This is a genomic window from Paenibacillus sp. UNC217MF (genome assembly GCF_000686865.1).
Lineage (GTDB): Bacteria > Bacillota > Bacilli > Paenibacillales > Paenibacillaceae > Paenibacillus_B > Paenibacillus_B suaedae.
This window is the reverse complement of the sequence record NZ_JMLT01000017.1, coordinates 1-115,343: the sequence shown is the minus strand read 5'-3', so window position 1 is coordinate 115,343 and position 115,343 is coordinate 1. Positions and strand designations below refer to the sequence as shown.

The 115,343-nt window shown below is 47.6% G+C and carries 106 protein-coding genes and 3 riboswitches (1 of these 109 running past the window's edge); of the genes, 61 read left to right on the top strand and 45 right to left on the bottom strand.

From position 1 onward, the window contains the following. From BP95_RS0110910 to BP95_RS0110880, 7 genes are all read left to right on the top strand, one after another. Positions 1 to 2,126 carry the final stretch of a non-ribosomal peptide synthetase gene (locus BP95_RS0110910; protein WP_231515089.1) on the top strand. The gene continues 4,609 nt to the left of window position 1, outside the view, so 2,126 of the gene's 6,735 nt are visible here — the last part of the coding sequence; its start codon lies off the left edge, out of view; its stop codon occupies positions 2,124 to 2,126. Positions 2,127 to 2,370: 244 nt separating this feature from the next. Then, positions 2,371 to 2,730: a hypothetical protein gene (locus BP95_RS0110905; protein WP_021254824.1), complete on the top strand. Its 360-nt coding sequence runs from the start codon at positions 2,371 to 2,373 to the stop codon at positions 2,728 to 2,730. Positions 2,731 to 2,897: 167 nt separating this feature from the next. Next, positions 2,898 to 4,547 (top strand): methyl-accepting chemotaxis protein, encoded by a 1,650-nt coding sequence (locus BP95_RS0110900; RefSeq protein ID WP_021254823.1) that lies wholly within the window; start codon positions 2,898 to 2,900, stop codon positions 4,545 to 4,547. Positions 4,548 to 4,718: 171 nt separating this feature from the next. Continuing rightward, complete coding sequence (locus BP95_RS0110895; protein ID WP_021254822.1) at positions 4,719 to 6,173, top strand: spore germination protein; 1,455 nt, start codon at positions 4,719 to 4,721, stop codon at positions 6,171 to 6,173. A 19-nt stretch (positions 6,174 to 6,192) separates the two neighbouring features. Next, positions 6,193 to 7,302 carry a GerAB/ArcD/ProY family transporter gene (locus BP95_RS0110890; protein WP_021254821.1) on the top strand — a complete coding sequence of 370 codons (1,110 nt, stop codon included), beginning with the start codon at positions 6,193 to 6,195 and terminating at the stop codon, positions 7,300 to 7,302. Continuing rightward, positions 7,299 to 8,438, top strand: coding sequence for a Ger(x)C family spore germination protein (locus tag BP95_RS0110885; protein WP_028532159.1), 1,140 nt, complete (start codon positions 7,299 to 7,301; stop codon positions 8,436 to 8,438). Before BP95_RS0110890 ends, BP95_RS0110885 begins: the two co-directional genes overlap by 4 nt. Positions 8,439 to 8,561: 123 nt before the next feature. Further along, a complete protein-coding gene (locus BP95_RS0110880; protein WP_021254819.1) occupies positions 8,562 to 9,455 on the top strand; it encodes a DUF2268 domain-containing putative Zn-dependent protease in 894 nt (297 codons plus the stop codon). Positions 9,456 to 9,664: 209 nt separating this feature from the next. On the opposite strand, the gene BP95_RS0110875 is transcribed toward BP95_RS0110880, so the two are convergent. Beyond that, on the bottom strand, positions 9,665 to 10,519 hold the full coding sequence (locus BP95_RS0110875) for a helix-turn-helix transcriptional regulator (RefSeq protein WP_021254818.1): 855 nt from the start codon (positions 10,517 to 10,519) through the stop codon (positions 9,665 to 9,667). A gap of 178 nt (positions 10,520 to 10,697) precedes the next feature. Further along, positions 10,698 to 11,306, bottom strand: coding sequence for a class I SAM-dependent methyltransferase (locus BP95_RS0110870; RefSeq protein WP_021254817.1), 609 nt, complete (start codon positions 11,304 to 11,306; stop codon positions 10,698 to 10,700). A gap of 339 nt (positions 11,307 to 11,645) precedes the next feature. Here BP95_RS0110870 and fabF point away from each other — a divergent pair, with 339 nt between their 5' ends. Then, positions 11,646 to 12,881 carry a beta-ketoacyl-ACP synthase II gene (fabF, locus tag BP95_RS0110865; protein WP_021254816.1) on the top strand — a complete coding sequence of 412 codons (1,236 nt, stop codon included), beginning with the start codon at positions 11,646 to 11,648 and terminating at the stop codon, positions 12,879 to 12,881. A 95-nt stretch (positions 12,882 to 12,976) separates the two neighbouring features. Here the strand turns inward: fabF and gntK are convergent, their stop codons facing one another. The 4 genes from gntK to gnd form a co-directional block, all read right to left on the bottom strand. Further along, positions 12,977 to 14,524, bottom strand: coding sequence for a gluconokinase (gene gntK, locus BP95_RS0110860; protein WP_021254815.1), 1,548 nt, complete (start codon positions 14,522 to 14,524; stop codon positions 12,977 to 12,979). Between the two features lie 34 nt (positions 14,525 to 14,558). Continuing rightward, positions 14,559 to 15,920: a GntP family permease gene (locus BP95_RS0110855; protein WP_028532158.1), complete on the bottom strand. Its 1,362-nt coding sequence runs from the start codon at positions 15,918 to 15,920 to the stop codon at positions 14,559 to 14,561. A gap of 129 nt (positions 15,921 to 16,049) precedes the next feature. Beyond that, entirely contained in the window at positions 16,050 to 16,727 is a 678-nt protein-coding gene (locus BP95_RS0110850; RefSeq protein WP_028532157.1) for a GntR family transcriptional regulator, read from the bottom strand. A 141-nt stretch (positions 16,728 to 16,868) separates the two neighbouring features. Beyond that, positions 16,869 to 17,768, bottom strand: a complete 900-nt coding sequence (gene gnd / locus BP95_RS0110845; RefSeq protein ID WP_021259604.1) for a phosphogluconate dehydrogenase (NAD(+)-dependent, decarboxylating) — start codon at positions 17,766 to 17,768, stop codon at positions 16,869 to 16,871. Positions 17,769 to 18,412: 644 nt separating this feature from the next. Next, a riboswitch (SAM riboswitch) is annotated at positions 18,413 to 18,520 on the top strand. Positions 18,521 to 18,615: 95 nt separating this feature from the next. Between gnd and BP95_RS0110840 the strand changes: the two genes are divergently transcribed. From BP95_RS0110840 to BP95_RS0110825, 4 genes are all read left to right on the top strand, one after another. Continuing rightward, complete coding sequence (locus tag BP95_RS0110840; protein ID WP_021254811.1) at positions 18,616 to 19,629, top strand: methionine ABC transporter ATP-binding protein; 1,014 nt, start codon at positions 18,616 to 18,618, stop codon at positions 19,627 to 19,629. After that, positions 19,619 to 20,284 (top strand): methionine ABC transporter permease, encoded by a 666-nt coding sequence (locus tag BP95_RS0110835; RefSeq protein ID WP_028532156.1) that lies wholly within the window; start codon positions 19,619 to 19,621, stop codon positions 20,282 to 20,284. Before BP95_RS0110840 ends, BP95_RS0110835 begins: the two co-directional genes overlap by 11 nt. Before the next feature lie 140 nt (positions 20,285 to 20,424). Next, the gene (locus BP95_RS0110830) at positions 20,425 to 21,270 is read left to right on the top strand and encodes a MetQ/NlpA family ABC transporter substrate-binding protein (RefSeq protein WP_021254809.1); all 846 of its coding nucleotides are present in this window, start codon (positions 20,425 to 20,427) and stop codon (positions 21,268 to 21,270) included. A gap of 5 nt (positions 21,271 to 21,275) precedes the next feature. Further along, positions 21,276 to 22,373, top strand: coding sequence for an iron-containing alcohol dehydrogenase family protein (locus BP95_RS0110825; RefSeq protein WP_028532155.1), 1,098 nt, complete (start codon positions 21,276 to 21,278; stop codon positions 22,371 to 22,373). A 112-nt stretch (positions 22,374 to 22,485) separates the two neighbouring features. On the opposite strand, the gene BP95_RS0110820 is transcribed toward BP95_RS0110825, so the two are convergent. Beyond that, entirely contained in the window at positions 22,486 to 23,643 is a 1,158-nt protein-coding gene (locus BP95_RS0110820) for a YhgE/Pip domain-containing protein (RefSeq protein ID WP_028532154.1), read from the bottom strand. Positions 23,644 to 23,750: 107 nt separating this feature from the next. Then, a complete protein-coding gene (locus tag BP95_RS0110815; RefSeq protein ID WP_021254806.1) occupies positions 23,751 to 24,272 on the bottom strand; it encodes a TetR/AcrR family transcriptional regulator in 522 nt (173 codons plus the stop codon). A gap of 585 nt (positions 24,273 to 24,857) precedes the next feature. Between BP95_RS0110815 and thrS the strand changes: the two genes are divergently transcribed. From thrS to BP95_RS0110795, 4 genes are all read left to right on the top strand, one after another. After that, entirely contained in the window at positions 24,858 to 26,771 is a 1,914-nt protein-coding gene (gene thrS / locus BP95_RS0110810) for a threonine--tRNA ligase (protein WP_021254805.1), read from the top strand. A 47-nt stretch (positions 26,772 to 26,818) separates the two neighbouring features. Further along, positions 26,819 to 27,754, top strand: coding sequence for a GNAT family N-acetyltransferase (locus tag BP95_RS0110805; RefSeq protein ID WP_021254804.1), 936 nt, complete (start codon positions 26,819 to 26,821; stop codon positions 27,752 to 27,754). A gap of 268 nt (positions 27,755 to 28,022) precedes the next feature. Further along, positions 28,023 to 28,610, top strand: a complete 588-nt coding sequence (locus tag BP95_RS0110800) for a YkoP family protein (RefSeq protein ID WP_028532153.1) — start codon at positions 28,023 to 28,025, stop codon at positions 28,608 to 28,610. 10 nt (positions 28,611 to 28,620) lie between these two features. Further along, positions 28,621 to 29,346, top strand: a complete 726-nt coding sequence (locus tag BP95_RS0110795; RefSeq protein ID WP_021254802.1) for a polysaccharide deacetylase family protein — start codon at positions 28,621 to 28,623, stop codon at positions 29,344 to 29,346. An 81-nt stretch (positions 29,347 to 29,427) separates the two neighbouring features. Here BP95_RS0110795 and BP95_RS0110790 read toward each other — a convergent pair whose 3' ends face one another. The 5 genes from BP95_RS0110790 to tenA form a co-directional block, all read right to left on the bottom strand. Beyond that, positions 29,428 to 30,429 carry a linear amide C-N hydrolase gene (locus BP95_RS0110790; RefSeq protein ID WP_028532152.1) on the bottom strand — a complete coding sequence of 334 codons (1,002 nt, stop codon included), beginning with the start codon at positions 30,427 to 30,429 and terminating at the stop codon, positions 29,428 to 29,430. 130 nt (positions 30,430 to 30,559) lie between these two features. Beyond that, on the bottom strand, positions 30,560 to 31,273 hold the full coding sequence (gene thiE / locus BP95_RS0110785) for a thiamine phosphate synthase (protein WP_021254800.1): 714 nt from the start codon (positions 31,271 to 31,273) through the stop codon (positions 30,560 to 30,562). Further along, complete coding sequence (thiD, locus tag BP95_RS0110780; RefSeq protein WP_028532150.1) at positions 31,270 to 32,085, bottom strand: bifunctional hydroxymethylpyrimidine kinase/phosphomethylpyrimidine kinase; 816 nt, start codon at positions 32,083 to 32,085, stop codon at positions 31,270 to 31,272. The genes thiE and thiD overlap by 4 nt, the downstream gene beginning before the upstream one ends. Continuing rightward, on the bottom strand, positions 32,085 to 32,930 hold the full coding sequence (gene thiM / locus BP95_RS0110775; RefSeq protein WP_028532149.1) for a hydroxyethylthiazole kinase: 846 nt from the start codon (positions 32,928 to 32,930) through the stop codon (positions 32,085 to 32,087). Before thiM ends, thiD begins: the two co-directional genes overlap by 1 nt. Beyond that, positions 32,927 to 33,628: a thiaminase II gene (gene tenA / locus BP95_RS0110770; RefSeq protein ID WP_036591583.1), complete on the bottom strand. Its 702-nt coding sequence runs from the start codon at positions 33,626 to 33,628 to the stop codon at positions 32,927 to 32,929. The genes thiM and tenA overlap by 4 nt, the downstream gene beginning before the upstream one ends. Positions 33,629 to 33,756: 128 nt before the next feature. Next, positions 33,757 to 33,859: riboswitch (TPP riboswitch) on the bottom strand. A gap of 200 nt (positions 33,860 to 34,059) precedes the next feature. Here tenA and BP95_RS0110765 point away from each other — a divergent pair. Beyond that, positions 34,060 to 34,986 carry a MerR family transcriptional regulator gene (locus tag BP95_RS0110765; RefSeq protein WP_028532147.1) on the top strand — a complete coding sequence of 309 codons (927 nt, stop codon included), beginning with the start codon at positions 34,060 to 34,062 and terminating at the stop codon, positions 34,984 to 34,986. Positions 34,987 to 35,074: 88 nt separating this feature from the next. Here the strand turns inward: BP95_RS0110765 and BP95_RS0110760 are convergent, their stop codons facing one another. The 7 genes from BP95_RS0110760 to BP95_RS0110730 form a co-directional block, all read right to left on the bottom strand. After that, positions 35,075 to 36,091, bottom strand: coding sequence for a histidinol phosphate phosphatase domain-containing protein (locus tag BP95_RS0110760; protein ID WP_036666962.1), 1,017 nt, complete (start codon positions 36,089 to 36,091; stop codon positions 35,075 to 35,077). A gap of 87 nt (positions 36,092 to 36,178) precedes the next feature. Continuing rightward, on the bottom strand, positions 36,179 to 36,964 hold the full coding sequence (locus BP95_RS0110755) for a DeoR/GlpR family DNA-binding transcription regulator (protein ID WP_028532145.1): 786 nt from the start codon (positions 36,962 to 36,964) through the stop codon (positions 36,179 to 36,181). Further along, positions 36,948 to 37,964, bottom strand: a complete 1,017-nt coding sequence (locus BP95_RS0110750; RefSeq protein ID WP_028532144.1) for an ABC transporter ATP-binding protein — start codon at positions 37,962 to 37,964, stop codon at positions 36,948 to 36,950. Before BP95_RS0110750 ends, BP95_RS0110755 begins: the two co-directional genes overlap by 17 nt. Further along, positions 37,965 to 38,822 carry an ABC transporter permease gene (locus tag BP95_RS0110745; protein WP_028532143.1) on the bottom strand — a complete coding sequence of 286 codons (858 nt, stop codon included), beginning with the start codon at positions 38,820 to 38,822 and terminating at the stop codon, positions 37,965 to 37,967. Next, a complete protein-coding gene (locus BP95_RS0110740; RefSeq protein ID WP_028532142.1) occupies positions 38,819 to 39,664 on the bottom strand; it encodes an ABC transporter permease in 846 nt (281 codons plus the stop codon). Before BP95_RS0110740 ends, BP95_RS0110745 begins: the two co-directional genes overlap by 4 nt. A gap of 519 nt (positions 39,665 to 40,183) precedes the next feature. After that, a complete protein-coding gene (locus BP95_RS0110735) occupies positions 40,184 to 41,044 on the bottom strand; it encodes an alkaline phosphatase family protein (RefSeq protein ID WP_051614053.1) in 861 nt (286 codons plus the stop codon). Next, positions 41,034 to 42,128, bottom strand: coding sequence for an ABC transporter substrate-binding protein (locus tag BP95_RS0110730; RefSeq protein WP_028532140.1), 1,095 nt, complete (start codon positions 42,126 to 42,128; stop codon positions 41,034 to 41,036). The genes BP95_RS0110735 and BP95_RS0110730 overlap by 11 nt, the downstream gene beginning before the upstream one ends. 253 nt (positions 42,129 to 42,381) lie before the next feature. Here BP95_RS0110730 and BP95_RS0110725 point away from each other — a divergent pair, with 253 nt between their 5' ends. From BP95_RS0110725 to BP95_RS0110705, 5 genes are all read left to right on the top strand, one after another. After that, complete coding sequence (locus BP95_RS0110725; protein ID WP_021254788.1) at positions 42,382 to 43,014, top strand: NAD(P)-dependent oxidoreductase; 633 nt, start codon at positions 42,382 to 42,384, stop codon at positions 43,012 to 43,014. Between the two features lie 117 nt (positions 43,015 to 43,131). Next, on the top strand, positions 43,132 to 44,061 hold the full coding sequence (locus tag BP95_RS0110720) for a manganese-dependent inorganic pyrophosphatase (RefSeq protein ID WP_021259578.1): 930 nt from the start codon (positions 43,132 to 43,134) through the stop codon (positions 44,059 to 44,061). A 215-nt stretch (positions 44,062 to 44,276) separates the two neighbouring features. Then, on the top strand, positions 44,277 to 45,116 hold the full coding sequence (locus tag BP95_RS0110715; RefSeq protein WP_197035286.1) for a DNA alkylation repair protein: 840 nt from the start codon (positions 44,277 to 44,279) through the stop codon (positions 45,114 to 45,116). Positions 45,117 to 45,623: 507 nt separating this feature from the next. After that, entirely contained in the window at positions 45,624 to 45,938 is a 315-nt protein-coding gene (locus tag BP95_RS0110710; RefSeq protein ID WP_028532138.1) for a DUF4870 domain-containing protein, read from the top strand. Between the two features lie 19 nt (positions 45,939 to 45,957). Continuing rightward, positions 45,958 to 46,698 (top strand): MerR family transcriptional regulator, encoded by a 741-nt coding sequence (locus BP95_RS0110705; RefSeq protein WP_028532137.1) that lies wholly within the window; start codon positions 45,958 to 45,960, stop codon positions 46,696 to 46,698. Positions 46,699 to 46,904: 206 nt separating this feature from the next. Here BP95_RS0110705 and BP95_RS0110700 read toward each other — a convergent pair whose 3' ends face one another. Continuing rightward, entirely contained in the window at positions 46,905 to 47,537 is a 633-nt protein-coding gene (locus BP95_RS0110700; RefSeq protein ID WP_028532136.1) for an endonuclease/exonuclease/phosphatase family protein, read from the bottom strand. Between the two features lie 468 nt (positions 47,538 to 48,005). Between BP95_RS0110700 and BP95_RS0110695 the strand changes: the two genes are divergently transcribed. The 6 genes from BP95_RS0110695 to BP95_RS0110670 all read left to right on the top strand — a co-directional run bounded on the left by BP95_RS0110695 (position 48,006) and on the right by BP95_RS0110670 (position 54,506). Beyond that, a complete protein-coding gene (locus BP95_RS0110695; RefSeq protein ID WP_028532135.1) occupies positions 48,006 to 49,019 on the top strand; it encodes a siderophore ABC transporter substrate-binding protein in 1,014 nt (337 codons plus the stop codon). 34 nt (positions 49,020 to 49,053) lie between these two features. Then, positions 49,054 to 50,064, top strand: coding sequence for an ABC transporter permease (locus BP95_RS0110690; RefSeq protein WP_090510075.1), 1,011 nt, complete (start codon positions 49,054 to 49,056; stop codon positions 50,062 to 50,064). Beyond that, the gene (locus BP95_RS0110685; RefSeq protein WP_021254780.1) at positions 50,061 to 51,125 is read left to right on the top strand and encodes an iron chelate uptake ABC transporter family permease subunit; all 1,065 of its coding nucleotides are present in this window, start codon (positions 50,061 to 50,063) and stop codon (positions 51,123 to 51,125) included. Before BP95_RS0110690 ends, BP95_RS0110685 begins: the two co-directional genes overlap by 4 nt. Next, positions 51,122 to 51,874, top strand: a complete 753-nt coding sequence (locus BP95_RS0110680; protein WP_021254779.1) for an iron ABC transporter ATP-binding protein — start codon at positions 51,122 to 51,124, stop codon at positions 51,872 to 51,874. The genes BP95_RS0110685 and BP95_RS0110680 overlap by 4 nt, the downstream gene beginning before the upstream one ends. Positions 51,875 to 52,541: 667 nt before the next feature. Then, a complete protein-coding gene (locus BP95_RS0110675; protein ID WP_028532133.1) occupies positions 52,542 to 54,005 on the top strand; it encodes a PAS domain S-box protein in 1,464 nt (487 codons plus the stop codon). A gap of 135 nt (positions 54,006 to 54,140) precedes the next feature. Then, a complete protein-coding gene (locus tag BP95_RS0110670) occupies positions 54,141 to 54,506 on the top strand; it encodes a YybH family protein (protein ID WP_021254776.1) in 366 nt (121 codons plus the stop codon). Between the two features lie 69 nt (positions 54,507 to 54,575). Here the strand turns inward: BP95_RS0110670 and pepV are convergent, their stop codons facing one another. Beyond that, positions 54,576 to 56,006 carry a dipeptidase PepV gene (pepV, locus tag BP95_RS0110665; RefSeq protein WP_021254775.1) on the bottom strand — a complete coding sequence of 477 codons (1,431 nt, stop codon included), beginning with the start codon at positions 56,004 to 56,006 and terminating at the stop codon, positions 54,576 to 54,578. Positions 56,007 to 56,578: 572 nt separating this feature from the next. Between pepV and BP95_RS30125 the strand changes: the two genes are divergently transcribed. Then, positions 56,579 to 57,610, top strand: a complete 1,032-nt coding sequence (locus tag BP95_RS30125) for a polysaccharide biosynthesis protein (RefSeq protein WP_021254774.1) — start codon at positions 56,579 to 56,581, stop codon at positions 57,608 to 57,610. 78 nt (positions 57,611 to 57,688) lie between these two features. Here the strand turns inward: BP95_RS30125 and BP95_RS0110655 are convergent, their stop codons facing one another. The 3 genes from BP95_RS0110655 to BP95_RS0110645 form a co-directional block, all read right to left on the bottom strand. Beyond that, complete coding sequence (locus BP95_RS0110655; RefSeq protein ID WP_021254773.1) at positions 57,689 to 58,267, bottom strand: thymidine kinase; 579 nt, start codon at positions 58,265 to 58,267, stop codon at positions 57,689 to 57,691. 90 nt (positions 58,268 to 58,357) lie between these two features. After that, on the bottom strand, positions 58,358 to 59,632 hold the full coding sequence (locus BP95_RS34400) for an NUDIX hydrolase N-terminal domain-containing protein (protein WP_021254772.1): 1,275 nt from the start codon (positions 59,630 to 59,632) through the stop codon (positions 58,358 to 58,360). A gap of 22 nt (positions 59,633 to 59,654) precedes the next feature. Beyond that, positions 59,655 to 60,413, bottom strand: a complete 759-nt coding sequence (locus BP95_RS0110645; protein WP_021254771.1) for a DeoR/GlpR family DNA-binding transcription regulator — start codon at positions 60,411 to 60,413, stop codon at positions 59,655 to 59,657. Positions 60,414 to 60,670: 257 nt separating this feature from the next. Between BP95_RS0110645 and BP95_RS0110640 the strand changes: the two genes are divergently transcribed. The 7 genes from BP95_RS0110640 (at position 60,671) to pstA (ending at position 67,310) form a co-directional block, all read left to right on the top strand. Continuing rightward, a complete protein-coding gene (locus BP95_RS0110640) occupies positions 60,671 to 61,276 on the top strand; it encodes a TetR/AcrR family transcriptional regulator (protein ID WP_021254770.1) in 606 nt (201 codons plus the stop codon). Positions 61,277 to 61,404: 128 nt separating this feature from the next. Beyond that, a complete protein-coding gene (locus tag BP95_RS0110635; protein WP_021254769.1) occupies positions 61,405 to 62,034 on the top strand; it encodes an HXXEE domain-containing protein in 630 nt (209 codons plus the stop codon). 26 nt (positions 62,035 to 62,060) lie between these two features. Then, positions 62,061 to 62,774, top strand: a complete 714-nt coding sequence (locus BP95_RS0110630; RefSeq protein ID WP_231515088.1) for a class I SAM-dependent methyltransferase — start codon at positions 62,061 to 62,063, stop codon at positions 62,772 to 62,774. Positions 62,775 to 63,063: 289 nt separating this feature from the next. Beyond that, on the top strand, positions 63,064 to 64,506 hold the full coding sequence (locus BP95_RS0110625; protein WP_028532131.1) for a stalk domain-containing protein: 1,443 nt from the start codon (positions 63,064 to 63,066) through the stop codon (positions 64,504 to 64,506). A 26-nt stretch (positions 64,507 to 64,532) separates the two neighbouring features. Then, positions 64,533 to 65,396 carry a phosphate ABC transporter substrate-binding protein gene (locus BP95_RS0110620; protein ID WP_028532130.1) on the top strand — a complete coding sequence of 288 codons (864 nt, stop codon included), beginning with the start codon at positions 64,533 to 64,535 and terminating at the stop codon, positions 65,394 to 65,396. A gap of 82 nt (positions 65,397 to 65,478) precedes the next feature. Beyond that, positions 65,479 to 66,432, top strand: a complete 954-nt coding sequence (pstC, locus tag BP95_RS0110615) for a phosphate ABC transporter permease subunit PstC (RefSeq protein ID WP_028532129.1) — start codon at positions 65,479 to 65,481, stop codon at positions 66,430 to 66,432. Beyond that, positions 66,429 to 67,310, top strand: coding sequence for a phosphate ABC transporter permease PstA (gene pstA, locus BP95_RS0110610; RefSeq protein WP_028532128.1), 882 nt, complete (start codon positions 66,429 to 66,431; stop codon positions 67,308 to 67,310). The genes pstC and pstA overlap by 4 nt, the downstream gene beginning before the upstream one ends. A 146-nt stretch (positions 67,311 to 67,456) precedes the next feature. Here pstA and BP95_RS0110605 read toward each other — a convergent pair whose 3' ends face one another. Both BP95_RS0110605 and BP95_RS0110600 read right to left on the bottom strand, forming a co-directional pair. Then, positions 67,457 to 68,083, bottom strand: a complete 627-nt coding sequence (locus BP95_RS0110605) for a nitroreductase family protein (protein WP_028532127.1) — start codon at positions 68,081 to 68,083, stop codon at positions 67,457 to 67,459. 255 nt (positions 68,084 to 68,338) lie between these two features. After that, positions 68,339 to 69,259, bottom strand: a complete 921-nt coding sequence (locus BP95_RS0110600; protein ID WP_028532126.1) for an aldo/keto reductase — start codon at positions 69,257 to 69,259, stop codon at positions 68,339 to 68,341. A gap of 251 nt (positions 69,260 to 69,510) precedes the next feature. Here BP95_RS0110600 and BP95_RS0110595 point away from each other — a divergent pair, with 251 nt between their 5' ends. Beyond that, positions 69,511 to 70,470 (top strand): MraY family glycosyltransferase, encoded by a 960-nt coding sequence (locus BP95_RS0110595; RefSeq protein WP_028532125.1) that lies wholly within the window; start codon positions 69,511 to 69,513, stop codon positions 70,468 to 70,470. Between the two features lie 176 nt (positions 70,471 to 70,646). Here BP95_RS0110595 and maa read toward each other — a convergent pair whose 3' ends face one another. Continuing rightward, a complete protein-coding gene (gene maa / locus BP95_RS0110590) occupies positions 70,647 to 71,213 on the bottom strand; it encodes a maltose O-acetyltransferase (RefSeq protein WP_028532124.1) in 567 nt (188 codons plus the stop codon). Positions 71,214 to 71,378: 165 nt separating this feature from the next. On the opposite strand from maa, the gene BP95_RS0110585 reads away from it, so the two are divergent. From BP95_RS0110585 to BP95_RS0110575, 3 genes are all read left to right on the top strand, one after another. After that, the gene (locus BP95_RS0110585; protein WP_028532123.1) at positions 71,379 to 72,044 is read left to right on the top strand and encodes a tetratricopeptide repeat protein; all 666 of its coding nucleotides are present in this window, start codon (positions 71,379 to 71,381) and stop codon (positions 72,042 to 72,044) included. A 330-nt stretch (positions 72,045 to 72,374) separates the two neighbouring features. After that, entirely contained in the window at positions 72,375 to 73,340 is a 966-nt protein-coding gene (locus BP95_RS0110580; protein ID WP_028532122.1) for a copper amine oxidase N-terminal domain-containing protein, read from the top strand. A gap of 13 nt (positions 73,341 to 73,353) precedes the next feature. Continuing rightward, the gene (locus tag BP95_RS0110575) at positions 73,354 to 73,872 is read left to right on the top strand and encodes a VanZ family protein (protein WP_028532121.1); all 519 of its coding nucleotides are present in this window, start codon (positions 73,354 to 73,356) and stop codon (positions 73,870 to 73,872) included. A 51-nt stretch (positions 73,873 to 73,923) separates the two neighbouring features. Here BP95_RS0110575 and serS read toward each other — a convergent pair whose 3' ends face one another. The 5 genes from serS to BP95_RS0110550 form a co-directional block, all read right to left on the bottom strand. Beyond that, positions 73,924 to 75,207: a serine--tRNA ligase gene (gene serS, locus BP95_RS0110570; protein WP_028532120.1), complete on the bottom strand. Its 1,284-nt coding sequence runs from the start codon at positions 75,205 to 75,207 to the stop codon at positions 73,924 to 73,926. Between the two features lie 321 nt (positions 75,208 to 75,528). Beyond that, positions 75,529 to 76,005 (bottom strand): MarR family winged helix-turn-helix transcriptional regulator, encoded by a 477-nt coding sequence (locus BP95_RS0110565; protein WP_081819861.1) that lies wholly within the window; start codon positions 76,003 to 76,005, stop codon positions 75,529 to 75,531. A 21-nt stretch (positions 76,006 to 76,026) separates the two neighbouring features. Next, complete coding sequence (locus tag BP95_RS0110560) at positions 76,027 to 76,506, bottom strand: glutathione peroxidase (RefSeq protein ID WP_021254754.1); 480 nt, start codon at positions 76,504 to 76,506, stop codon at positions 76,027 to 76,029. 423 nt (positions 76,507 to 76,929) lie between these two features. Continuing rightward, on the bottom strand, positions 76,930 to 77,655 hold the full coding sequence (locus tag BP95_RS0110555) for a TraX family protein (RefSeq protein ID WP_021254753.1): 726 nt from the start codon (positions 77,653 to 77,655) through the stop codon (positions 76,930 to 76,932). Between the two features lie 98 nt (positions 77,656 to 77,753). Further along, positions 77,754 to 78,485 carry a TraX family protein gene (locus BP95_RS0110550; RefSeq protein ID WP_028532118.1) on the bottom strand — a complete coding sequence of 244 codons (732 nt, stop codon included), beginning with the start codon at positions 78,483 to 78,485 and terminating at the stop codon, positions 77,754 to 77,756. A gap of 134 nt (positions 78,486 to 78,619) precedes the next feature. Here BP95_RS0110550 and BP95_RS0110545 point away from each other — a divergent pair, with 134 nt between their 5' ends. The 3 genes from BP95_RS0110545 (at position 78,620) to BP95_RS0110535 (ending at position 82,753) form a co-directional block, all read left to right on the top strand. Next, the gene (locus BP95_RS0110545) at positions 78,620 to 80,767 is read left to right on the top strand and encodes a DNA topoisomerase III (RefSeq protein ID WP_028532117.1); all 2,148 of its coding nucleotides are present in this window, start codon (positions 78,620 to 78,622) and stop codon (positions 80,765 to 80,767) included. A gap of 409 nt (positions 80,768 to 81,176) precedes the next feature. Next, a complete protein-coding gene (locus BP95_RS0110540; RefSeq protein ID WP_021254750.1) occupies positions 81,177 to 82,037 on the top strand; it encodes a polysaccharide deacetylase family protein in 861 nt (286 codons plus the stop codon). A 23-nt stretch (positions 82,038 to 82,060) separates the two neighbouring features. Then, positions 82,061 to 82,753 carry a YkyA family protein gene (locus tag BP95_RS0110535; protein WP_021254749.1) on the top strand — a complete coding sequence of 231 codons (693 nt, stop codon included), beginning with the start codon at positions 82,061 to 82,063 and terminating at the stop codon, positions 82,751 to 82,753. 150 nt (positions 82,754 to 82,903) lie between these two features. On the opposite strand, the gene BP95_RS0110530 is transcribed toward BP95_RS0110535, so the two are convergent. The 3 genes from BP95_RS0110530 to BP95_RS0110520 all read right to left on the bottom strand — a co-directional run bounded on the left by BP95_RS0110530 (position 82,904) and on the right by BP95_RS0110520 (position 84,423). After that, the gene (locus tag BP95_RS0110530) at positions 82,904 to 83,788 is read right to left on the bottom strand and encodes an IS3 family transposase (protein ID WP_028532115.1); all 885 of its coding nucleotides are present in this window, start codon (positions 83,786 to 83,788) and stop codon (positions 82,904 to 82,906) included. Next, positions 83,737 to 84,054: a helix-turn-helix domain-containing protein gene (locus tag BP95_RS0110525; protein WP_021254747.1), complete on the bottom strand. Its 318-nt coding sequence runs from the start codon at positions 84,052 to 84,054 to the stop codon at positions 83,737 to 83,739. The genes BP95_RS0110530 and BP95_RS0110525 overlap by 52 nt, the downstream gene beginning before the upstream one ends. Positions 84,055 to 84,213: 159 nt before the next feature. Continuing rightward, positions 84,214 to 84,423 (bottom strand): hypothetical protein, encoded by a 210-nt coding sequence (locus BP95_RS0110520; RefSeq protein WP_021254746.1) that lies wholly within the window; start codon positions 84,421 to 84,423, stop codon positions 84,214 to 84,216. A gap of 402 nt (positions 84,424 to 84,825) precedes the next feature. Here BP95_RS0110520 and BP95_RS0110515 point away from each other — a divergent pair, with 402 nt between their 5' ends. From BP95_RS0110515 to BP95_RS0110500, 4 genes are all read left to right on the top strand, one after another. After that, positions 84,826 to 85,800, top strand: coding sequence for an ROK family protein (locus BP95_RS0110515; RefSeq protein WP_028532114.1), 975 nt, complete (start codon positions 84,826 to 84,828; stop codon positions 85,798 to 85,800). Between the two features lie 51 nt (positions 85,801 to 85,851). Next, a complete protein-coding gene (locus tag BP95_RS0110510) occupies positions 85,852 to 86,532 on the top strand; it encodes a bifunctional 4-hydroxy-2-oxoglutarate aldolase/2-dehydro-3-deoxy-phosphogluconate aldolase (protein ID WP_051614052.1) in 681 nt (226 codons plus the stop codon). A gap of 113 nt (positions 86,533 to 86,645) precedes the next feature. Further along, positions 86,646 to 87,551, top strand: a complete 906-nt coding sequence (locus BP95_RS0110505; RefSeq protein WP_021254743.1) for an alpha/beta hydrolase — start codon at positions 86,646 to 86,648, stop codon at positions 87,549 to 87,551. A 338-nt stretch (positions 87,552 to 87,889) separates the two neighbouring features. Then, a complete protein-coding gene (locus BP95_RS0110500; protein WP_028532112.1) occupies positions 87,890 to 89,092 on the top strand; it encodes a transglutaminase domain-containing protein in 1,203 nt (400 codons plus the stop codon). A 208-nt stretch (positions 89,093 to 89,300) separates the two neighbouring features. Here BP95_RS0110500 and BP95_RS0110495 read toward each other — a convergent pair whose 3' ends face one another. Beyond that, entirely contained in the window at positions 89,301 to 90,749 is a 1,449-nt protein-coding gene (locus tag BP95_RS0110495; RefSeq protein WP_021254741.1) for an amino acid permease, read from the bottom strand. Between the two features lie 110 nt (positions 90,750 to 90,859). Then, a riboswitch (Lysine riboswitch) is annotated at positions 90,860 to 91,051 on the bottom strand. 309 nt (positions 91,052 to 91,360) lie between these two features. Between BP95_RS0110495 and BP95_RS0110490 the strand changes: the two genes are divergently transcribed. Then, entirely contained in the window at positions 91,361 to 92,647 is a 1,287-nt protein-coding gene (locus tag BP95_RS0110490; protein ID WP_028532111.1) for a Gfo/Idh/MocA family protein, read from the top strand. A 31-nt stretch (positions 92,648 to 92,678) separates the two neighbouring features. Here BP95_RS0110490 and BP95_RS0110485 read toward each other — a convergent pair whose 3' ends face one another. The 7 genes from BP95_RS0110485 to BP95_RS0110455 all read right to left on the bottom strand — a co-directional run bounded on the left by BP95_RS0110485 (position 92,679) and on the right by BP95_RS0110455 (position 98,766). Then, a complete protein-coding gene (locus BP95_RS0110485) occupies positions 92,679 to 92,951 on the bottom strand; it encodes a hypothetical protein (protein ID WP_139170627.1) in 273 nt (90 codons plus the stop codon). Positions 92,952 to 93,314: 363 nt separating this feature from the next. After that, entirely contained in the window at positions 93,315 to 94,466 is a 1,152-nt protein-coding gene (locus tag BP95_RS0110480) for an ABC transporter permease (protein WP_021254738.1), read from the bottom strand. 57 nt (positions 94,467 to 94,523) lie between these two features. Next, positions 94,524 to 95,447, bottom strand: coding sequence for an ABC transporter ATP-binding protein (locus BP95_RS0110475; protein WP_021254737.1), 924 nt, complete (start codon positions 95,445 to 95,447; stop codon positions 94,524 to 94,526). Between the two features lie 20 nt (positions 95,448 to 95,467). Next, positions 95,468 to 96,214: an ABC transporter permease subunit gene (locus BP95_RS0110470; RefSeq protein WP_021254736.1), complete on the bottom strand. Its 747-nt coding sequence runs from the start codon at positions 96,212 to 96,214 to the stop codon at positions 95,468 to 95,470. 15 nt (positions 96,215 to 96,229) lie between these two features. Beyond that, on the bottom strand, positions 96,230 to 96,931 hold the full coding sequence (locus tag BP95_RS0110465) for an ABC transporter ATP-binding protein (RefSeq protein WP_028532109.1): 702 nt from the start codon (positions 96,929 to 96,931) through the stop codon (positions 96,230 to 96,232). After that, positions 96,928 to 97,320, bottom strand: coding sequence for a GntR family transcriptional regulator (locus tag BP95_RS0110460; RefSeq protein ID WP_021254734.1), 393 nt, complete (start codon positions 97,318 to 97,320; stop codon positions 96,928 to 96,930). Before BP95_RS0110460 ends, BP95_RS0110465 begins: the two co-directional genes overlap by 4 nt. 306 nt (positions 97,321 to 97,626) lie before the next feature. Beyond that, positions 97,627 to 98,766 carry a virulence factor gene (locus BP95_RS0110455; protein ID WP_028532108.1) on the bottom strand — a complete coding sequence of 380 codons (1,140 nt, stop codon included), beginning with the start codon at positions 98,764 to 98,766 and terminating at the stop codon, positions 97,627 to 97,629. Between the two features lie 457 nt (positions 98,767 to 99,223). On the opposite strand from BP95_RS0110455, the gene BP95_RS0110450 reads away from it, so the two are divergent. Then, positions 99,224 to 100,309 (top strand): MBL fold metallo-hydrolase, encoded by a 1,086-nt coding sequence (locus BP95_RS0110450; protein WP_028532107.1) that lies wholly within the window; start codon positions 99,224 to 99,226, stop codon positions 100,307 to 100,309. 260 nt (positions 100,310 to 100,569) lie between these two features. On the opposite strand, the gene rsgA is transcribed toward BP95_RS0110450, so the two are convergent. Further along, the gene (gene rsgA, locus BP95_RS0110445) at positions 100,570 to 101,811 is read right to left on the bottom strand and encodes a ribosome small subunit-dependent GTPase A (RefSeq protein ID WP_021254731.1); all 1,242 of its coding nucleotides are present in this window, start codon (positions 101,809 to 101,811) and stop codon (positions 100,570 to 100,572) included. Between the two features lie 621 nt (positions 101,812 to 102,432). Between rsgA and BP95_RS0110440 the strand changes: the two genes are divergently transcribed. From BP95_RS0110440 to BP95_RS33820, 12 genes are all read left to right on the top strand, one after another. Next, positions 102,433 to 104,061, top strand: a complete 1,629-nt coding sequence (locus tag BP95_RS0110440) for an ABC-F family ATP-binding cassette domain-containing protein (protein ID WP_028532106.1) — start codon at positions 102,433 to 102,435, stop codon at positions 104,059 to 104,061. Positions 104,062 to 104,532: 471 nt separating this feature from the next. Continuing rightward, positions 104,533 to 105,219 carry a hypothetical protein gene (locus tag BP95_RS0110435; RefSeq protein WP_021254729.1) on the top strand — a complete coding sequence of 229 codons (687 nt, stop codon included), beginning with the start codon at positions 104,533 to 104,535 and terminating at the stop codon, positions 105,217 to 105,219. Next, positions 105,203 to 106,618, top strand: coding sequence for a phage baseplate assembly protein V (locus BP95_RS0110430; RefSeq protein ID WP_021254728.1), 1,416 nt, complete (start codon positions 105,203 to 105,205; stop codon positions 106,616 to 106,618). The genes BP95_RS0110435 and BP95_RS0110430 overlap by 17 nt, the downstream gene beginning before the upstream one ends. A 22-nt stretch (positions 106,619 to 106,640) precedes the next feature. Then, positions 106,641 to 107,828 (top strand): pentapeptide repeat-containing protein, encoded by a 1,188-nt coding sequence (locus tag BP95_RS30120; protein ID WP_021254727.1) that lies wholly within the window; start codon positions 106,641 to 106,643, stop codon positions 107,826 to 107,828. Beyond that, complete coding sequence (locus BP95_RS0110420; RefSeq protein ID WP_028532105.1) at positions 107,825 to 108,346, top strand: hypothetical protein; 522 nt, start codon at positions 107,825 to 107,827, stop codon at positions 108,344 to 108,346. The genes BP95_RS30120 and BP95_RS0110420 overlap by 4 nt, the downstream gene beginning before the upstream one ends. Before the next feature lie 75 nt (positions 108,347 to 108,421). Continuing rightward, positions 108,422 to 108,850 carry a DUF4280 domain-containing protein gene (locus tag BP95_RS0110415; protein ID WP_021254725.1) on the top strand — a complete coding sequence of 143 codons (429 nt, stop codon included), beginning with the start codon at positions 108,422 to 108,424 and terminating at the stop codon, positions 108,848 to 108,850. A gap of 74 nt (positions 108,851 to 108,924) precedes the next feature. Then, the gene (locus BP95_RS31860) at positions 108,925 to 111,846 is read left to right on the top strand and encodes a contractile injection system protein, VgrG/Pvc8 family (protein WP_051614051.1); all 2,922 of its coding nucleotides are present in this window, start codon (positions 108,925 to 108,927) and stop codon (positions 111,844 to 111,846) included. 15 nt (positions 111,847 to 111,861) lie between these two features. Beyond that, on the top strand, positions 111,862 to 112,260 hold the full coding sequence (locus BP95_RS0110405; protein ID WP_028532104.1) for a hypothetical protein: 399 nt from the start codon (positions 111,862 to 111,864) through the stop codon (positions 112,258 to 112,260). Positions 112,261 to 112,837: 577 nt separating this feature from the next. Next, the gene (locus BP95_RS33825; RefSeq protein WP_021254721.1) at positions 112,838 to 113,143 is read left to right on the top strand and encodes a hypothetical protein; all 306 of its coding nucleotides are present in this window, start codon (positions 112,838 to 112,840) and stop codon (positions 113,141 to 113,143) included. 365 nt (positions 113,144 to 113,508) lie between these two features. Further along, complete coding sequence (locus BP95_RS30105) at positions 113,509 to 113,955, top strand: hypothetical protein (protein ID WP_036666959.1); 447 nt, start codon at positions 113,509 to 113,511, stop codon at positions 113,953 to 113,955. A 23-nt stretch (positions 113,956 to 113,978) separates the two neighbouring features. Then, a complete protein-coding gene (locus BP95_RS0110385; protein WP_021256075.1) occupies positions 113,979 to 114,827 on the top strand; it encodes a barstar family protein in 849 nt (282 codons plus the stop codon). Between the two features lie 43 nt (positions 114,828 to 114,870). Beyond that, on the top strand, positions 114,871 to 115,343 hold a 473-nt coding region (locus BP95_RS33820), incomplete at its 3' end, for a hypothetical protein (RefSeq protein ID WP_036666958.1).

Here is a 115,343-nt window from a genome sequence, read left to right as displayed (position 1 = left end):
CGACAGAGAATACGACCTTCTCCTGCTGCCACCATATTGCAGCGGAGCAGGACGGATCGATCCCAATTGGAGCGCCGATTGCGAACTCGACAGCCTATGTAGTGAACAACTATGGCAAGCTGCAGCCGATTGGCGTAGCGGGCGAGCTGTGGGTCGGCGGCGATGGCGTGGCGCGTGGTTACTTGAATCGCGAGGACTTGACGAACGAGAAGTTCATCGACAGTCCGTTCAAGGCTGGAGAGAAGCTGTATAAGACAGGCGACCTTGTTCGCTGGCTGCCGGACGGAACAGTCGAGTTCTTAGGACGCAAAGACCATCAAGTGAAAATTCGCGGATATCGCATGGAGCTTGGTGAAATTGAAGCGCAAATCCGAACTCATGAGCTCGTGAAAGAAACACTCGTTACCGATATTGAGGAATCGCCAGGACAAAAGGCGCTCTGTGCGTACATCGTAACGGAAGGTACGGTGACAGCTGCAGATATTCGTCAGCATCTGCTTGATCATTTGCCGGATTATATGATCCCAACTTACTATGCGTTTCTCGATCAGATGCCGCTGACCACGAACGGCAAGATCGATCGCGCGAAGCTCCCTGCGCCATCGAAGCAGGAGTGGACAGGAGCCGGCTACGTAGCGCCTGACAGTGAGACGGAGATGAAGCTTGCTGAGCTATGGCAGGAGCTGCTTGGCCTGACAACGGTCGGCGTTTGCGACAACTTCTTTGAGCTAGGCGGGCATTCCTTGAAGGCGATCACGCTTGTTGCGCAGTTGAAGCAGGAATACGAGGTTGACGTCAGCGACGTATTCGCATATCCGACGATCCGAGAATTGGCATTGCGGATGAAGTATCGTCCGAACCATATGAAGGATAAGCTGGAGCGGATTCGTGCCATGTATGCAGAGGAAGTAGTGGTCGTGGAGGATAAGGCTGTAACGGAAGCTTGGAAGCAGTATCGCAGCCGCAACGAAACTTATCACAATCGAGAGCTATCGCAGCAGTTGAACTATGCTAAGGTTCTCCTTACAGGTGCAACAGGATACTTGGGTGCTTACCTGCTTCGCGATCTTCTGCATTGCACTGACAGCAAGGTGGTTGCTATTGTTCGCGGGACATCTCCGGAGCAGGCTCGACACAGATTGTACGAGAAGCTGGCCTATTATTTCGGTGCAGCACTGACAGACACGCACGGACATCGAATCGAAGTCGTTAACGCGAACTTGAGTGACGAACATCTCGGACTCGCTGAACACGAATATGCTAAGCTGGCAGATGAAGTGGAATGCATCATCCATGCTGCGGCCAATGTGAAGCATTATGGCCACTATTCTGAATTCGTACTGAACAATGTTACGGCGACGGAGCGCTTGTTGGAATTGGCAGCAACCGGCACGAAGAAGGGATTCCACCACGTCTCTACAATGTCGGTCGGGATGGGAACGATTGAAGGCAAGGAAGCCGTTCTCTTCACGGAGGATGACTTGGACATCGGACAAGTGCATGACAACTATTATGTAAAGACGAAATTTCAAGCGGAGCAATTGGTAGAACAGGCGCGGCTGCAGGGGCTGCATACGAACATTTACCGAGTTGGTAACATTGTATGTCACTCAGAGAGCGGTCAGTTCCAGGAGAATATCCAGGACAATGCGTTCTACAAGACGATGAAGTCCTTCATCCAATTGGGGGCTGTTCCTGATTCCGGTCAGGATACAGACTTATCCTTCGTAGATCAGGTGAGCCGTGCGATTATTACACTGCATGACAAGCCTGCCCTGCATGATGAGATCTACCATATCTATAATCCTCATCTGATCAGCATGTCCGAAATGCTGGCTGGGCGGAATGATGTTCAGGTTGCGAAGCTGCCAATGGAGAAGTTCCTATCCTATCTGTTCGAGCAGTATGAACAGGGGGCGAAGCTTGAGGCAGTCGAGAATGTGATGCTGCATAACGGGTGGATGGATGAAGGCGCTGTGCTAACAGCGTTCGAGCTAACTGCAGAACGGACGGTATCTACGCTTGCTGCATTAGGCTTTTCCTGGACTGTACCTGGTGAAGCTCAAGTCACGAATATGCTGCGACACGGGTTCGAAGTTGGCTTCCTAACTCTTACGAACAAGTAGGCCAGCTATTCGGAGCGATATTATGTGCAGGGGGGATGGCATCGAGAATGGCAGAAGAGAGGTTGATTGCGGTTTATATGCAGCTCGAAGAGCGCCCTATCATAACTTGATAGGCATACGTCAATCAGCAAAAAGACCAAAAAGCATTGGCATGAAACGACATATTGGGTAATATTCAGTATGTGCAGTAGACAATCAGTAACACCATACTTATGAATTTATTACATCTAGGAGGAGATTTTCCATGTTCGAAACGAAATACGAAGCATCTAAAAACCGTGTGTATGTTAAGCTTGAAGGTATGATGACAATTGAAGAGGCCAAAGAATACGATCAAGCTGTTCGTCGTGAAGTTGATAAAGCGAAGGAAGGCTACACATTCTGCATCGATATGGCGAAGGCACAACCAGCACCAGCTGATGTGAACGATTATTTGGCAGGATTGCGCGACTACATGGCAAACAAAAAAACAAAGGGATCTTCTATGATCGTAAGCTCCGCTCTGACGAAGCTGCAATTGTCTCGCTTGGTTAAAGATCTCGGCGGTGCATACGGCGTAGCTCAAAGCTACGAAGAAGCAGATCGCTACTTGGACAGCTTGTAGTCTTATAGTTCTTATCTTTTCGTCTTATTGAAGGATACTGAATGATATGACCTGCCCGTTCCCGGACGGGCAGGTCTTTTTTTGGTGACGAGCAAGCTTGAGCAAGTGCAATGAAGGACAACGCGTGGTATCGGAAGATACCCTATTACATAAAAGGTGTGACAGGAATGAAATCTCAATCTATCAACGAACGGATACGGGCGTTATGGAATCACTGTTTTCAATCACTGTTAGCGCGGATATTATTGCCTATCAGTCTTATTACTCTGCTTGTCATTATAACGACCAGCATGGTGAATGCCAGCTTTATTCGAAGTGTCGTTACTGACATGATGATCGAAGACACACAGACGGCAGTTCGGCAAATTGGGAAATTCGTAGTGCAGCACGGCAAGGACGATCCAAAGGCTGTATTGAATATGGTTGCATACAAGGATAACAGCACTTCATTGCTTGTGAAGGATGGCAAGGTGATAGCCCGATTTGGTAAGGAGCTGTCCAGTGAGATCGAAGATAGTCTGCATGCACTTTACACTGGCGAGCAGAATGAAATGAAGTTGGACATTGGACTCGGTGGATACGCATATGCAGCGAAGTCTGGAGATTATACCGCAGTAGTAATCTCGCGATTTGATGATTTTGACAGCAGTCTTGATTCTTACAATTGGCTGATGTGGGCGGTGACCATTGGATCCTTGCTCATTATCACGAGTGTGACTTGGATGCTTGTGAATCGTCTGTTTGTCAAACCAATCCACAAGGTTTCACGTACCGTTGAGCATATAGGGTCTGGGGACTTTACCCATCGTGTTGGAATAGCTGAGGAGCGCAAGGATATTTGGGGAAATGTATCCCGCAGCTTTTCGAGCATGCATAGCAATCTGAAGGAATTGGTCGATCAAGTTGTCGATACGAGCGAGAACATTAATACAACTTCGAATGACTTTGCAATCAGCTCGCAGGAAACAAGTAAATCATCGGAACAGATTACAATCTCGCTGCAGGATATATCAATGGGCGTGGACGAGCAGGCGAAGAAGCTTGCTGAGGTCGGTCAAATGATCGAGGATGTGACGATGGCAATTGGCGAAGTGGATCAAACGGTGAAGACGATTACAGGCGAATTCACGAAGGCCAATGATAAGGTTGTGCATGGCAATGAAATCGTCAATAAAACGATCACCCATATGAGACAGCTGTCTGATAATGTGGAAGCAAGTGCTGGAATGATGAGCAGCCTGCAGCAAAAATCCGATAAAGTCGGCGAAATTCTAGCGATTATCACGGATATTGCGGGGCAAACAAACCTGCTTGCACTGAATGCCGCAATTGAAGCTGCTCGGGCAGGGGAACATGGCAGAGGCTTCGCGGTTGTGGCGAATGAAGTTCGCAAGCTGGCTGATCAATCGAATCAGGCAGCTCTCGAAATTCAGCAGATTATTGCTGAAGTTCAATCCGAGACGGGAAATGCAGTCGAGACAATGGAGAAGAGCCATCATTTCGTCCAATCCGGCATTCAAAGTGTTAATGATACGGGTGACGTCTTCCATGCCATTGTGGCGATGATGCAGGAAATATCCAATCTAGCCAGCATGGTCGAGGCGATCGTCCAGGAGGTCAATATTAGCTCTCAAGACATGCTCGAGCGTGTTCAGGGGGTTGTGACCATTTCGGAGGAATCCGCATCAAGTGTGCAATCGATTGCCGCTGCTACTGAAGAGCAGAATGCGGTTATGGAAGAGCTGGCAAGCTCAGCCGAGGAATTTAAGCGCATGGCAATGGGATTGCAGGATTCATTGACGAAATTTAAATTTTAATATTTATTTTGACAACTAGATTATACCGTACTTGAACCGATACCTGACTTAGGTATCGGTTTTTTTTATGTCATGGCGATCACGCATGAATTTGCGTGCAGCAGGGAATAATTTGTCTGATCATCCAGCATGTTCGTCATCTTCAAAGTGATTACAGGAGGGAATTGTCTTATGGCGGACTTTGATTTCGCAGCTTCCCTGCAAGAACAAATATCGGCATTGTTTCATCATCGCGTCCATCTTGTGGTAAGAAGCATTTCGCCGTCAGTTGCCATATGCTATATGCCCCAGCATGTCGATACGAAGCAGCTTCACACCTCTATTCTATCTCCGTTGCTGCAGTTGGGGCAGACACCGACGATCGAGGATCTTCGCAGTTCGCTCCCTATCGGAGAAATCATGGATATTGCGACTATCCCGGAATGCGCACCGCTGATTGTGAAGGGATGGGTCTATATTGCGACCCCTCAGGCAGGCATTGCGGCAAATGTGGCGGACTTGCCTAAGCGGTCTCTTACCTCGCCAGAGAATGAGACGACCATATTAGGCCCAATGGTTGCTTTTACGGAGTCAATTGGCATGAACACGACCTTGCTTAGAACCTCTATTCCAGATACGGAGCTATGCAGTGAAGAATATAAGATGGGGAACAAACGCAATACGACGATCCATCTCATGTTTATGGCAGATCGGGCGAATCCAGATCGGGTTGAGCTGGTACGTCAACGAATTAAGCAGCTTCGTCTCAATGATGTGACAGGCAGCTCAGAGCTCATGCACATGATTCAGGATAATGATTTGAGTGTCTTCCCGCAATTGATGCTAACCGAACGGATTGATTTGGCTAGCCATTCGCTGATAGAAGGCAAGATTATTATTCTGTTGGATGGGAGTCCGCTTGTGATCGTAGGACCAAGCGAATTCATTGACTTTTTCTTATCCATGGAAGATCGCTATTTAGGATGGGGGATCGGGACATTTATTCGCGCACTGCGAATGGTTGCGTTAATTCTTTCTGTATTCTTGACTCCTGCCTATGTGGCCGCCCTTACTTTCCATTATGAAATTATTCCTTCCTCTTTGCTCGTATCCTTAATTGAGTCACGCTCCAAAGTCCCTTTTCCGCCTTTATTTGAGACGATAATTCTGGAAGTGACCATGGAACTGCTTCGGGAAGCGGGGGCGAGGCTGCCGACGAAGGTTGGACAGACAATGGGCATTGTAGGCGGTATTGTCATTGGGCAGGCAGCGGTTCAAGCCGGATTTACGAGCAATATTCTCATCATGCTAGTGGCACTTGCGGCGCTTGGTTCTTTCGCAACACCAGACTATTTAATGAGCAGCAGCTTACGCCTCGTCCGATATCCGATGGTGATCTTTGCGGGCATGTGGGGCAGCATCGGTATTGTGTTTGTAACCTCCTTGGTAACGATGCACCTCATTCGTCAGACGAGCTTAGGCAGGCCGTATTTTTCACCAGTTCACCCGATTAAGGAATCTGACTTGGCTTATGATGAGGTGCTGCTTCCAGAACCGAAGGGCTTGACTGCAACAGGGCACAAGGTTCGTAAATACGTCCGATCCATTTCTCTTCGTTCGCTATGGACCGGAAAGATTGATGATTAGTCATTTGTAGGTGAAAAAGATGAATAGCGGAACATCACACAAATATCAATTCAAAGCCTACATGCTGCTGTTCCTCGTGTGCAACGTGCAGGTCGGTGTAGGAATATTCGGATTTCAGCGGTACATCTATAAGGAGGCGGGGCATGATGCATGGATGTCGGTCCTGCTTGCAGGAATAGCTACCCATTTGATCGTCTGGATTATGGTCAAGACCTTGGAAATGCATAAGTCGCTTGATTTGTACGGCATTCAACACGTCCTGTTTGGCAAATGGATTGGCGGAGTATTGAGCATCTGCATGATGCTCTATTTCCTGACGAATATGACGACCATTGTCAGAACGTATATTGAAGCGATCCAATCGTGGATTTTCCCCGATTTTCCGACATGGCTCCTATCACTTATATTGCTTGTGCTTATGGTGTATGGCAGCTTGGGCGGAATTAGAGTCATTTTACAAACGAGCTTTATCAGCTTTTTCCTGATTATCGCGACCTCCCTTTTCTTCAATTATCCGATCCGCTATGTGGAATGGAGCCGTTTACTGCCAATTTATGATACGACTGCACAACATATTTGGGTAGGGGCAATAAAGATGGGGTTTACGATTACGGGGTTTGAAGTAATATTTATGCTCTATCGCCATGTGCAGGACAAAAATAAGGTGATGCGCTACGCACAAGCGAGCGTGCTCTTCACCAACATCCTGTACTTGTTCATTATGATCGTGTCGATCATCTATTTCAGTGAAAATCAGATACTTCGTACGATTTGGGGCTCCATTAATTTATTGAAAATTATTAAGTACCCCTTCTTGGAGCGGATCGAGTTCATTGCAATTCCCTTCTGGATGCTAGTTGTGCTTCCTGGTATCATGCAGTTGGCTTGGAACGTGCTGCGGGGCACTGTGCAGCTGTTTGGATGGAATGAGAAGCTGACACTGTATGGCTTGGCTGTTATTGTGATCGTGGCATCCAGCACCCTCCATAATCGGGGACAAGTGAATCAACTCAATGATTTTATCGGGATATACTCTGTGATTGTCTCTTATTGTTATCCGCTCCTCTTGTTCGCTCTGACGTATGTATACAAGTGGCGCAAACGTGAAAAGGGGAGTGATGCGCATTGAGATCGTTGCTCAAACCGATGTTCAGGGTAGTTGGTGTGTTATCCGTGCTGGCACTTCTTGTAGGCTGTGTACAGTCTAGTGTGCTGGAGAAGTTGGGAATAAGTGTAGCGATCGGGTTTGACGTTCTGTCGGAAGAGAAGTTTAATGTCACTTCAGTTCTGACCAATCCGGAGCCAGGAGCGAAGAAGAAGACGAAGATCGTCTCTGGTATTGCAAGCAGCACCAAGGGAGCTCGAATTAACAACAACCAGCAATTGGCCCACACACTTGTGAACGGTCAGGTTCGTGTCGTTGTCTTTGATGATAAGCTGGCCAAGCAAGGGATTACGTATATTGTTGAGAATTTGACGAGGGATCCGTTTTTCGGTGATATGATTTTTCTCGCAGTCAGTGAAGGGCCGTCTCATGAATTGCTGGCCGGCAGTTATGAGCAGATTCCGAATATTGGAACCTACTTGTATGAAATGCTGCAGCAGCATATTCAAGATGATTGGGTTCCATCCTGCACGGTTCACGATTATCGGAGCGCCTTCTACAGTGCTGGACAAGATCCGGTACTCCCAATGCTGCGCAAGCTGCCCAACGGAGTTGAGGTTTTTGGACTGGCCCTGCTTCAGAATGATCGAGTAGTCGGAACGATCGGGCCTGGAGAAGGCTATTTGCTCAAGCTGATGCTTGGAAAATTAGCGTCATTGAAAGAGATCAAAATTGATCGTGATGAGCTGCGTCCTTATTTGCATGAGGATCGGAAGGAGGACGGGCATGTACGAGTGGTCTTCGCGAACCTGGGCAGTAAAAAACATATTCGTCTCCTCTCAGCTTCTCCCCTGAAATTTCAAGCCAATTTACGCATCAATGTGGAGCTGCATGAAATTACAGATGAATATGATTTTAGCAAACCCCAGGCAAGCAAACTGCTTCAACAAAAAATAGGAGAAGCATTGACGAAGGAAACCGAAGCACTTATTAAAAAGCTTCAGCGCCTCTGCTCGGATCCGATTGGCTTCGGCGAGGTCTACCGCAGCTCGGTAAGGCACTCCAAACTGACAGCTGACAAGTGGAAGAAGATGTTCCCTGAGGCAAGCATTCAATCTCATGTCGAGGTGAACATTGTCCGAACAGGTACGATTGAGTAATCGGAATTTTTTGTGAGTTACATTGCGCTGAATGATTGACTCTCACGTAACGTGATCGTGTAGCCTAATGGTATTCCGACTTGTCGGAGAGGAACATACCATGAAGAGATGCAGGTGAACCTAATGAACATTCACATGGAAGACACATTACGTCAGTATGAAGTATTGTTGACTATGCCAAATGAGCAGAGAAATGGCTATTTCAGGCATACAATGATGAAGCCGTTTCGATCGATGTGGGAGACCATTCATGTACCTATAACAGCGCAGCAGCCGAACGGCTATGATGTGGTAATGGCCACTCAAATGATGGGCTTCCTTCCGCTTCAACATCAGGAAGGAATCGAGAAGGCGGGGAAGCGTCTGCAGGATATTCGCATTCTGGAACTCGCGAAGGAGACTTTGTTGGGATGTATCCACCGAATAGACTCAGCGGGGCTGGCAGTCAAGGCAGAGGAATTGATATTTGGCGCGTATCTTGCTGATCCTGACAAGTTAAGCAGTTATCAGGGGTATACCGGATTTGGCGGTATTCCAGGATATATCCTCATTATCCTGGATCCGAACAGCTACAATATTCCACGACTGCCGGCGCTGATCGCTCATGAGTTCCACCATAACGTTCGCTTCTCCTATTTCGATTGGAACCATGGCAATGTAACGCTAGGCGACTATATTATCATTGAGGGCTTGGCAGATTCTTTTGCAACTGAGATGTATGGAGAGGAGCTGCTTGGTCCATGGGTGGCGAATATACAGGGCAAGGAGCTGGATCATTGCTTCGAGGTAATCCGAGGAGCATTGGATACGAAGGGATTCGCTGAGGTGAGCAGCTATATGTTCGGCGATGAAGCTGCTGTGCGTGAAGGTTATCCGGCAATTGGATTGCCTGCGGGGGCAGGGTATGCGGTTGGCTATCATGTTGTACAGTCCTTCTTGAAGAGGAACGATGTATCTATTTATGAAGCGACCCTGCTGCCGGCGAAGACCATCATACAGGGGAGTGGTATGGTGTAGGATTATGTAGGATTATCGATTGATTGTAAGGCTCTCAAGAATCGGAAGAATGGATCCATATTCGGATGAGGCAAGACCCTGAGCAGCGGCGGAAATCTCTGCTCGGGGTCTTTGCGTTCTTCAGATCCTTCGTTCTTCAGGTCTTTCTTTCGATATTTCTTCGGTTGATTGTAGCCTTTGTTGCCGTAATTTGGTTACGGCAACAAAGGCTATTCATGCAGTAGTTCATCTCTTCTCATAAAACGGACTAGCTTCTCCTCGGTAGAGGAGTGTTCAATTGGGGTGAATACACTGCACCGCAAGTCCATGTTCCCCTGCAAGAGAAGCGAGGTAAGGTTGAACAGCATCTTGCCTGCCTTCGCGTGACGGAATTCGATCGTAACGTCGGGGGCAATGCTGACTTGGCTTGCTTCCCATAGTGCATGGAATTCGGGATGAAGCTCTGACATTTCGTCTACGAAGTCTGTATACCATTCATCTCCCACGTACTGACCATAGTAGGCGCGGAACATCGCGAGGAAGCCTCTGACGAAGTGTTCCCAATTGACGGCTAATGAGCGCAGCTCTTTTCTGACGAAGACGAGTCGAATCAAGTTCCGCTGCTCTAAGGGAACCTGATCGAAATCGAGAAATACATATGCCGCAGCGGCATTCCAGCCAACAATGTGGAAGTGCCTATCCGTAATGATGGTTGGGCAATGCGTTAGCTCATTCAATATTTTCCCGAGCGATGGCGGAATTTTCGCAATACTCATTTCCTGCTGTGGTGGACTAATATGCTTCTCAAGTGCAAGATCGTATACATATTTCCGCTCATCCTGATTCAGTTGCAGAGCGGCAGCTACCGCGTCCAGAACAGATGGAGACACGGTGATGTCGCGCCCTTGCTCTAGCCAGGTATACCAAGTCGTACTGACTCCTGCCAATTGCGCTACCTCTTCACGACGCAGGCCAGGTGTTCGACGTCTAGTACCAGCAGGCAGTCCTACGGACTGCGGTTGAATGCCTGAGCGCTTGGACTTTAGGAAGGTGGACAGGGCTTCTAATCTCGTTTGGTTGGACATGGCTATCCCTCCTATCAAGCCAGTTGTACATTTAGTTTTGTTTTATCGACTATGTAGAGTGAATAACCAGATCAGCAGTCGATTAGCAACGGATCAGGAATAATCGTGAACGTTACATTGTTGTTTGTGATTCCCAACTTGCATGTCGCAGCATGGCTTCATGGCCTTATCTAGTATATCATTTGCGCAGCGTAATCGATTGGAAGTGCAAGTTGTCATCATCCAATGGGACAGTGTGGAAATCTACGATCTGAAACCAACGGGATAAGGTCTTCTGAATGGCATTGTCCGTGTGAAAGGAGAAGAATCGCTGCGGATTGCACCAATCGGCCTCCCATACTCCTTCTGAGTCGTATCCACCATATAATCCAATAAAAAGCAGTCCATTCGGAGTGAGCACTCGATGCATTTCTTGCAAGACCCGATCCAGATCTTGCTTCGGCCCATGCAGCAAGCAATTTAGCGTGTAGACAGCTTGAAAGCTATGATCGGCAAAGTCCAACTGATAAAAATCCATTACTTTCGCATTCAAGCCTCTTTCGATGCACTTCTTCACCGATTCACTGGATAGATCGATGCAGGTTATCTGCATTCCGCTCTGTTGAAAATAAAAGCCGTCGATCCCTGTTCCCGCGCCGATTTCGAGTATAGTAGTTTTCCCCTCATTGCTTAACAACTTACGAAATTTCTCTCTTTCGTCTATTTTCCAAGAAGACAAGGACTTGCTGGATCTTCTCCGGGCATCCTGATCATACGATTGGGCTAGTGCAGCTTTGAAGTTGGACATGAAATCTACTCTACCTTTCTGCCAATATATTACGAACATTTGTTTCCTTTATTATAGATAAGGATTCCTAATTATGTCAACGAATGATGCAAGAGAGCAGCTGAGGAGTGCTTGATATGGATGATATTTATTGTTTACTGCTGGAGTCAGGTAGTAATTATACTAGTATAACCAACAACTTGTAATAGGATAAATCCTGTGTGACAATATCGTAAACCAATGAATAGGCATGAGGCGACTCATGGATGATCCAAATAGCTAGGTAGATTCATATTTCACAATGAAGACAGTGTCGTTATAGAGGCTTGTACGATCACGATCTGTGAGGAGGAATTAGAGTTGGAACCCGTAGTGATTACAGGAATGGGAGTTATCTCCCCGATAGGAAATGATGTAGAGACATTTTGGAGGAACTTAGTTGCTGGACAATCAGGAATATCCTCTATTGATACATTTGACGTGAGCGGCCATAAAACGAAAATTGCCGGTCTTGTGCGTGAGTTCGATGCGGATGGACTTCTAGGACGCAAAGAGGCAAGACGGCTGGATCGCTTCACTCAATTTGCACTTGCTGCCGCAGAGCAGGCATGGGCGGATTCTGGGCTGGTGCTGGATCAGATTGACCCTGAGCGCTTAGGTGTCTACGTGGGGTCAGGCATTGGCGGAATTGAATCCTTGATTGAAAATGTCGATATTTTGCGAAGCAGAGGTCCTGGGAGAGTCAGTCCGACCTTGGTGCCAGCCATGATGGCGAATGCAGCGTCTGCACAGATCAGCATCAAATGGGGAGCGCTGGGCCCTACGATGTCCCATGTCTCTGCTTGTGCGATCGGCAATACTGCGATTGGCGAGGCGTTCCGGCTCATTCGCTCGGGAGGAGCAGACATTGTATTTGCAGGCGGAACGGAAGCTGCTGTTACCGACTTATCGCTAGCCAGCTTCGGTAATGCAACGGCATTATCAACAAGGAATGATGATCCGACGAAGGCCAGTCGGCCCTTCGATGCGGAGCGGGATGGATTTGTCATGTCTGAAGGCGCGGGCATACTCATTCTGGAATCATTGTCGCACGCCATCCGTAGAAAGGCACGAATCTATGCGGAGGTTATTGGATATGGGATAAGCTCGGATGCTTACCATATTGTTGCGACCCATCCTGAAGGGCGAGGTGCCTATCTTGCGATGAGAACGGCTCTTCAGGAAGCATCAGTCTCTGCCGAGGATGTAGATGTCATTAACGCGCATGCAACGAGTACGGAGGTTGGCGATCTGGCAGAGACAACGGCGATTAAAAGAATGTTCGGCGAGCATGCTTATCGGATTCCGATAACAGCAAATAAGTCCATTACGGGTCACATGCTGGGTGCTGCTGGGGGAGTAGAGGCCATCTCGCTCGTGAAGAGCTTACAGGAGGGACTGATTCCGCCGACGATTAACCTTGAGAACCCTGACCCCCTCTGCGATCTGGATTATGTGCCGAATGAAGCACGGAAGGCCAATGTGAAGGTGGGACTATCTAATTCTTTCGGCTTTGGCGGTCATAATGCCGTGATCGTGTTGAAGAAGTATGAGTGATTGAGACGCATAACCGGATAATCGGTTCGGTACAAAATAGCCCCTGACTTGCGGCATATCCGCAAATTCAGGGGCTCGGCGTTTATCAGCAGGGCTTAGGATTCAAGACGCTTACGTTGGAAGCGGGCAATCGCTTCGTATTCTTCATCCAGCTTGCGGAATATCGAGATATAGATCGGAAGCAGTTCATGATAAATCGCTGCATGCTCCGGATTAGGTTCATGCTTGTGCGTAGCGCCTACCATATCAGATACGATACGGAGTGAATCGGCTCTTCCAGTTGCGTATAGACCAAGCACAACAGCACCAAGGCAGGAGCTCTCGTAGCTCTCAGGGACGACAACTTCTTGATCGAAGATGTCGGCCATCATCTGCCGCCAGAGCGGTGAACGAGCGAATCCGCCAGTGGCGTGAATCTTGCTAGGGCGTCCCATCTGCTCTTCCATTGCAAGCAACACCGTGTACATATTGAAGATGACGCCTTCCAGCACGGCACGAATCATATGTTCCTTCTTGTGATGCATCGTGAGGCCGAAGAAGGAGCCGCGCGCGTCCGCATTCCAGAGCGGAGCTCGTTCGCCAGTTAGATAAGGATGGAAGAGCAGTCCGTCTGCCCCCGGCTGAACCTGCTCGGCAATGCGAGTAAGCAGATCATAGACATCAATGCCAAGCCGCTTCGCTGCTTCAACCTCGGAAGCAGCCAGTTCATCGCGTACCCAGCGGAACAGCATGCCGCCATTGTTCACAGGTCCGCCGATGACCCAGTGCTTGTCTGTCAGGGCATAGCAGAAGATTCTGCCCTTCGGATCGGTAAGCGGTTGTTCCACGACGGTACGGATCGCGCCGCTCGTTCCAATTGTTGCTGCAACAACACCAGGCTCGATCGCATTTACACCAAGATTGGAGAGCACACCATCACTGGCTCCCACAATCGTTGGGGTAGCAGGGGAGAGTCCCATCTCCCGCGCGTAGACTTCATCCATTCCTGTTAGCTGATGCGTAGTAGGAACGAGCTCGGATAGCTTGTCAGTCGATATGCCCGCAAGTTCAAGCGCTTCTTCATCCCAAGCGAGCTGCTGCAAATTCATCATCCCGGTAGCAGACGCAATCGAGTAATCTACAACATACGTATGGAACAGCTTGAATAGTACGTATTCCTTAATGGAAATGAATTTAGCCGCCTTATTTAACAATTCCGGAGCTTCATGCCGCATCCACATCAACTTCGTAAGCGGGGACATCGGATGGATGGGAGTGCCTGTCCGCAAATATAAGGCATGTCCCTGCGGATCCTTCTTGAGCTGAGCTGCATATTTGCTGCTCCGATTGTCTGCCCACGTGATGCAAGGGGTGAGCGGATGGCCATCTGCATCGACGGCGATGAGGCTATGCATCGCCGAACTGAAGGACAGGAACAGTACATCCTCAGGCCCGGCTTGCGCAGCGCTCATCGCTTGCTTGACAGAAGAGACAACGGCTTGGAATATCCGTTCTGGATCCTGCTCGGCTATCGTTGCGTTCGGTGTATGCAGTGGATAGCCTTGGCTGCCGGTGGATATGACTTTGCCATTCTCTTCGAATACGACTGCCTTCGTGCTCGTCGTTCCCATATCGATTCCGATCATGTAGTTGGGATGATTCATAGGAATAACCTTCTTTCTTTCATTACCATGTATGTTACACTACTGTGCTCAACAGCAGAATCAATGCTAATCCGACGACAGATAGAATCGTCTCCATCACTGTCCATGACTTAAGTGTCTCTGGGACGGACATGTTGAAAAATTCCTTCACCATCCAGAAACCTGCATCATTGACGTGGGACAGAACGATCGAGCCTGCGCCAGTTGCCAGTACAACCAATTCTACAGGAACACCTGGAGTCATCGCCAGTACTGGAGCAACAATACCAGCAGCGGTCGTCATGGCAACGGTTGCAGAACCAGTTGCAACACGAATCAATGCTGCGACGAACCAGGCGAATAGTATGACGTTAATGTTCGCTTGTGTGGCAAGCTCTGCGATCGCACCGCCAACACCACTGTTAATGAGCACTTGCTTGAACGCACCGCCGCCGCCAATGATAAGAATGATCGTTGCGGTAGGAGCGAGACATTCGCTGGTGAAGCGGGATATCTCTTCCTTCTTGAAGCCGCGCGCATAACCGAGCGAGAAGAAGGAGAAGACGACTGCAATCAGAAGCGCGATAATTTCATGGCCGATGAATTTGCACAGTACGGCTAAGCTGCTAATGCCTTCAGGATCGATGATGTCTGCGACGGAGCCAATCAGCATAAGAATGACAGGCAGCAAAATGGTGAACAGCGTAATGCCGAAGCTTGGGAGCGGCCGATCACTCTTCTGCGCGAATTGCTCAGCGAGCTTCGCTGGCGGCTGTAATTGAATGCGTTTACCAATAAACTTGCCGAATAGCGGCCCTGCGATAATTGCTGTTGGTATTCCGACGAGCAGAGAGTAGAGAATCGTACGACCGAGATCCGCTTGATAAGCGTCGATGGCAATCATCGGTGCCGGATGCGGTGGTACGAGTCCATGTACGGTAGATAGCCCCGCCAAGATTGGAATGCCGATCTGCAGCAATGATTTGTTTGTTTTGCGTGCTACAGTGAACACAATTGGAATTAATAGTATTACACCAACTTCAAAAAATACCGGGATACCTACAATAAAACCAACAAGGAGCATTGCCCAGTGAACGCGTGCTTCTCCGAATTTATCAATAAGGGTAGTGGCGATTTGCTCTGCACCGCCGGATTCTGCCATCATCTTGCCCAGCATGGTACCGAGCGCAATGACAATGGCTATCGTGCCAAGTGTGCCGCCAAGGCCTTGTGTAATCGATTGCACAACATCTTGCGGTTTCATGCCTGTTAACAGACCGAGCATTAATGCTGATATAAGCAACGTCACGAAAGGATTCCATTTTAGCTTGGCAATGAACACAATGAGAAATACGATGATAAGCAGTGTCCAAAATAGTAATGTCACATTGTGACTCATTCCGAATAGTGTGCTCATGATGTACGAGCCTCCTTTTGAAAAGTGCCGATTGTTATGAATGATTCCAAATATAGCGTTTCCAAAACAAACTTGGATACTTGTCGACAACTTAAAATTAAAAAAACTTTGTATCCTTGCAGCTTGCCGTTATGAATGCGGCAAGCTGACATGCAAGGTACGGTTCGAGTCGGCGAAGTAGGCTGAGACAACCTGCTGGATCGTATGAGTATCCTTCGACTGGAGTCCTCTTACGATCGTACGGTGTTTTTCAATTACAGTGAACAGCTTCGCTTCTCCCTCAGAGAATATTTCTTCCGTTGTCATCAGCATGACGGTCTTCACGATCAGTCGAATGCTCGTCCACAGATGCATGATGCGTTTATGCTCCGCTGCAGCAATGATCGCTTCATGGAACGATAAATCCTGATAAGCGAATTCAACGGCATCATTGTACTTAACCGCGAGTTCCATCTTGTCGATAATCTGCAGAAGCGTCAGAATCAGACCATCTGTGTTCACGATGGCGAGCCGCTGCTGGACAAAGCTCTCAATGAGATAGCGAACATCGTACAGTTCTTCGACGTCGATAAGACTAAGCCCTAAGACAACAGCACCCATGCGCTCCAAGCGGATAAGCCCTTCGTTAGAGAGCGTTTTCAATGCTTCGCGAACGGGAGAGCGGCTGGTGCCGAAGTCGGCAGCCACTCGATTCTCCGATATAATTTCGCCCGGCTTGATGGAGCCGTTAATAATTTGCAATCGCAGCTCACAGGCGATGGATTCCCCAAGGGATGCGCCCTGCAGCCACTGTTTCGGATAGTGTATCATGCGTGAACTCTCCTCATGATTGGTTTCCTGAACCCATATCTTTACTTTACAGATTTGGTTCTGATTGTACCACGGTGCTGCATGGCGCGACCATCGGGCTTGTGGTGATTCTATCTTCGCTATCGAAATAGGAACTGACTATTCCTTCGTTACCACTTGATGTCCGCCGAACTCATTGCGCAGTGCAGCAACTACCTTACCGTGGAAGGAATCGGACTCAAGCGAACGATATCTCATGAAGAGGGACATCGCGATAACGGGTGCGCTTGCTTGCAGCTCCAGTGCAGTTTCCACTGTCCATTTGCCTTCGCCAGAGCTTTGCATAACGCCGCGAATGCTGTCCAGCTTCGGATCTTTGGAGAAAGCATTTTGCGTCAGATCCATCAACCAGCTGCGGATAACCGATCCGTTGGACCATACGCGTGCAACTTGTTCGTAATCGAAATCGAAGTCGCTCTTGTCCAATACTTCGAAGCCTTCCGCGATCGCCTGCATCATTCCATATTCAATACCGTTGTGAACCATTTTCAGGAAATGTCCACTTCCGCTCTTGCCTGCATACAAATATCCTTGATCTACCGCAATGTCCTTGAACAGTGGCTCAAGTGTAGCGAATACTTCTTGGTTGCCGCCAATCATGAAGCAGCCGCCTTCAGCTGCGCCAGATACTCCGCCGGATGTTCCGATATCGAAGTAATGGGCACCCAGTGCATGCACTTTCTCGCCTCTAGCGATGGATTGTTTATAATGTGAATTTCCTCCGTCAATGACAATGTCTCCTGGAGAGAGAAGAGGAAGCAGTGTGTCAACCACTTGATCCACGATTTCTCCAGCTGGAACCATCATCCAGATGATCTTTGGAGCATCCAGCTTCGATACGAGTTCTTCAATTGTATCTGCAGGAATTGCTCCTAGGTCAGCTGCTTTTTGACGTTGTTCAGCATTTACATCAAAAGCGACTACCTGATGCTTGTGCTGCAATATGTTATCTACGAGGTTGAAACCCATTTTTCCAAGGCCAATCATGCCTAATTTCATGCTGTATTCACTCCTGTGATCATGCTGTAAAGTACAACAAGTATACTTGTATACAACTTAGTGTGATCTTATCTTACTGTCTTCTTGCCTATCTGTAAAGTGGAAGTTGTAAGCGCTATATCTCTGTTCGGGGGGATGCAGTCTCATTTAGAGTGATTCTTAGTGGCGGAAATTATGTATCTATATTGTACGTGTGGAGAAAATCTTGACACAGCAGGAAATAGTCAACACCGTCCATGCCAGGAGATGATCGGTCTGATTGAGAAAGGGGAATTTAATCCATCTCTCCGGCTATCATCATGATCACGAAGACATTAACGATTATTCAGAGAATGTGTTGATGTGTTAGGATACCAAAGAAGTAAATGATGTGATGTAAGGTACTCGCTGTGTGAGCGCATTGCATGTATATATTCCCAGTGCTATTTTAAGAATAAATAAGGAGTCGGCGGCAACCGCCCCCTACACAATAGCCGCTTTTAAGGGCGGAAGGCTTTTTGGAGCATAAATAGACCGCATCCTTTGACCTAGGGCGGTCTATTTATGTTTGTTGAAGTGCTGTTTCTGAAAGTGAAATGAAAATATTGTTGACAACTCATATTTTCAGATGTATTATCTTCAACAACAAATGACAACTTCATACTACCTTATCAAGAGTGACTGAGGGACTAGGCCCTATGACGTCCGGCAACCTTACCAGTGAGTAAACGGTGCTAAATCCTACGGAATGATTCCATTCTGAGAGATAAGTGTGGCGATACTGCCAATTCAGCCTCTTTCTCTCTTAGGGAAAGAGGCTTTTTAGTTTTCATCCAGGTGATAGCAACAGAATGGCGGGGTGTGTGAAATGATTGAAATTCGGAGTTTGGTTAAGGAGTACCGAAGCAAGACATCGAACGTCATCGGCGTAAATAACGTCTCTCTTCGAATCAATAGGGGAGAAATTTACGGGATTATTGGACGAAGTGGTGCTGGGAAAAGCTCGTTGCTGCGCTGCATCAACTTGCTGGAGGAACCTACATCTGGGAGTATCCTCGTCGATGGCGTTGACTTGACGAAGCTGCAAGGAGAGAGTTTGCGACAGGCAAGACTGAAGATCGGCATGATCTTTCAGCACTTTCATCTTATCCGCTCCAAGACGGTATTCGAGAATATCGCATTTGCTCTGAAGGCCAACAACAAGTCGAAGGCAGAGATTGAACCGCGTGTCCTTGAATTGCTTGACATGGTTGGTTTGGCTGACAAGCGAGATGTATATCCTGCTCAGCTCAGCGGCGGGCAGAAGCAGAGAGTAGGTATCGCCAGAGCGCTGGCCAATGAACCGCATGTGCTGCTGTGTGATGAAGCAACGTCTGCGCTGGATCCTGAGACGACTCAGTCAATCTTGGAGCTGCTGAAGAAAATCAATCGTCAGCTTAACCTGACGATTGTATTGATTACGCACGAAATGGAAGTGGTGAAGGACGTCTGTGACCGGATGGCGGTGATGCAGAACGGCAATGTGGTAGAAGAGGGGCCGGTATATAACATTTTCTCTGATCCACAGCATCCGATGACCCGCTCGTTCATCAGCAGTCTGTTCCAATTCAATCTTCCAGAACGATTGATTGAGCATTGCAAGGGAACGATCGTGAAGATTCACTTCGTGGCGCCGCAAGCAGAGGAAGCAATCATTACTGATGTAATGACGAACTTCAAGGTTAGAGCAAATATTTTGCATGGCAAAATTGAATACATCCATGACAACCCGCTAGGCATTCTGATCTTGGAGCTGAATGGAGAAGTATCAGAGCTGCGGCAAGCACTCGACTACATCAAAAAACGAACCTATCGATTGGAGGTCATCCATCATGCTGAGTGATTCGATCATCCAACTGCTGCCGGACTTGGGCAAGGCATTTGTCCAGACGCTCTATATGGTTGGAATTTCGCTGTTTGCTGCCATAATTCTGGGTCTTCCCATTGGAATTCTATTATTTGTAACCGATAAGGGGCTATTCCTCGAAAATGCGTTTACGAAAAATGTGCTAGGCTTCATCGTCAACATGATTCGCTCAATTCCGTTCATCATCTTGCTGGTGACACTGCTGCCGCTGACGAAGCTCATTGTCGGTTCAACGATAGGCCCGACGGCTGCTTCGGTATCGCTCTCGATTGCGGCAATTCCGTTCTTCGCCCGCTTGGTAGAGACGGCGCTGCGCGAGATTGACAAAGGTGTCATCGAAGCGGCAATCTCCATTGGTGCAACACCATGGATGATCATTAGGGATGTACTTCTCCCTGAAGCGAAGCCAGGCATCATCCAAGGCGTGAACATTACAGCAATCAGCCTTGTCGCTTATTCGGCAATGGCTGGTACAGTCGGTGGAGGTGGAATCGGCGATTTGGCGATTCGGTTCGGTTACTATCGCTACGACAACACTGTAATGTTTACCACGGTAATCATTCTAATCTGCTTGGTGCAGATCATTCAGTACGGAGGAGACTTTATTGCAAAGAAAGTAGACAAGCGATAATGCATTCGCTGTCGATCATTTGAAGTCAACCGTTACGAAGCAACGGAAGAAAAATATCAAGATCACGCCGTCTTTTTGGTATTGAAAAAGGGACATAAGGCACCAAATCCATACAAAAAACATATACGGAGGTCATCAACATGAAGAAAACAGCTCTTATTCTTTCTCTTATTCTAGCAATTGGCTTGCTGGCTGGATGCGGCAGCAAAGACGCATCAACGGGTTCAGGAGACGCAAAGCAGGAAGAAAGCAAAGCAATCAAGATCGGCGCAACAGCAGGCCCTTATAGCGATATGATAACGAAGGCGATTAAGCCGATATTGGAGAAGAAAGGCTATTCCATTGAGTTGGTTGAATTCGGAGATTATGTGCAGCCGAACCTGGCATTGTCGAATGGGGATTTGAATGCGAACCTGTTCCAGCACAAAATCTACATGGAGAACTTTGCAAAAGAAAATAAAATTGAATTGTCCGAGCTTATTTCGGTACCGACGGCACCAATGGGCATCTACTCGTCTAAGTTCAAATCTTTGGATGAAGTTGCTGACGGAAGTACAGTAGCGATTGCGAACGATCCGACGAACCTGGCGCGTACATTGGGCTTGCTGCAAGATGCAGGACTCATTACCGTGAACAAGGACATCGATCCACTGCGTGTATCGGAGAAGGACGTGAAGGACAATCCGAAGCATCTTGTTCTACAGCCAATCGAGGCTGCTCAGCTTCCGCGCGCAGTAGACAGCGCTGACCTGTCTCTTGTTCCGGGCAACTTCGCACTTGCTGCGAAAATGAACCTGCTCGATGCTCTGAAGCTCGAAAATATGCCGGATGATTACCGCAATCGTGTCGTTGTGAATACAGCTGATTTGGACAAGCAATTCGCGAAGGACTTGAAGGAAGCTGTTGAATCTGCCGAATTCGAGAAAACAATAGATGAACAGTTCAAAGGCTTCGGCAAACCAGAGTGGATGCTGAAAAGGAAGTGACATCGATGAAGAAGGAAGAGCAATCTATCGTCGTTAGAGGTACGCCGGCAGTCTATCATTGTGAAGCGGGCATTTTGGACAAGCTAGATACATTATTGGCACCGTATCAATACAAGCGAGTGATTGTCGTGCATGGTGATCGCTCCTTGGAGGCGGCGCAGCCCTATTGGCCGAAGGAGACGAACACAACACTGTTATATCTCCGTTATCAAGGGGAATGCACATTGCAGGAAGCGCACCGGATTGCATGCTATGCACAGGCCGAACGAGCGGATGCCATTCTTGGACTCGGCGGCGGCAAGGTAATGGACTTGGTCAAGGCAGCAGGCAATACATCGGGGCTGGATACGATTCTCGTGCCAACGCTCGCCTCGAATTGTGCAGCATGGACGCCGCTCAGCGTGTTCTATAACGAAGAAGGACAATTTACACACTATACCGTTTTTCCGAAAAGCACACTTATGGTGCTGCTTGAACCACGCATTGCCTTGCATGCACCTGTTGATTATCTGCGTGCAGGGATTGCCGATACATTAGCGAAATGGTATGAGGCGGATGTACTCATTCGTGGTTTGAAGCATCGTTCAGCCGCTGTTCAGGTTGCGCATCTTACAGCGCGTCTATGTCAGACCGCTCTTCTGGAGCATGGACGGCAGAGCATTCTTGACGCGGAGCAGAAGCAGCTATCCGATGCATTTGTAGAGGTAGCGGAGACGATCATTATGACAGGCGGCTTAGTAGGCGGCTTCGGCGATCATCTTGGTCGAATAGCTGGAGCACACTCGGTTCATAATGGTCTCACTGCTGCGCCAGCGACACATCATTTGCTGCACGGCGACAAGGTCGCGTACGGCACCCTCGTTCAATTGGTGCTGGAGGATAATGTTGCGGAAGTGAAGAATTTGCTGCCGTTCTACGAAGATTTGGGCTTACCTTATCGATTAGGTGACCTTGTATTATCTGTGGAAGACCGTCCAACGTTGGAGAGCATTGCGCGGCAAGCGACTCTCCCACAGGAATCCATACAGCTGATGAAGCCAGAAGGCGTAACCTCGGACGAGGTATACGAAGCAATCGTGAAGCTGGAGCAAATTGTATCGTGAGGAAGGAATGAAGCGCCATCTGTTCGCTAATATGCGGCGGATGGCGCTTTATTGTCATGTAATGCGTATTTCGCGGTATCTTGTTGTGTCTACGCATCATTAATAAGTTTGCTTACGAAGCTAGCTGTCCATGTTCTTTTGTTTTGCGCGGCAATAACTGTACCCCTCCAACAATAACAGTCGTCAGCAGGATGACCACAGTCAAGATGAGCAAGAGCGCATGGATTGAATCCGATATGGCTGGACCCCCGTTCACTAGGTTCATAATGCCAGTTACGGCATAGGTACCAGGGGAAAATTCACTGATTTTCTGATAGAAAGATGGCAGCAGAGCTCCCGAGGTGATCAACTGGATCGACAGCAGTGCAATATTGACCCATGCACCAGCATCGCTGAAGATGTAAAAGGACAGCTGAGAGACAAATAGAAACGTGATGACGTAAGCGAGTTGGAATAGCCACATTATGCCGAAGCCTTGATCGGAATGAACACCCATTAGCGCCACCATTCCCGTGCCGACCGTTGTAATGATCAAGGAGGCCACAATATTGAGCAGGGAGCGAGCTGTCAGGAGTGTCCATTGGCCACATTTTTGTTTAATAGCTTTGGCAGCCTTATTCATTTCCATGGTGAACTGCATGCAGCCAACGAAGGAAGCCAGCAGCAGCATCATGGGAACCATCGTCCACGAGAAGTTCGAAATGGGATGGACGTTATTCATTTCGGCTACAACGCGTGCAGACATGGATTCGGATAGGCTGCTTGCTTGCGACTGTGGAACATGTACCTGCTCCAGTACTTGGGTCATGCCCGTACGAACCGCATGTTCATTGAGTGAAGTCGTAATTTGGCTGGAGACAGATTGCATTACACTTTTGACCATGCTTGGATTGGATTCGTTCACAGCGTACGTGATGACAGCTTTCTGTGTCGGATCCGTTAGCTGCTTAGAGAAATTGCCTGGAATATGCACAACCATTTGCACCTTGCGTTCTTCAAGCTGTGTCATCGCCTGATCAAGACTCGCTTCCTCTTTCATGTGAGTTGGCAGCTTCCCCATAATCGATTGCACCGCTTGCTTGCCAACTACTTGATCCTCATTCACTATGGCAATGGCTAACCGATTCACATTGTCTGTCAAATGATCGTACCCGGTCAGCCAGATTAGGCTGAATAGCACTTGAAAAGTAAGCGCGGTAATAAGGCCAATAATGACCGACGGCGACTGTAACAGGTGAAGAAAAGTGGATTTTACAGACATTTTGTTCATAAATCAACACACCTCATTTTTAATATTTATTTATTAATCAATAAATACAATGCCAAAAAAAGTGCGACCTCAAAAAGGCAGCAGATGAATAGTGGTTTCACTATGTTTTATTTAGATGGCCACGGAGATAAATTAGGCGCTTCAAGCACTTCTGACATCGTAATAATTAGACCTGAGCCGATGAACATGCTGGCTGCGAATTTGGCATTCGGAATCCCGGCTTGTTCAAAGCGCCGTATGACCGTCTGGTGTATCGCAGTGAAATGGTCACGCACCGAATCGCGAATTGCTGGCTCTGAAGTTGTAAATGCCTGCATCGTCACGAGCATCTCATCGCGATGGGTCTCAATGAGCTTCCCGAAGGCGCGTCCCATTGTCTCTACAAACTGTTCGGGAGGAGCATCCACGCTGGAGAAGGCCTCTTCAATCTTCTCTGTGGCGCGGTCGAGAACTGCGATGAACAATTCCTCTTTGGATTTAAAAAAATGAAACACATATGGCTGCGTTACACCAGCCGATTTGGCTATTTTGGCGGTTGTCGTCTTGTAAAAGCCATGCTCCGCAAAGGAGGCGACAGCAGCATCAATGATTTGATCCTTACGAGATAAAGATGGGTCTTTTGGTGACATGTTGGTTCAACACCTTGTCAGAATTTTCGTTATTTATTAATCAATAAATTAATGTATGTGCTTCCTTTTGTCAAGTGGGGAAATGGCCATAGTATACATAAATCTAACATCCTCAAGAAGGGCTCGCATCTTTATTTTTGGATTTTATTGCTTGACTTTTTCGTTGGAAGGAGTAAGATAATTCCCATATCAATCAGGCGATGACCAAAGACATGATTTCCAGCACGAGCTGTCCAGAGAGAGAAGCGATTGGTGCAAGCTTCTTCAGTTACGGTTGTGGAATTACCCCTTTGCAGCCGTGATGTTGAACCTGAGGGTGAGCATTTGGAAATGGTACTGGTACCATTGCAATCCGCTTCTCAGCAGTAAGCATCACCGACCCATCCTCGTTACCGGATGTCCAATGAAGGATCTTGCAATTGCAGCGAATGGCGGCTTATCCCGTTCCAACACGCAATGCAGGATTGAATTAGGGTGGAACCACGAGATAGAACGCACTCGTCCCTTTCGGGAGAGATGCGTTTTTTTGCGTTCTCTCAGGCGTTCATCATTCACTTGCGACTATGAGGAAAGGGAGGCTGAAGCATGGAGATCAAGGTAACATTTCCAGACGAATCGAACAGGAGGTATTTGCAAGGCACGACCATCGAAGAAGTTGCAGCATCGATTAGCACAAGCTTGAAGAAGCAAGCACTTGCCGGGAAAATGGACGGTACGCTCGTGGATGTCGACACTGCGATCGAGCATGACAGCCTCGTCGAGATTGTCACAGCAGACAGCAAGGATGGTCTCTCCATCATTCGCCACAGTACAGCACATGTAATGGCGCAAGCCATTCAACGCATATATGGAGCCGATGCAGTCAAGCTGGGAATCGGCCCAGTCATTGAAGATGGATTCTATTACGACATTGATATCGCGAAGCCATTGTCGACAGAGGATCTGACAGCGATTGAACAAGAGATGTCGCGTGTCATCCAAGAAAATCTGCCGATTACGCGCGAGGTTGTCAGCCGGGAAGAGGCTATTCGCTTATTTACCGAGCGGGATGAGCCGTTGAAGCTGGAGTTGATTCATGACCTGCCGAAGGACGCAGTTATAAGCATTTACAAGCAGGGTGAATTCGTGGATTTATGCCGAGGCCCACATGTTCCGTCCACAGGCCGCATTAAGGCCTTCAAGCTGATGAAGGTATCCGGCGCGTATTGGCGTGGGGATTCGAATAACAAAATGTTGCAGCGCGTATACGGAACTGCCTTTGCGAAGAAGGATCAACTGGAAGAATATTTGCATATGCTTGAAGAAGCGAAGAAGCGCGATCATCGCAAGCTTGGAACAGAGCTTGGACTGTTCATGTTCTCCGAGGAAGCGCCTGGTATGCCTTTCTACTTGCCGAACGGGATGACGATTCGCACAGAGCTTGAGGATTTCGCGCGCGGACTTCAACGAAGACGCGGCTATGACGAGGTGCGCACACCGCTTATGATGAACAACCGATTGTGGGAGCAGTCGGGTCACTGGGATCACTACAAGGACAATATGTATTTCACGAAAGTAGATGATACGACGTTTGCACTGAAGCCGATGAACTGCCCAGGGCATATGCTCATTTACAAAAATGGGCAGCACTCCTATCGAGAGCTTCCAATTCGACTTGGCGAGTTCGGTCAAGTACATCGGCATGAAATGTCTGGCGCCTTGAACGGTATGCTTCGGGTTCGTACGTTCTGTCAGGATGATGCTCATCTGTTCGTCCGTCCGGATCAGATCGAAGAGGAGATCGGCAAGGTTATGGCCTTAATCGATCACATTTATAACGTGTTCGGCTTCGAGTATAAGATCGAGTTATCTACTCGGCCGGAGGATTCGATGGGCTCAGAGGAACTGTGGAATGAGGCGGAGCAGGCATTGCAGAACGTGTTGGATAACCGCGGCGTCGAATATCGTGTTAATGAAGGGGACGGGGCCTTCTATGGGCCGAAGATCGACTTTCACATCTTGGATGCACTCAAGCGGAGCTGGCAATGCGGCACGATTCAGCTGGACTTCCAGATGCCGGAGAAATTCGACCTGTCCTATATCGGAGAGGATAGCCTGAAGCATCGGCCTGTTGTTATTCACCGTGCGGTGTACGGTTCGATTGATCGGTTCATTGGCATATTGACAGAGCACTATGCAGGAGCATTCCCGACATGGCTTGCGCCCGTTCAGGTGGCGGTACTGCCTGTATCGGATCTCTTCGTCGACTACGCGTATGAAGTGAAGGAATCGCTGGAACAGGCGGGCATTCGGGTACAAGTGGATGCGCGCAATGAGCGTCTAGGCTTCAAAATACGCGAAGCGCAGCAGAGCAAAGTTCCTTACATGCTTATTGTAGGAGAGCAGGAGCAGGCGAGCGGAAGCGTGTCCGTCCGCAAGCGGGGCGAGGGCGATCTGGGAACGCAGCCAATTCAACAACTTGCTGAACTGATTGAAAAGGAAATAACAGCCAAGGTGTAGAATACAATCTCATCAATTCGCATTTGAAAGCGAAGGAGATGAGTAGCATGAAAAATACAGGCTTGCGAACCTATACACAATTGGATGCTGACCAGCTTGAAGCACTGCGTAGGTTGGAAGACATTTGCAATGAACACGATCAAATCATTTTGAAGTTGAACTGGGATTCACTTCGTGCACGCACGGGTGATGTCGCTAACGACTATGTGTATGTTGTAGATGGTGAGATTGTTGGATTTCTCGGTATCTATCAGTTCTGTGCATCGGAGGTAGAGATAAGCGGGATGGTGCATCCCGACTATCGGCGTCAAGGCATATTCAGTCAGCTTGTTAAGGAAGCTCAGCAGGAGTGTGGGAGACGTCAGGTGGAGAAACTCATCTTCATTTGCGCTCGACCTTCCTTATCCGGCAAGGAATATTTGGAGAGCATCGGTTCGAAGTGCAGCTTCTCCGAATATTGGATGACACTTACTGGAGAGCATGTGCAAGATGCTAGTGAACCCCCTGCGAAAATCGAATTACGTCAGGCAGAGACCAGCGATGTGGCTCTTCTCACGCGATTGAACATGGACGGATTCGATATGAATGAGGAAGATGCAAGAGGGTATGTAGAGACGGCGATGCTCTCGCAGCAGGATTATATTTTTATTGCAGACTGCCAGCAGGAGAATGGAGAATGGCTGCCTATCGGGAAGATTCATGCTATGCGAGAAGAAGGCAGTGCATTTCTATTCGGCTTCAGTGTTCAACCTGAGCACAGAGGCAGAGGATACGGACGCTGGATTCTTCGCAGTATTATTGAGCGCATGAAGGAGCAGCAGCCAACTGCCAAGATTGAATTAGAAGTTGCAGTTGAGAATGAGCGGGCACTAGGGTTATACACGTCTTGTGGGTTCCACGTGCGCAATATCAATGACTATTACGTATTAGAGCTAGCGTTGGATAGAGCGGAACAAGCTGCTTCCGACAATATTGTGGTCTAATAGCCGCTGGAACCGAAGCGTAATGAAGCATTAGATAAGTTAGAGCGAAGAGATTCGTTAATTAGCATAAGCAGTGCAGCACAAAGTTTGAAGTGCTGTACTGCTTTTTTGTTGTCTAAAGGAAAGGTTTGGATATAAAGGACTCTGCTTACCTCAATTATTTAAGAAACTCGTAAGAATGGAGTAAGAAAAAAGAGAACTCCAGGCTGTACGATGAAAGTAAGTTAAGCAGATCACGATTTTTCATACAGGAAGGATTTGATTGTTCATGATTTCCACCTTGGGCAACAAAATGCTGCAATCACTGTGGATGACGTGGGAGGCTGTATTTGAATTGATCACGCCTCTTCGAAGTGTATATCAGTCACAGTTCGGAATATGTAAAGTTGTCGTACGGACGCATCGAGGCACCTCCATTCACTGTGAGGATGGAACCTATATTCATAAAGGCGACTATGTATGCGAGATTCACCTTGATAATCGGGAAGTGCTGGAGCTGTCTCGCTCCGTTGGTGCGGATCGGGCTGCACTTGTTACGGCGCGCAGGCTGCGTGATGCATTGAAGCAGGTCGGCCATGCTGTGAATACGAATCCGGAATTGGCTAAGGTAAAGGCGCTGACTGGGATAACACTGCTTCATCGCGGCATCACTTATGGATTAGGCTTCGAGCTGCACCCTCTGGAGACGAAGTGGATGCAGCGAGTATCTACCATATATCTGCGTTTGCTGCTCCGCATGCTGAATCCGGAGGGAGCCAAGCGCTTGAAGCAGCAGCGATCGAAGCTGGTGCCGAAAATGCTGATGATGTCTCGTGCCACGTTAATGGATCGATATGTGAATAGGGTGAAGGAGTAGGAGAGATAACATGGACAATATTATCGCAGGAATATTAATTGTACTGATCGCTATTTATATGGGGCTTCCTTTCTTATTGACCCGAATCTGCGGATGGGGCGTATTTCGTAAGGCGAGACGGAAGCGGGCACATCGTCATGTCGCGTTTACGTTCGATGATGGACCAGACCCGGATTATACGCCTGAACTGCTTGATTTATTGCGCGAGCGGGGCGCGAAGGCCACCTTTTTTGTTCTGGGCAGCAAGGCAGAGAAGTATCCCGAGCTTGTGAAACGCATGCATGAGGAAGGCCATCAGATTGGCATTCACAATTATACGCATATGCCGAATTGGGTCATGACGCCTCGGAACATCAGGCGCGAGCATGTGGAACGTTCTGCGGACATTATTGAACGCATTACAGGAGAGCGGCCAACCTTCTATCGTCCTCCATGGGGGATACTGAATTTAGGAGATCTGTTCCTGCTGCGCAAATCGTATCGGCTCGTATTATGGTCGATTATTGCGCGGGATTGGAAGCTGGATACGGGGGAACGCAACTTGCGTAAGCTGCTGTCTGAGCGTATTGAGCCAGGTGCAGTTATCGTACTCCATGACAGTGGGGATACGTTCGGCGCTGACAAGGAAGCCCCTGGACAAATGTTGACGGTGCTGCGCGATATATTGCACGAGGCCGAACGTAGAGGGCTAAAATGCGTACGCACGGATGAATTGATCAGGCTGGAGCATGCGTAGTAAATAGGGAAGTTAATGAGAATATAGTATTATTCTTAATACTTCAGCCTGAAAAAGCTCATTGGTCATACGGTATACGTGTCAGGCGTTAAACGCTTTGGTAATGTCCTCGTACCAAGCAGGCCTTTCTATTTGGATTCGGCTTTGTTCAGAGGCGTCGAGATTTAATTGGGTAAGGTGTATCCCGTAAAGCTTGCTGTTAAAGTCTGTGTTAAAGTAGTAGCTGCGATTGGTATGATCGCGGTATACACACCACTGCGTCCAATCGTATATGGTGCTGGAGCCCATATTATAGACCGTGCCGCTAGGAACCGTGAGTGTTTGCAAGATTTGTCTAGCTAACCCGATGCTTTGTTTCGTGTTGGCAGGACGAAAAGTCGTTTTCTGTAGGAATGCAGATCGAGCAAAGCGGGATTGGGGAGTCGGATCGCCTGGAATTCCGAGCTGGCCGCTGCCGTAGAGTTCACTTCCACAGCTGGTTTGCGCATTGTTTTCCAGGCTTAAGTGCTGATATAGCTCTTGATTGACAAGATGCCAAGGATATGTAGGCTCATTCGTCAATACGCCCAGTTTGCTCGGGTAAATTTTCATTTCCCCTTCAGTAAACTCCACGATTAAATGATTGCCGGATGCGTCACTGATAATATAATGCAGAAGCGCATAGGCGGACGGATATAGTTCTGAAATATTAATGACGGTCAAATCAGCCAAAGCAGCCTTTACCTCATGGGTATTTTTATAGTTCCCCAATAGATACGGAACGAAATTGGAGTTATATAGGATCGGAGTACCTGGTCGAGGTATAGGATATTTGCTGCAGGACAACCACAGCCCGGCAACGGAAAGTCCATGCTCGTTCAATCCGTCGGAGTAAAAGATAAAGTCTTCAATTGGATCGCCTGCTCCAACAAACCCGTACTTGTTTTTCCATTTCATTTCATCTCCCGGAAGATTGGCTTCAGGAAAAGACTGTCCACGAGGCACAAAATGACGATGGAATTGAGCTTCAATGTCCAGTCCATTGTTCTTGCGGAGACGATGCCGCCCTTCTTCGATTTTCGCGGTATCGATATATTTGTACACATGCTAATTCCTCCTTTTCATTTTCTTGAAACGGCGTACTTTTATATCTTATTAGCGGCACACAAAAAGAATCCGCCTTTTCAGACGGATTCCTCCATGATGTTCGACAATTGAACGACAAAGATGGTATCTATGGTATGACAGAAGGGCAAGCAACGCTTGGGTGACTCGATCCTGCTGTCGAGAGAACAGTTCCGGAAGCAAGTCCTCTCGCGGCATGACATACATTCTCCGCATGGGTAATGGCAGAGATAACAGCGATCCCGTCTGCACCAGCTCGAATTACATGTGGCGCACGCTCTGCCGTAATGCCGCCAATGCCTACGATCGGCAGTGATGTTATCTCTGTTAGCCGCTGAATGATTGCAGTGCCTTGCGGCTCTAGAGCATCCTCTTTGGAAGCAGTCGAATAAATCGGCCCAACGCCGAGATAATCGGCGCCTTGTTCCTCAGCCAGCAGAGCCTCAGCTGCCGAATGAACGGACACGCCGAGTATTTTATTGCCGATGCGATCCCTGACTTGCGCCGCTGGCTCGTCGTTCTGGCCGACATGAACCCCGTCCGCATTCAAGGCAAGCGCCAGCTCTACATCATCGTTCACGAGGAAGGGAATGCCGTGTCTTCTGCACACCGACTGAATGCGCATTGCGAGTTCTTTCTTAGCTGCTGTCTTCAGCGCGTTTGCGCCCTTTTCCCGAAACTGTATCATCGTAGCCCCTCCGCGAATGGCTTCCTCGACAATCGATCCAGGGTCTGCCCTGCAATTGGCGCTGCCGAGCACAAGGTACAGCCGCAAATAGGAACGCATGCGGGCATCTCCAATGCGACTATCTATACTTATCATCTGACCACCTCTTGCATCTGCCGCTGCCGATATGCCCAATGGTTGGTTGGGCCGTTGCCGCCGCCAAGCCCGAGCGTCTCCTCAATTGCTGCCTGAATATAATGCCGCGCAGTACGAACCGCTTCATTGGGAGCAGTGCCCTTCGCAAGTTCTGCCGTAATCGCTGCCGAGTAAGTGCAGCCCGTGCCATGAGTATGCTTGGTCATGATTCTGCGGTCTTCCAGCAGTGTGAAGTGGGCTCCGTCATAGAACAGGTCAACAGCCAGCTCGGTCGTCATGTCGTGGCCTCCCTTGATGATGACCATTTTGGCGCCGTAATCAGCAATTCTTATCGCAGCCTTGCACCGATCTTGCAGGGTGACAATCTTCATTCCTGCAAGCGCTTCTGCTTCTGGGATGTTCGGCGTGACAATCAGCGCAAGCGGCAGCAGGCGATTCTTCATCGCCTCTATGGCATCTTGCTGCAGCAGCTCTGCGCCTCCCTTGGCTATCGTGACTGGGTCGACGACAACGTTGTTCAAACCGAATGCTTCAAGGCGATTCGCTACTGTCTCAATAATGCCTGCGCTGAACAGCATCCCTGTTTTGACAGCATCAACCCCAATATCTTCTACGACGGCATTTATCTGTTCAGCAACGGCTTCATGAGATAGCGGGTATACGCCGTGAACACCAAGCGTGTTCTGTACCGTCACAGCCGTAATCGCTGACATGCCGAATACGTTCAGCTCTTGGAAGGTCTTGATGTCGGCTTGAATGCCGGCGCCGCCACCGCTATCGGAACCGGCAATCGTCAATGCTCGTGCGACCATCATAGCCATACCTTTCTTCTAGCGGAGGCTTGGCGAGGGGTGATTGTTGATGCCGCCGTATCGAATAGGTCGATCTCAGCCAAGGCATCAAGAAATGCAGTTTGGAAGCTGCCAGGACCTCGGTGGCCCGCTGTTCGATAGGCATGGGCTGCTGCGCCCCCATAATAAGACATCGCTGCGGCTCCTGCCAGCAATAAATCAGATTCTACCGCAGCAAATGCGCCGATGACCGATGTCAGCAGGCACCCGCTTCCCGTTATGCTCGTTAATATCGGATGACCGCCCGCAATAACGTAGCCGGTTGTGCCGTCTGTAATGACATCCTCTTTGCCCGAAATGGCAACGATGGTGCCGAAACGGTCAGCTGCCCGTGCAGCAAGATCGAACAACTCCTCAGGGGAACGAAGGGAGCTTTCAGACTCCATGCAATCCACGCCCTTGATCTCGCCAGCTTCACCCATCAGCTGAGCAATTTCCGCGGCATTGCCGCGCACGATCGAGACACGCAATTCCTTGAGCATCTTCACGGACACCTTCGTCCGATACGGCGTTGCGCCTGCGCCTACTGGATCGAGAATAACCGGAATGCCATGTACATTCGCCGACCGCCCTGCGATTAGCATAGCTTCTATCATGTCTGTATCGAGCGTGCCGAGGTTCAATACGAGCGCATCTGCTGCCTTGGCCATGTCTGCTACCTCTTCTTTGGCTGAAGCCATCACAGGGGAGGCGCCAATGGCTAGCAGACCGTTAGCGGTAAAGTTGGCGACGACGATATTCGTCATATTGTGGATGAGGGGGCGCCGTTCCTTAATACGTTGGGGGAAGAACTGCATATCGATCATCCTTGTTTCACCTCTGTCTTCTCCGCCAAGCGTACCGGCCAGTCTTCTACTTGATAAGCCATGTCCCAAAACATATATTCCAGCTGGCAGCTAGTCAGAAAATGCTTCTTCAGCTGCTGCTTGCGTGCTTGCGACAGCGATTCTGCCCATTCATCCAGCATTCGGCGCATTTTGTCCGTAACTCCGCCGCCGAGGTCTCCATAGAAATGAATCCACTCATAGAACGGATGGGTCTCATCTGGATTCACTTCTTTTAGCAGACGTTGTCCGATCTCCGTATATGTCCATGGGCACGGCAGCAAAGCCGCAATAATATCTTCTAGGGTTCCTTCGTGGGCCACGGTAAGCATATGGGACACATAATGGCTCGCAGAAGGGGCGAGCGGGTAGCCTTGCAGTTCTTCGAACGTTACGCCTGCCACGTTACAAAAATTATGATGGGGGTGTATCTCGCTATTCAGCACAAACGAGATTTGCTCGTTGAAAAGAGCCATTGTCTCTCGGCTGTTACATTTGGAAATCGCAATGCCGTAAATCCGAATAAAGGCATTCAAATATTCAAAATCCTGCTTTACGTAGTGAATCAACTGTTCTTTCTTGACAGTACCTTCAGCAATTCCCCGAACGAATGGATGATCCATAATGGCATCGTATATCGGCTCTGCTTCGTGTCTCAGTTCCTCCGTAAATGTAAGCATGAACAGCACCTCCGAATGATTGGATAGATGATGAATGCATGCTGAAATCTGGTCAAGGAGCACTTCGCGGCAGCCAAAAAAAGCCGCCCCGAAATGGAGCGGCTTCATCATGTCCATACAAAAAGACCATGAGGCCGGCTCCACTTCCCTCCGCCGGTATTACCCGGATCAGGTTCAAAGGGTCCAAGAATTCTTGTCTCAGCCGCCTATGCGGCTCCCCTAGTGGATTTCACGTCATATTCATCTTACGAACTACTTTAGCATTGATGGAGATAATTGTAAAACGTTAGTTTTCTCAACCATTCGGTCAAAACGATAATTTGTTAGTGCTTGGAGCGAAGTTTCGTATTGTAATTGACGCTGCGACAACTGATACAATAACCTCATAAGGCGCCTTATGATACGTCAAGTGACAGAGGTTGATGATAGTGATGGGCAACATGATAGGAATCGATAAATTATCGCAGGAAATCGGTGTGACGAGCCGTACCCTGCGCCACTGGGAGTCGCAGGGGTTGTTTGCAAGTCAGCGCGATACCAGTTCTGGCTGGAGGATGTATGATGAACAGACTGTGCTTGCAATCCGTATAACTGCTTTGTTAAGAGGGTTTGATATTGGGATTAAAGAGATTAAAGTGGTGCTGGCGGATATGACGTTCCGAACCGCACATCAGGTAATGACTCAGTATGCACACGAGATGATTGAGCACAAGAATGAGTGCATATCGAAGGAACTAACATTGAAGAAATGGTTGGAGCAGTTGCACAAGTACCTCAATGAACCGATTACGGCTCAATTGCTGCTGCAATTATGTCATGAACCGTTCCTACATTCAAATATGAAACATGAGGTGACAATGCCGATGAGTAATCAGTGGAGTTATTCTCCAGCATCGATCAAATTCGTAACCCTTCCACCAATGAGAATGGCTTGCCATGTTGTCGTAAGCGCATCACCAGAAGAAGAAGCGATCGAATCATTAGCGGACTGGCTCGTGCAAGCTGAACTGCAAGGAACGGCACGGCTATTTGGAAAAAATGAAGAACCACTCCCTGACGTTGAATCGAACGTTTACGGTTATTGTGCATATGCCTCCATTCCAGAAAATATCGATATACCAAGTCATTTGGCGGAGGCTAGGTTCTCCGGCGGGGTGTATGCCATGATGGAGAGTACAGATGATATTACGGGATCGTGGCAATTATTGATGGAGAAATTGAACGAGCATCCAGACTACGAGCCTGATTCGGAGGCAAGATTCTGCTTGGAGGAGCATATACGAAATGACAGCCCGGCAGGAAGCAGCAACGCTTATTGGCTGCAGCTATTCGAACCGGTTCGAAAGAAAATAAAATAATATACATGAAATCCCCGGTGCAGTCGTTGCGCCGGGAATTGCTTTTCATGGGATAGGAGAGAGGGCAGCTCGCTTTGCGTTTTCTTTATTAAGAAGTCGAAGTTGCGAGCGGTCGCATGATGCGTTTGCGTTGATGGAATGTGGCAATTTCGGCTAGACCGCGCTGCTGAAGCATAAGGGTATTGTCCGCCACGTATTTGCCGACGTCGTCTGGAAAGTGAGAATCCGATGACAGGGTAAAGGGGACATCATGTCGAAGCAGAACATCGATAAAGGAGGAACTCGGACACATCTCCTTGACCGGGTAGCGGTAGAACAGTCCTGCATTTACCTCTGTAGCTGTATTTGTCCGTTTTAATGCTTGTGCGATTCGCTCGTAGTACGGGAGATGCAGCTCCTCAGCTGGGCGATAATTAAATACTTTCAAATTGTCCAAATGGGCGGCAATATCGAACAGACCGCTGTTAATCATTCGTTCGACATCATCGAAAAAGTGCCCGTACAGTTCACGCAGATCAACCTGATCGAAGCGGAACTGAGTCTCGGGATTATCGAATCCCCATCCATCCACATAGTGAATCGACCCGATCACATAGTCCCAATCCGCCATCGCAATGAAAGATTCCAACTCCTTCTCTCCACCTGCAAAATAATCCGCTTCTAATCCAAGACGTAGCTCGACTCCCTGCTCGGCCCATCTGGGCTTTGCGGTCTGAATGGCAGCTGCGAAATCCTCAATCCGCTCGGTGCATACTTGATGCAGCCATGTATGCTGAAGGCGGCCTAGCGGGGAGTCTCCGATATCGAGGTGACGTTCGAAGTAGGGGAGCGTCTCTAGAAACCGATAGAGATGATCTACGATTCCGACCTCCCGCAGTCCTTTGCGCAGCGCTTCTTGCAAATAGAGATCGAGCCATGATTCGTCATAAGCTCCTCGCTGCAGTCTTGTATGCATACGCGCATAACTCGCTTCGAGCCATGCACGGGAATGGCGTGGTTCAGCAAGTGGATGGAAGTGGTCGAATGCTTGATTCGTACGATCAAGCCAGCGGAACGAATAGGGGCCTTCCTCCAAATGCATATGGTAGTCTACATAATACAGCATAATGATCGCATCCCATCCTATGTCATAGTGGCTCATTCGTGATGTATGAAGTGATGTGTTACTTCGACATATAACTTCGCTATGTTCTTATGGCTCGCAAGCCGGCGTAATCCAACCTACTTGCAATCCGCTGCGCTTCCATTTATCCGGCATTGGTGCATCGCATATGATGGCGGTGACCTTGCTCATGTCACAGATGCGGCACAGCTGTGTCTCCCCGAGCTTGGTACAATCTCCAAGCACATATGCCTGCTCGGACTGCTCAATCATTAAGGTGGAGCAGATCGATTCTTCCATGTCGTAATCACTGATTCCCGCTGGTGTCATTCCTGCACAGGAGATGAATGCCTTATCGAAGTGGAAGCGTGTAAGCAGTTCACAGGTTAGGGCGCCTGCAATCGATTTCTGCTCTGGATGCGTAACTCCCCCGAGTATAATGACTTTGCCGTCAAATCGTTTGGCTTCCAGCCGTTCCATGAGCAGTTCGGCAGCAGGAATAGAATTCGTCACGATCGTAACGCCGACGACACCGCGTATGGCGCGAACAAGCTCAACAGTCGTCGTGCCTACATCGACCACGATTGTATCTCCATCTTGAATGAGCGCGGCCGCAGCTTCCCCGATTGCTTTCTTTGCCGACTGCTTGATGCTTCGTTTTTTATCAAAATGAGGTTCAATCTTCATATGCGAATACGCAACTGCGCCTCCGTACACGCGCTTAAGCATCTGCTTCGCTTCCAACTCGTCGAGATCCCTGCGAATGGTTTCGGGCGTAACCGTTAATACGCTGGCGAGGGAAGCAACTTGAATTTTGCCATGTCGATTCAGCTGTTCTAAAATATGCTGTCTACGTTCTTCAGGCAGTAGCATCATGAAGCGGAATCACGTCCTTCGGATGGAGGTATACCGTCGTGGTAGAGCCGACGCTCACCCAATCGGAATTGCGATGAATCTGATCGACGACGACATGCTGACCCTGAACCGTTAGTTCCATACGCGTAATGTTGCCAAGCATGGTCACATTGCGTACCGTTCCTGTTACGGCCATGCCGCCAACGAGCGGCTGCTCGCAGAACGTCTCTGGCCGAATGGCATACAGCTTGCTGTCTGCAAGCGTGTAGTCTGGTACGATTTGCCCTAAGGCTTCGGCGTTCCATACGTTATAGCTGCCAATGAATCTTGCGACGAACTCGCTGCTTGGCTGCATATAAATCTCCTGCGGTGAGCCATGCTGCGCGATATTGCCTGCATTCATGATGTATATGTGATCACTGACGGACATCGCTTCTTCTTGGTCATGCGTAACTAGTACTGTTGTCATGTTCAATTCACGTTGAATGGAACGCAGCTGCTGCTGCAGGTTTTTACGAATTTGCGCGTCAAGCGCACTAAGCGGTTCGTCCAGCAGCAATACCTTTGGTTTCGTAACAAGCGAGCGGGCAAGTGCGACACGCTGCTGCTGCCCACCAGAGAGCTCACGGGGGAAAGACTTCTCCTTGCCTTGAAGCCCGGTGAGCTCAATCATTTCGCCAACTGCCTGGCGAATCGCATCACGCGGCATCTTCTTCATCGTCAAGCCGAAGGCAATATTGTCGGTTACCGTCATATTGGGGAACAGCGCATAGGACTGGAACACCATGCCGATCTCCCGATCCTTCGGTTCGATCCCTGTCACATCTTTACCATCGATGTGAATCGTTCCGCCGTCGAGCGGAGTCAGTCCAGACAGGATGCGAAGCAATGTGCTTTTGCCGCAGCCGCTTGGGCCGAGGAGTGTCACCAGTTCGCCTTTTTGTATATGAAGATCAATGCTGTTCAGCACCTTTTGTTTATGGAACGTCTTGATTACTTGATTCATCTGTACGTAGCTCATTTAAGAAGCCTCCCTGCTCATTGTTGCTTGGGTAGTCGGAATGCTGCTGCTCACGATGTCTTCTTCAGGCTCTGCGACTGGCTTGGAAGTGCGGCCCGTCAGCTTCACGATCCACGCGCTCAATATGGCCATCAGAATGAAGTAGGTTACGGTAATGGCGCTCGCGATATGGCCGCTCTTGTTCAGCTGTGCATACAGGAAGAGCTGCATGGTCTCGAAGCGTCCTCCGACGAGAATATTAATGAGCACGAACTCTCCGAATAGAATCGAGAAGGAGAGGAGTGCAGATACAAGAATGCCCGGCATAATGTTCGGAACAATCACGCGCAGGAATGCTTTCATGCGGCTGGCCCCCAGTAACTCGGCAGCTTCCATCAATGATCCTGCCTGAACAGCGCGCAAGCTGTTGCGCGTCCCTTGGTACATGAACGGCAGCATGCCGATGACATAGGCACCGAAGACGATGATAATCATGGAGAAGCCTTTGCCAGAGTAGGCGCGAATCAAGCCGACAGCCATAATAACGCCAGGAACGGCATAGGTAAGCATGACGAGCGTTTGAACCCAGCGCTCCAGCTTCGGTGCGTACAAGGAAATCGCGAACGTAGCCGGCACGATAACGATTACCGCTGTTACGGTAGCGACGCTGCTGAGCAGCAGGGAACGACCGAATGCCTGCATGAAGCGTGTATCCTGGAACAGCTCTCCGAACCATTTCAATGTTAAGCCTTCGGGTAGAATGGTTTGATTCCATGATGTCGCCAAGGAATAGAGCATGGTAGCGATGACCGGAATGAACAAATAGAGCAATACCGCTGCAAAGGCGAGCGTTGGCAGAGAATGAGCCAATCGTTTCATCGCAGATCCCTCCGAACTTTGCGCGTTAGCCATTCATTGACGAGCATGGCTGCAAGCAGCGTCAAGCCGAGCAGTACGCCCAAGGCGCTGCCGAGCTCGGGACGAGCGAAGATGTCTCCCGAGACGAGTGCGCCGATACGTACAGGTACAAGGTTATAGTTGCTTCCTGTCAGGGCATAAGCTGATGCATATGCACCCATGGCATTCGCGAACAAAATACTGAATGTGCCCGCGATTCCCGGCAGAAGTACAGGCAGACCGATACGCTTCCAAAATTGAAACGGTGATGCGCCCAGCAGGGAAGCGGCTTCCTTCCAGTTGTCTTGAATCGCATGGTACATCGGATAGAGCAGCATAATGGCCAGCGGAAGCTGGAAGTACACATAAATAACGGTCAATCCCGACCATGAATACAGATTGAATGATGCCGTCATATCAATGCCGAATTGGCGGAACAGCAGCGTGAACAGTCCGCTGTTGCCAAGCAGGACAATGAAGGCGAAGGCGAGCGGGATGCCTGCGAAGTTCGATGTCAGGTTCGTAATGACAAGCAGCCGCTCTTGTACGCGCTTCGGAAAACGGGTAAGGGCATACGTTGCAAATACGGCGGCAATGATGCCGATAAGGCTGGACAGCAGGGAGATGAGAATACTGTTCTCAAATGCCTTCCAGTAATAAGGGTTCGTAAAAATTTCTTTGTATTGATTGAATGTAAATGCCCCGCCGCCATCCTCTTGAAAGCTTCCCGAAATCATCGTGAAGAGCGGGACGAACATGAATAGCGCCACAAAGATAAGCAGCGGGATAATCGTGATGTACAGCATGCTGTTGATCCGTTTCATGTGCGTACTCCTTTCCAAAATCAGTACTTCCTGATTTACTTCGTGATAAAAAACTTCTATCGAGGTAACTCATGATGAGCGACCGCGTCTAAAGGTATGTTTTTTTCCATTCTAGAAAGCCTTCGTGCCACACTGCACGTAATCTTTCTAGAATGATCAAAAGTTCGCTTTTCAGCACCGAGAAGGTTGCATAAACTCGAAGCATATGCTTCCGATGAGAGTTTTGCTTCACAAAACTTGTAACGAGCAGCGGAGTGTAGGCGAGACTACATGAGCAGCTAAAATGTTTCCGAAGGAAACATACTTCGAAAGCAGACACTATTCGAGAGTGAATGCAAGATTCGATGCCGAGTTACTTCTTGAATCACTCCGTGATAAAAAAACTTCTATCGAGGTAACTCATGATGAGCGACCGCGTCTAAGGGAATGTTTTTTTCCATTCTAGAAAGCCTTCGTGCCTCACTGCACGTTAACTTTCTAGAATGATCAAAAGCGAATTGGTGAACAAAAGGCGTCCCCTTACGGAGACGCCGGCCTGAACTCCAACATAGATAGCGGCTGCATCGCTTCCGATGGGGCAATGCCGAGCAAGCGGCAGGCGAGCGGCGCCAACTGCAATTGAGGTACTTCCTGTTCATAGACGCCAGGGGTCACCAGATTGCTAATGACAAACAGTGGAACATGGCGTTCGGCGTCTGTCGTTCCGCCGTGATTGCCATCATTGTTCATGCCATGGTCAGCCGTAACAATAATCTGATAGCCTGCCTCCATCCAAGCTGGCAGCACGCTTGCAAGAATAATGTCCGCCGCCAGTGCCCGGTTGCGGTATTGCGCCGAATCCCCACTGAACTTATGTCCGTCATCATCGATGTTCATCGAATGGACGTACAAGAAGTCTGGAGCATATTGCGTGAGCAAGAAGTTCGCATCAGCGAACAAGTGCGAGTCAGGATAGTGATCTTCGAAGTAGAAGATGCCATGCTGAATCGGCTTGTCTGTATCAAGCTGAATGCGATCAACAGCTGGTTGAAATGGATCTGAGTTATACAGTTCGCTTACCCAATAGTAAGAAGCAGTCGCGTTCGTAAGTCCTTGTTCCCGAGTTAAGTGGAACAGACTGCGCTCGTGCGATAACCGCACAGTCTGGTTCGTTGCAATTCCGTGGCGCCATACCGGAGTTCCGGTCATCAGCACCTCATAGAGCGGGCGAGACAGGCTTGGCAGCTCGGAGCGCACTTTGTAGCGCGCTGCCTTGCCGTATTCCACCAAGTGATGCATATATCCCATTTGCGTGACGGCGGTGTCATAGCGCAGGCCGTCCAGCATGATGAAGATGAGCTTATTGGGATTGTGCGAGCGGTTCGTGATGTTATTTGACATGAATGAGTACCTGCTCCTGCCACAGCTGTGGGAGCTGCTTCGTTGTTTCTTCCCATGCCTTCAAATCTTTCACGGGCTGTGCATTTTTGTACATTTCATCCGGGAGAAGCATTGCCTTTGCATCGACAGCCAGCTTCGCGTTGGAGCGGATTGGACGAGCATAGCCACGAGCCAAGTTGGATTGTCCTTCATCGGACAAAATGTATTCACGTGCCAGCATCGCTGCATGCGGATGCTTCGAGTACTTGTTAATAACCGTTGCATAGCCGCTTGTTGCAGAAGCTTCCCGCGGGATGACAACTTCGAAGCGGTTCTTGTCGATTTTGTCACGGTAGCCTAGTGCGTTGAAGTCCCACAGGAATCCAACTTCGACTTCGCCCTTTTCCAAGTTCGCAAGACCTGCATCATTGGAAGCGAGACGGCCTTGTTTCGCCAGCTCTGCGAAGAAGTCGATGCCCGGTTGAATGTTCTTCTCGTCACCGCCGAATGCGTAAGCAGCCGCAAGAACAGCGAATTGTGCCTGGTTTGCCTTCATCACGTCGCCAACAGCGACTTTGAATGTTCCATTTTTAATGTCTGCCCAAGATTTCGGCGGGTTTGCCACTTTGTTCTTATCAGAAATGATGGACAATGTACCTGTGTAGCCGAGCAGCCAGTGTCCTTCATCATCTTTAGCCCAGTCCGGAATGTCGTTCCAGTAAGATGTTTTGTATGGCAGCGTTAGACCTTTTTGCTTCGCAAGCGGTCCGAATGCGATACCGACGTCGCCGATATCAGCGGTTGCGTCGTCTTTCTCCGACTCGAACTTCGCCAGTTCTTCAGCACTGGACATATCCGTATCCGTATGTTTCAAGCTATATTTCGTTCCTAAATCGTTCCACGTTTGCACCCAGTTCGCCCAAGTGTCAGGCATGCCGACCGAGTTGACTTGCCCTTCTTGTTTGGCCTTTTCCACAATTTGATCCAAGGTCAGCTTGGAAGCGTCGACTGCTTCGTTCGCAGCTTGTCCAGATGAGCAGCCTGCAAGTAAGAATGCGGAAGCAAGTACGGTTGCTGTCCATTTCATGAAACGATGAGTTCGCATGAGTTCATGACTCCTTTTTCATTTAGTTTTCATTTTGTTTTTCTTCTGTTTACGCCTCTAATCATAAACAAACAAAGTTAAACCAACATCAAGCGGGTGATAAGGTATTGTAAAGGCGGAACCGGAACAGGTTCTCGTCGTCAGAATGGCATTGGTGGAAGAAGTATGGCATGGATATGAAAAATATGGATCATTGTATGGATGGACACGTAACAAAGAGTATTGGTATTTCTAAGAATGGGGGAGAAGGATTTTGTCTAGGCAAACGATTGCGATCGTAGGAGGAACAGGTACAGTAGGGAAGCATGTGGCTGCGACAGCAATTGAGCAAGGGTATTCGGTTCGCATTCTGGCTCGTCGTCCAGAGCGAGTCCAATTGAAGTCACCGCACGCCATTATAATAGAAGGAAACGTATCGGACGAAACTGCAATTCGTTCCCTCCTGGCAGGCAGTAATGCTGTAGTCAATGCATTTGGTCAGCCAATGCGGGACAAGCCAATCTATAGTGAAGTGACGCTGCGCTTGTTGAAAACCATGAAGGAAGCAGGTATTCGAAGGTACATTGGGGTTGCAGGAGGATCGCTTGATATTGAAGGGGATCGCAAGTCCTGGATGAACCGAATGGGCGCACGCTTATTTCGCTTACTTTATGGGGACTTTATTCGGGACAGGCAGCGGGAGCTCGGCGTGCTTCGGGATAGCGATCTGGATTGGACGCTTGTGCGATTGCCGTTCGTGCATGAACGCGATGTCATGAAGTCAGTAAAGGTTGATCAATATGATATGCCGGGTACGAAAATATCAAATACCCATATTGCACGGTTTCTCGTAGATCAGGTACAAGACGCTGCTTTTTTGCGTTCAACACCGTTTATTTCACAATAATATTCCTACTAATGGAATGGGATTTTACCAACATTTGCGGTATAATCTTGAATGAAGAAGACGATCTACGTTATACTCTTCTCACTACAAATCTCGTGTAAAAAGGGAGTTAGCGAAATGGAAAAGGTACTTATTTTCGGACATAAAAATCCAGACACCGATACGATTTGCTCCGCAATCGCATATGCAGACTTGAAAACACAATTGGGCTTCAACGTTGAACCGGTTCGTCTTGGCAGCGTGAACGGAGAAACACAATTTGCTTTGGATACCTTCCAAGCAGAAGCGCCTCGTCTGGTAGAGACGGTAGCGAATGAAGTAAAAGGGGTTATTCTTGTTGACCATAACGAGCGTCAGCAAAGCGCAAACGATATCGAACAAGTGGAAGTGCTTGAAGTTATCGACCACCACCGCATTGCGAACTTTGAGACAAGCGGTCCATTGTACTACCGTGCTGAGCCTGTAGGCTGCACAGCGACGATCTTGAACAAAATGTACAAAGAAAACGGAAAAACGATCAGCAAAAACATCGCTGGCTTGATGCTGTCCGCAATCATCTCGGATTCCTTGCTGTTCAAATCCCCAACTTGCACGGAGCAAGACGTAGCAGCTGCTCGCGAGTTGGCTGAGATCGCTGGTGTAGACGTTGAGAAGTACGGATTGGACATGCTCAAAGCTGGTGCTGACTTGAGCCAGAAAACAATTGCTGAGTTGATCTCTCTTGATGCGAAAGAATTCTCCATGGGCAGCTCCAAGGTTGAAATCGCACAAGTAAACGCAGTAGACGTGAACGATGTACTGTCCCGTCAAGCTGAAGTGGAAGCGGCTTTGAACGACATTATCGCAACGAAAGGTCTTGACCTCTTCGTATTCGTGGTAACAGATATCTTGAACAGTGACTCTGTGGCGCTGGCACTTGGTTCCAAGACAGACGCAGTTGAGAAAGCGTACAATGTTACGTTGGAAAACAATACAGCATTGCTGAAGGGCGTTGTTTCCCGTAAGAAGCAAATCGTGCCTGTACTGACAGATACGCTTAGCAAGTAATTGATGTCATCCTATATGAAGCAGATGATTTCATCTGTTATACAACGGCTGTTTCCCTGATGGGAAACGGTCGTTTTTTATTGGAGGAGGTTAGAGGGTAGAGGGGAAGGGAACAGGATAGAGGGATCTATTACCATTTGTAGAATACGTAAGGGATATGTTCTCTATGATGATGAGCCAGATTTACTCGTCTTGAGGTAAAGGAGGCAATTAAATTGGATTGTTCCATCCCAGATACGATTTTGCAGCGAAAAGGTGCAACGAAAGAAGCAAATATTCCAGTTGAAGTCCAGCAGCTATTACATTCAGGAATAATAGAAAGCGTGAATTTAACAGAGTGGCTTGCTGTAGATCATATGACTTTGCTGGAGCATGTATTGCCGGAAGTTGGCTTAGAGAAGAAGCTTCCCGATCTGCTTCTAGAAATAAAGGAAACGGATAGTATACGCGGCATGAAGGCGATACGGCTTATAGGGCAGCAACTCTATGAATTTTGCAGCACAGAGGATGCGCCCGTTACAGATTCCAAGCCGTTTATGGCGATCGCCGAACATCGCTCAGATTCCGTTCGATGCTGGGGGGCTTACATGGCAGGCGGTGATGAGTCCATGTCTATCGATGAAGCATTGTCACGTATTCATCGATTTGCGGCCGACTCTCATTTCGGCGTTAGGGAGATTGCATGGATGGCTGTGCGCGCTCATATCGAGTCGAATTTGTCGGGGGCCATATCCATCTTATCCACTTGGACATCTGATACGGATGCCAATGTACGGAGATTCGCTACGGAAGCGACGCGCCCACGAGGCGTGTGGACGAAGCATATTGAGGCATTGAAGCAGAGCCCTTGGCAGGCGCTTCCGCTGCTAGAGCCTCTCAGATCTGATCCGGCGAAGTATGTGCAGGATTCGGTTGGCAACTGGCTGAATGATGCGAGCAAGACGAATCCGGACTGGGTAAGGGAGCTGTGCGAGCGCTGGACGAATGAGTCTGACTCAAAGGCAACAGCGCGAATTGTAAGCAAGGCTCAGCGAACCTTGCAGAAGCAGGTATAGCAGACCGGAACAGCAGCAGCTTGGTCGACTTTACCGATGTCATATCGTATCCGCTGGCAGCTTCTCCAGCGGATATTTTATTTTGATCCGCTTCCCCATTCTTTCGCGACTATTTCGAATCTCTAGGTACTCGCTCGATTCGCATTTCCGTTTTCGATTCAGTTTACCCCTTATCAATCTATCTCCGAAGCTTCCTCTGAATTTTTCTTTGTTCGGTCTGTACAGTTTTTCTTGTATCCCTCCCTCTTTTTGCGTTGCTCTTTGTTTTATTTAGAGCTTTTCGTCTTCCATCGTTCTAGCATCAAGAACTCTCTCTTTATGTTTTCCCCTCAGTCGGCGTTTTTAATATGAGCCTATCAGTTATAAATAAACTAATTCCATGAGTCCAGAAGGACTCAATGACCGTAATGTTGCTTTGTCATACCGCTTATAGGCAGGGGTTGAACCTCTACTCGCGTCACCTTTTATGCTAGTACTTGAGAAATTCAAGTAGAAAGGTGACAATCGATGAACAAACCAACACGCAAAGAAATTGCAATCGTCCAATTCATGCTGGCCATCTCATTAATTCTTGGCGTCCTGCCACCTCTTGTAATGTTCCTCGTGACAAGAAGGACAGAATCGTATTATCGTGATGCTAGCCGCACAGCATTGAATTTTCATCTAACCATTTTGCCGTGCTTTATTGTGAGCTATGCACTGCCGCCATGGTTCAAGTACATAGTCTTACTTGTTGAAACGGTGATCATTTTATATGCGATGATAAGGATTGCGCTTAAGAAAGCCTATCGTTATCCAGCCATACCTTACCTGAAAAAGTAGACAGAATCGAGGATACCCCATGACAACCGATATGCTGACGATCGGGCAGTTGTCTGCCCGCACAGGAATGACCATTCGAACGCTTAGATACTATGACAAGCTTGGGCTGCTAACACCAAGTGATTACAAAGAAGGCGGACACAGGCTGTACAATGCAGATGATCTCAGCCGCTTGCAGCAAATCCAAGCATTGAAGTTCATCGGTTTTTCCTTGAAAGATATCGCTGATTTATTAGACAAGCCACAGGTAGAACAAGCGCATATTCGCAGCGTGATTGCGTTCAAGAAAAAGGAGCTTATAGCGGAGCAGGAGCGGATTCAGCTCATGATAGATCAATTGGATCATATGGGGACGATCATTTCGAATCATCCTATCATTGATTTGCGGTTGTTCTGCTTTATCGTGCATTCGATTCTGTGGGAAGAAGAGCACATAGAGTCGCACAACCTAGAGGGCAATCCGATTTATAATTTTCGCAATGAAGAACGTGCAGAACTGGATCGAAAGTATTTTGCATTGCTCACGGAATTGAAACAGCTGATTGCAAGCCAGGTAAGTCCAGATTCGGGGGAAGCACAGAGTTTCATGCAGCGATTTATGGAGCTGTACGAATATACCGTTGCGAAAATAAGCCCTGCATCGGTGGCGCAGGCAGATGCACCAACGGATCAATCAAACATCCTCATTCCATTTACAGAGGAAGAACAGGAATTTCTAATAGAGGCGTTCCAAGTGATGTCTGGTAACCAAGAGAGGTAATAGATACATTAGGCTTGGCGGCGAACTGGATCTTTGCAACAAACGCTTTCAGAGGGCGCAAGTATATTTCCATTCCTATGGAGCCCCGGGATTGTCGCTCATCGGGCCTATCGTTAAATGGGGCTGCTCTCAATGAGATTCTATCTCTGGAGCAGCCTCTTGTTGTGCGTGTGGATGAGCGATATGAACCCTATAACGGTTCGGCGCTATAGCAGCAGCTTGGCTGCAATCGGATAATGATCCGATGCAAGTGAAGAATGAATAACCGTTCTATCTCCGATATTTCCCGATTGATGATTGACGAATATGTAATCGAGCGTCTCGACAGCATTGCCTGCAGGGAAGGTGAAGGCATCATGCTCATCTGCGAAAGCGCTGCAGAATGCTGGAGACATGCTAGCAACTTCAACAGAGTCTGGATGTGCATTGAAATCTCCCGTAATGATGCACGGTTCCATTGTATGGCTCGCGACGATGTTGATTATCTCCTTCACTTGTTCGACCCGTTCCGATTGTGCTAATCCCAAATGTGTAGTGTAGAAATGTAGATTTATTCCGTCTACATCAAGAACAGCTGCAAGCAGACCGCGCTGTTCGCTCTCATCGCTGCTGAGCGGGTAATGCTGATGTGAAAGGATCTGTTCAGCGAGCACCGCGATGGTATCCTCGTAATTACTTCGAGCCGAATAATAACGGTCGACCTCTTGCAAACCGATGATGTCTGCTCCAGACGCACGAATCACTTCCACGATGCGGTTCGCATCATACATGTGATCCATTCCTTCACCATGTCGTATGTTGTACGACATGACCGACAACGCAATCTGCGATGTGGACATGATCTCACCCCTTAATTACGCCAATCATGACGACTCTTTGACAAATTACTTTTGCAAAAACGAATATAACAGCACAGGTAGGCGGCAGCAATCGTTATCGCTAGATTAATAACAGCTTCTATAATCATATAAGAAACTCCCTTGGCAGTGTTATGATTTGTCCCTTATTGGCCATAGCTTTTTCGTGGGACAATCTTCTGTGATTAACTGGACTTATATAGCCTGGTGTTCCATAAATTTATGTAAGCTGGCAATAAATAATTGACAATATATTTTGAATTGATATACTAAGTATAGTGTTGCAATTGATAATCATTATCGATCCTGTTTTTATATTGTCGCTGTGCACCATAGTGAAATAGAGATAATCATAATTTAAGTCACGCATAAAAACATACATAGATAATAATTTCATCAATTCAATAATCCGTTTGACTATTAAGATTATATAAGGGGAGAGTATGGGAAATGGGAAAATTTAAAGTAACTGTTTTTTTAGCAATTTTTGTTGTAATGTTGGCAGCTTGCTCAACTTCAAGTAATGGAAATGGAAAAACGGAAACAACTGGGCAAGAAAACCAAGCTGCTAAAGCTTCAACGGTTGAAATTACTGATGCTCATGGAAAAGTTACTGTTCCTGTAAACCCTAAAAATGTAATTGCTTTGGATAGCAGAACTTTTGAAACTTTGGCTGATTGGAACATTAAATTAGCAGCTGCTCCAAAGGATGTAATGCCTAAGGAATCACCGTATGTAAAAGATGAAGCAGTTCAAAACATTGGGAATCACCGTGAACCAAATCTTGAAATTATCGCAGCTGCAAACCCTGAACTTGTCATTGTCGGTCAAAGATTTGCTAACCATTATGAATCGATAAAAAAATTAGTGCCGAATGCAGTCGTTATTGATCTGAATTTTGATGTTTCTGAGAAAGCTGATAAGCCTGGGGAAAACTTAGTAAAAGGACTTAAGGATTCCACAATTATTTTAGGACAAATTTTTGATAAAAATGAAGAAGCTAAACAATTGGTAGCTGATTTTGATAAATCTATCGAAGACGCTAAGTCTGCCTATAACGGAACGGCTACAGTTATGGGTGTTGAAGTTTCTGGTGGGAATATTGGCTTCTCAGCTCCACGTTTTGGACGTGTTTGGGGACCTATGTTTGAAATGTTTGGATGGAAACCAGCTTTAGAAATTGCAAATGCTACATCAGGTCATAAAGGTGATGAGATTTCTGTTGAAGCTATTGCAAAAAGTAATCCGGATTGGATTTTCGTACTAGATCGTGATGCTGCAATATCTTCTGAAAGTGAAGCTGTTCCCGCAAAAGATGTGATTAATAATTCACCTGCTCTTCAAAAAGTAACTGCTGTTTCTAAAGGACAGATTATATTCGCACCAAATGACACTTATACAAATGAATCAATCCAAACTTTCATTGAGATCTTTAAAAACATGGCAAGTACTTTAGCTAAGTAGTCTAAAGGAGCATAACATCGTGCTGAAAAAGACAATACAAAAAATTTCTGGGGTTGAGAATAATTCTCAACCCCGGCTTTATAACCATAACAAGTTATGGACAAAACCCTTTATATTTGCGATTATCGTTGTTATTATTTTAGGAATTATATCTCTATTTACCGGAGTTTATGATATACGCGGACAAGAGGATGGAATGGAGATGTTTTTCATTACTCGTGTTCCAAGAACAGCTGCATTAATGCTTACTGGGGCTGCCATGGCCATGGCAGGACTTGTTATGCAACTTATTACACAGAATCGTTTAGTTGAGCCTACCACAACAGGAACTATTGAATGGGCGGGTTTAGGACTTCTTGTTGTTTATTTATTATTTCCTGCACCAACGTTAGTTCTAAGAATGACGGGTGCAATTGTTTTTTCTTTTATAGGAACTATGATTTTCTTTTTATTTTTAAGAAGAGTGAAACTTCGTTCGTCTTTAATTGTCCCAATTATTGGGTTGATGCTTGGAGCTGTCATTTCTGCAGTTTCCACTTTTATTGGACTCCTTTTTCAAAGTACGCAAAATATTGAATCTTGGTTTGTAGGTTCTTTTGCGGCAGTCCAAATTGGAAGATATGAATATTTATGGATCATTGTTGTCGTTACGTTTCTTATTTTTATGTATGCGAATAGACTGACTTTAGCTGGACTAGGGGAAGATGTTGCAACAAGTCTTGGAGTCAATTACAATAGAGTCGTTCTTTTGGGTACGGGTCTTATTTCTTTAGCAGTTGGAATTGTTGCAGCTGTTATCGGAAACTTACCTTTTTTAGGATTAATTGTCCCCAATATTGTTTCCATGTTTAGGGGAGACGATCTTAGAAGTAATTTGCCTTGGGTATGTGTGATAGGAATGGGTACAATAACGGTTTGTGACATCATTTCTCGAACAATTATCATGCCTTTTGAAGTACCTGTATCTTTAATACTCGGAATAATGGGTGCAGTCGTATTTATTGCTATTTTGTTGAGACAAAGAAAACCAAGGAGGCTAAGATGAACGCATTGGAATATAGAAATAACGACAATGTCGTTATCGATTCTAGCCTTCATAACAAAAATAGATCAGCTAGAGCTTTTCGTTCTAAGCAAGAAGAAAAACGTTATTGGATATTGCTCATAACATTACTTGTTTTGGGCCTCCTTTCTTCATATGGACTTTTAGTTTATAACAATCCAGTTCCGATAGATTCGCCTTCTTTTATTCCAGTTGCTAAAAGAAGGATGGTAGCTCTTGTTGCCATGATTATTGCTGCCATTTGTCAGAGTTTATCCACTGTTGCTTTTCAATCGATTACGAATAATAGAATTATTACCCCTTCACTTTTAGGCTTTGAATCACTATACTCAACCATTCATACGAGCACCATATTTTTCTTTGGTGTTGGTGCATTGGTGAATTTTACTGGTATTGTACCTTTTATCATTCAAGTTATTGTTATGGTCATGATGAGTTTGATCCTTTATGGGTGGTTGCTGTCTGGAAAGTACGGAAACTTGCAGCTTATGCTTTTGGTTGGAATTATTATCGGCACTGGGCTAAGATCTGTGTCTTCTTTTATGAGAAGACTTCTTTCGCCTTCTGAGTTTGATATTTTACAGGCAAGATTGTTTGGGTCTGTTAATCATGCAGACGCTGCCTATTTTCCTATTGTAATTCCTATAGTAATCATTGTAGCATTGTTAATTCTTGCTCATTCTAAGAATCTAAATGTATTGTCACTTGGAAAGGATGTCTCTACTTCTTTTGGAGTAAAGCATCAATCGAGTATCATTTATACGCTTATATTAGTTTCTATTTTGATGTCAATTTCAACGGCTTTGATTGGACCACTTACTTTCTATGGATTTTTAGTTGCAACTTTGACTTATCAAGCAGCGCCAACCTATGATCATAGATATGTTTTTCCAATGTCTCTTGCTATAGGGTTTTTGATAATAACCGGTGCATACTTCTTAATGTATCATGTATTCAATGCCCAAGGCGTCGTTTCCGTTATTATTGAATTATTTGGTGGAATCATATTCTTAATTGCAGTTTTAAGGAAGAGGGCTCTATGATAAAGATTGATAATGTTAGAAAATTGTATTCGGACAAGGTGAAAATAGGTCCTTTGAATATTGAAATACCAAAAGCGGGTCTCACTTCATTAATTGGACCAAATGGTGCTGGAAAGTCTACGACACTTTTGATGATTGGAAGACTTTTGGATTTGGATGAAGGCCAAATTAAGGTAGCGAATATGGATGTTACTGAATCTAAATCAAAAGACTTAGCAAAGATTTTAACGATTTTGCGTCAAGAAAATCATTTTGTAACGAGGCTTACGATTAGACAACTAGTTGGATTTGGACGTTTTCCTTATTCCAAGGGAAGATTAACGAAAGAAGATGAGGCTATTATTTCTAAATATATCGATTTTTTAGGATTGACTGATCTAGAAAATAGATATTTAGATGAGCTTTCTGGTGGTCAAAGGCAAAGGGCATATGTAGCAATGGTTCTGTGCCAAGAGACTGAATATGTACTTTTGGACGAGCCGCTGAACAATCTTGATGTTGCTCGTTCTGTTCAAATGATGGAGCATTTGAGGCTTGCTGCTAATGAATTTGGAAGAACAATTCTGACTGTTATGCATGATATTAATTTTGCAGCCAAATATTCTGATCGAATTTGTGCAATGAAAGATGGACAAATTGCCGCTTTTGGAACAGTAGAAGAGGTTATGGATCCAGAGGTTTTGACAGATATTTTTGAAACGAAAATAGAAATTATTGATGGTCCCTATGGGCCAATTGCGGTTTATTAGTTAGACGGGATTGTCAAGCAATGTGCGACAGCTCATTCATGAAAGCTTCGTTATCAGGTATCCAACCTAGACATTTACAAGGGCGATTGCCGTTCTCATTGAAGCCTTGGTCTTCTAATTTACTACGTTAAAATATGCTAAGATGGGTGTAGCTCATGTTTGTTCTTCTGTATGAATGGGTGTATGGTGACTCCCATTTTACACGAATCTGACATGAGCCTTTTTAGCTGTTGCACTCCATAGTACAATCCGCCATCTAAAAAAATGGATCGGAACACAGTGTGCTGATTTACACTCTCTAGGTCTATGCTTGAAAAGCTGGGCCGGGTCAAAACGAAATACGACCTGTTGGAGCCGTAACAAAAGTTAAGCCACACTTAAGGGATGATTCCTGTATCGTACAGGGGTCATCCTTTTTTAACGCTTTTGGTTCTTGCGCAAGTCGCTAGTCCCTTGATTCCGTCCTTCTCGTAGGCTATCTTCCAACAATCTGCGTACTGATCCACTCGCTTTATGGGTACCAGTTTATATTGATGCAGGTGAGCCGGTACCTCTTTGCGCCGATTGTGGGAATTTGGCAAGATTTTAATTGATGATGATAGGAAGAGCGATTTATAATGATAAATGGGTAAATGTGGGTTTGTGATGAATTGGAGGGGAGATTTACATGCATTTGGAGCAAATTGATATGTTCGATTTAGCTTTTAACAATGCATCGATCGGGATGGCGATCGTCTCGCTGGAAGGACGATTTATGAAAGCAAATCAAGCCTTATGCGATATGATCGGCTATACAGAAAGTGAATTGCTCTCTCTGGACTATCAGCATATTACCCATCCAGACGATCTGGAAGAGAGTATCCTACATATTCAGCAGCTGCTGGACAGACAGATTTCGTCTTTTCATATTGAGAAACGTTACATAGGCAAGTTAGGAGAAGTGATATGGATGCTGCTTACCGTATCGCTTGTCCTGGATAAGAGCGGCAAGCCGCTTTTCTTTTTTTCTCAATTTCATAATATTACGGTATGCAAACAGACAGAGCGAGTGCATCTGCAGACGGAAGCGATCCTGAGGGAGAAGGAGGATTCCTTCCAATCGTTATTGGAAATGCTGCCCCTCGCTGTCATCGTGACGCATAATGGAATTATACATTATATGAACCGTGCCTCGATTAATTTAATTGGTGCGGATGAAGCAGCCGGCATTCTTGGCAAGCCAGTGCTTGATATTGTTGAGCCTACGAATCACAACCTTGTGTATGAGCGAAGACGCAAGTATCGGGAGGGTATTAAGCTCGGGCCAGTAAAATATGATATCCGATGTGCAAACGGAGAGATGAAGCGGGTTGAAGGTTTCTCGCTGCCCACGACATTTCATGGGGAGAAGGCGACTATAGGGGTCTATCAAGATATAACCGATCGGAGCAAGGAAGAGGAGCGAATGCTGCAGTCCGAGAAGTTGTCCATCGTGGGGCAGCTTGCTGCCGGCATTGCGCATGAAATTCGGAATCCACTGACGTCGATTAACGGCTTCCTGAAGCTGATGCGTACGATGAAGACAGATAAGGAGCAGTATTTCGATATCGTGGAATCCGAGCTGAAGAGCATCGAAGTAATTGCCAATGAGCTGCTCATTCTCGCGAAGCCAAATGTGGTCAATAGTCGAAGGACAGATCTGATCCATCTCATGGAACAAATCATCGCCTTTATGAGTGTGCAATCCACTTTGAAGAACAGCAATATTGTAACCGATTTATCGGAAGAAGCGCTTTGGGTGGATTGTGAACCGAATCAGATCAAGCAGGTGTTCATTAATTTGATCAAAAACGCAATCGAAGCGATGTCAGGGGGAGGCAGCATTTATGTACGAGCCAAGCTGGAGGGCGACTATGCGGCTATATCCATACAGGATGAAGGCTGTGGGATTCCAGCAGATAAAGTGAGCAGACTGGGTCAGCCTTTCTATACGACGAAGGATACAGGGACAGGGCTAGGACTGATGGTGAGCTACAATATTATTGATAAGCATGGCGGCTCCATTGAGGTGGATAGTGTGATTGGTGTAGGAACCACATTCATCATTCGATTACCGCTTGTCCAAGTCAAGGATGGGGAAGACGCTGTGTAACAGCTCAGCTTATCTGACTATTTCGTTCCATTCGTATATCGTGGTGAACCCCTTCCATGAAGAATTTTGGATTGATTCCAGTGAGTTGGTTGTTGAAAATAATGGGATAAGATGAATGGGGAGGGGAACAGTTCAATGGGCTATAAGCAAGCATTGGAACGTTACATCGAAGCGACAAATACGCATCAATTCACAAATGTGCAAGCATGTTTGGATGATGGTGCCGTGTACTGGTTCTCGGATCGTACCTGCTCAACGATGGCTGAGATTAGGGCGTATTTCGAACATGCGTGGGACGTGATTCAGGATGAAGTCTATTGTGCGACAGATGTGGAGTGGATCGCCGTGGACGGACAGACGGCTGTCTGTTTGTACACGTATCAGTGGAGCGGCCTTTATCAAGGGAAGCAGGCAGCAGGGAGCGGAAGAGCGACCAATGTGTTCAAGCAAACCAGTGGCGAATGGAAGCTTGTGCATGAACATTTGAGTGCACTGAAATAAGAATGTCTTTTACGTAAAAAAGGTGTCATCCGCTGAATGGTATTCAGCAGGATGACACCTCTGTTATTGTTATGCGTCCAAGTTCGCCAATTCATAAATGGCGCGGGCATAAATCGCAGTTGCTTTCAATAAATCCTCGATCTCGATGTATTCGTCTACGCGGTGAGCCATCTCTTCTCTTCCTGGGAATAAGGCGCCGAATGCGACTCCATATTCCATGAATGCAGCGTATGTACCGCCGCCTGTTGTCAGCAAGGTAGGCTCAAGCTGTGTTTCCTCCGCATAAATCTTCTGCAGCACCTTGATCATTGGATGCTCTGCATCGACATGATGCGGCTCCTTCAAGTCAGGCTCCTCTACGAGGAAGCCGAATGCATCCATCTTCGCTGCCAATGTATCCAGAATCGTCGGTAGATCCTGTGTGACTGGGAAGCGAATGTTCAGATGGAAGAATGGCTGCTTGTCCGCTCCGAATTCGAAAATACCTGCATTGACGGTTAATGGCCCTGTAATGTCATCCTCATACGCAATGCCCAGCTTGCTGCCCAAGTGATCGTCCGTCAAATAAGCATCGACGCAGCGAATGTAGCGGTCAGCATCGGCTTGGAAGGAGTACGAACGCAAAAATCCGAACAGCTTCAGTGCAGCATTGATGCCTTGATGAGGCTCCATGCCATGGGCGGATTTCCCTTTGAGGCTGAGCGTCATTTGATTGCCATTCACTTCGGAAGAACCTTTCAATTGCTGCTCTGTGTAATAGCTCTCGAACTTGGCTGCCAATTCTGCAAGCGCAGCAGACTCGCCAGAGATCGTTGCTGTTGCAGATTCCGGCACCATGTTCTCAACACCGCCGCCATGGAAGGATACGAGCTCTAGCTGCCCCTCTTGACGCCCGGAAGCAGAATCGTCTGGCTTCAGCAGGAAGCGGGTATTGATTTGACCCTTCTCCGCATGTGTAATGGGGAAGTCGGCATCTGGAGCGAAGCCGTATAGCGGCATTTTCTCACGCTTCGTATAGGTCTTCATGCATTCCATCCCGCTCTCTTCATCTGCACCGAAGATAACGCGCACATTGTGCTTCAATGGCAAGCCGAGTTCTTTCACAATCTTCAAGCCGTAATAAGCTGCAAGTGTAGGCCCTTTATCATCAATGGCGCCACGCGCGAACAGCTTGCCCTCACGAATGTCAGGGGAGAATGGCGGGGTTGTCCAATGTCCGGTTGCAGGGACGACGTCAACATGGCATAGTGCTGCGACATATTCGCCACTCGTCGATTCGCCATATTCGGCGTAGCCTACATATCCGTCCAGGTTCGTTACACGGTATCCGTCGCGACGGGACATGTCCAGCACATAATCAAGCGCGCGAGCTACATTTTGCCCCATAGGCTTGCCAGGTTCGCTCGTGCTGGCATCCTTCACACTTTCGATGCTGAGCAATCCCTTCAGATCCTGCAGCAGATCGTCCTTGCGCTTCAATACTTCTTCCATCCAGTTCATCAAGCCGCACTCCTTTTGTATTGAAAATTGAACATGTGTTAATAGTGGTCGTGTATATGCGACGCTCATCCATGAACATATGATTGCCGCCTTGGCATAATTATAACAGGTGAAGTCCAGTAACAACATACAGGGAGCTGGCGAATCGCAGAGATTGTAGGGTGCAGTATCCCCCAGAATATGTTCACGGGTGTTCATATAGGTGCTGAGGGCTCTGTGGTGGATGGGCGAATATCGAAGTCCAGCCGTCCTTCCAGACTATCGTTCAGCTCAACCAGTAGCGCTGCTGTTTGTACAGATATCACGCAAGATCCGCTCGATTTATCTCTCACTTTAAGGGATAGAGGTAGAGGCGGCGAACCGTTATATGAAATGGATCGATCACATGTCGACTATTGTGCGTCAAGTGAAGCAGTGGGATAAGAACAGTGTTCAATCGGTGCGAGGGGTAAAGCGGCCTATTTTCGATGCCTACCTATCGTTTGTCCAAACCCTTCTATCTATGGGTGCATTTTATAAGTAGTATAATCTTCATTTTGCACCAGCAACCTATGTCTATAGGAGGGAACAGCGTGTTAGCTAATGCTACGATTCTAGTAACAGGCGGAACTGGTTCATTGGGCTACGCCCTCGTTGAACAATTATTGCTGCATCGTCCTGCTCGCATCATCGTATATTCGCGCAATGAGACGAGCCAGTTCATTATGAGCCGCAAGTTTGAGGATGCAAGACTGGCGTTCTGGATTGGCGATGTGCGCGATCAAGACTCCCTCCATCAGGCATGCCAAGGGGTCGATTATATCTTCCATCTCGCTGCGCTCACACATGTATCCTTTTGTGAGGAGCACCCGCAAGAAGCGTTGAAGACGAATGTGGTTGGCACACAATATGTGATTGAGGCCGCTATTGCGAATCAGGTTAAGGCGGTTATATTTGCATCGACGGATCAAGCCGTGGAGCCTACGAGCTGCTATGGAATGACGAAGGCGATGGGTGAGAATGTAATAATAAACGCCAACATCGTGAGCGAATCCACGAGATTTATCGCTGTTCGCAGCAGCAATGTTCTAGGAACACACGGGAGTGTACCTCATGTACTGCTGGATCAGATCAAGAATAAGAAGCTTGTTAGTATGATGGATCGGGGGAAGACCTGTTTCTTCACGCCGATGGAGCAGGCCGTCGCCTTATTGCTGAAGGCGCTGCAATCTGGAATTGGCGGCGAGCTGTACACGACGAAGATGCCGTCATGCGCTCTAGTGCATATGGCTGAGGTATTTATAGAAATGTGTGGCGGGGGAGATGTACGGCTTATTTTTACAGGTTCAGCGTCGAGTGGCAAAGGGAAGATTCATGATATTCTCATCTCGGAAAGTGAGAGCCGACATACCGTGAAGGCGGATGATTCTTATTTGATCGTTCTTCCTCTATTAGGTTTGCCGAGACTGCATGAGCATTATGCGTCGTATCCTTCTATGGCTGTGGGGGAATACACATCTGCAGAGGGGGCAATGACGAAGGAAGAGATACGTGAATTGCTGTTCGATAGCGGCTTGTTGTATGAGGTGCACGTATCCAAGCAAGCTCAAGGCTCGCGGGACTAATCAAGCGACATGGAAGGTTTATTATGTATAGCACGAGAACGCCCCTGAAGCATGTGGCTTCAAGGGCGTTATAAGTTTCTAGGATTGCAATGGCGGATTTTTATGGCACTTCCGGCATACCGGATAGTACGTATCGTTACCGCCGATTACGATTTGCTCTCCCGTATAGAGAGGACGGTTATTGGCGTCAACGCGCAGATTCATCGTTGCTTTGCGTTCACAGAACCAGCATATCGTTTTCATTTCCTCTATTTTATCCGCATACAGCAGCATATAACGGCTGCCCTCAAATAGCTCATTTCGGAAGTCATTCTTCAATCCGAAGCCCATAACAGGAATATCGAGTTCATCGACGATGCGGGTAAGCTGCATAATTTGAGCATGATCCAAAAATTGGACTTCGTCAATCAGCACGCAGGAAATGGGTCCTTCATGATGCTGTACGATCTCAAATAAATCAGTGTCTTCATGGATCGAAATTGCCTTGCGGCGCAGACCAATGCGAGAAGATATATATCCGCTCTCGTCCCGATCATCTACAGCAGGGGTGAAGATCAATACGGATTTCTCCTGCTCTTCATAATTATGGGCGACCTTCAATATTTCAATGGATTTCCCACTATTCATTGCGCCGTATCGAAAATATAACTGAGCCAACTTCGCCACTCCGTTCCATTCTTTGTTGATGAGATTATAGAATAGCATAGGAAGCGTCTCAGGTACAGGAACAGAGAATGGATAAGCTGCTTAGTCCAGGATCACGGATTGATCGGGATGGTGGTACAACTGGAACATTAAGCGCAGCTGCGCTTCTGTATTGCGTTCAGCCGACAATGTCGGCAGCGCATGTTCGGAGAAGAAGCCTACCTCGCTCGTTTCTGTGCCACTGGCAGCTTCCCCTCCGATAATGTCACACAAGATGAATAATTTATACACATGAAACGGTTCTGGCGGGTGCTGGTGGAACCGCTTATCTAGCACGGCAAGCAGTCGGATGGCTCTTGCTTGGAAGCCGGATTCCTCTTGGATTTCCTTCACAACAACCTCAGATGGAGAGAAGCCGATATCTGCCCATCCGCCGGGAAGTGACCATGCTCCATCGGCCTTTTCTTTGACGAGCAGAAGCTCCCCATCACGGAAGATGACACCCCGGACATCTACCTTCGGCGTTGCGTAACCTGTGTCGCTTGCGAAGGATAGCCGGATTTGTTCCTTATCTGCTTCAGCGCAGTTAGCCATCATATCGACACTAATGTCGCGCAATTCTTCATACCGCTCGCGGTCGTAAGCGTTTTCTGTGTACGTTAAGCCGATCTGTGCGAGAGCTTGTATCCGCTTGGCCCAATGCAGCTGTCTCCAATCGAGAGCTGGGTTCTCTATCGATTGTTCAATCAGTTCGATAAGCTCTGCCGGCTTCGAGTAGATGTCATGTGGAGCTGTCTCGAATGTGGCGGACTGAACAGTATCGAACCATTTAGCTCCTATCGTATGCACGTTAGCGGCAAGGCCGGCTTGAATATCAGCGTTGCTGTCACCGATCCATATCGCTTCGTCGGCGCGAATATGTAATGCGTCCAGCGCCGCGTGAATGCCTTCAGGATCGGGCTTCGGCCTCGTTACTTCATCGCCTGTGATGGCGATATCCACATACTTAGTCAAGCCGAGCGCTTCACTGGAAATCTCATACGCTCGCCGCCCTTTGCCAGTAATAATGCCGATCGATATGCCATGCTCCTTCAAATGCTGCAGCATCTGAATAATTGCTGGTGAAGCATGTACAAGGCTGGGATGCCAATTGCGGTACAGTTCAAAATATTCTTCGATGGCGGAAGGCAATAGACCTCTATATTTCATATTTGCAGTCAATATGCCCTCTTCCGTCGGGCCGAACATCGCAATAATTTGCTCCTTCGATACCATTCGATTGTCATATCGCTTGAATATGTCTTGGAACACATGAAGTGTCAATGGAAGGGTATCAGCTAGTGTCCCGTCAAAGTCAAACAAAACGGCTCGTATCATTGCATTCATCCTCCTTGATGGGTTAAGAGATTATGATCACTTGCACATGATTGGCCTTCATCGCATTGGCTAGCTCAGGCGACAGTGGCTGGTTCGTAATGAGAATATCGATGTCGGACAAGGATAGCCCCCGATAGTAATGGGTATGTCCGAGCTTCGTATAATCCGCAAGTACGATTGTCTGTCTTGAACGGCTAACAATTTCTCTCTTCATATATATGTCTTCTTCATAATGATAATAAATGCCTGCTTCCGAGATGCCTGCTGCGCCTAAGAACGCCTTATCGAATTGAAAATCACGCAGCTTATCTAGTGTCGAGTAGCCAGATAAATGTCTTGTCTTCGGCTGCACGATGCCTCCTAATAGATGGGTCTGTATCGTGGCTTGCTCAGCCAACATACAAGCATTATCAATCGAATGGGTCACGGCGGTTGCGTGAGCAGGCTTTAGATGCGGTATGATGCACTGCACTGTGGTCGATACGTCCAGAAAGATCATGTCGTGATCTTGAACAAGCTTAGCGGCATGGCGTCCGATGCGCATCTTGCCGTCTGGTTCATTATGCAGTCGAGCAGCATAGGCTTCAATCTTCTGTTCCAGCCGGGGGAGCGTAATTCCTCCATGGGTACGTGTTACGGCACCGCTTTCTGTCAGCTTCACGATGTCACGCCTTGCCGTATCTCTGGAAATGTCGAACATCGCGCAGATTTCTCCGACAGTCATCGTGTCTTGCTCTTCTAAATGCGTTAATATGCGCAGAAGGCGCTCTTCTTGATACATATTCTCCACCTCATACTTCTAATATTAAGTATATGTAAGTAATATTTCAAGTAGATATAAGTATTTCGCATAAATATAAGCTCTATTTTATGTGAAAAACGTAGATATGCAACGAGGACACACATCTGAAGACGCGAATGTGAAGGATGGATCAAATTAGGGTTGATTGGATAAAACAGGAGTGGTAGTATATGGTTAAACAATGATTTAAACATTGTTTAAATCATTGTTTAAATTATGTGCGGGAGGGATTAGGAATGAAGCAACCTGATAAGTCGCTAGAGACGAAGGAGAAGATCTTGAATGCGACCCTGGATATGATCAAGGAGGAAGAATTTGAGCAGATTACGATTCGCAAAGTAGCGTCGCGCTCCAACACGAACATCGCACTAATCAATTACTACTTCGGATCGAAGGATGCTCTGATCAATGAGGCGATTAAAATATTGTTATCGGGATTCCGCAGCTCGTTCAACGTTCTTGATGATCGCAGCATAGAGCCTCTGCAACGACTGCGTTTGTTCCTGATTCAATATGTACAGGTCATTCAACAATATCCAGCGATTATCTCACGTACAATAACTGCTGGCTCTGCCATGTTTGCCTCTCAGCAAGAGTATGGACAATTTCTGCAAGCTGTCGGCTTTGACAAAGTTCAGCGTACAATTCAAGAGATTACGCGCGAGGACAATCATGAAGGATTAACAATGATGATGATGCAGCTATTCGGTGCCGTGTTTCTCCCTGTTTTAATGAAGCCTCTGCTTGAATCGGGTACGGGAGTGGCAGTTGCGTCTGTCGAAGCACAGATTGACTTGTTGTTTGCACGCTATTTCCATCGAGATTCAAGATTACAATCATGAATTTTTTGCATTTGCTCGAATGATGCCATTCCTGAAGTAACTCGTTCTTGAACCTAGCAACCTTGTAATGATGATGAAGTCCATTACACATGCAGAGGCTGTGTCCCTGCGAATAGGAGGCAATCGAGATGGATGTTCTCAGAAAGTATTGGCAGGATCTTGGAATGGTTGTTGCTGTCATGGTGTGTATCTATTTGTTGGTAAGAGGAACTGTGATTCCTGACATCACGGTGATGCTGTGGTTGAGCTTCGTGGCAATTCTGGTTCACCAATTCGAAGAATATCGGTGGCCCGGATACTTCGGGGGCTTGTTCAATGCAGTTCTATTCAAGAGCAAGCATCCTCACAATTATCCGCTGAACCCGCATTCGGCTATGATTATTAACCTGATTATTGCTTATGGGTTTTATTTGCTGCCCGTCTTGTTCCCTGAAGTGATATGGCTTGGTCTCGCTCCCATGTTCATGGGGTTCTTTCAATTAATCTGGCATGGTATTTTCGCAAATAGTAAGGCACGATCTCTCTACAATCCCGGACTCTTCTCTGTGTTAGTCTTGCACATCCCTGTCGGGTGCTGGTATGTTTTTCATATTACAACGACAGGAATTGTCCATACATCCGATTGGATCATTGGGACGGCTTACTTCCTTGCTGCCGTATATATCTTGATCGTTAAGGGGAATATGTGGCTCAAGAATCCGAACTCCCCATATCGCTTTACGGCGAATCAATTAGGCCCCTATTCCAAGCAGATGTAAATGAATAAAAGGTGGGAGAGATGAAGATGCCAGGGATTGAACAGAATGACAGAGCTATGAAGCTTGATTTGGAGCGTATCGTATTTATCGGGCGAACCTACGATGAATATATCAGCATGTTCGACTTGAACATCGAAGATCTGCAAGGGAAGCGCATACTAGACTGTCCATCAGGGGCTTGTTCCTTCACCGCAGCGGCAGTTCGTCAAGGGATTGATGTTATGGCATGCGACATCGCATATGAATATGCTGCTGATGATTTGCAGCGGAAGGGAATACATGATGTAGCGCATGCGATGGAGCAGATGGCGCAAGCTGCTGAACAATACGAGTGGGGGTTCTTCGGTGATATCGACGGCTTGCGAGCCCATCGTTTGCAAGCATTGCGGGACTGCTCAGTACATCGAAGAGAAGAACCGCATCGGTATGTTCATGCGACTCTTCCGTCTCTCCCTTTCGAGGACGGAGAGTTTGATGTGGTTCTCTCCGCACATTTCCTCTTCATGTACGGAGATCGGCTGGATGAAGCGTTTCACCGCAATACGCTCGTTGAGCTGCTTCGTGTAGCGAAGGAGGAAGTACGAATTTTCCCGTTGATTGACTTGGCAGGGAAGCGGCCACCTCAAGTAGACATCGTGATCGAGCAGGCCAAGCATCTTGGCTGTGAGGTACAGGAACGTACGGTTCCTTATGAATTCATGCGCGGCGGCAATACAATGCTGTACATCAAGAAGAAGTAGCGACACGATGAACTCGAGATATGGTTCTATCAATGGATTAATGAATAAGGGATTAGGTGTAAATCTGGCAGAGAGAGCGAACTGCAGGCAATGTATGTAGAGTGAACGAAAAATGTGAGAATTCGGAGCAGGCGGCCTTGGGTAATCAGGGCTGCTTTTTTTTTTGTTTGCGTAAATCCGAAAATTTACAATTCCAAAATATTACTCACGATTCCCGTTAACATTCGTATGTGAAAATACTTCCAGAAGCCTATTGCAATACCTATTGCCATGAGAAAAGGGTGAAGACATGAATCGTAACATGTTAACGGTCATCGCAACGTCGCTCGCACTATCTACGATCATTTCTACTAGTGCTGTCAGCGCAGCGGAAGCAAATAAAGGGCAAGTAAGCATCGCAGCAGTGACGAAGGAAGCAGCAAAAGCATCCAATCTGTCAATCGGGGTTGATGGTGTAAGCAGCAATATTCGCACACTGAATGTCAAAGGAACGGTATTGTACTCCGTTCGCGACATCGCCAATATTTTTGGCGCAGATATCCAAGAAAGCAAGAGCGGAATTACACTCGTTGGTGGCAACCCAGCGCAGACGATTACGGTTCGATTGAACTCGGGCGCTTATGAAGTTGATGGCGCTACGAAGAACTTCTCAGTTGCACCGTTAGAGCAAAAAGGTGTTATCTACGCGGAGCTTAACGCACTTGTTGAAGCACTTGGCGGAGAAGTATCTGGTTCCGGCAGCAAGCTGGATGTTGTTAGTGTGAAGCCTCTCGAGGGAGATTTCAGCTCCCCGCGCGTGAACAGCAACGGTGAAGTGATAGCAGCTCGCGAATCTGATGGAACGGTTCAATTGTATAAATGGAATTCTACATACCGGATATACGATGCATTGACTTCTAATGAGAACGCAGCAAACACAGCAGTATCGCCTGACCTGAAGTGGGGCGTATTTACGGATGAGTCCAGTCAATTGTACTTGATGGATCTGAGCCTTGGAACTGCACAGGCAATTGGTAAAGATACTTCCGTAAAGACCGATCTGACATGGTCCGCAGACGGTAAAAAAGTGTACTTTGTACAAGGGGACAAGCAAGAGAAAATCGCTTACGTGAACGTAGACAGCGGCAAGATTACAAGCGTGCTGGCTGATAAAGTAGAAAACAAGTCGGACATCCGCCTGTCGGCAGATGACAAGACGGTTCTGTACGCAGTTAACATTACAGGCGTAGCGAAAAATGACAAGGATAGCACAGAAGACTCCTTATCCATCGACTTCTCCGGAGCAGGCTCCCAGTTGTTCACACTGGATCTGACCGCGAAGGATGCGAAGCCGGTTCAGCTGACAACTACGTCGGACAACAAGCTGTATCCGAACCTGCTGCCAGACGGAAGAGCTGTCTATGTGAGCGGTGATACAGAGGGTAAGGTTGAGAACAGCGTATTGAAGGTTGTTCAAGCGAAGGAGAAGAAGGTATCGGATCTCGTAGCTGATGTAGATGTATCCGTTGCTGTTACTTCTGCGAAGGGCCAATTGATTATCGCTGCAACAGAGAAAGACGGCAAGTCGAGCATTTATGTGGTGAAAGCAGATGGCTCCAAGTCGAAGCTGTACACGACAGAAGGCGCGATTACAGAAATATTCCCATCCGCCGACGGTTCTCAAGTTGCGGTTATCGAGGATGGACAAGTGAAATGGGTAGCTAATAATCAAGCGGTTACGTTAACGAAATAAACAGTTCCGAAGGGAGAGCATTAACAATGAGAAAATTAAAAATCGCATCTTTGGCAATTCTCGCATCTTTATTCCTTGTATCTTCAGCTTTTGGAGGAGCGTCTACAGCTCTGGCTAAGGACGAATTGAAAGGCAAAGTAACAATTAATGGTTCAACGGCATTGCTGCCAATGACACTGCAAGCAGCGAAGGAGTTCCAGAAGCTGCATCCAAAAGTGAAAGTTGCAGCTTCCGGTAAAGGCTCTATCACTGGTCCACAAGCTGTTAAGAAAGGCATCGCTGAAATCGGCGCATGCGACTGGGATGCAAGCATGGACGTTCCAGGCTTCAAAGCATTCGAAGGGCAAGTAGCTCACAAAGTAGCGGTAATTCCATTCGCGACAATCGTGAACAAAAACGTAAAAGTAGACAACCTGACGACTGAACAGTTGAAAGGCATCTACTCCGGTAAAATCACGAACTGGAAAGATGTTGGCGGCGACAACGCGGATATCGTTGTTATCACTCGTTCCTTCGGTTCCGGTACGCGCGTTAACTACCAATTGAAAGCATTGGACGGCGGCGACATTACGAAGAAGAAAGACAACTACAAAGAAGTTGGTTCCAGCGGCGATATGAAGACAGCTGTTGCAACAACACCTAACGCAATCGGCTACATCGACCTTGTATACGTGAATAGCGACGTTAAAGCTGTTAAATTTAACGGCGTAGAAGCTTCCACAGACAACGTAATCAAAGGCAAGTATCCAGTATGGGCTTATGGCTACTACATGACAAAAGGTCAACCAACTGGCGCTACAAAAGCATTCATTGAGTACATTCAAAGCGCGAAGTTTCAACAAGGTTCGCTGAAGAAGTTGAAGTTCATCCCGATTTCCGCAATGAAGTAAGTTGAACGATTCACGGTAAGAGATTTCATTCACGGCCAGCCCTCAGGAAGACGGGGGCTGGTTGTTCTATGGGGGAACGAGAATGAGCACGCCTGTTCAAGAGCTGGCGCCGGTAGCCGGAGCCAATATCCTAACTGCATCCAAGAAAGGCCGGTTCGATCGTTATGTACGGGTGCGATTGACGAACCGCCTGTTCCAGTACTTATTCCTGCTGTGCATTTTAGCTTTATGTGTTGTTCTCGGACTGGTCATCTTCTTCATTGGCAAGACGGGAATTTTGACCTTCCGCGACATCTCGCTGTCAGATTTCTTCTTATCACTTGATTGGACGCCGGAAGATGGGAAATTCGGGGCCGGTGCATTTATCATTAACACGCTGCTATTAACAGGGCTGACCCTGCTGATTGCCGTTCCGATTTCGGTTGGCATGGCTGTTCTGCTTGTGGAGATTTCTCCAATGTGGTTCAAAAGGTTCGTTCGACCGGTGCTCGACTTGCTGGTTGGGATTCCTTCTATAGTATATGGTTATCTTGGTCTGACAGTATTAATACCACTTATTCGTGAATGGACAGGGGAGAACTTGGGTGACGGCTTGCTGGCAGCCGCACTCGTTCTATCCCTTATGATATTGCCGACAATATGTCGGGTCAGTGATGAAGCCATTGCAGCCGTACCGAAGAAATATCGGGAAGCGGCTTATGCGCTAGGCTCCACCCGCTTGCATGTCATTATGAGAGTTGTACTGCCGGCTGCGAAGCGTGGAATTATTGCAGCGATTATTCTGGGTATGACTCGTGCAATAGGAGAAACGATGGCTGTCGTTATGGTCATCGGGAATACGGCACAGCTTGCCGATTCGTTGTTCACGCCAACGGCGGTTCTTACGAGCAACATCGTCATGCAAATCTCGAACGTGGAGTTCGAATCAACATGGAACTATGCGCTTCATATGATGGCATTTCTGCTTCTTCTCATCTCCTTCCTGCTTATTGTCGTTATTCGTTTTCTTAGCAAGAGAGGAGGCGCTCGCGCATGAGTTCGTTCACAGCAAGCGGCAAAAACAATCGTGCCAAGCTGTACAATAAGGCGGCTACAGGATTGTTCTACGCGCTGGGGATAGCGGTGCTGCTGCTTATCTTCTGGCTGCTGTACACCATATTGAGCAAGGGCTTGCCTGGTATTACGATGGAATTCTTACTGAAGGTTCCGGAAGAGATCGATGTGGGAGGCGGTATCGGCCCCGTATTGTTCAACTCGTTCTATATCTTAATCTTGTCCTTGATTATCTCCGTGCCAATTGGAGTAGGGGCAGGTATCTACATGGCGGAATATGCGCCTGCCAATCGCTTTACAGAAGGACTTCGCATGTGTGTGGAATCGTTGTCCTCAGTCCCTTCGATCGTATTCGGCTTGCTCGGACTCGCTATCTTTGCAGAGTACTTCCAGGTTGGACTCACGATATTAGGAGGGGCAGTAAGCTTGGCATTCCTGAATCTGCCGATGCTGTGCCGTGTCACGGAAGAGGCAATTCGCGATGTGCCGGATGAGCTGCGCAATGCAGCCTATGCACTTGGAACAACGAAGTTCCAGACGATTCGCACAGTCGTTCTCCCTGTAGCACTTCAAGCGATTATAACAGGCATATGCTTGGTAGCAGGTCGTGCATTCGGTGAATCAGCGGTTATTATTCTTACTGCGGGCTTGAGCACTTCCGGAGAGATGTGGGACTTCAATCTGTTCTCCCCAGGCGAGACACTCGCCGTCCATCTCTGGTATGTGCAATCCGAGGCGATTGTAGAGGATGCTAGTCAGATTGCCGACAAGGCCGCAGCTGTGCTCGTCTTCGTCGTCTTATTGATCAATCTCTTGTTCCGCATTCCGCTCTGGTTCAACAATCGAAAATTGAAGAAGTAAGTCCATTCATCATCCCATGTAGAAGAGCCAACATGCTCTCCTGCATGGGATTGTTATCGTGCTGGTCGTCCACCACAACCGCAAATCTAAAAAAGCTTCCCTAGATAGCTTATTACGGGAAGCTTTTTCATTATGTATTTGGAAGCTTAGAAGGATTGGAACGTAACGAATTCGTGAACAGGCTTGCGATATCCGCGTGGACGCTGGCTGGACGTATCCTCCTTGCCAATGGTGATCATCATAACCGGAACGAGATGTTCAGGGACATTGAGCGCACTGCGAACCTTATCTGGATCATATCCAATCATCGGGCAAGTGTCCCAGCCCTTATCCTTGGCAATTAGCATGAACTGCATCGCAGACAGACTGGCATTGCGTACGGCATCTTCGTGACGGAAGGATTCCCCGCGATTGAGATAGAAGTCCGTCGTACTGCTTACGATTTGATCGTATTCCTGTTGGCTGATGACACCAAGATTGAGCAGCCCCTCATTCATGGCGCCAACATGTTTATAGGCATCCATATCACCGAGTACAACAATGACAGCCGATGCGGTCAACACTTTATATTGTTTGAATGCAGCCTCGTACAGCATATTCATTTTGTCTTTATCCGTAACTGCCACATAATGTGTATGCTGCAGATTGAAGGCGGATGGAGCGAACTTCGTGAGCGAGAACATTTCGGTAAGTTCCTTCTCCGAGATTTCGACATCCTTCAAGAACTTGTTCGCGGAACGTCTTTGTTTAACGATCGTTTCTACATCGTGCATATGTATCATCTCCTGGTTCATTTATCATCCGTTAAATTAGTAGTAAAAAGATCATATCATATTAACTATAATAAAGTAAGTAATTTACGAAAAAATATTAAAAATATCACACATTTTGTTTAACTGCCTGAACATCGGCAAGCTGTAGAAAGCGAAGATAGGCACATCTTAATGCGCAAAAAACGAGAGGCATGTAAGCCTCTCGTCTGCTGATACTGCACTATTCGAGATGCGGATGGTAGGATATTGGCGGAATTAGTTCTGCCAGAGCTGCGGATGATCCGCAGATACGAGTCGTGCAGCTCTCGCATTGGCCTCGACTTGGGCTTCGTTCTTGCAGCCTGGAATGACGCTTGTAACCGCATCATGACGCAAGCACCAAGCGAGCGCCCACTCAGCTAAGCTTACTCCTTCAGGTACCTCGGTCTGGCGAATGTGCTCGGCTTGCTGCAGACGGTCATCAATGAACTGCTGCTCATGGCGATGCCGCACATCATTGTCGGCGAAGGATGTGCCTGGCTTGTATTTGCCGCTTAACAAGCCGCTAGCGAGTGGAACACGTGCAAGAACGCCCAGGTTCTGATGAGTGCAGGAAGGGAACACATCCTGCTCGGGGCCTCGATCAAGTCGGTTATAGACGACTTGAATGACGCTTGCGCCTATATCGGCTGCATTGGTAGTCTGATGCATACTGTTGCTTTTGTTCAAGGATAGACCGATATGGCGAATTTTACCCGCTTCCTTCTGCTTGTCCAGCATGGTCCAGAGCGCGTCATTGTTGAACGCCTCGTCATCGCCCGAATGGAATTGGTATAAATCGATGTACTCGGTCTTGAGTGCACGCAAGGAATCATCAAGCTGTTTCAACACTTCTGGCGAGCCATATTGATTCGTCCGATTCAAGTGGGAGTGGAATTGATGTCCGAACTTCGTTGCCACGACCCAATCCTCGCGGTTGTCCCGGCTTAAGTAATCCCCAATGAATGATTCAGACAAGTGGTCTCCGTAGCATTCAGCCGTGTCAATGAAGTTAATGCCAAGATCTTTCGCTTTATGTAGGATACGATCAACTTCTGATTGGGTATAATCATGTCCCCATTCCCCGCCGAATTGCCAAGTACCTACGCCGATAACCGACACCTTCATTCCTGTCTTGCCCAGTTTGCGATATTGCATAGAGGACTCACACCTTTCTATATTTTCACCTATTGACTTTATGGTTGATGTGTATGCTGCTTACCGTAATGATAGCATAGGAAGCTGGTGCTAGCCTATAAACGGGAGGCTTCGGTGTGACAGAACCTAGATAAAAAAAATTTAATTTCAATATCCGCTATTATTCGTGATAATATGAGTTATAGTTGCAAAGTATGTTTCAGTAAGATTACTGATTATATCTGATTAACGCATGATTACAGGAGGAAAGTATGTATTATTTATTAGCTTTTCTGATCTCTTCATGTATCGTGATGTTTTTGATACCTCCACTGCGCAAGCTTGCATTCCGCATTGATTTTGTGGACAAGCCCATGCCGGACAATGAACGGAAAATTCATCGGGAGCCGATCCCGCTTACGGCGAGCATTGCCATATTTATCGCATTTATCGTATCCTATGTAATTTTTGTCCGGAATTCTGCGATCGAGTCCATCGCGATTATTAGCGGCGGATTGTTGATTCTGGCAATCGGCACCGTTGATGACTGGTACAAGACGCATGGCAAGGAGTTCCCAGCACTGCCGAAGCTGCTCGTACAATTATGCGCGGCAGTTATCGTGTATCTATCAGGGATCACCTTCGAAGGCTTTACGAACCCATTCACGCATGAATTCGTAAACTTGCCAGCATGGCTGCAGTGCATTTTGACCGTTATGTGGATCTTCGGTGTGACAACCGTGATTAACTTCTCGGATGGAATGGATGGTCTGGCAGGTGGATTAACGGCGATATCAGGTGGAACTTTGTTCGCAGTAGCACTTGCGCAAGGACAGAATGTATCTGCGATGATGGCCATTATTCTCGTGGGAGCATCTATTGGCTATTTACGATTTAACAAGCCGCCGGCGAAGGTGTTCATGGGGGATGCAGGTGCGACGTTCTTAGGTTTTATTCTCGGCGTAATTGCCTTGGATGGTGCCTTCAAGCAGGCGACCGTATTGTCCTTGTTCATTCCGATTTTGGCTTTAGGTGTTCCGATTCTTGATAACGTATTCGTTGTCATTCGTCGGATGCTGAATGGCCAGCCTGTTTACAAAGCCGATGCTACACAAGCTCATTACCGACTGTTGGCAGGCGGTCTGAATCAGAAGCAGGTTGTGGCCGTGCTTTGCTTAGTTAATCTGTGCTTCGGATTAACGTCCATTATTTTGACGCTGCTTCAGGTATAAGATAATTCATACATGATGACAGAGAGCCTTTCCGTTCAGGAGAGGCTCTTTTTGCGATTTTAGAAAATGGGTTGCTGGTAAGGTGGATATATCTTTTATCGGAGCGTCCGCATGTCCCATTACAAAGCAATGAAGGCCTCGAACTTTGCTGGTTCGGGGCCTGTTCTATCATCGTGCTAGACTTCAATATGCTTAATAATTCGTGCAGGGTTGCCAGCAACGACAACGTTGTCCGGTACATCCTTCGTAACCACTGCACCGGATGCCACAACAACATTATTGCCGATATTGACGCCTGGATTAATGACCGCGCGACCGCCAATCCATACGCGATCTCCAATTGTAACTGGCTTGCCGAATTCAACGCCGGAGATTCGCTCCATGGGATCCAATGGGTGAGTCGCCGTATAGATATGAACGCCTGGTGCGAGGAAGCAGCTGTCCCCAATGTGAATCTCGCATACATCCAGCATTACACAGTCGAAGTTCGCATAGAATCCTTTGCCAAGATAAATGTTATAGCCATAATCGCAGCGGAAGGTAGGTTCAATGTATGGGCCTTCACCAACGGCACCGAATAACTTTTGAAGTATTTCTATTCGTTCGCTATAGTCTGTTTCGATCGTTTGGTTGTACATGCGGGTTAGGCGTCTCGCTTGTTCACGATCTCTAACTAGCTCTTCATCTGCGGCCATATACATGTCGCCTGCTATCATTTTTTCTTTCTCTGTACGTATGGTCATCATGTGTAGCTCCTCTCCATATCCCTGCAATAAGCAGGGGGTGTTGTGTAATACCGTTATTATCGATGGTGACAGCATCATTTGCAAGGAAGAGAATCTATTCTATTTTGGATATCCCAAAATATGGTATGATAGTTGCATCTTAGTAGAGGGTGTGAAACAAGGTTGAGTAAATTACTAGCTTTCGGTATGCTTACATGGCTGCTTGGCAACCCATTTCTTGCGATCATCGTATTGCTGTTGATTGTATACTTCGTTGATCGGCAGTTCATTGGATTATCCCCGAGTATCTTCCAACCGCTTAAGAGATGGAGTCGGACTTCGAAGCTCCGGCAGCAGCTGGTGGCGAATCCCCACGATGTATCATCCAAGCATGAACTAGCAAGACTGCTGATGGAACGCAAACGCTATCGCGAAGCGCGCGAATATCTCGAACCATTGCAGGAGCGAATGGATCAATCAGCAGAGTATTGGGATGATCTAGGAACCTGTTATTTACATACAGGGGACAACGAATTGGGAGAAGCGGCTATTGTTCGCGCATTAGAATTGAATCCCCGAGTCAAATACGGGCAGCCCTATTTGCGGCTTGCTGCAATATATTCCAATGCGGATAAGGCGAAGGCTGTAGCTTACTTGCAGTCTTTTCAAGATATTCACGCTTCCTCTTGCGAAGCTTACTATCGGCTTGGTATGTTGTATGAGCAGATGGGGCAGAAGGAAGATGCGAAGAAGGCATGGGAAGAGGGCATCCATATTTACCGGGGACTGCCTCGATATATGAAGCGCAAGGAACGCAAATGGATGCTGCGATGTACAATGAAGAAATAGCAAGCATGGCACATGACCGATAGTGGTATGAATAACAAATTATGTTCGAACTAGCTCTGTCGAATGACAGAGCTTTTTTGGCGATGTGCTATGCAGATTTCGTTCGAAGGACATGAGCATACTATCATTGCTAGGTCATCAGAAGAAATTGAACAGTGATTGTTCATTTGCATGTTTCCTTGCAAGACATTAAATGTTGCTAACATAGTAATGATTGGAGCCTCATTATCCTCGTCTTTCGTCGAAATTTGCAACTTTTTCTAGCAGGGATATGTCTAAAGAAGTAGAATCCCTAAGGAAAGTAAAGATTGTGAAAGGAGCGGAACGAATATGAGAAAGTGGCTGCTCATCATGATAAGCATGTTGGTATGGTTCGGTTCCTCGATGCAGGCACAGGCCGAACAAGCAGCACCATCCGCTAAGCAGCAGACGAAGGTGTACTTCAATGGATACGATATAACGGAGTGGCGATGGGATCAGCAGCATATCGTCGTTCCGCTGTTTGCATTTGATGATTATAGCTATTTCATTCAGAATGGCAATAAAGGCATGCAGGATATTACCTACAAATGGGATTCAGCTGCCAAAACGGTATGGGTGTACTCTGCCGATAAATCGCGTACGATTAAGCTGGTTGCGGAACAGCCTATCGCTTGGGTGAATGGGAAAAAGGTGGCGCTTGACGCCCCTGTTCGAATAATAGAGGGCCATACCTATGTACCGCTGCGATTCATTAGTGAAGCGCTCGGCGGCAAGGTCAAATGGGATGTGAAGAAGAGGGCCGCCATCATTCGCACACCGGAGCGTGTGAAGCGTGACGAGTTGATACGGGCCGGAGATCTGGATACAGCCCGGCAGGAAGCGCTGCGTCTGCCGCTTGTCTATCCGAACCGTGAGATCAAGCCGCGGTCAGAAGGTTTCGAGGCGACCATTGTGTTCCCAGAAGGGGAGGCGCTTCGCTACCGCTATCATATTAAGGATGTTACAAGCATCATTGAGATTTCAGAGGACGGATTGGCTGAGGTCATATGGCAGGGGAGAACGGGGACGACTGCGGATAAAGTTATCGAAGAAATCGGAAGCAAGCCAGACTTCGGCTCAGCGATGGTATACTTCCGTCATTCCTTCCCCGTAGAGGATTTCGTTACGTATGGTAAAATAGATGCGCAAGGCCGTTCGACGGAGCTTGGCAAGTTCGAGGTGAAGATGAAGCTGCGATCAAATGCTGACGCAGTAATGTCTATTCGAGGGGAGAAGCGGACGGATGTGCGACCTCTCCTGGAGGAGCGCATGTAAGGAAGGAGTACACATGAAGGTACGGAATAAGCAAATGGTATGGTGGCTGCTTGCCACAGTAGCATGGATGGCTTTTATTTTCTATAAGTCTTCCCAGACGTATGCAGACCAAGATCTACGGCCGACACTCGCGGCTTGGCTGCCGCTGCCGATACTGGAGCAGTGGCTGCCGCATATTGAGTTTACGTATGATGGCGGCTTAGTGACTTGGAAGCAGCCTTATGATTTTGTGGAGTTTTTCGTTCGCAAGGGAGCACATGTAGCGGAATACGCGATATTAGCTTTTCTTGTCATTCGAACATTGCTCGCTATGAGATGGGAACGTTGGATGGCCATTGTCATTGGCGCTGTCATTTCTGTTGCATATGCAGCATCCGATGAGTGGCATCAGAGCTTCGTCCCGAATCGAACCGGACATGCAATTGACGTCGCGGTAGACTCGATTGGGGTTGTGCTCATCGTGCTGTTGTTCCTTATCGCAGGCTTGTTCAGCCGCCGCAAGGGGAAGGGAAGAGGGCTGCATTTTCCATAAAGCAAGGAAGCAAGGCCGCTGGAGGCATGATATCCAGCGGCCTTCTTGTAATTATTGCGGCTTGATTACTTCCATACCACGCATATACGGCTGAAGGGCTTTTGGAATGCGAATGGATCCATCAGCCTGTTGATGATTCTCCAGCAGTGGGATAAGAATGCGTGGGCTGGCTACTGCTGTATTGTTCAGCGTATGGCAGTATTGGAGATCTCCCGCTTCGTCGCGATAGCGAATGTTGCAGCGGCGAGCTTGGAAATCAAGCAAGTTCGATGCAGAATGCGTCTCTCCAAATTGTTGACGCGACGGCATCCATGTCTCGATATCATATTGCTTATGCGTCTTCTGCGACATATCCCCGGTACATACCGCCATTACACGGTAAGGAAGCTCCAACGCTTGCAGGATGGCTTCCGAGTAGCCTACCATTTCCTCCAACAGCTGATTCGACATCTCGGCATCATTCGGTGCAATGATGACTTGCTCAACCTTTGCAAATTGATGGACGCGGTATAGGCCGCGAACATCTCGGCCCGCGGAGCCTACCTCGCGCCGGAAGCAGGCAGATACGCCAGCCATGCGAATCGGCTCGGTGACGTCTACAATTTCGTTGCTGCAATAGGAGACGAGGCTTACTTCCGATGTGCCGACAAGCCACAGGCCATCCTCCGGCAGGGCATAGCATTGATCCTCGCCAAGCGGGAAGAATCCGGTACCGACGAGCGCGTCCTGACGAACCATAAGTGGAACATCCATCACAGTGAACCCATGATCCATGAGCAGGTCGAGTGCAAGCTGCTGTACAGCACGATGAAGAAGCAGTCCAGCATTTTTCAGATAGTAGCCGCGAGAGCCTGCCACCTTAACCCCGCGGCGAAGATCGATGAGGCCCAGCTGCTCGCCAAGCTCGACATGATCACGCAGTGGGTATTCGAAGCGGGGGATTTCCCCGACCTGCCGCACTTCTATATTATCCTCATCCGAAGCGCCGACCAGAGTATCTGCAGATGTGATGTTCGGCACCAGCAGCTGTAGGCGGCTGAACTGCTGCTCGGCCTCGGTTAGCTTCACTTCGAATTGTGCGAGTTTGTCGTTGCATTGGCGTACTTGCGCCTTCCATGTGTCAACTTCGTTCTGCTGTTCTCCTAGACGCATCGCTGCTGCGATCCGGGAGGTCAGGGTATTGCGCTCCTGTCGCAAGGCATCCGTGTTCTGCAGCAGCTCTCGGCGAAGCTGATCGCATGCAAGCAGTTCCTGAACATTGAAGTCTATTCCTTTTTGTCGAGCTGCCAGCTGCACCTCTTCTGGATGATTGCGAACCCATTTCATATCTAGCATGTGAACCGTCTCCTTTACCGCGAGTGATGTTGTACGAATAGAAATACAAATAGCGCTCCTCATCCGATTGGGACGAGGAGCGCTAGCTCGCGGTGCCACCCAACTTGATCTTCAGCGCTGCAAGTAAGCAGACAGCACACCGGAAGCATGCTGAAGATCCTCTTGGTTCCGCGGTAACGGGCGGTGCCGGTTCACTTAGGGCACGCCGGGCAAGCCGACGCCTTGACGAGAACGCCTCCGAGTTGGATGCTCTTCATTGGCGAATAACCGTATCTAATTTGTTGATATCATTATATAGCATCTTTCCCAAAAGTCAACGCACTATTCGCCCGTATGGTTGATAGATTGCAGATAAGCGGTAAGCTCCTGAAGATTGCGCATCAAGCTGTCAACTGGAATATCGGCGCCAGCCGCCTTGCTGACGAGCTCCGCTGGAATGCAGCTGGCAGCTGACTTCAAGTCACGTCCCTTATTCGTTAAGGTAATGAATACTTGCCGCTCGTCCTGTGCGCCCCGCTTCCGCTCAATCAACTGCTGCTGCTCCATCCGCTTGAGCATAGGTGTCAATGTTCCTGAGTCGAGGAACAGCCGCTGTCCAAGCTCCTTCACGGTGACATTGTCCTGCTCCCATAATGCAAGCAGTGTAATGTATTGTGGATAAGTTAGCTCCAGCTTCTCCAGCATAGGCCGATAGAGCTTCGTTACTTCCTTGGATGCTGCGTAGATGGCGAAGCAGAGCTGTTGGTCCAGCTTGAGCATGTCGCTAGGCTGCATCGTGTTGTCCAGCTTAGAAGTCATGGTTTCATCTCCTGTTGTGCCTTACAGCAAGGCTTCTATATCTTCCTTCAGCTTAGATGGGGACGTCTGCGGTGCATATCGCTTTACGACAATGCCCTTGCGGTCGATGAGAAACTTCGTGAAGTTCCATTTAATATCGGTGCTTCCCAGCAGCCCCTTTTTCTCTGTCACCAAGTGTTGGAACAGCGGTTCTGCATTGTCGCCCTTCACATCAACCTTCGCAAACATAGGGAAGTTGACGCCATAATTCAACTGGCAGAACTCCATCGTTTCCTTCATGTCTCCGAATTCTTGATTACCGAACTGGTCACAAGGGAACCCGAGAACGACCAACCCTTTGTCCTTATACTGATCATACAATTGCTGAAGCTCAGTAAATTGAGGGGTGAAGCCGCATTTGCTGGCAGTATTGACGATAAGGATCACATGACCTTCATAGCTATCCAACGATGTTACTTCTCCATTAGGCTTCTTAACGGAATAATCATATACCGTAGTCATTATTCGTTCTCTCCTTTGTTGTCATCATTGAGATGAAATGATGAATGGCGGTTTACACGTACATACACGCTTCATCCCTTCAAATCGGCCACGCCAAACATGTGACAGCAGTGAGGGAAGGGATGTGGCATAGTTGTTGTAATAGTTATAGCATGGAACACGAATAGATGCAATTATATTTTGCAAAATTAAATTGTACAAAATTTAATTAGGGTGGTGGAGCCTCTGCCCGTACATCCGCAACAACGGTACACAAGACAGCTAAGCTTTCAAAGGCGATCCAAATGGAAGGTTGCTGTCGTATTTAGGTGAAAAATCATAACGTTACCTTGTCCGTTCTATCCCATCCAATAGCGTTCAACAGAAACAGGGCAGTTCCGCTCCATGCTGTTCAATAACTATGGAGGAGATAGCCCACTCCCTTTATCCTCGAATGAGCACTCCGATTGTATATAGAATCCAAATATGCGCCGGATAGAATACATAGAACATATACTTGGACCATTTGGCATGATAACCACGTGCTCCGTTGTAGAGCAGTATCGGGATAATTGCGAATATCATCATCCACTGGTAGTTCAGGACAAATAAATTGTCATAGGTGAATACTTCTTCAGTCGGGACGCCGAGCGATCCGAGGCCTAGGGATATAAGCAGCATCACGATTACATATGCGAATGCCATCTGTTCCTTGCGCTCGTGGAGCAGGTAGAAGATCAGCGTCATGGCCACACCAAGTATGGATGCTTCTGTAATTGATCCGCCCATAATAGCAAGAATGATGTACAGGGTTCCTAGCGCATAGTTGCGAGTCTGTTTCGTCCATTCGATAGCAGTTAGGAGAAGAAGCGCCAGCAGCAAGGATAAGAAGATATTGTTCATGATGCTGACAGACTCACTTGGAAGGGCGAGTGTAAGCAGTGTGTTGCCAAGTTTGGTAATGACCGCCCATGTAAATAAGCGGAGCATGTATTTGCCTCGGTTTCGTGTGTGGAAGAAGCCTTCTACGATGAAGTAGAAGAAGATCGGAGCGACAATGCGGCCAAGCCATCCGAACCATATAGGCATATCCGGCAGAAACTGCTTCATATGGTCAAGTAGCATAAGCGTCATGCCGAGCAGTTTTAATTTGAAACCATCCAAACGCACATTGAATCCTCCAATTCTATTCTGATGTTGTTGTTCGTAGATGCCGGCTTAATTCGCTGTAGAATGGGAGCTAGTCAGCGTTGGCTCATAGATTTCCTTCATTCAAACATAATACTGCTTGCATACAGGATCCAGATATGGAGCGGGTAATACAAATAGAATCCATATTTGGCCGACATGGACTGATACCCGCGGCGCTGATTGTATAACCCAATGGGAATAATGGCGAATACCATCATCCACTGCGAATAGGTCCACAAGCTATATTCTTCGACCCACATCGCTGTCTCACCGTAAATGAACATATCGAACAAATCGAGCCCGACTGTGAACACGAGAGACGAGGCGATATATGCAATTGCCATCGCTTGCTTGCGTCCACGGAACAAATAGAACACGAGGGTCATGGATACGGCTAGCCAGCTGAATTCGACGCCAACAACCATAGCAGCGGCTACCGCACAACAGAGCATCCATCCTGCAGCACCGGATTCGGAATGCAGCGACCATTCATAGGATGCCAGTAGGACTAGCGCCCCGAGCATTGATAGAAAAATATTGTTCGGGATCGAGCCGCCGGGCAGCAACTGGAGGAGCAATGTGCTTCCGATAGCCATGCTGGCAGCTCCAGCAGCAAGACGGAGCATATAACGCTTCCGATTGCGGGTGTATGTATAGCCTTCGATAAGCAGGAAGAAAAAGATGGGGGCTGATATGCGGCCGAGCCAATGAAAAGCGAGAGGTACGGAGTCCGGAAAGTATGCCTGTATATGATCCAATGTCATGAGCATGGCTGCAAGCAGCTTCAGCTGAAAAGTGTTGAACGACATAACTTTAGTTTCTCCTTTCCCTACATATGCCATGCAAATTGCTAAACACAACACCCTTATCATATCAGAAGCCAGAAGTCGGTTGAAGGTCATGCTATAATAGGGGCAGCAGAATGAAGGGAAGGAATGGATGTATGAAATCACTCGTACTTGCAGAGAAGCCGTCGGTCGGTCGTGAGATCGCCCGGGTGCTTGGATGCCGCACGTCTCATAAACAATATTTTGAAGGGCCTGACTATGTTGTCACATGGGCATTAGGCCATTTGGTTGGATTGGCGGAGCCAGAAGACTATGATAAGAAGTATCAGACATGGAATCTAGAAGACTTACCGATGATCCCGCAGAAAATGAAGCTAAAGGTGCTACGGGAGTCGTCTCATCAATTTAAGGTTGTTCAGCAGCTGTGTAAGCGACAGGATATTAAGGAACTGATCGTTGCGACAGATGCCGCCCGGGAAGGAGAACTCTTGGCGCGCTGGGTCATGGAAATGGTGAAGTGGAACAAGCCGTTCCGCCGCCTATGGATCTCGTCGCAGACGGATAAGGCGATTAAGGAAGGATTCCGCCAGCTGAAGCCAGGCAATCAATTCGATCGGCTGTATGAGTCTGCTCGCTGCCGGGCAGAAGCGGATTGGCTGATCGGCTTGAATGTGACACGCGCCTTAACCTGCAAGTTCGAGACTCCATTATCTGCAGGTCGTGTACAGACGCCAACGCTTGCGATGATGATGTCACGCGAACAGGAGATCAAGAATTTCCGCTCTGAAGAGTATGACACCATTCACGTCGATTGCGGCGGTTTCGAAGCGGTATGGCGCGGTGCGAATGGAGATGGCCGCATCTTCAACGAACAGTCGGCGCAGGCAACAGCAGCCAAGCTGCAGAATGGTCGGCAAGCGGTCGTGACGGAACTGAAGAAGTCTACGAAGAGTGAGCCGCACCCGCTCGCTTATGACCTAACGGAACTGCAGCGGGATGCGAACCACCGTTATGGATTCTCAGCCAAGCAAACCTCGAATGTACTGCAGCGTCTGTATGAGCAGCATAAACTCGTCACGTATCCGCGAACGGACAGCCGGTACTTGTCCTCAGATATGGTCGGTACATTGAAGGAGCGATTGAGCGCGATGGCGATTGGTCCATATGCCGCGGTTGCGAAGTCACTCATGCGCGGCAGTCTGTCTGTTACGAAGCGTATTGTGGACGACAGCAAGGTAACGGATCACCATGCGATCATTCCAACTGATGAGCCGCTGCGGTTGTCAGCGTTGTCTACAGATGAGCGCAAGCTGTACGACCTGATCGCGCGGCGTTATCTGGCACTGTTCCTGCCTGCAGCGAAGTACGAGCAAGTTGCAGTTACCATCGAGATTGGCGGCGAACGACTATTTGCAAAGGGCCGCACGATGCTGGACAGCGGCTGGCGCCAAGCCTATGAAGGCGATTGGGACGATGCGTCCTCGAATGAGGAGCAAGAGCACGACAATCAATCGGCGTGGAATAAGGATCAGCGTCTCCCGAGCTTGACGCAAGGGGAGAAGCTTGCAGTCAAGCGGGTCATGACGCGCAGAGACCGCACCAAGCCGCCGGCACGCTATACGGAAGCGACATTGCTGACACAGATGGAGAAGCACGGTCTTGGTACGCCAGCAACTCGTGCGGATATTATTGAGAAGCTGGTATCTTCGGATACGATTGAGCGCCAAGGAGCTTCACTTCAACCGACTGGCAAGGGAGAGCAGTTGATTCGCCTTACCTCTGAACAGCTGCGTTCACCGGAGCTTACTGCACGTTGGGAACGGGAATTGGAGCGCATTGCCCGCGGCGAAGCGCGCACATCATCGTTCATGAATCAGATTCGGGATATGACCGAGCAGTTGGTCAAAGAAGTGAAGACGAGCAGCGCCGAGTACAAACCGCATAATTTGACGAACCGTCATTGCCCGGAATGCGGCTCGCGTCTGATGGAACGGAAGTCGAAACGTGGAACACGTCTTATCTGTTCCAGCAAGTCTTGCGAATATAAGCGCTCTGACGAGAAGCAGCTATCGAATCGCCGTTGTCCGCAGTGCCATAAGAAGATGGAGTTCAAGATCGGCAAGGCAGGCAAGTATGTACAATGTCTCGCATGCAATATTACAGAGAAGCTGGAAGAGGGCGGAGGCAAGGCGCGCAAGCATGAGACACGGAATTTGATTAAGAAATACGAGAAGCAGGAGTCAATCGGAAACAGCCTAGGTGATCTGCTGAAGGCAGCGATGGCGAAGCAGGAGGAGAAGTAAAAGCTGCAAGAGCATCAAGAGCATCAAGAGCATCAAGAGCAGAAATAGATAAAAGAGACCATTGTGTTTACTGTGGGACTTCGAATTGAGTCAAACAATAGCAAATGGTGTTGAACCGTAAACAGCGACATCATACTTGTAAAATGAAGCGACTTAGGAGGGTCGTATGACCTATATGAGCATATGCTTCATTGTCATAGATAGGCCCTCTGTACCGATTCTTCGTGGTCAGAGGGCCTTTTTGTTAACTTTTTCATAGTCTTGTAACCATTTTCTTGAAATGGTAACAACATTGTCTCTATTTTTTGATAAAATATAGTGAGTTGTAATGTTTCTGTAATGCCCTAATGGTAGATTTATATTATAGTAGTTGTCGAAACAAGTCGCTAGAAGGAAGTGGATAAGGATAATGATGGATCGAGGTGTGGTGTCGGCCGGCAACCGTCGCCGTAAAAAACGCAAAAAGTTAATTGGACGCACCGTATTGCTCATGCTTCTTGTCGCCGTCGGCGTCGGAATATACGCTGGAGCGAAGAGCTTGCTCGGATCAGACTCAGCATCTGGCAGCGAATTGATCGTGACAGAAGTCGTTCCATTTGGAACAGCAGCACAAGTATCACAAGAGAAGGAATCACCGAAGGAGTATAACGGCTTAACGCGCAAGGTCGCTTACTTGACATTTGACGACGGGCCGAGCAAATATTCCAATGATATGATGGACTTATTGGATAAGCATAATATTAAAGCTACTTATTTTATGCTTGGCGATAACATGAGACAATACCCGGATGCCGTGAAGCGCATGATGAAAGATGGACATTACCCAGGACTTCACAGTATGACACATGATTATGCGAAGCTGTACAAGAGCGGCGGCTCCCAGAACTTCATTAATGAATTCAAGGAAGCGCAGGGAATCGTTGAAGAATTGACAGGCTTCAAGCCTACGATGATTCGTGCCCCATATGGCAGCGCTCCGCAAATTGGTGAGTCATTCCGTAAGGATATCGCAGATGCAGGGTTTAAAATGTGGGATTGGACACTCGACTCCTGGGATTGGAAATATATCGGCCAACCAAATCGAGTACTAGAGCAAGTAAAGGCAGGTCTGACGGAAGATGTTGAAGTTATTTTGCTTCATGATCGTCAGCAGACCTTAGATGCATTGCCAGCCATTATTGATTACATTCAAAGCAAGGGCTACGAGTTCGAAGTGTACGACCCGAATGCGCATTTCGTATGCAATTTCCATCACGACAAACGATTGTAGCATAGGGATAGGAGGTTAACACATTGGCTAGTTGGAAAAAGCTAACCGCCGCTGTCGCGTTGGCATCCGTTCTGCTCATTGGCTTGACTGGATGCGGCGCTGCACCGACGACACAAATATTTGAAGGCTTCGAGAAAGCATCCGCAGCGGAAGCGGACGTTGCTGAAGCGGTGAAGACGCTAAGCACGCTGGAAGCGAAGGACAGCAAGCAATACAATAGCATCCTGTCTCAGGGCAAGCAGGACAATCGCAATGTACAGACGCTGATCGACAATTCGAGCAAGTCGCTTGAAGAGCGGACACAGGCAATGGATCAACTGAAGAGCATGCTGGACGACGCTCGCAAGAAGATGGGCGAGCTCGATGGCGCAATCAGCAATTTGAAGGAAGAAGGCTTGAAGAAGCAAGCAACAGAGGCATATAACGCATATGTGAAGCGCTACGAAACCTTCACTTCCATGTACGAGAAGTATGGGAAATGGATTCAGCAAGAGCAAGCCTTGTATAACGAGCTGAAGCAGAAGGATACGAAGCTGAAGACGATTACGAAGGCTGTATCTGATCGCAATGAGGCTTATCGTCAGGTTGAGCAGTTGAAGATCCAGTTCAATGACTATACGAAATCGTTCAATACGAAGAAGTCTGAATTCTACAAAGAGGCAGGAATGCAAGTAACTGGCACAGAGAAGAAAGAAGGCGAAGGTGCAACTTCGTAAGTGATACGAAGTGGAGCCGGGCATATCGAGTCAGCAAGAAGCTGCCTAATGTTATATGAGAATTACCCTTATAGTTTAGAAAAGAAAAGACCGTTCCGAAGCAGGTAGACTGCTGGTCAAGACCCCATTTAGTGGACATAGAAAAAACACCTAAGCAGCAAGCTGTCGTCGGTACTCTACTGGCGGCAGCTTCTTTAGCTTTCTTTGTGGTCGATTATGATTATAAAAATGAACATATTCTTCAATTCGCCTTTGTGCCTCGTCCAAACTTCGGATATGATAAGGATAGAGCCCTTCCGTTTTGAGATGCGAGAAGAAGCTCTCCATAGAGGCATTATCGTAACAATTGCCTTTCCGAGACATGCTGATTTGGGCGCCAACCTTCGGCAGCATGTCATGGTAAGCGTAGGACGTGTATTGGAACCCTTGATCGCTATGAACGATCAATCCAGTCACGTCTTTCGTCTTATTGAAGGCTTTCTCAAACGTTTGGAGAACAAGTTGATTATCGTTATGTAAGCTCATCTGATAAGCTACAATTTCATTATTGAACAAGTCCTTGATGGCCGAAAGGTATAACCATTTATCTTCTACACGATACTGAGTGACATCGGTTACCCATTTTTGATTGGGAACCTCGGCTTGAAACTGCCGTTGTAGCAAGTTTTCAACTACTCGTCCACCTGTGGAAGAGGAATAGTTGCAACGACGCTTTCGGCGGATCTTAGATCGTAAATTCATGGTTTGCGTCAAGCGTAGAACCCTCTTGTGGTTTACCCATACACCGTGATCTTGAAGTAGGAACAGCTGGATTTGTCGATATCCATACTTACCGTCGTACTTCTGATAAACATTCTGAATCAAGTCTTTCAATGGCTTGTCATGATCCACCTCATGCCTCTTTAAAAAAGCATAATATCCACTACTAGAGACACCGAAAACTTTGCATAAATCTCTAACGTTGTACTCGACTGCTGCTTCCTTTATCGCTCTATACTTTTGAGTCGTACCTCCTGCACCCAGATTTCTAAACACCTTTTTAGCATTTCGTTCTCCCGTTTTAGCTGATTTAGGTAACGGTCTTGATCGATATATTGCTGGCGTCTTCCCCGTTGATCCAGAAGCCCAAATTCGCCCTTTTCACGATATTTCCTCATCCATTTCTTCATCCTCTGTTTATCATGAATTCCGAAATGTTCATTGATCTGCCGATAAGTCCACTTTTCCTCGACATGTAGACGAATAGCTTCAGCCTTTAGTTCTTCTGAATATGTTTTGAACTTCTGTCCTTTGATAGCCATAAAAAATGCACCCCCTATAATAGATTCATCGGACGTAACACGAGGGGTGTTTATCCAATGTCTACTATAAGGGGTGCACTTCATGCTTTGAAACGGTCTTTTTGTATGGTGTAAGAGCGCCGAATTCGAACAGGTAAACACATTTAATGAGCTCTGTCTCTAGCTCCATGTTCGGTGTACGAAGTCTGCCACAATGAGAAAGATAACGTAAGAGACAAGCGCCGATGCAATATACGTTATCCCTACCTTGATTCGCTGCTGGAATAAGCGCACAACGCCAAGACTAAGCAGCGGACAGACGATGAGCAGGAAAAATAGGATCGTTACGAACAATTGTGGCGAGATTGAACTGATATCTACATACGTCATGGATATACACCTCTTTATAAGCGTTACCATCAAGCAAGACAGTTATCGATCGTCTAACCTGAATCATTGGTCTTCCTACCCGGCAGTGTGATAAGGATCACAGTTTCTATTATATCGATTTCACAGCCGCTCGTCTGTCATTTCGTTTCCAATATTAAGGCGATTTTAAGGCGAAATTATGACGATGGAAGGAGATGCAAGCGAGCATTGACAGGTTCGAATTACGGATTGTACGATGTGATCATATACGTGTGAACTATGATCAAATGAAAGGATATCTTCACACAAATGATGGAAGGCATCATGCTATAATCGAAATACGACATATGAGTATATTTAGTGATGTAAGCAGTTACAAAAAAACAAATAGAAAGAATGGGAAGGCGAGGAGAGCAATCAATGGTGCAGTATATGGTTGGGATTGATCTGGGCGGGACGAACATTGTATGTGGGTTGGTCAATGAGCAATATGAGCTGATAGCCAAGGTAAAGCGGCCTACAGAGGTTGATCTTGGTGTAGAGCATGTATTGAATAAAATGTCTGATATGGTTGATGAACTGTTCATCACGGCAGGGGTGGATCGCAGTCTTCTTATAGCGGTTGGAGCTGGGATTCCGGGCTTCATTGATCCAGTGCGCGGCGTATGTGTGTTTGCATCCAACTTGAAGTGGGACAACGTAGATGTATCTGGTCGACTTGGCGCTAAGGTAGGCGTACCAGTCTTTATTGATAATGATGTGCGTATGTATGTATTTGGTGAGGCGATGAGCGGTGCAGGACGCGGTGCAGGAGTTGTACACGGGATAACGATTGGTACGGGGCTTGCGGCTGCGACGGTTGTCAATGGAGAGCTTCACTATGGAAGTGGGTTCATGGCAGGCGAATTGGGGCATGTAGCGATTGATGGCGAGACGACGCCTTGCGGTTGCGGCTTGACGGGCTGTCTAGAGACGGTCGTATCCGCCACAGGCATTGCGCGACAAGCGAAGGAAGCGCTTGAGCAGGGGCGCGAGAGCTTGCTGCGCACACCATATGAGCGCGGTGAACTGACCGCAGCTCACGTCTCGCAGGCTTACGATAAGGGCGATGAGCTCGCAATCGAGATAATGACGCATACAGGACAGGTGCTGGGCAAGGGCTTGGCGTATTCCATCTCGCTGCTCAGCCCGGATATGATTGTAATCGGCGGCGGCGGTGCACTCGCGGGCGAACGTATTATGAAGCCTGTACGAGACACCTTGAAGCGTTATGTATATCACGGTTATTTGGAGCGTTTGACGATACGCCAGGGTGAGCTGATTGATGACGGAGGCGTTATTGGAAGTGCAGCCTTTGCGAAAAGCCGTGCAGAGAAGCTGAGACACGTGTCGGTATAAGATCAACTAGAAAGAGAAGAGAGAGAAGAGAATCGGGAGGAACGAGTGACGATGTCGGATCGAGATATTCAGAATTTCCCCTACGGTGCTGATATCACAGAGCGAATGCTCCAAGAGCGCATTGTCGCAATATTCCGCGGCTATACAGGAGAACTTGCTAATAGAGCGGCAGAGGCGTTGGTGGCAGGGGGCATTCGATTCATGGAAGTGACGATGAATACAGAGCAAGCCACAGCGATTATCTCCCATTGGCGTGAGCGATTTGCAGGACGGGCCTATATCGGTGCAGGCACAGTGATTGATTTGGCCTCGGCTCGTGAAGCATTGGAATGCGGAGCGCAGTTCCTCATCTCTCCGAATTTGGATGAGGAAGTCATCGCATATGCAGCTGAGCGTGGAATCGATGTATGGCCTGGAGTACTAACGCCTACTGAGATTGTACGGGCGTGGAAGGCAGGGGCGAAGGCCGTCAAGCTGTTCCCGCTTGGTACATTGGGGCCCGAATATATCCGAGAGATCCGAGGTCCTCTTGATCACATTCCGATCATTGCAACGGGAGGAGTCGACTTGCATACGATATCCACATACGGAACTGCAGGAGCGTCCGCATTCGGACTTGGTTCCAAGCTTCTTCCCAAGGAATATATGAATTCCGGCAATGATGAAGCCCTCACTGCAAATGCAATTCAGTTCGTTGAGGCGGTTCGCAAGCTTGATCCCGTTCGGCGATGACCAGAAATCCATAGAGCGTGGAACGGGTGTGAAATCATGTGATTGCGTGAATGATATACATACATCAGAATTTGAACCAATTCTACGGTAATGGTATGAAGAGAGGCGAATCTATGGCTATGCTGTGGACATATGGAATAGGCACACTCGTGCTAGCCGGCAGTGCCGCAAGTGGTACTTGGATGCTTGCGGTGAAGAGTCAGTCCCCTCGTCCGATTCCGATACATAAGGAACCGGAACGTCCCTTCGATCGAGTGGTGTTCGAAGGGACTGCATCTCTGCAAGGGTGGTTCATATGGGGCAAGGGGAACTCCCCTAAGAAGCGGGCGCCGGTTATCGTTATCTCGCACGGATGGGGATCGAACCGAGCGAGGGTGATGAGGTATGCGATCCCGCTGGTAGATGCAGGTTTCAATGTATTGGTCTATGACGTGACAAGTCACGGAGAGAGCGGGGCCGTAAAGGCACCATCGGCGCTGTTATTCCGTGATGATATGCTAGCCGCAGTCCGCTACGTACGTCAACGGCCGGATGTAGATCCGGATCGGATTGCAGTCCTCGGCCACTCCTTGGGCGGCTTCGGAGCGGTATTGGCTCTTGAAGAAGGGCTGAACGTAAGGGCAATTGTAACGGATTCCATGCCGTCCCGCCCACTGTCCATGGTGGAAGCGGAGCTCAGACGGCGCAAGCTGCCGGCATTTCCGCTGGCAGTGGTTATACCTCGAATATGGCTTTATCGCTCCCGCATTCCGGTTGCAGTATACGACGGCTTGGATGTAGGTCAAATCTTAGCCGACCATCATGTGCGGACGGCAGGCAGGATTCCCATCTATATGGTTCATTCTCGACTAGATGGATTTATTCCCCCTAGTGAGCTTGAGCAGCTTGTTGAACGCTTACCGTATGAGCAATCGCATCTCTTTGTTGATACGGATGGGCATAGCTGTTCGGAGACTGATTCGCGTTTCTGGGCGGAAGTGATCCCATTCTTCAAGCGTCAATTGGATATATCGGGATAAGCAAGCCCATCTCTTCCCTCTAAGGCTTGACCTTCTGGGGAGAGGTGGGTTTGTATGTTTTCGTCACTGAGAATAACTTTTTTATATTTTTTATAGGCAAATGCTGCATCGGTTCGCTACCCCTCGTCATATTCCTCATGTTCGAATCGCTACAATCCATCGGAATACGATGCAATTCCCGGCTCATGCTGCCGCAGCATGTCGAGCACGACAGAAAGGCAGCGAATCCACACTTGCGATGGGCATGCTATAACTAGACAGTATTTGCGATAGCGCTATGTTACGCTACCTAGCACACATAGGCGGATGTTCTCCGCTGATGCGAAGGTGGTGAAGGCATGTACATCGATTCACAGACTCCATCGCGCCTACAACGAGCGAGGCAGAGGCGAGCGAGGAGATGGATTCGATTCCCTAGAGTCTCTATATTCCGAATGCTGATGCTGGGAAGTGTTCTGTTAGGAATCATGGTTGGCTTCGCTTTATGGCCTACGGTTGAGGCGCGCTCATCTATGATAACGCTGCATAGTCAATCAGAGATGAAACAATGGCTGAGCGAGCAGTTCACTCGCAGAGAAGCGGCCATTTCATTTCGATACGAAGGTGACACGAAATCCTTAACAGAGATGGCAGGCAAGTCCTTGTCGGCAGCATTATACTCGGATCCGTTCATTCGGTATAACATCAGCAAGTACTCCTATCAATGGAAAGGCAGTACGGATTCTGCAGTCGTCAATGTGTATGTGGACTATCGTGAGACGTACGAACAGTCACAATATGTAAGGGAGCAAGCCAAGGAAATCGTAAGAAACATAACGAGTCCAGGACAATCCCCGCATCTCAAAGTAAAAGCAATTCATGATTATATTGTCAGTCACGTGACCTATGACGAGGGTATGACGAAATTTACTGCCTATGAGGCGCTAACGGAAGGTACAACCGTATGCCAAGGATATGCGCTGCTCATGCAGGCTATGCTGGAAGAGGCGAACATTCCATCCAAGGTTGTCGAGGGTAAGGCGGGCGGATTGCTCCATGCTTGGAACCTGATTGAACTGGATGGAAAATGGTATCATGTTGATGCGACATGGGACGACCCGCTTCCGGATCGAGGCAAGCAAGTACGCTACACGTACTATATGCGCACCGACGCGGAGATGAGAACCGATCATGATTGGGAGGAAAGTACGGAGCTTCCGAAGGCGAACGACCCTTATGAGCATGTCTTGAATCAGATGCGCCAAGGGACGGATAAGAGCCTGCGCTCATTCGTTACTGAGTTGGAGCACGGCTGGAGTCCGGATGTACTGCTTCCAGAACGGCAGGTCAAGGACGTGAAGGGACTAGTAGAACGCTATCGGTCTGCACAGAAGGCGAACCGGGTGCAGTTCCAGATTCGCTATATAGGCAGCGAGCTGGAGCTGCGTGCTGACCTGCATGATATGATGGACAAGCTAGGATTGTCTACTCCGTTCGAATACAGAGTATCGACGTTGAATAACAGTGATGACCTACTTGTCGATATTCAGCTTCAGAAATAAGGGGACAGAACATCAGCATAAGAGCTGGTGTGGGAAATCGAAACTCACATTAGGAATTCACATCACGAATGAATCCAGAGGAATGAATACAGGAGTTTCACTACCCGGAAAAAGTGATGGGACCACGTAACAAAGGCCCTGCTTTACGCAACTAAATGCGTAAAGCAGAGCCTTATTTTATTTACTTCATAGACAATATAGAGATTGATTATTTATGATCGAACTTGCATTCTTCAAGTGGAATGACCTTCGTCCGATGCTTGAACTTGTAGCCGAACCATATGATCAGGAAGAGCGGAAGACCAATGTAGGTCATCAACAGCCCTTGCCAGTCGATCGCTTCTCCGAGGAAGGCTTGATAGTTCTGACCAAGTACGACGAACATACAAAGCGCGAAGGCGAAAATCGGACCGAACGGGAAGAAGCGGGCACGATAAGGCAGCTCCTTCAGGTCATGGCCTTGCTTGTTGAATGCTCGTCGGAATCGGTAATGACTGACTGCAATGCCTAGCCAAGCAATGAATCCACACATGCCGGATGCACTCAGCAGCCACGTATAGACAATCCCATCTCCGAAAAAGCTTGCAAGGAACGCCATCATGCCGATGATGCTGGTCATAATAAGCGCATTGACCGGTACGCCGCGTTTGTTCAGCTTGCCAAGGAACTTCGGCGCCTTGCCTTCCTTCGCAAGCACCCAGAGCACGCGTGTTGAGGCGTACATGCCAGAGTTACCCGCGGACAGCACGGATGACAAGATGACTGCATTCATAACTGAAGCGGCGAATGCGAACCCGGCCTTCTCGAATACGAGCGTGAATGGGCTCGCATTAATATTATTGACCTCGCTCGATAGCAAGCTTGGATGTGTATATGGAATGATCATTGCGATAACGAATATCGCCAGAACATAGAAAAGCAAAATGCGCCAGAATACTTGGCGAATCGCTCGCGGTACACTCTCGCTTGGATTTTCGCTTTCGCCGGCGGCAACACCGACAAGCTCCGTACCTTGGAACGAGTACCCAGCAACCATAAATACACCAAGAATCGCAAAGAATCCGCCATGGAATGGCGCATCTCCGATATGGAAGTTCTCGAATCCGATACGTTCTCCGCCGATGATGCCGAATATCATCAATACGCCAGTAACTAGGAAGATGATGACGGTCGAGATTTTAATTATTGCGAACCAATATTCAGACTCTCCATACCCTTTAACGGAGATGAAATTCAATAAGAAGATGATGCTTAAGAACAGGAAGCTCCATATGAAAGAGTTGCTGTTCGGGAACCAATATTTAATGATAAGCGTAGCTGCGACTAACTCCGATGCGATCGTGATTGCCCAGTTGAACCAGAAGTTCCAGCCAAGCGCAAATCCGAATGCAGGATCTACAAATCGCGAAGCATATGTGCTGAATGAGCCGGAATCCGGCATGTAGGTCGCCAGCTCGCCAAGACTTGTCATTAAGAAATATACCATGATGCCGACTGCAGCATAAGCGAGAAGCGCACCTCCAGGACCAGCCTGTGCAATAGCGCCGCCGCTGGCAAGGAACAATCCAGTACCAATGGAGCCGCCAAGCGCAATCATGGTGAGATGGCGTGTCTTCAGGCTTCTGCGAAGCCCTTGCTCGTTGTGTTGCTTACTCATGTTGCTCACTCCTGTTCTAATCTTAGTATTACCGGAAAGGAGCGGAGAACATAAAAAAACCGCTGAAGCGTATACGTTCAAACGGTTTGACCGTCCCCATCATACCCTTCCTTAAAGATAGCGCATCATACGTAGACGGGTAATCTGCGTATGACAGTGTCGTGCCTATTCGACAGCGACCCCAGCACGCGTCCCGGAAGCGAGTTACGCGAACTTCGGCGGTTGTTCCTTCCCATTCGAATCATTGGCTTCTTCCTGCCTCCGCGAATGTACTCTTAACAACCGCAACCTCTACCTCATCGTGGAATAGGATGAGGATTTGTTGCACTATGAAGATGGCCAAGCCATCATTGTTACTTATATTTGCTAAGTATAATGAAACGAAGCGGTAAGTTCAATGTTAAAAAGTAGAAATCTGATCTAGGAAAGTTGTGTATGATTTCAAACATTTGAGCTGAATAATCCAAAAATATTTTTAAAAAAGGAATTTTACTCCTTGCAAGCGGTTTCTCGCATGGTATAAGATGGATGAAAAGAGAGCGCAAGTTGGGAAATATCTATACGAACCAAATACGAACCAATAGAGACAGACATTTAGGGAGGCATGGGAAATGAAGAAGGTTACTGTAGCATTGCTTGGAGCCGGTCAACGCGGGGAAATCTATACGGATTATGCGATTGGCCGTTCGTATGAGATGGAAGTTGTCGCTGTGGCAGATCCGAGTGCAGCCCGCCGTCAGCGTATTGCCGATAAGCACGGCATTCCTGCAGAACGCCAATTTTCCTCTTGGGAAGAATTATTCTCTCAGCCGAAGCTTGCTGACGCTGTGTTTATTTGTACGCAAGATAAGATGCACTATGAGCCTACGATGGCAGCACTAGGAGCAGGCTATCACGTGATGCTGGAGAAGCCCATGTCTCCAGAGCCAGTAGAGTGTATTAAGATGGGGCAGGAAGCGAAGAAGAGAGGCCTTGTCTTCTCGATCTGTCATGTACTGCGTTACACGAACTTCTTCGCTACACTCAAGCAGATGTTGGAAGAGGGAAGAATCGGCCGCCTTATGTCCATACAGCATAATGAAAATGTTGCTTACTGGCATCAGGCGCACAGCTTCGTGCGCGGCAATTGGAGCAATTCGGCACAGTCCTCTCCAATGATTCTGCAAAAGTCCTGTCACGATATGGACATCCTGTTGTGGCTTGCTGGTGCCGAGTGTACCCATATTTCTTCCTTCGGCACATTATCGCACTTCCGCCCAGAAGGTGCGCCGGAAGGCGCAACGAAGCGCTGTCTGGATGGGTGTCCTGTCGCTGATGAGTGCCCATACTATGCGCCGAAGTGGTATTTGACGGATGATATTGGCTGGCCGACATCAGTTATTGCGGATGATATGAGCTATGAATCTCGCCTTCAGGCCTTGAAGGTAGGCCCATATGGCCGCTGCGTATACCACTGCGACAATGATGTGGTTGACCATCAAGTGGTGAACATGGAATTCGCGAACGAGGTAACCGCGGTATTCACTATGACGGCGTTCACTTACGACTCCGGTCGTACGTTGAAGTTGATGGGAACGACTGGGGAAATTCGTGCTCACATGGAGAAGAATGAGATTGAAATCATTCATTTCAAAAATGGCTTTAGAGAGCTGCTCAGCCTGCAAGCACCAGGCGGACATGTTGGACATGGCGGCGGTGACCAAGGTCTCGTGAAGGACTTCCTGAGTCTGGTAGAAGCGGACGGTGCATTGCAAGGACGTACATCCGCTGATATATCTGTTCAAAGCCATATGATGTCATTTGCGGCGGAGAAGGCGCGCATAGAGAAGCGTACTATCTCTATTGAAGAGTTCGTCCGTGAGCAGTTGGCAAACGAAGCAGAGCCTGCAATGAACTAATTCTATTTGTAAATGTCAGAAGCTCTCCGGGTTACTCACGGAGAGCTTTTTCTAATGTAAGAGTTTCTTGTTGATGATCCCATTCCAGTCGAATACGAATAGGTTCTTGAAGTTGTTTTAACCCTTTAATCCGGTATTCGTAATGTGCTGCATAATGTGAAGAGTTAAGATCAGATATAGAATCAGAACGTTCAAAATCCGGATTTGTGAGACGGAATGATAAATCCTGTATATGCTGTTCTGGTCCATGATACTTCATATCCAGCGTAAATGATTCCGTATCTGTTGGTTGAGAAAGCTGCACGTCCCAATCCAGGCTTGCTGCCTTATAAATGGTGGTCTTTTTCGTGCATCCGACTAGTGCAGGGAGTATGCATCCGAGTAGCATAATGGAAATGAATCTTCGTCGTAGATGTATCATGACAGACCTACCTTTCATTGTTGTTAAATGAGAAGGGCAAGGGGAAGGAGTGTTATTCGAGTCAGAATATGAATGCACCTCCTATCATATGGAATATATTATACCATAATGGACAGTAATGCCGATGTATTCGAGGCAATAAAAAGGCTGACTCTGTACCTAACAGAATCAGCCTTTATAGGGCAGTTGTATAAGTGGAAAAGCTATTACGAGTATTTCAGGATTGTCCCGCGATTTGACCTAAACTTAACCGATCGACTGCTTCATAAAGCGTGGGTATTGTACCCATGCGAGTACAAGTGCAGCGATTCCGATACCGAGCAGAATGACTGCATTCAGCCACACATCCTGTACATGAGCGCCGTGGGAAATGATGCGCTTCAGTGCATCCTGCGCCCAATATTGAGGAAGCAATTGGCCAATCGTCTGCATGAACTTCGGCATCATTTCATGCGGGAACCACAGTCCGCCAATCATCGCACCGCCAAGCGCGATCAATTGGGTAATGGCAAGCCCTTGATTCTCGCCCTTAGCGATAAGGGAGATGAAGAGGCCAAGACCCGTTACACAGATACCAAGTGCTGCGACGACTAATGCGATGGCGAGCACATCACCGAGCTGCATGCCATAAACGAAGTGTCCGAACGCCAGCAGTACCGCGCTTTGGAAGAGAACAACGATAATATAAGGAACCCACATGCCGACTAAATAGTTGAGCGGCTTCATTGGTGTGCTGCACAGGCGCGCCGTCATCCCGCTTTCTTTGTCCCGAATGAAGCGGCGAACCATCGAGATAATAATGAAGAACACGAACATAACGGTATATCCAGGAACGACTTGACTAACCATATCAACAGGAACAACGTTCTCCATCTGCTCCTTAACTACGAATGGCGGGGTGAAGATTTGCTTCATCTCTTCGCCCTGAATTCCTTTGGCTGCAAGCTGCTCCGCAGCGCTTACCTGACGCTGCTCATCGACGATTCGTCCAAGCACGGCTTTGATTGGAGCCGTTGAGGTGTTGTCGTTCTCGTCGCGGTAGAGTGTCATTTCAGCAGAGCCTTTGCCTGATTTCATGCTGGCTTCAAATCCTTGCGGAATGAGCAGGAGGGAGGATTGCTTGCCATCACGTATACTTGTAATTTGTTGATCAAGCGTGCGTTCTGTGTCTTCCTTCAGTTGGAAACCTTGCACTTTGGCTAACGATGCAACAATCGCTTTCGAAGCAGGAGACTGATCCTGATCGACATAATTTAACGTGATGCTGGAGTTCCCCATATTGCCGAACACAGAGGCAAACACCACGATGAAGATGATAGGCATAAGGATGAGCCAGAAGAAGGTACCCTTTTCCTTGAGCAGCAATTGAATTTCCTTGCGTGTGAAGCTGGTAATCATTCGAATTCTCCTCCTTGAATCGTACTCTTGCGAATACTTTGCGCTCCAAAGCGCCTATTACGCATCCCGCAGGGATGTACCGGTTAAGTTCAAGAACACCGTTTCTAATGAAGGCTGCACGATTTCGAGACGAGTAACCTTCGCTTGCTGCTGCAGGCAAAGTTCAGATACGCGGTTCATCGTTGTCAGCGTATCGTCGGTATCAATAATCCAGCCCTCTTCATGGGCAGTCACTGTGCCAGGAATCGAATCGAAGGAAATTGCAGTCTGCTTATCCGTTTCGACATATACGGAATTCGTGCCATGCTGCATGAGCAGTTCATGCAGGACGCCTTGGGCAATGACCGAGCCGTGGTCGATGATGGCGAGTTCCTCGCAGAGTGTTTCGACTTCTTCCATATAGTGAGTCGAGTAGATGATGGATACCCCTTCTTGCTTCAGCTTGCGAATCATCTCGAAGATATGATTGCGCGATTGTGGGTCAATGCCGACAGTAGGTTCATCCAGCACAAGCAGCTTCGGACGGTGGAGGAGTGCAGCAGCGATGTTCACGCGGCGCATCATGCCGCCAGAGAAGGTGCCAACTGCATCCTTAGCGCGATCCAGAAGCCCGACCTGTGTTAGTACGGTTGAGATGCGTTCCTTCAACTGGCTTCCTCTTAAGCCATACATTTCTCCAAAAAACTTCAAATTATCGTACGCACTGAGCTTCTCATACAAGGTGATGCCTTGGGGGACATAGCCGATTATGTTCCGCACCTTGGCGGCTTCTTTTACGGCATCTATCCCAAATACACGTAGCGCACCACTATTCGGTTGGAGAATGCCGGAGATGATCTTCATCGTCGTCGATTTGCCAGCTCCGTTCGGGCCAAGCAGGCCGAAGCATATTCCCGGACGGACTTGGAATGAAATACTGTTCAATGCGGTGTGATTTCCATACTTTTTATGCAAATTCGATACATCAATAGCCAATGTCATCTTTATTGAACCTCCTTGAGTTAACCCTCCACTTGTTTGTTCATCAGAACGGTTGCTGCGCTTATGAGAATTCCAGACAAGAGAATGATACCAAGCCCGATCAACCAGAAATCATGAGATTGAACGGTAAAAATCTCATTCGGATTCTGTGTAAGTTGGAGCTTGTTGAGATGTGGTGATTCCAGGATCCAGAACAGGGAATTCCCCGAAAGGCCATATAAGATCCACAGCATCGGCGTTAACGGCTTCAAGCGAGAACGGCTGACCACTCCTGTAAGCGTACCGAATGCTGCCATAAATGGAATGACCATCATGATTATGCCGTACCAGATCGCTGATGTTTTCATGAACGTGGCAAGACTGTGAAAATCGAAGTTTCCTTTTAAGATTAATGCATAGGCAACGAACAGCTGGGCACCGACCCAGAAGATAATATGCATGATAACTGCTGTACAAATGCTAGCTGCATACTTCGATAGGATGAGCGATCGCCTTGGATAAGGGAGTGTCAGCCACCATCCGGCAGTACCGTTTTTCCATTCCCGTATAACGATACTAAATGCAATGATGAATGTAATATACGGGAAGCCGAAGGACATAAACATGACCCCGTATGGATCAAGATTTTCGGCAAATGCAGCTGCAAAAATGAGTCCGATGAGGATTCCTGCTGCAACATAGAACATCCACCATTTGTTCGAGTGTTTGGCCGAGTTTCTGCGGCGGAATTCATCTTTCACTAAAAATAAAAAGGTGCTTGTATTCATCCGTATTCTCCTCTCTTAGCGGTATAGGGTGCGGTAGACGGATTCCATCGAGCCTTGTTCACTGCGCAACTGCTCGACGTCGCCCTCCAGCACCACTTGACCGTTATCCATGAAAACCACATAGTCGAACAAGCCTTCCGCCTCGTGTATTTCATGCGTGCTGATTAACACGGTCTGCTCACGTTCTGCCAAGTTTTCAATGATCGCCGAAATAATGCGTTCTCGCGATATGAGATCGATACCGGAGAACGGTTCATCCAGCACGAGGAGAGGAACATTCCGTGCCATACACATGCTTAGCATAAGCCTTGCTTCTTGTCCCTTGGACATGCCCTGCACAGGCATATCGGACTGTAATTTCATGAAGGAGATGAGTTCCTCTGCCCGCTTCCGGTCGAAGCCAGGCCATAGGTGCTCTGCCCAATCCAGTGCTTGTTTGACAGAGTGTTTTTCGAACCAGCGCGCGCGATCAGGCAAATAAGCGATGTCCTTGTTCGTCTCCCAGCTTGGCTTGCGCCCGAGCACCTCAACCGTTCCTTGCTCTGGTTGAACCATGCCTGCGATCATACGGAACAAGGTGGACTTGCCTGCACCATTCGCTCCTAGAATTCCGACAACCTTACCTGTTGGGACTTCAAGAGAAAAGTCGTGGAGGGCGAGCTTCTTCCCGTAGCGTTTCGTAATATTCTCGACTCGTATCGCAGTGGACTGACTCATATTTCCTTACCTCCCTCATGATTTAATAGGTGTTGAATATCGTCCAATGTAAATCCTATGCTGTACATCTTCGTTAAAAACTCCTGTAGCGCTTCTTCCGCCAAAGAAGTTCGTACACTCGCAACAGCTTCTGCGTTCGACGTAATAAACGTTCCTTGTCCTCGGCGTGTCTCTGTAAGCTGATCCCGTTCGAGCTCTTGGTAAGCGCGCATGACGGTATTCGGTGTAATTTTGAGCGCTTGTGCAAGTTCCCTTACCGAAGGAATTTTCTCACCCAATGCGATCTCTCCTTTCGCGATGGAGCTTCGGATTTGATTAAGTACTTGTTCGTAGAGTGGTTTGCTTAAGTCCAACGTGAATCGCATTCCGCCAACCATCACGTCATTCAATGAGCTCCCTCCTTTGGTGTATCATTTGTATACAGTGTATTATATCACTTGATACACTTAATACAATAGGTAAAATGAAAAAAATAGAAATAAATTTATGATCTGAGGATTTCTTGCGTCGAGGGCGGCTCTGATGATAGTGGGGAACGTTGAAATAGACACGAAAAACACAGATGGTGTCATGCAATTTAGATAGGTGCGCATCAAATGGATAGTTCTACAAAATGAAATAGGATCGTAAAAAAGAGCAGCGTCCCATTGCTTGCGCATGGACTGCTGCTCTTTCTATTGGTTTTTCCTTTAAGATTAATCGCCTTGTCCGCGTAGACGGGCCATTTGCTGCCAGACTGTTCCGACAGCTTCTTCACCGGAACGGATGCGTTCAATTGCCATGCGTGCTTGCAAGGCAACCTCGAATTCGGGATCTTGAGCGGCGTGCTCAAGTGCTGACAGCGCACGGTCATCACCGGCTTCATAGAGGAAGCGGGCTGCGCGCCAGCGCACGAGCTTATTCTTATCTTGGAGAGCTTCGATCATCGGCTCGATCGCAATCGGATCACCGATATCGGATAGCGTATCTCCGGCTGTGCGGCGAACACTAACGGAAGTGTCCTTGAGCGCTTCAATGAGAAGCGGCATACATTCGTCGGTTTTGATTTCCCCTAAATATACAACTGCAAGGCGGCGTATCTGGCTCTGTTCATCATGAAGAGCCTTCGCAATGAGTTCCAACCGTTCTGGCGTCGGTTCCATTCGATCCAGAGCTGCGTAACGAACGCGCCAATCTGGATTATTCAGATGCTGCTTCAGTTCTTCTTCTGACCATTCCCGGCGCTCTTCAATAAATGGCTCATCTGTGCGGCCCTTCGCGATGGCTTGGTTCACAAGGGAAGCTACACGTTCTTCGGTATAGGCTGCCTCCAGTTCCTGCTCAACCTCGCGTGCAATGTCCGCAAGCTCCCCGTAACGAATTCCGTAGTCACTGAGCTTGCGTTCCTTGATTAGAGTGGCGCTCGCTACTTCCGTTACTGCACGAACGAAACGATCAGAGAGGCCGACGCGCTCTTCTTGTCCATTGGCTTGCACCCGAATCTGCATCGGGATGCTGCGGAAGTATTGCACATATACCTGTGCCTCACCGAATGATGTCCAAGAAGCCAGATCTTCCTCTTGGGTGCTGTCTGCTTGCGATTGTCCGAACAGGCCGCGAACCTCGTCAAGGATACGAGCCCAGTCCGCGTTCGGGAAGCGGTCTAGCGCGATAAAATCAGCGGTATGGAATACGCTCTTTACGCCCTCGATGTCGAGCAAGCTAGCGATCAGCGGGGAAGCAGAGCGTCGATTTTCTTCTGAATAGGTACGGCGAATGCCGGCAGGCAATGTTTCATCCAAGTGGAGCTTCATGGAATTCGGACTTGGCGTCGGTTCAATTGTGATTAAGTTCATTGACATACACCTCCGTTGGCGTGTGGTTTGCTTCTATTGTATCTTATCGGAGAGTGGGGAACAATGAAGGCAACATGCTTGCAGCTGTCAGGCATTTCATTATTGCCTGGCGAAGGGGATTAGGCTGCAGTCTGTAAGGTGGTTGGATCATCTCAATTTGTGTAATACATAGTAAAGAGGGATTCGACCAAAGCAGAAGAGCATGCATAGGATGGAAGGACGTCAGCAGCTGTGAATGGTGTCATTCAAATGGAAAGATATTAAGAATTGAGATAGGTGTTAAAGATGGCAGCCATCAGATGGCGCGCAGTTAGGAAGCTGAAGTCGAATTGGTGATGGAGACAGGGTTCTGGTATGCTAAAGATTAGGAGATAGTATTTGTCATTCGTCCCGTTTTGCAAGGGAGAGGGTAGCCCTTGTCATTCGATCCGAATTTTTCGCAAATGAGGTGGTGCTTATGAAGCGCTATTACGTCAATATGGACGATGTGACAACGGTTAAAGCATGGAATCAATTTCGGCGTTGGCAAGCAGAGCGCAAAGAACGATTAAAGACGAAGGATTATTCCTATGTCGTACCAAATGTAAAGCCGGATATCGCTCGTTTGAACGCTAATCGAACAGAGACAACGATAACGTGGATCGGTCATTCGACCTTCCTGTTACAAATAGGTGGATTAAACATTGTCACAGATCCGGTATGGGCTGCAAGAATGGCGACACAAGCTAGGCTTGCTCCGCCAGGTATTCCGATTGAGGAAATGCCCCCAGTCGATGTTGTTCTCATCTCGCATTCTCATTACGATCATCTGCATATACGGTCATTACGGCGATTGGTAGGGCCGAACACGATGCTGATTGTACCTGACGGGCTGCTTAGTAAGTTGAGACGCAAAGGATTTTCCATTATACATGAACTGGCCTGGTGGGAGCATATAACCGTGGCGGATCGGGTGAAAATTACGTTTGTACCGGCACAGCACTGGACGCGTCGGACGTTGATAGATATGAATCGTTCCCATTGGGGCGGCTATGTTATTGAGCACGTTGTAAAAGCGAAAAAGACATCCGGAGGTTCGGATTCAGCCGGCCCGCCAACAGGCGAAGGCTCTCCAGCGAATCAATCGAGTCAGGAGACCATAGGTGAGACGATATACTTTGCGGGCGATAGCGGATATTTCCGTGGGTTTGAGCTTATCGGCCAGCGCTTTCACATTGATGTAGCCCTATTGCCGATTGGCGCATACGAGCCGGAATGGTTCATGTCGCAGCAGCATGTTACCCCAGAGGAAGCATTGCAGGCATTTGAAGATGTGAAGGCAAAAGTGATGATCCCGATGCATTATGGAGCGTTTAAGCTGGCTGACGATACACCGCGGGAGGCACTTGATCGGCTGGAAGCGGATCGGGTGAAGCGTGGAATTGCGCGCGAGCGAATTCATATTTTAGCGCATGGTGAATTATGGAGCTATGCAGAAGCATTTGGTCAATCCATTCAACATGCTCAAGCTGCGTCACCTAAGGCACGAATGAAGTCGCAATAAGCTACATGCGAGGCATACACAAAGATACACATGAAAAAGTAAAAGCGGAATAACGTATAGAAGGGCTGTCCCAAAAAGTTAGAAGCTAATGGGTCAGACTCATAAGAAATGCAAAGACGCCTCCAACTCCACGGAAGAAGTGGGGATGGAGGCGTCTTTCTTAAAGATGTCTCATACGAATGTGGGGCACCCGAATTTAATAGTAGCGTCTGGGATAGCCCCCGTTCGTGTTAGAGATATCGGATGGTATAGGCTCGCATTTATTTACGCTTGTTCGGTCGGCTGCTCAACTTCGACAGTTTTTTGTTGTTCTGTACGTGTTGCCGGGCAAGCTGCGCATTCTCCGAACGACGCATGTATGCAATTTCACGTTGGAGCTTTTGATAGCCGCGAAGTCTGTTGGAATCCAGCTCGCCTGTTCGAATAGCCTCACGTACAGCACATCCAGGCTCTCTCTCATGCTTGCAGTCGCTAAATCGGCATTGCTCTGCAAGGCTTTCAATATCCTCGAAGGTATTCGACAAGCCTTCACTATCAATAGCGGTCATGCCGACTTCTCTCATGCCCGGCGTATCAATGAGCCATGCCCCGCCCTGCAGACGGAGAAGCTCGCGATGCGTCGTAGTGTGGCGGCCGCGGTCATCATCTGAGCGAGCGGCTTGTGTCAGCATTTGCTCGGTACCCGTAAGTGCATTCGCCAGCGTGGACTTGCCAACGCCAGAAGAACCGACGAGCACGACGGTCATGCCCGGGGCAATGCGTGCGCGCAATTCGTCCATGCCTTCACCGGTCATTGCGGATACCCGGTACACGTCGACGCCAGGAACGGCTTGCATCGCTTGTGCCTCGAACAGCTCTGGGTCGTCAGCCTCATCAGCCTTTGTCAGCACAACGGCCGGCATGGCGCCGCTATCCCACGCAAGGGCGGCATATCGCTCTAAGCGACGCGGCTCGAAGTCGCGTGACATCGACGTAACGAGCAGCGCAATGTCTGCGTTCGCTGCGACGATTTGAGTGTCGCGGCGACCTCCCGCTACCTTGCGTCCGAAGGTGCTGCGGCGAGGCAGTACGCCCACAATCGTAGCTCGTCCTTCTGCTTGTCTAGGTGCCACGGCCACCCAATCGCCGACTGTCGGCCAATCACTGAGCAGTGCCATTCCGGCCCGTGCCTGTCCAGACAGCTCGGCCAGCCATTCTCCATCCGCGCTAACGACGCGATACAGATGCTTATGTGCCAGCGCTACGCGTGCAGGAACTAGCTGGCTTGCGTATCGGCGTGCGGTAGACTCTTGAAGCTCTTGAATCCAAGACTCCCAAGTGCTTGACCACGCTTCATCGAAGCCAAGATCCTGCAAATCTTGCACAGTACGATCCAATTGTTCTTCCATGTTCAATGTGTTGCTTTCAGTTATAGCCTCTTGCACGGAGCAAGTATCTGATAATAGAGGTGAATCATACTTAACTTCATTATGGTTACTTGTATGTTGATTATTTGTATTCAAATCTGAATTCTCCCTTGTTATGCGGCATGTAGCCGCTTCATAGTGAACTTGGTCTTACCTGCGAATGAACGACATTGCGGCACGGTCAAGTTCGGGAGAGACAGACGTTTCAGTCGACACTAGCGTCGTTAACAGCTTACTGGTATTTCATGAAATTGTACGATGCGCTAGGCGCTGAAATGTTCCTCCCGAACGTTATATACAATGCTGTTTACCATATAACATCCCTCGCTTTCCTTTTTTAAAGGTAGTTCAAAAAGTACGCTCTTAATCACGAAGCTGTGCAGTAAGAATCTCGGCGTCGAATCTTGCATTCACTATCGAAGTCCGTTGCTCATGTAGTTTTGACTACACTCCGCTACTCCTTACAAGTTTTGCAGAGCAAAACTCACTTCGGAAGCATGGGCTTCAAGTTCAAGCAACCTTCTCGGTGCTGAAAACCGCCCTTTTTGAACATTCATTTATTTTGATAAAGATGGAAATATTATATACATAAAATGCCGGATTTGATATGTGTAATTCTCCAAAGATCATGGTAAAAATGTTCAATCGTCGCATTATACTGATCCTTATGCTATAATAACAGTTTGAAACCAATAATAGGCAAAGGACGGGAATGCCATGATTAGTACAACCGGCGTTACGCTCCGCTACGGGAAACGAGCGCTTTTCGAGGACGTGAACATTAAGTTTACACCAGGGAACTGCTACGGCTTGATTGGCGCGAACGGTGCGGGCAAATCGACATTTCTTAAAATATTGTCTGGTGAAGTTGAACAGACAAATGGTCAAGTAAACATTACTCCTGGAGACCGTCTATCGGTCTTGAAGCAGGATCATTATGCATATGAAGAATTCAAGGTTCTCGATACAGTCATTATGGGTCATGAGCGCTTGTATTCCATTATGAAAGAGAAGGATGCCCTCTATGCGAAGGCAGACTTCACGGAAGAAGACGGCATGCGCGCAGGCGAGCTGGAAGGCGAATTCGCTGAGCTCGACGGCTGGGAAGCTGAATCGAGCGCAGGCGAGATGCTTATCGGTCTTGGAATCACTAGAGATCTTCATGATAAGCTGATGTCTGAGCTTGACGGCAACCAGAAGGTACGCGTATTGCTTGCACAAGCATTGTTCGGCAGACCGAACATCTTGCTGCTCGATGAGCCTACCAACCACTTGGATCTCGAATCGATCAACTGGCTCGAGAGCTTCCTGATGGATTATGAAGGTACAGTTATCGTCGTATCTCACGATCGTCACTTCCTGAACAAGGTATGTACGCACATTGCAGATATTGACTTCGGTAAAATTCAGCTGTACTCAGGTAACTATGATTTCTGGTACCAGTCCAGCCAATTGGCGCAAACGATGATGCGCGATCAGAACAAGAAGAAGGAAGAGAAGATCAAGGAACTTCAAGCCTTCATTCAGCGCTTCAGCGCGAATGCGTCCAAGTCGAAGCAGGCGACTTCACGTAAGAAGATGCTCGATAAGATTACGCTCGACGACATTCGTCCATCGAATCGTAAATATCCGTTCATCAACTTCAAGCCTGAGCGTGAAGCGGGCAAGCAATTGCTGACGATCGAAGGCTTGACGAAGTCAGTTGAAGGCGAAAAAGTATTCGAAAATCTACACCTTGTTGTGAACAAAGGCGACAAGATCGCACTCGTTGGTCCAAACGGATTGGCGAAGACAACGTTGATGCAAGTTCTGATGGGCGAGATTGAGCCTGATGCAGGAACATTCAGCTGGGGCGTTACGACGACACAAGCTTACTTCCCGAAAGACAACTCCGTATACTTCGATGGGGTTGAGGATACCTTGGTTGACTGGCTGCGCCAATACTCCAAGGATCAAGACGAGACATTCCTTCGCGGCTTCTTGGGCCGCATGCTCTTCTCTGGGGAAGAAGCATTGAAGAAGGCAAGCGTATTGTCCGGGGGCGAGAAGGTTCGCTGCATGCTCTCCAAGATGATGATGAGCGGCGCGAACGTGCTGTTGCTTGATGAACCGACGAACCACTTGGATCTCGAATCCATTACAGCGCTCAACAACGGCTTGACTGACTTCGACGGCACAATGCTGTTCACGTCCCATGACCATCAGTTCATTGAGACGATTGCGAACCGCATTATCGAGATTACGCCGAATGGCATCATCGATCGTGTATGCACGTACGATGAATATCTTGAGAATGAAGAAGTGAAAGAGCTGCGCAAGAAGCTGTATCCAGAAGAGAGCAAATAGCATCTGAATAGAAGCAAGAGGTTTGAGTAGCCAAATGGCTGTTCAAACCTCTTTTTGTATGTTTAAAGGCTGTCCAATGGATTAGTTTTTTGCTTTAGCGATAAACTGCCTCTTACTTGAAAGCAGGATCGAGCAAGGAGCGTTGGTTCCTTCCTGAATTCGATCCTTTCTACTGGATGTGCACGAATCAGGCTTGAAGTTGCCCAAATGTGCAGCACTCGTTTTCCTCGTTTTGCCCCGTTTTCCCCCTGAATATTGTTCTACCTGTACAATCAGACATCCTCTCTTATTTGCATCTTTAGAAATATTAACATCTATTTTTTCCATTTCTATCAAATCAGATTGTATTCTTGCCGTTATAATATAATAGGAAAATATATCTAAATAAGGTGGGTTGTTCCGCCTATTCTGATACTAAAGCCTAGGACTTCAGAAAGAACTCGGAGTATAGGGATAAAGGGGGTAGGCTTGGTGCAGCATTTGGATGAAAAAATTTTGGCGATGATGAAAGAGCTGGAGGAAGAACGACAGGAACGTGACGGCGAGATGAGGGAAGAAGATGGGGGAGAAAGCGGCGAAAGAGGGGGTAACGTTAAGCGAGAGTCTATCGATCTCAATCATCCGCTAATAAGCGTCAACGGACAAATGATTCCGCTAGCGGATCGGACTTTGCTGGCGGGCAAGCTTCACGTAAGGATGCCGAAAACTTGGCGCCTCATGACTCAGCAGGAGGCTGCGATCAAATATCCTTCGGTATATCGTCCATCCCTAATTTATACGAACAATGAAGGTACCGTGAACTTAACGATCAACCTCACAGAAGATCCGCTTGAAGAAGAGGGGCTTGCTGTTTATACGGAGACGATGGCTCGCATGATTCGCTCGGTACAGCCTATCCGTTCCTGGATCGATGAAGGCATGATGGATTCTGATGAAGGGGAGCGCGCAGGGTACTGTGAATTCACCGCTTCCGTATTAGACGGGACGCTGTACTATTACATGATGTTCAAGAAGCTGGAAGGAAGCGCGCTACTCGTTTCTTTCTCATGCAGTGCAATGGACATGCGGAACTGGAAACCAGTGGCCCATGCGATGATGCGGGCGATACAAACCCTCGGCAGTGAGAAAGGGGAGAAACGAAGTGAGTCTTACTTATGAGAATTTGAGCATTCATCCATACCAATTAGTCCACCTGCAGGAACTGACCCTGACGAAGCAGCTCAACGAGCATGCGCGGCTGCGCTTCACGGGGGTTGTGTCCGAGGAAAAGAGCAAGCTTTATGTGGATATGACCGATACAGACACCTCTATTGAATTGAATCAAATGGATACGGACGGTGGGAGCAAACCACTGTTCCGGGGAATCGCACTTTCTATCGAAATCCAAGTCGTGCAGGGCGTTCACTATTTGGAAGTGGAGGCGATATCCCATACCTACGTCATGGATGTGAAGACCAAGACGAGATCTTTCCAGAATGTAAAGATGACGATCCCTCAACTTCTTGAACAGATAGGCAAGGAATACCCGGGACTTGACGTGATGGATGAAGCAACTGCTGGGGCTAAGCTGCAGCGAATGGCTTTGCAGTATGAGGAGACGGATTGGGCGTTTTTACGGAGAATGGCCTCTCGATACCATACCAGTCTAGTTCCGGCAGCTCAATTCCATGAACCTAAATTCTATTTCGGTATTCCTGATGGTTCAAGAGTGATTCGGTTGGAGCAAATGAATTATACCGTTAGCAAGCGATTGGCGCCGTTCCGATATTTCGTAGAAAATGAAGCCGCATCTGTCGGCGAAAACGATTTTATTACCTATGACATCGAAACGGATGAGGTATTCGACTTAGGCAGTCCTATTCAATTTCAAGGAGAAAGTCTCTTTGTGCGTGAAGCGCAGACGACGATGCAAGGCGGAATGCTGAAGCATCGGTATGTGCTCTGCTCTCACAAAGGATTGCGGCAGAAGGAGTATAGCCATGAGCGCTTGATCGGCGCATCCATTCGCGGAAAAGTGATTGATGTGGCAGGGGACAAGGTAAAAATTCACTTTGAATGTGATCATGAGCAAAAGAAAGAGGAAGCGCGCTGGTTCCGATATTCGACCGCTTATTCGGCGGAAGGCAGCACCGGATGGTACGTCATGCCGGAGATTGGAGATCCAGTAGCCGTTTATTTTCCCGGAAAGAAGGAAGAGGAGGGCATCGCTGGCGGTGCAGTACGCCAGAATGCTGAACCGAGCGGACGCAATAAGCTAAGCAATCCCGATGTGAAAATATTCCGTACGCCATCCGGCAAAGAAATCAGGCTTGCTCCGGATGAAATCGTCATTACCGGGAAGGATGGCGCCATTTATATTCAACTGAACGATGATGAGGGCATTCACATTGCCAGCAGCAAAGGAGTCAGCATCACTGCGGATGGGGATATCTCCATGAATGCCGGACGCAAGATGGTGTTGTCCGCAGGCAGTGAAATGAACATGAGCTGCAAGGGCAGCCAGCTTCATTTGGGACGTCAGGCGCGCTTAACAGGCAGCAAAGTGAAGTCGAACTAAGCATGCGGAAGAGGAGGTTGTCATGAACAGCGAAGCAGCGTTAACCCATTTCATTCAAGAAGCAGTACCTCGCGAGAGGAGCGAGATGCTCGCTGCAATCGGACAAGAATGGGATGAAGCCAAGCAAGAATGGGTGCAAGAATTTGTCGATGGCTTCCGGAAATGGTGCAAGGTCATTCGTGAACAGCAGCTCTCCGGGAAAAAAGGAAGCCTTGGATTCATCACCTACTCTATGCTGAGAACGGACATTGCGCAGGGACGAGCTCGCTATCTCGTACAAGCGTCCGACAGCTCGTGGCTGTTCGACGCCGAACCGGTTGAAGGCTACTATGACGGCTTGTGGGCTTATCGCTACTTGGATTTGCTGGCAGACAGATTGAAGCTGGCCAGCCGCGAATATAAGGGGGCCGTTCATTCCGCACATCTGGAGCGCATTCGTCTGCGCGAGGCCGTTCACATACACCGCGTCGTGGTCAGCCTGATTCGGCTGGCGATGCAGGAAGCTTCCCAATTGCCGGAGTTCCAAGCTGTGGAGAAGGCAGAAGTATTCGAGGTTCGGGTAGGAGAATATTTGGATCACAGTGAATGCGTGTTCCGGCTGGACTTGAGCAAGCGCGATGCAGAGGAAGTGCGGTCATGGCTGCGGGAGGGAAATGAAGAGGATTACGCATATGAAGCTTTTCACGCTATGGATTTGTCGGAGGGAGATTGGGCGGGGATTGATCTTCGGTACAGCGCATTTCGAGACTGCTGCTTGTCGGACAGCCGTTTTCTTGATGGCGTTCTGATCGGCACGCTGTGGCAGGAGTGTCGGTTGGATGGCGCCAACTTTGCCTACAGTCTTATTAGCGGTGCGAACTTTAGCGGGTGCTTCATGCCGTCGACGGTGTTTCGGGGCGTTCAGGGCAAGCGGGGCGTGCTGCCATTCGACGGATTTCCACCCATATTTGATGGGGTTCGATTTGAGGGATCCAACTTGACCGGTGCTGATTTTACCCGAGCCAATCTCCCTGGCGCAGTGTTCACTGGAGCCACGCTGAAGAATGCCGTCTTCCGCGGAGCAAATCTCAAGGGGGCGCGCTTCGATAAGGCGGATTTGAGCGGAGCGGATTTTCAAGACGCGGATGTAACGGGGGTCAACTGGAATAATGCGCATTGGGATGAGGAGGATCACCGCCTGCTCTCGCGGGGAATGGGGGGACGGCCATGAATCGGTTATTCAGACTTGTTGCGGATGAACGGATTGCGAATCGGGCAGAGCCGAATATGATGGTGCCCGGAACCGTGCGCCGACTAGAGGAAGAAGCCGGCGTGGAAGAGCAGCCGCTTGTCTTCCCGATACGGGAACGGAATGACGTCGAATATGTCGATTATATGGATCGGCCCATGCCCTTGTTATCGGATCGCGTTAAGCGGCTGGTCGAGCTGTACATGCCTGAATTGCGTTGGCGTCCTGTTATTTTGACTGATATGAAAAGGGAACGGCAGGAAGTCTATTGGATGACGTCGCTGCCTCGCCTATGCTGCCTCTCGCCTGATAGCGAATTCCACAAGGATGGGGGCTTGAAGCGGCTTGTGCTGGAAGGAAAGCGGAGCTATCGGCCGCTGTTCCAAGTGGATGAAATTCGCGAGAGAGTATGGATCGCCAATCTGGCGCTTGCCGAGAGTCTGCTGCGGCGGGATGTGTACGGGGTTCATTTTGCTGAGGTTGAAATGGATCAAAAGTGAGAGTGCGTTTAAGCGGTGTAGGAAACGACTCTGCTTGAGCATGATCTCAGAATGAAAGAAAGGGGATTAGAGCGATTGGGGAAGCAACAGGAGGATATCCGCGTTCAGCCGGGAAAAGGGCGCAAAGGCAGCTATGTCGTAGCGGGCGCTATTCTAAGCTGCAGCTTCGGCACTCAGCCGACCCGGCTCACAATGCCAGAATGCCACGGTACATACGTGAAGGGCAAGGCTCAGATGAACGTTGGGGATTTCGTGCCGGGCGTGAACATCTCTTCTTTTGGCAATTGTTCTTGTTCGATGAATCCGGCCGTTCAGAGCAGTAATTTGGTCGATATTTATGGGGTGAAGAAAGCTCCCTGCATTCCGGTAATGACCATTCCTTGGTTGAACGGCAAACATGATGTGCATGTGGCGGGACAACCCGCTTTGCTTAGTAGTTGTACGCATCAATGCCTTTATGGCGGTGTCATTCGCATCGAGGATGACGGACAGGAACTGGATTGATCGGAATACGCGCATAGACGATAGAACAATACATTCCCGTTACCAGTAATCAAATCATGCAAGGAGGGGAGAAGTTGGAGAAGAGCATGCAAAGCGCAGAATATGCGGCAGGCTACGGTCATATCCGTGTGGTGTGGGCGCATGATATACAGCGAATCCATGAGCTGCGAATCGAGAAGCGAGTGAATGAGCATGCCCGGCTGCATATGCGCGCCCTGCTGGCGGAGGAGCGTGGCGATCGGGATATTGAGGCGTATGATTATGGCAAGTCCGTAAAGGTAGAACAGCTGGGAGATGACGGTTCCGTAGTCCGAACGTTGTTCTGTGGTCAGGTGATGACTCGTACCATACAGGCGGAGCGCAGTGTATATGTCTTGACTTTAGAAGCGATTTCCTGGAGCTATGAGCTGGATGTACGACCTAAGAGCCGTTCATTCCAGCCGGAGCATACGACTTATAAGGATGTCCTGGAACGAGTACTGAAGGACTATGCGCGTTCGGATTCAATCGATACTGCAAGCCAAGGTAGCACGTTGGGATCTTTTACCCTACAATATGAGGAGACGGACTGGTCGTTTTTGAAGCGGATGGCCTCAAGGCTCGGCACGGTGTTAGTGCCGGAAATTACCGCAGAATCTCCGAAGCTGTTCTTCGGCTTGCCGACAGGAAAGCATTGGAGGCTGGATGAACAAGAGCCGTATCGGGTTCGAAAGAGCTTTCGTTCTTTGCTGGGGCATGAAGAGCAGAAGTTGCTATTCGGGAATGGGTTCGGTTCGTCGTCCGCAACCGTGTATTCGCTAGAGAGCGGAAGATGCTTCGTTTTGGGTGATCGCGTCAGCCTGCCAAGCGGCATAAAGACGGTTGTAACCGAAATCGTAAGCGAGATGAAGAGCGGGCTTCTATTGCACACCTATCAACTTTGTGCAGAGGAAGATGTTATCTGTCAACGTACAGAGAATTGGCAGGCGACAGGCGCTGTGCTCAGCGGGATTGTTATCGGGGTGCAGCGGGATCGGGTAAGGCTGCGTTTGGATATGGATGGCGAAGATGCTGTTTCGGATGGCTGTTGGTTCCCGTATGTAACAAGCTACGCAGCTGAGGGAAACAGCGGCTTGTATTGGATGCCGGAGCCGGGAGATCGAGCGCAGTTGTATTTGCCTTCGATGCATGAGGCAGAAGCCGTAGTGCGGGGCTCACTGCGTCAGCATGCTGACGTTGATAAACCCGATGAGAAAGTATGGAGCAGCAAGCGCGGCAAGCGGATCAGCATGGGAAGCACTGAACTGAAGCTGGAAGCGGGCGGCGGCTTGAATATCCGCTTGAATGCAGGCAACGGCGTACATATTCATAGCACGAATAGTCTTGCAATAAGCGGCCGGGACATTATGGTCAAGGCAGGCCAGCAAGTAAGCATGAAAGCAGGGCATTCGCTCTATTTGCGCGGAGGCGAGAGCAGTCTTATTTTGGACGGCGAATCGGATATTCGCTCGGATCTCTTGCATCAGGAAGGCACTGTGAGGTCGCCGGTGCATGTGACCCCGCTTACACCGGTGCCGGAGCCGCCGCTGATGACGGTGGAAGCCTATGAGGCCGGGCAGGCTGCGAAGACGGCGGCAGCTGAATCCCAAGGCGTTACTGGGGCTCAAATCGGGTTGCTGGCAGGTGCGGCGCTCAGTCTGCTGGGCATGATTCCGGTAGCGGGAGTGGTTGGCTCGCTAGTAGGCTCGGCACTAAGTGTTCTCGGCATGATGTCCTCTTCCAGCGGCTTCCGAATCGGGTTGCCGTCAGGCGGAGGCGGGGGGACGGCAACAGGCCCGCTCAGTGAAGAAGAAATGGTTCAGCTGGAAATGCAAAGGGAGTTTGCGATACTCCTTGGCAAAGTATTTACCGATGCGAGAGGCTGGAGAAACCCAGAGACAAAAGAATCATTAGTTCGCTTTTTGCTGACTCTCAACAAAGGGATGGAGATGGCGGCGAGCAAGATCCCGCAAGATGTCCGAGTAGCAAATCGTAATTTATCGAAGGCGCTGGATTTCTACAGTTCCATCGATAGATGGGATTTGCCTAATCGTTTTCGAGTTCAAGATATTGATCCTGTCTTATTTGATGGTCAAATAATTGATATAAAACAATATAATGCATGGGAAGATCCGCATTTAACACCACAGCAGAAAAATGAAATCGCGAAGCTCATATATGAAAGATTCAAGGACGACACAGATATAGCGACTCAGAACTACTTCTTTGTCGTGGAGCATACCAGTGAAGGGGTTGACGCATTAGCTGGTGCTATTGGCGCTAGAGCTGCCCGCAGTCGTAATCCACAACCGCCAATCAAGCCGCAAGGAATATCGAAAGGAAGCAATATTAAGGGAATTAAGGTAAACTGGGGTCAAGCGACGACGTTTATCAATGATAGATTTGAAGCCTTACAAAAGTCTGTTGGGCAATTGCCTAAGAATAAGCTGGCGTACGATGGGCCAAATGTGAACTATAAATCGTCAACACAGAAGCCTCTTGAACCGACCAAGAATCAGATTGAGGTGCGAAAATACTATCCTGGCACCGAACCGGAGAATTCAGCGTCGGGATCCGCTTCGGGCAAAAGCAAGAAGGCAAGTGATGAGGGGACTCGAAAAGCTGATGACTTTGCTACGGAGCCCTTTTTACCTGATGAGTACTATAAAAATAACTATGCTCCAATGCAAGGAACCCCAGGAGATAGAATTGATTTTAGTCGTTTAGGTTCGAGTGGACAAGTAGAAAAGTCTAGAGTCATTTATGATCATGCAGGAAAGCAAAAGTATAGGGTGGATTATAGTGATCATGGTAATGCAAAACATCATCCCAATCCACCGCACTTGCATGAGTACATTTATCAAGATGCAGGGAAAAACATCAAAGAAAAAATTGTGTATATGCGAGATTCTTCGACGGGGAGAATGAGGAAAAGTCAAGTGGATCGTAAGACAAATGAAATAATTTTTATTGATTAAGGAGCGATAAAATCAGTGTATATCAAAAATATTGAGATGATAACTAATACACTTAACGATTCGTGGGTATATGAGCGAATTGTAAAAATAGAATACAATGTTGAAGATGATTTTGAGGGTAATTATATCGGGACACTGGATCTTATTTTTCATGTTACCCTATTAAAGACAAAGGAGCCATTCAAAATAATGATTAGATATCATGATGTTGAAGATTTAACGATACGAAAAGCAACAACTTTCCCTTTGTCAGGTGACTTAATAGTTCATGATATGAAGGAACAGGGTTTGGTAAGTAACCAGCGCTACCATGTACATGATGATAGTGGGTATGGTGAAAATGATGGATTTCAATTTATCGATTTTCATTGTAATTCAATGGAAGTGATTTCGGTAGAAGAGTTTTATATGTAATATAAAGCGAATTGTTATGTATTTGATTTTTGATTGGCTTTAGGCCTTTTGAAGTATGTGACAAAATATATTAAAAATCACTTGAAAGTCAATAACAGTATCGTACAATCCGCTCAATATACTAGACACTAAATAACTTGATACACTTTAAAAAGCTTACTCTATCAATATTAGTGGAAGTAAGCTTTTTCCATGTCAAGAAACATTAATAGAAGGATGATGTATAGTGAGCAAGATCACGTAAGATAGAAATTTATCGAAGGTACTGGATTTCTCGCTAAGCTGATATTTTAAAAAATCACGGATGATAAAGATTTAGCGATTTTGTCGTGGCATACCAATGAAGGGGTTGACGCATTAGCTGTCTGCTAGTGCCTTGAAAGTTGACCAAATCGAGAAGTATATAAACACGAATCATAAAGATTTTTTGAATCCAGAGAACAGAAACGTGATTGTATACATTGAAGAGCCGCTAGTTAATCTAGCCCCTGAACAATTACAAAAACTGAATAAGATTAAGGATATGGGGGCGATTGTAGTAAACTCATTTGGAGAATTGAAAGGAGTTTTAAAGTAAATGGGGACTTCATCATTTTTTTTAGTTGAAAGAGACAAATACTCACCAGACAAGTTACTATCATCAGTAATGGTAGCTGCATTTCATTCTGACGCTATGCTTTACTACAGAAATGAAAAGTATTATACAGAAGAAAACCACTTCAAATATACAACTATAAGTATTATGCAGGATCTAGATATTGATGAGAATAAGTTCTTAATATACATTGATGGAGAAAAGAATGATGGGCTTGAGTTTTATAATAATGGACAGTATCTAGGGTTGGATTCATCCCTTTCCTTATATCAAGTTGGTTGTATCTAGGATGTATACGATAACGAGAAGTTGCTTTTAAGTTTCGTTTATGAATACTTAAAATTAAATCCTATGCAATATTATTGGTTGGGAGATTACAATTGGGTTTATAGTTGGGAAGATATGCGAAAATTGAAATCGTTGCCCTATGACCCTAATTGGTGTTATAAGAATCCTAAAATGATTTAGACTTTAAAAGAGCCATGCTCTCAGGAAAGACGACACGACTATAATGTTAACTAGTGTGAAGAATTTAGATTTAGAGTTCAGGAAAAATAAAGAATAATTTAATAATAACAAGCTCAATGAGATTTTGATAAATAACTTAAACGGCCTATTCCAGTTTGAAGCGAGGAGATGGAATAGGTTTTTTTATGTGTATTATTGATTCCGCCCCAGAATTTAGGCTTGCGATACTGCTTGGCAAAGTATTCACCGATGCGAGAGGCTGGAGAAACCCAGAGACCAAAGAATCATTAGTACGATTCTTGCTGACTCTCAACAAAGGGATGGAGATGGCGGCGAGCAAGATCTCGCAAGATGTCCGAGTAGCAAATCGTAATTTATCGAAGGCGCTGGATTTCTACAGTTCCATCGATAGATGGGATTTGCCTAATCGTTTTCGAGTTCAAGATATTGATCCTGTCTTATTTGATGGTAACGTTTGGGATGGTTCAAAAGAATGGGATGTTCCGGGCACTAAACATAGGATATTAGAGAGGACTGACGGAAGATTTGGCTATGTAGTTGATCATGGTTACAGTAAGCCCAAATTATTCCCATCGCCTTGGTTTCAAGATGGCGGGAAATTCAAACCATAAGAATGGTTAATGGAGGAAATAAAGTGGGAATTAAATTCTCTATTCTTGATGAGGAAAGTGAATTAGTAATTGGATATTGCAAAGAAATAGAGGGGCTGGATGGTAAGATTTATTTTGATGGGGATTTAGCTTACCATAAAATTGAACTGAAACAGTTTGTTTTTTGTCAGAAATTTAAAGAATACCTTGTTAAAAGAAAAGAATCGATAAGTAGGCTAGTCTATATTTGTATCATTGATAATGATACAAATCCAATTGGAAAGTTTCGTTTTTCTATTTATGATGATATTTATTATCATAAAACTGGAGTTCCAGAAAGTGCTTCGGATGTTACTTGGAGGGGCTCTTTAAATGAAATATTATCTAATAAAGAAATCGAAATTTGGAACAATTGGAGGATCTCTCCCCCATTGAAAAAGAATGAATGGTCTAGTCTTTCTGAAGACGAAAGAAGATCCTGGTTAAAAGTTGTAAAAAATTATAATATAAATAAATCGGAATGTAATGAAATGCAGGAGGGAATTTTTCACCTAGATGGAACATTTGTAACGGATTATCCATCTTTCTTTTGTGCATTAGGAGAAGCTATTAATGGGCCTGGAGGTTATTATGGATTTGATATTTGCTCTCTAATTGATTGTTTTTATGGAGGGTTTGGTGCAACCGCACCTTTCACCCTTATATGGAATAATCATCAGATAGCAAGAAAATTCTTGGATATAAATTCTTGGGTCAAAGAAATTAACTATAAGAGGAGTTGGGACGATAAACTTATAGATAAGCCAGAATTCGAAGAGGTAGGGAATAGACCCCTATTCCAAGCACTTATTGAGAATATGGAAAATGAAGGTGTAATATTAGTGTTGAATTAACAATTTTTTGTAATCAATGAATTTATCTATATAAGTTGAATTTATGTTTAAGAAAACTATGGCACGGCTTAACAAGGATCATCGAAAATTTTGTGTAAACTCTATTTTTACCCGCCTCCAAGAACAAGATCGTACAACCCAAACAAATCAAACGCTTGATAAACTTTCAAAGCTCTTTCTCACTTGCACCGTAAGTGGGAATGAGCTTTTTTGCATGCTCAAAATCAAAGGAGGACGAAACGGAACTAACACCAACAAACCACCACTAGTGACAACAAACTTACTAATCTTAGAAGGATTATTCGAATTTGAAGCAAGAAGAAGGAATATCCTTTTCTATGTAAATAATATTGAGGCGGCACAGATAGGTTTGAGATACTGCTTGAAAGTATTTACCGATGAGAGAGGCTGGAGAAACCCAGAGACCAAAGAATCATTAGTACGATTCTTGCTGACTCTCAACAAAGGGATGGAGATGGCGGCGAGCAAGATCCCGCAAGATGTCCGAGTAGCAAA

Bases quoted from the DNA above. Each gene is read 5' to 3' on its own strand.
- BP95_RS0110905 (WP_021254824.1), top strand. From the start codon at position 2,371: ATGTTCGAAACGAAATACGAAGCATCTAAAAACCGTGTGTATGTTAAG.
- BP95_RS0110900 (WP_021254823.1), top strand. From the start codon at position 2,898: ATGAAATCTCAATCTATCAACGAACGGATACGGGCGTTATGGAATCAC.
- BP95_RS0110895 (WP_021254822.1), top strand. From the start codon at position 4,719: ATGGCGGACTTTGATTTCGCAGCTTCCCTGCAAGAACAAATATCGGCA.
- BP95_RS0110890 (WP_021254821.1), top strand. From the start codon at position 6,193: ATGAATAGCGGAACATCACACAAATATCAATTCAAAGCCTACATGCTG.
- BP95_RS0110880 (WP_021254819.1), top strand. From the start codon at position 8,562: ATGAACATTCACATGGAAGACACATTACGTCAGTATGAAGTATTGTTG.
- BP95_RS0110875 (WP_021254818.1), bottom strand. From the start codon at position 10,519: ATGTCCAACCAAACGAGATTAGAAGCCCTGTCCACCTTCCTAAAGTCC.
- BP95_RS0110870 (WP_021254817.1), bottom strand. From the start codon at position 11,306: ATGTCCAACTTCAAAGCTGCACTAGCCCAATCGTATGATCAGGATGCC.
- gntK (WP_021254815.1), bottom strand. From the start codon at position 14,524: ATGAATCATCCCAACTACATGATCGGAATCGATATGGGAACGACGAGC.
- BP95_RS0110855 (WP_028532158.1), bottom strand. From the start codon at position 15,920: ATGAGCACACTATTCGGAATGAGTCACAATGTGACATTACTATTTTGG.
- gnd (WP_021259604.1), bottom strand. From the start codon at position 17,768: ATGAAATTAGGCATGATTGGCCTTGGAAAAATGGGTTTCAACCTCGTA.
- BP95_RS0110840 (WP_021254811.1), top strand. From the start codon at position 18,616: ATGATTGAAATTCGGAGTTTGGTTAAGGAGTACCGAAGCAAGACATCG.
- BP95_RS0110835 (WP_028532156.1), top strand. From the start codon at position 19,619: ATGCTGAGTGATTCGATCATCCAACTGCTGCCGGACTTGGGCAAGGCA.
- BP95_RS0110830 (WP_021254809.1), top strand. From the start codon at position 20,425: ATGAAGAAAACAGCTCTTATTCTTTCTCTTATTCTAGCAATTGGCTTG.
- BP95_RS0110825 (WP_028532155.1), top strand. From the start codon at position 21,276: ATGAAGAAGGAAGAGCAATCTATCGTCGTTAGAGGTACGCCGGCAGTC.
- BP95_RS0110820 (WP_028532154.1), bottom strand. From the start codon at position 23,643: ATGAACAAAATGTCTGTAAAATCCACTTTTCTTCACCTGTTACAGTCG.
- BP95_RS0110815 (WP_021254806.1), bottom strand. From the start codon at position 24,272: ATGTCACCAAAAGACCCATCTTTATCTCGTAAGGATCAAATCATTGAT.
- thrS (WP_021254805.1), top strand. From the start codon at position 24,858: ATGGAGATCAAGGTAACATTTCCAGACGAATCGAACAGGAGGTATTTG.
- BP95_RS0110805 (WP_021254804.1), top strand. From the start codon at position 26,819: ATGAAAAATACAGGCTTGCGAACCTATACACAATTGGATGCTGACCAG.
- BP95_RS0110800 (WP_028532153.1), top strand. From the start codon at position 28,023: ATGATTTCCACCTTGGGCAACAAAATGCTGCAATCACTGTGGATGACG.
- BP95_RS0110795 (WP_021254802.1), top strand. From the start codon at position 28,621: ATGGACAATATTATCGCAGGAATATTAATTGTACTGATCGCTATTTAT.
- thiE (WP_021254800.1), bottom strand. From the start codon at position 31,273: ATGATAAGTATAGATAGTCGCATTGGAGATGCCCGCATGCGTTCCTAT.
- thiD (WP_028532150.1), bottom strand. From the start codon at position 32,085: ATGGTCGCACGAGCATTGACGATTGCCGGTTCCGATAGCGGTGGCGGC.
- thiM (WP_028532149.1), bottom strand. From the start codon at position 32,930: ATGATCGATATGCAGTTCTTCCCCCAACGTATTAAGGAACGGCGCCCC.
- tenA (WP_036591583.1), bottom strand. From the start codon at position 33,628: ATGCTTACATTTACGGAGGAACTGAGACACGAAGCAGAGCCGATATAC.
- BP95_RS0110765 (WP_028532147.1), top strand. From the start codon at position 34,060: ATGGGCAACATGATAGGAATCGATAAATTATCGCAGGAAATCGGTGTG.
- BP95_RS0110760 (WP_036666962.1), bottom strand. From the start codon at position 36,091: ATGCTGTATTATGTAGACTACCATATGCATTTGGAGGAAGGCCCCTAT.
- BP95_RS0110755 (WP_028532145.1), bottom strand. From the start codon at position 36,964: ATGATGCTACTGCCTGAAGAACGTAGACAGCATATTTTAGAACAGCTG.
- BP95_RS0110750 (WP_028532144.1), bottom strand. From the start codon at position 37,964: ATGAGCTACGTACAGATGAATCAAGTAATCAAGACGTTCCATAAACAA.
- BP95_RS0110745 (WP_028532143.1), bottom strand. From the start codon at position 38,822: ATGAAACGATTGGCTCATTCTCTGCCAACGCTCGCCTTTGCAGCGGTA.
- BP95_RS0110740 (WP_028532142.1), bottom strand. From the start codon at position 39,664: ATGAAACGGATCAACAGCATGCTGTACATCACGATTATCCCGCTGCTT.
- BP95_RS0110735 (WP_051614053.1), bottom strand. From the start codon at position 41,044: ATGTCAAATAACATCACGAACCGCTCGCACAATCCCAATAAGCTCATC.
- BP95_RS0110730 (WP_028532140.1), bottom strand. From the start codon at position 42,128: ATGCGAACTCATCGTTTCATGAAATGGACAGCAACCGTACTTGCTTCC.
- BP95_RS0110720 (WP_021259578.1), top strand. From the start codon at position 43,132: ATGGAAAAGGTACTTATTTTCGGACATAAAAATCCAGACACCGATACG.
- BP95_RS0110710 (WP_028532138.1), top strand. From the start codon at position 45,624: ATGAACAAACCAACACGCAAAGAAATTGCAATCGTCCAATTCATGCTG.
- BP95_RS0110705 (WP_028532137.1), top strand. From the start codon at position 45,958: ATGACAACCGATATGCTGACGATCGGGCAGTTGTCTGCCCGCACAGGA.
- BP95_RS0110700 (WP_028532136.1), bottom strand. From the start codon at position 47,537: ATGTCCACATCGCAGATTGCGTTGTCGGTCATGTCGTACAACATACGA.
- BP95_RS0110695 (WP_028532135.1), top strand. From the start codon at position 48,006: ATGGGAAAATTTAAAGTAACTGTTTTTTTAGCAATTTTTGTTGTAATG.
- BP95_RS0110685 (WP_021254780.1), top strand. From the start codon at position 50,061: ATGAACGCATTGGAATATAGAAATAACGACAATGTCGTTATCGATTCT.
- BP95_RS0110680 (WP_021254779.1), top strand. From the start codon at position 51,122: ATGATAAAGATTGATAATGTTAGAAAATTGTATTCGGACAAGGTGAAA.
- BP95_RS0110675 (WP_028532133.1), top strand. From the start codon at position 52,542: ATGCATTTGGAGCAAATTGATATGTTCGATTTAGCTTTTAACAATGCA.
- BP95_RS0110670 (WP_021254776.1), top strand. From the start codon at position 54,141: ATGGGCTATAAGCAAGCATTGGAACGTTACATCGAAGCGACAAATACG.
- pepV (WP_021254775.1), bottom strand. From the start codon at position 56,006: ATGAACTGGATGGAAGAAGTATTGAAGCGCAAGGACGATCTGCTGCAG.
- BP95_RS34400 (WP_021254772.1), bottom strand. From the start codon at position 59,632: ATGATACGAGCCGTTTTGTTTGACTTTGACGGGACACTAGCTGATACC.
- BP95_RS0110645 (WP_021254771.1), bottom strand. From the start codon at position 60,413: ATGTATCAAGAAGAGCGCCTTCTGCGCATATTAACGCATTTAGAAGAG.
- BP95_RS0110640 (WP_021254770.1), top strand. From the start codon at position 60,671: ATGAAGCAACCTGATAAGTCGCTAGAGACGAAGGAGAAGATCTTGAAT.
- BP95_RS0110635 (WP_021254769.1), top strand. From the start codon at position 61,405: ATGGATGTTCTCAGAAAGTATTGGCAGGATCTTGGAATGGTTGTTGCT.
- BP95_RS0110630 (WP_231515088.1), top strand. From the start codon at position 62,061: ATGCCAGGGATTGAACAGAATGACAGAGCTATGAAGCTTGATTTGGAG.
- BP95_RS0110625 (WP_028532131.1), top strand. From the start codon at position 63,064: ATGAATCGTAACATGTTAACGGTCATCGCAACGTCGCTCGCACTATCT.
- BP95_RS0110620 (WP_028532130.1), top strand. From the start codon at position 64,533: ATGAGAAAATTAAAAATCGCATCTTTGGCAATTCTCGCATCTTTATTC.
- pstC (WP_028532129.1), top strand. From the start codon at position 65,479: ATGAGCACGCCTGTTCAAGAGCTGGCGCCGGTAGCCGGAGCCAATATC.
- pstA (WP_028532128.1), top strand. From the start codon at position 66,429: ATGAGTTCGTTCACAGCAAGCGGCAAAAACAATCGTGCCAAGCTGTAC.
- BP95_RS0110605 (WP_028532127.1), bottom strand. From the start codon at position 68,083: ATGCACGATGTAGAAACGATCGTTAAACAAAGACGTTCCGCGAACAAG.
- BP95_RS0110600 (WP_028532126.1), bottom strand. From the start codon at position 69,259: ATGCAATATCGCAAACTGGGCAAGACAGGAATGAAGGTGTCGGTTATC.
- BP95_RS0110595 (WP_028532125.1), top strand. From the start codon at position 69,511: ATGTATTATTTATTAGCTTTTCTGATCTCTTCATGTATCGTGATGTTT.
- maa (WP_028532124.1), bottom strand. From the start codon at position 71,213: ATGACCATACGTACAGAGAAAGAAAAAATGATAGCAGGCGACATGTAT.
- BP95_RS0110580 (WP_028532122.1), top strand. From the start codon at position 72,375: ATGAGAAAGTGGCTGCTCATCATGATAAGCATGTTGGTATGGTTCGGT.
- BP95_RS0110575 (WP_028532121.1), top strand. From the start codon at position 73,354: ATGAAGGTACGGAATAAGCAAATGGTATGGTGGCTGCTTGCCACAGTA.
- serS (WP_028532120.1), bottom strand. From the start codon at position 75,207: ATGCTAGATATGAAATGGGTTCGCAATCATCCAGAAGAGGTGCAGCTG.
- BP95_RS0110565 (WP_081819861.1), bottom strand. From the start codon at position 76,005: ATGACTTCTAAGCTGGACAACACGATGCAGCCTAGCGACATGCTCAAG.
- BP95_RS0110560 (WP_021254754.1), bottom strand. From the start codon at position 76,506: ATGACTACGGTATATGATTATTCCGTTAAGAAGCCTAATGGAGAAGTA.
- BP95_RS0110550 (WP_028532118.1), bottom strand. From the start codon at position 78,485: ATGTCGTTCAACACTTTTCAGCTGAAGCTGCTTGCAGCCATGCTCATG.
- BP95_RS0110545 (WP_028532117.1), top strand. From the start codon at position 78,620: ATGAAATCACTCGTACTTGCAGAGAAGCCGTCGGTCGGTCGTGAGATC.
- BP95_RS0110540 (WP_021254750.1), top strand. From the start codon at position 81,177: ATGATGGATCGAGGTGTGGTGTCGGCCGGCAACCGTCGCCGTAAAAAA.
- BP95_RS0110525 (WP_021254747.1), bottom strand. From the start codon at position 84,054: ATGGCTATCAAAGGACAGAAGTTCAAAACATATTCAGAAGAACTAAAG.
- BP95_RS0110520 (WP_021254746.1), bottom strand. From the start codon at position 84,423: ATGACGTATGTAGATATCAGTTCAATCTCGCCACAATTGTTCGTAACG.
- BP95_RS0110510 (WP_051614052.1), top strand. From the start codon at position 85,852: ATGTCGGATCGAGATATTCAGAATTTCCCCTACGGTGCTGATATCACA.
- BP95_RS0110505 (WP_021254743.1), top strand. From the start codon at position 86,646: ATGGCTATGCTGTGGACATATGGAATAGGCACACTCGTGCTAGCCGGC.
- BP95_RS0110500 (WP_028532112.1), top strand. From the start codon at position 87,890: ATGTACATCGATTCACAGACTCCATCGCGCCTACAACGAGCGAGGCAG.
- BP95_RS0110495 (WP_021254741.1), bottom strand. From the start codon at position 90,749: ATGAGTAAGCAACACAACGAGCAAGGGCTTCGCAGAAGCCTGAAGACA.
- BP95_RS0110490 (WP_028532111.1), top strand. From the start codon at position 91,361: ATGAAGAAGGTTACTGTAGCATTGCTTGGAGCCGGTCAACGCGGGGAA.
- BP95_RS0110480 (WP_021254738.1), bottom strand. From the start codon at position 94,466: ATGATTACCAGCTTCACACGCAAGGAAATTCAATTGCTGCTCAAGGAA.
- BP95_RS0110475 (WP_021254737.1), bottom strand. From the start codon at position 95,447: ATGACATTGGCTATTGATGTATCGAATTTGCATAAAAAGTATGGAAAT.
- BP95_RS0110470 (WP_021254736.1), bottom strand. From the start codon at position 96,214: ATGAATACAAGCACCTTTTTATTTTTAGTGAAAGATGAATTCCGCCGC.
- BP95_RS0110465 (WP_028532109.1), bottom strand. From the start codon at position 96,931: ATGAGTCAGTCCACTGCGATACGAGTCGAGAATATTACGAAACGCTAC.
- BP95_RS0110455 (WP_028532108.1), bottom strand. From the start codon at position 98,766: ATGAACTTAATCACAATTGAACCGACGCCAAGTCCGAATTCCATGAAG.
- BP95_RS0110450 (WP_028532107.1), top strand. From the start codon at position 99,224: ATGAAGCGCTATTACGTCAATATGGACGATGTGACAACGGTTAAAGCA.
- BP95_RS0110440 (WP_028532106.1), top strand. From the start codon at position 102,433: ATGATTAGTACAACCGGCGTTACGCTCCGCTACGGGAAACGAGCGCTT.
- BP95_RS30120 (WP_021254727.1), top strand. From the start codon at position 106,641: ATGAACAGCGAAGCAGCGTTAACCCATTTCATTCAAGAAGCAGTACCT.
- BP95_RS0110420 (WP_028532105.1), top strand. From the start codon at position 107,825: ATGAATCGGTTATTCAGACTTGTTGCGGATGAACGGATTGCGAATCGG.
- BP95_RS33825 (WP_021254721.1), top strand. From the start codon at position 112,838: ATGGGGACTTCATCATTTTTTTTAGTTGAAAGAGACAAATACTCACCA.
- BP95_RS30105 (WP_036666959.1), top strand. From the start codon at position 113,509: ATGTGTATTATTGATTCCGCCCCAGAATTTAGGCTTGCGATACTGCTT.